The 113,956-nt window shown below is 70.9% G+C and carries 96 protein-coding genes and 3 pseudogenes (1 of these 99 cut by a window edge); 54 read left to right on the forward strand and 45 right to left on the reverse strand.

Annotation, left to right across the window (positions count from 1 at the left end):
* Positions 1–425: 425 nt before the first annotated feature.
* Complete coding sequence (locus WMF29_RS46785; RefSeq protein WP_437326506.1) at positions 426–773, forward strand: hypothetical protein; 348 nt, start codon at positions 426–428, stop codon at positions 771–773.
* Between the two features lie 236 nt (positions 774–1,009).
* Here WMF29_RS46785 and WMF29_RS46790 read toward each other — a convergent pair whose 3' ends face one another.
* Positions 1,010–2,566, reverse strand: a complete 1,557-nt coding sequence (locus WMF29_RS46790; protein WP_437326507.1) for a hypothetical protein — start codon at positions 2,564–2,566, stop codon at positions 1,010–1,012.
* Between the two features lie 476 nt (positions 2,567–3,042).
* On the opposite strand from WMF29_RS46790, the gene WMF29_RS46795 reads away from it, so the two are divergent.
* Entirely contained in the window at positions 3,043–3,432 is a 390-nt protein-coding gene (locus WMF29_RS46795; RefSeq protein ID WP_437326508.1) for a hypothetical protein, read from the forward strand.
* Between the two features lie 182 nt (positions 3,433–3,614).
* On the opposite strand, the gene WMF29_RS46800 is transcribed toward WMF29_RS46795, so the two are convergent.
* The gene (locus WMF29_RS46800) at positions 3,615–4,898 is read right to left on the reverse strand and encodes an adenylosuccinate synthase (RefSeq protein ID WP_437326509.1); all 1,284 of its coding nucleotides are present in this window, start codon (positions 4,896–4,898) and stop codon (positions 3,615–3,617) included.
* A 112-nt stretch (positions 4,899–5,010) separates the two neighbouring features.
* Complete coding sequence (gene hisZ / locus WMF29_RS46805; protein WP_437326510.1) at positions 5,011–6,306, reverse strand: ATP phosphoribosyltransferase regulatory subunit; 1,296 nt, start codon at positions 6,304–6,306, stop codon at positions 5,011–5,013.
* A 282-nt stretch (positions 6,307–6,588) separates the two neighbouring features.
* Here hisZ and WMF29_RS46810 point away from each other — a divergent pair, with 282 nt between their 5' ends.
* Positions 6,589–7,308, forward strand: coding sequence for an RNA polymerase sigma factor (locus tag WMF29_RS46810; protein ID WP_012241508.1), 720 nt, complete (start codon positions 6,589–6,591; stop codon positions 7,306–7,308).
* 119 nt (positions 7,309–7,427) lie between these two features.
* On the opposite strand, the gene WMF29_RS46815 is transcribed toward WMF29_RS46810, so the two are convergent.
* Positions 7,428–8,123 carry an HAD family hydrolase gene (locus WMF29_RS46815; RefSeq protein ID WP_437326511.1) on the reverse strand — a complete coding sequence of 232 codons (696 nt, stop codon included), beginning with the start codon at positions 8,121–8,123 and terminating at the stop codon, positions 7,428–7,430.
* A gap of 451 nt (positions 8,124–8,574) precedes the next feature.
* On the opposite strand from WMF29_RS46815, the gene WMF29_RS46820 reads away from it, so the two are divergent.
* From WMF29_RS46820 to WMF29_RS46835, 4 genes are all read left to right on the forward strand, one after another.
* Positions 8,575–8,814 carry a helix-turn-helix transcriptional regulator gene (locus WMF29_RS46820; RefSeq protein WP_437326512.1) on the forward strand — a complete coding sequence of 80 codons (240 nt, stop codon included), beginning with the start codon at positions 8,575–8,577 and terminating at the stop codon, positions 8,812–8,814.
* A gap of 409 nt (positions 8,815–9,223) precedes the next feature.
* Positions 9,224–9,814: an RNA polymerase sigma factor gene (locus tag WMF29_RS46825; protein WP_437326513.1), complete on the forward strand. Its 591-nt coding sequence runs from the start codon at positions 9,224–9,226 to the stop codon at positions 9,812–9,814.
* The gene (locus WMF29_RS46830; protein ID WP_437326514.1) at positions 9,811–10,767 is read left to right on the forward strand and encodes a hypothetical protein; all 957 of its coding nucleotides are present in this window, start codon (positions 9,811–9,813) and stop codon (positions 10,765–10,767) included. Before WMF29_RS46825 ends, WMF29_RS46830 begins: the two co-directional genes overlap by 4 nt.
* A gap of 118 nt (positions 10,768–10,885) precedes the next feature.
* Positions 10,886–12,256: a phosphatidylglycerol lysyltransferase domain-containing protein gene (locus WMF29_RS46835; RefSeq protein WP_437326515.1), complete on the forward strand. Its 1,371-nt coding sequence runs from the start codon at positions 10,886–10,888 to the stop codon at positions 12,254–12,256.
* A 58-nt stretch (positions 12,257–12,314) separates the two neighbouring features.
* On the opposite strand, the gene WMF29_RS46840 is transcribed toward WMF29_RS46835, so the two are convergent.
* Positions 12,315–13,619: a glycoside hydrolase family 43 protein gene (locus WMF29_RS46840; protein ID WP_437326516.1), complete on the reverse strand. Its 1,305-nt coding sequence runs from the start codon at positions 13,617–13,619 to the stop codon at positions 12,315–12,317.
* A gap of 386 nt (positions 13,620–14,005) precedes the next feature.
* On the opposite strand from WMF29_RS46840, the gene WMF29_RS46845 reads away from it, so the two are divergent.
* The 7 genes from WMF29_RS46845 to WMF29_RS46875 all read left to right on the forward strand — a co-directional run bounded on the left by WMF29_RS46845 (position 14,006) and on the right by WMF29_RS46875 (position 25,183).
* Positions 14,006–15,769, forward strand: a complete 1,764-nt coding sequence (locus WMF29_RS46845; RefSeq protein WP_437326517.1) for an Ig-like domain-containing protein — start codon at positions 14,006–14,008, stop codon at positions 15,767–15,769.
* Positions 15,770–15,772: 3 nt separating this feature from the next.
* Complete coding sequence (locus WMF29_RS46850; protein ID WP_437326518.1) at positions 15,773–18,121, forward strand: PKD domain-containing protein; 2,349 nt, start codon at positions 15,773–15,775, stop codon at positions 18,119–18,121.
* Positions 18,118–19,527, forward strand: coding sequence for a c-type cytochrome (locus WMF29_RS46855; protein WP_437326519.1), 1,410 nt, complete (start codon positions 18,118–18,120; stop codon positions 19,525–19,527). The genes WMF29_RS46850 and WMF29_RS46855 overlap by 4 nt, the downstream gene beginning before the upstream one ends.
* Positions 19,528–19,860: 333 nt before the next feature.
* On the forward strand, positions 19,861–20,919 hold the full coding sequence (locus WMF29_RS46860; RefSeq protein WP_437326520.1) for a poly(ethylene terephthalate) hydrolase family protein: 1,059 nt from the start codon (positions 19,861–19,863) through the stop codon (positions 20,917–20,919).
* Between the two features lie 78 nt (positions 20,920–20,997).
* Positions 20,998–22,122 (forward strand): alpha/beta hydrolase family esterase, encoded by a 1,125-nt coding sequence (locus tag WMF29_RS46865; RefSeq protein ID WP_437326521.1) that lies wholly within the window; start codon positions 20,998–21,000, stop codon positions 22,120–22,122.
* Between the two features lie 346 nt (positions 22,123–22,468).
* On the forward strand, positions 22,469–23,809 hold the full coding sequence (locus WMF29_RS46870) for a PAS domain-containing protein (RefSeq protein ID WP_437326522.1): 1,341 nt from the start codon (positions 22,469–22,471) through the stop codon (positions 23,807–23,809).
* 108 nt (positions 23,810–23,917) lie between these two features.
* A complete protein-coding gene (locus WMF29_RS46875) occupies positions 23,918–25,183 on the forward strand; it encodes a phosphatase domain-containing protein (protein ID WP_437326523.1) in 1,266 nt (421 codons plus the stop codon).
* 26 nt (positions 25,184–25,209) lie between these two features.
* On the opposite strand, the gene WMF29_RS46880 is transcribed toward WMF29_RS46875, so the two are convergent.
* The 5 genes from WMF29_RS46880 to WMF29_RS46900 all read right to left on the reverse strand — a co-directional run bounded on the left by WMF29_RS46880 (position 25,210) and on the right by WMF29_RS46900 (position 33,450).
* Entirely contained in the window at positions 25,210–26,391 is a 1,182-nt protein-coding gene (locus tag WMF29_RS46880; RefSeq protein ID WP_437326524.1) for an aminotransferase class V-fold PLP-dependent enzyme, read from the reverse strand.
* Positions 26,392–26,440: 49 nt separating this feature from the next.
* Positions 26,441–29,191, reverse strand: coding sequence for a sensor histidine kinase (locus tag WMF29_RS46885; protein WP_437326525.1), 2,751 nt, complete (start codon positions 29,189–29,191; stop codon positions 26,441–26,443).
* Positions 29,192–29,201: 10 nt separating this feature from the next.
* The gene (locus WMF29_RS46890; RefSeq protein ID WP_437326526.1) at positions 29,202–31,373 is read right to left on the reverse strand and encodes an ATPase domain-containing protein; all 2,172 of its coding nucleotides are present in this window, start codon (positions 31,371–31,373) and stop codon (positions 29,202–29,204) included.
* The gene (locus WMF29_RS46895; RefSeq protein ID WP_437326527.1) at positions 31,370–31,927 is read right to left on the reverse strand and encodes a hypothetical protein; all 558 of its coding nucleotides are present in this window, start codon (positions 31,925–31,927) and stop codon (positions 31,370–31,372) included. Before WMF29_RS46895 ends, WMF29_RS46890 begins: the two co-directional genes overlap by 4 nt.
* Before the next feature lie 1,226 nt (positions 31,928–33,153).
* Entirely contained in the window at positions 33,154–33,450 is a 297-nt protein-coding gene (locus WMF29_RS46900; protein ID WP_437326528.1) for a helix-turn-helix domain-containing protein, read from the reverse strand.
* Positions 33,451–33,654: 204 nt separating this feature from the next.
* Between WMF29_RS46900 and WMF29_RS46905 the strand changes: the two genes are divergently transcribed.
* Together WMF29_RS46905 and WMF29_RS46910 are read left to right on the forward strand one after the other, a co-directional pair.
* Positions 33,655–33,903 (forward strand): hypothetical protein, encoded by a 249-nt coding sequence (locus WMF29_RS46905; protein ID WP_437326529.1) that lies wholly within the window; start codon positions 33,655–33,657, stop codon positions 33,901–33,903.
* 321 nt (positions 33,904–34,224) lie between these two features.
* Complete coding sequence (locus WMF29_RS46910; protein WP_437326530.1) at positions 34,225–34,944, forward strand: hypothetical protein; 720 nt, start codon at positions 34,225–34,227, stop codon at positions 34,942–34,944.
* Between the two features lie 16 nt (positions 34,945–34,960).
* On the opposite strand, the gene hisC is transcribed toward WMF29_RS46910, so the two are convergent.
* Complete coding sequence (hisC, locus tag WMF29_RS46915; RefSeq protein WP_437326531.1) at positions 34,961–36,043, reverse strand: histidinol-phosphate transaminase; 1,083 nt, start codon at positions 36,041–36,043, stop codon at positions 34,961–34,963.
* 130 nt (positions 36,044–36,173) lie between these two features.
* On the opposite strand from hisC, the gene WMF29_RS46920 reads away from it, so the two are divergent.
* The 5 genes from WMF29_RS46920 (at position 36,174) to WMF29_RS46940 (ending at position 44,963) form a co-directional block, all read left to right on the forward strand.
* Positions 36,174–40,115 carry a protein kinase domain-containing protein gene (locus WMF29_RS46920; protein ID WP_437326532.1) on the forward strand — a complete coding sequence of 1,314 codons (3,942 nt, stop codon included), beginning with the start codon at positions 36,174–36,176 and terminating at the stop codon, positions 40,113–40,115.
* 355 nt (positions 40,116–40,470) lie between these two features.
* On the forward strand, positions 40,471–41,817 hold the full coding sequence (locus WMF29_RS46925; protein ID WP_437326533.1) for a phenylacetate--CoA ligase family protein: 1,347 nt from the start codon (positions 40,471–40,473) through the stop codon (positions 41,815–41,817).
* Positions 41,814–42,989 carry a glycosyltransferase family 4 protein gene (locus WMF29_RS46930; protein WP_437326534.1) on the forward strand — a complete coding sequence of 392 codons (1,176 nt, stop codon included), beginning with the start codon at positions 41,814–41,816 and terminating at the stop codon, positions 42,987–42,989. Before WMF29_RS46925 ends, WMF29_RS46930 begins: the two co-directional genes overlap by 4 nt.
* A gap of 277 nt (positions 42,990–43,266) precedes the next feature.
* Positions 43,267–43,935, forward strand: coding sequence for a hypothetical protein (locus WMF29_RS46935; RefSeq protein ID WP_437326535.1), 669 nt, complete (start codon positions 43,267–43,269; stop codon positions 43,933–43,935).
* The gene (locus tag WMF29_RS46940) at positions 43,932–44,963 is read left to right on the forward strand and encodes a hypothetical protein (RefSeq protein ID WP_437326536.1); all 1,032 of its coding nucleotides are present in this window, start codon (positions 43,932–43,934) and stop codon (positions 44,961–44,963) included. Before WMF29_RS46935 ends, WMF29_RS46940 begins: the two co-directional genes overlap by 4 nt.
* A gap of 152 nt (positions 44,964–45,115) precedes the next feature.
* On the opposite strand, the gene WMF29_RS46945 is transcribed toward WMF29_RS46940, so the two are convergent.
* The 3 genes from WMF29_RS46945 to WMF29_RS46955 all read right to left on the reverse strand — a co-directional run bounded on the left by WMF29_RS46945 (position 45,116) and on the right by WMF29_RS46955 (position 48,957).
* The gene (locus WMF29_RS46945) at positions 45,116–46,351 is read right to left on the reverse strand and encodes a DUF3237 domain-containing protein (RefSeq protein ID WP_437326537.1); all 1,236 of its coding nucleotides are present in this window, start codon (positions 46,349–46,351) and stop codon (positions 45,116–45,118) included.
* Between the two features lie 109 nt (positions 46,352–46,460).
* Positions 46,461–47,531, reverse strand: a complete 1,071-nt coding sequence (locus WMF29_RS46950) for an alpha/beta hydrolase family esterase (protein ID WP_437326538.1) — start codon at positions 47,529–47,531, stop codon at positions 46,461–46,463.
* A gap of 214 nt (positions 47,532–47,745) precedes the next feature.
* A complete protein-coding gene (locus tag WMF29_RS46955) occupies positions 47,746–48,957 on the reverse strand; it encodes a hypothetical protein (protein ID WP_437326539.1) in 1,212 nt (403 codons plus the stop codon).
* 246 nt (positions 48,958–49,203) lie between these two features.
* On the opposite strand from WMF29_RS46955, the gene WMF29_RS46960 reads away from it, so the two are divergent.
* The 5 genes from WMF29_RS46960 to WMF29_RS46980 all read left to right on the forward strand — a co-directional run bounded on the left by WMF29_RS46960 (position 49,204) and on the right by WMF29_RS46980 (position 56,951).
* Positions 49,204–51,438 carry a substrate-binding domain-containing protein gene (locus WMF29_RS46960; RefSeq protein WP_437326540.1) on the forward strand — a complete coding sequence of 745 codons (2,235 nt, stop codon included), beginning with the start codon at positions 49,204–49,206 and terminating at the stop codon, positions 51,436–51,438.
* 124 nt (positions 51,439–51,562) lie between these two features.
* Positions 51,563–53,860: a substrate-binding domain-containing protein gene (locus WMF29_RS46965; protein WP_437326541.1), complete on the forward strand. Its 2,298-nt coding sequence runs from the start codon at positions 51,563–51,565 to the stop codon at positions 53,858–53,860.
* A gap of 97 nt (positions 53,861–53,957) precedes the next feature.
* The gene (locus WMF29_RS46970; protein WP_437326542.1) at positions 53,958–55,016 is read left to right on the forward strand and encodes a hypothetical protein; all 1,059 of its coding nucleotides are present in this window, start codon (positions 53,958–53,960) and stop codon (positions 55,014–55,016) included.
* Between the two features lie 281 nt (positions 55,017–55,297).
* Positions 55,298–56,653 carry a hypothetical protein gene (locus tag WMF29_RS46975; RefSeq protein WP_437326543.1) on the forward strand — a complete coding sequence of 452 codons (1,356 nt, stop codon included), beginning with the start codon at positions 55,298–55,300 and terminating at the stop codon, positions 56,651–56,653.
* 172 nt (positions 56,654–56,825) lie between these two features.
* Complete coding sequence (locus WMF29_RS46980) at positions 56,826–56,951, forward strand: hypothetical protein (protein WP_437326544.1); 126 nt, start codon at positions 56,826–56,828, stop codon at positions 56,949–56,951.
* Between the two features lie 66 nt (positions 56,952–57,017).
* Here WMF29_RS46980 and WMF29_RS46985 read toward each other — a convergent pair whose 3' ends face one another.
* Positions 57,018–57,164 (reverse strand): hypothetical protein, encoded by a 147-nt coding sequence (locus tag WMF29_RS46985; RefSeq protein WP_437326545.1) that lies wholly within the window; start codon positions 57,162–57,164, stop codon positions 57,018–57,020.
* A gap of 427 nt (positions 57,165–57,591) precedes the next feature.
* On the opposite strand from WMF29_RS46985, the gene WMF29_RS46990 reads away from it, so the two are divergent.
* The 8 genes from WMF29_RS46990 (at position 57,592) to WMF29_RS47025 (ending at position 66,821) form a co-directional block, all read left to right on the forward strand.
* The gene (locus WMF29_RS46990; protein WP_437326546.1) at positions 57,592–58,680 is read left to right on the forward strand and encodes an SDR family NAD(P)-dependent oxidoreductase; all 1,089 of its coding nucleotides are present in this window, start codon (positions 57,592–57,594) and stop codon (positions 58,678–58,680) included.
* The gene (locus WMF29_RS46995) at positions 58,677–59,969 is read left to right on the forward strand and encodes a TIGR04295 family B12-binding domain-containing radical SAM protein (RefSeq protein WP_437326547.1); all 1,293 of its coding nucleotides are present in this window, start codon (positions 58,677–58,679) and stop codon (positions 59,967–59,969) included. Before WMF29_RS46990 ends, WMF29_RS46995 begins: the two co-directional genes overlap by 4 nt.
* Positions 59,956–61,146 (forward strand): glycosyltransferase family 4 protein, encoded by a 1,191-nt coding sequence (locus WMF29_RS47000; protein ID WP_437326548.1) that lies wholly within the window; start codon positions 59,956–59,958, stop codon positions 61,144–61,146. Before WMF29_RS46995 ends, WMF29_RS47000 begins: the two co-directional genes overlap by 14 nt.
* A complete protein-coding gene (locus WMF29_RS47005; protein ID WP_437326549.1) occupies positions 61,137–62,336 on the forward strand; it encodes a CgeB family protein in 1,200 nt (399 codons plus the stop codon). The genes WMF29_RS47000 and WMF29_RS47005 overlap by 10 nt, the downstream gene beginning before the upstream one ends.
* 70 nt (positions 62,337–62,406) lie before the next feature.
* Positions 62,407–63,417: a UDP-glucuronic acid decarboxylase family protein gene (locus WMF29_RS47010; protein WP_437326550.1), complete on the forward strand. Its 1,011-nt coding sequence runs from the start codon at positions 62,407–62,409 to the stop codon at positions 63,415–63,417.
* A gap of 186 nt (positions 63,418–63,603) precedes the next feature.
* Positions 63,604–64,383, forward strand: coding sequence for a DUF4328 domain-containing protein (locus WMF29_RS47015; RefSeq protein WP_437326551.1), 780 nt, complete (start codon positions 63,604–63,606; stop codon positions 64,381–64,383).
* 315 nt (positions 64,384–64,698) lie between these two features.
* On the forward strand, positions 64,699–65,274 hold the full coding sequence (locus WMF29_RS47020) for a hypothetical protein (protein WP_437326552.1): 576 nt from the start codon (positions 64,699–64,701) through the stop codon (positions 65,272–65,274).
* A gap of 251 nt (positions 65,275–65,525) precedes the next feature.
* Positions 65,526–66,821 carry a tyrosinase family protein gene (locus WMF29_RS47025; RefSeq protein WP_437326553.1) on the forward strand — a complete coding sequence of 432 codons (1,296 nt, stop codon included), beginning with the start codon at positions 65,526–65,528 and terminating at the stop codon, positions 66,819–66,821.
* On the opposite strand, the gene WMF29_RS47030 is transcribed toward WMF29_RS47025, so the two are convergent.
* From WMF29_RS47030 to WMF29_RS47050, 5 genes are all read right to left on the reverse strand, one after another.
* Positions 66,797–67,855, reverse strand: coding sequence for an AraC family transcriptional regulator (locus WMF29_RS47030; RefSeq protein WP_437326554.1), 1,059 nt, complete (start codon positions 67,853–67,855; stop codon positions 66,797–66,799). The two genes, WMF29_RS47025 and WMF29_RS47030, sit on opposite strands and share 25 nt — an antisense overlap.
* Positions 67,852–68,535: an aspartate/glutamate racemase family protein gene (locus WMF29_RS47035; RefSeq protein ID WP_437326555.1), complete on the reverse strand. Its 684-nt coding sequence runs from the start codon at positions 68,533–68,535 to the stop codon at positions 67,852–67,854. The genes WMF29_RS47030 and WMF29_RS47035 overlap by 4 nt, the downstream gene beginning before the upstream one ends.
* Before the next feature lie 31 nt (positions 68,536–68,566).
* Entirely contained in the window at positions 68,567–69,163 is a 597-nt protein-coding gene (locus WMF29_RS47040; RefSeq protein WP_437326556.1) for a DUF4291 domain-containing protein, read from the reverse strand.
* A gap of 189 nt (positions 69,164–69,352) precedes the next feature.
* Complete coding sequence (locus WMF29_RS47045; RefSeq protein ID WP_437326557.1) at positions 69,353–70,573, reverse strand: FAD-dependent monooxygenase; 1,221 nt, start codon at positions 70,571–70,573, stop codon at positions 69,353–69,355.
* 114 nt (positions 70,574–70,687) lie between these two features.
* Positions 70,688–71,641, reverse strand: a complete 954-nt coding sequence (locus tag WMF29_RS47050) for a LysR family transcriptional regulator (RefSeq protein ID WP_437326558.1) — start codon at positions 71,639–71,641, stop codon at positions 70,688–70,690.
* Between the two features lie 74 nt (positions 71,642–71,715).
* Here WMF29_RS47050 and WMF29_RS47055 point away from each other — a divergent pair, with 74 nt between their 5' ends.
* Complete coding sequence (locus tag WMF29_RS47055; RefSeq protein ID WP_437326559.1) at positions 71,716–72,963, forward strand: MFS transporter; 1,248 nt, start codon at positions 71,716–71,718, stop codon at positions 72,961–72,963.
* Positions 72,964–73,092: 129 nt separating this feature from the next.
* Here WMF29_RS47055 and WMF29_RS47060 read toward each other — a convergent pair whose 3' ends face one another.
* Positions 73,093–74,283: a peptide-N-glycosidase F-related protein gene (locus tag WMF29_RS47060; protein WP_437326560.1), complete on the reverse strand. Its 1,191-nt coding sequence runs from the start codon at positions 74,281–74,283 to the stop codon at positions 73,093–73,095.
* A 191-nt stretch (positions 74,284–74,474) separates the two neighbouring features.
* Positions 74,475–75,404: a hypothetical protein gene (locus tag WMF29_RS47065; RefSeq protein ID WP_437326561.1), complete on the reverse strand. Its 930-nt coding sequence runs from the start codon at positions 75,402–75,404 to the stop codon at positions 74,475–74,477.
* Positions 75,405–75,493: 89 nt separating this feature from the next.
* Here WMF29_RS47065 and WMF29_RS47070 point away from each other — a divergent pair, with 89 nt between their 5' ends.
* Together WMF29_RS47070 and WMF29_RS47075 are read left to right on the forward strand one after the other, a co-directional pair.
* Positions 75,494–75,814: a carboxylesterase family protein gene (locus WMF29_RS47070; protein WP_437326562.1), complete on the forward strand. Its 321-nt coding sequence runs from the start codon at positions 75,494–75,496 to the stop codon at positions 75,812–75,814.
* A gap of 506 nt (positions 75,815–76,320) precedes the next feature.
* Entirely contained in the window at positions 76,321–78,765 is a 2,445-nt protein-coding gene (locus WMF29_RS47075; protein ID WP_437326563.1) for a cellulose binding domain-containing protein, read from the forward strand.
* 154 nt (positions 78,766–78,919) lie between these two features.
* Here WMF29_RS47075 and WMF29_RS47080 read toward each other — a convergent pair whose 3' ends face one another.
* Both WMF29_RS47080 and WMF29_RS47085 read right to left on the reverse strand, forming a co-directional pair.
* Complete coding sequence (locus WMF29_RS47080; RefSeq protein WP_437326564.1) at positions 78,920–79,492, reverse strand: hypothetical protein; 573 nt, start codon at positions 79,490–79,492, stop codon at positions 78,920–78,922.
* Positions 79,493–79,506: 14 nt separating this feature from the next.
* Positions 79,507–79,683, reverse strand: a pseudogene (locus WMF29_RS47085) (FAD-dependent monooxygenase); the annotation flags it as partial.
* 185 nt (positions 79,684–79,868) lie between these two features.
* On the opposite strand from WMF29_RS47085, the gene WMF29_RS47090 reads away from it, so the two are divergent.
* Positions 79,869–80,480: a hypothetical protein gene (locus WMF29_RS47090; protein ID WP_437326565.1), complete on the forward strand. Its 612-nt coding sequence runs from the start codon at positions 79,869–79,871 to the stop codon at positions 80,478–80,480.
* A 22-nt stretch (positions 80,481–80,502) separates the two neighbouring features.
* Here the strand turns inward: WMF29_RS47090 and WMF29_RS47095 are convergent, their stop codons facing one another.
* The 3 genes and pseudogenes from WMF29_RS47095 to WMF29_RS47105 form a co-directional block, all read right to left on the reverse strand.
* Complete coding sequence (locus WMF29_RS47095; RefSeq protein ID WP_437326566.1) at positions 80,503–82,185, reverse strand: DEAD/DEAH box helicase; 1,683 nt, start codon at positions 82,183–82,185, stop codon at positions 80,503–80,505.
* 140 nt (positions 82,186–82,325) lie between these two features.
* Positions 82,326–82,865 (reverse strand): annotated as a pseudogene (locus WMF29_RS47100) (nucleoside hydrolase); the annotation flags it as partial.
* A 214-nt stretch (positions 82,866–83,079) separates the two neighbouring features.
* Entirely contained in the window at positions 83,080–84,276 is a 1,197-nt protein-coding gene (locus tag WMF29_RS47105; protein WP_437326567.1) for a hypothetical protein, read from the reverse strand.
* Positions 84,277–84,469: 193 nt separating this feature from the next.
* On the opposite strand from WMF29_RS47105, the gene WMF29_RS47110 reads away from it, so the two are divergent.
* Entirely contained in the window at positions 84,470–84,670 is a 201-nt protein-coding gene (locus WMF29_RS47110) for a hypothetical protein (RefSeq protein ID WP_437326568.1), read from the forward strand.
* 50 nt (positions 84,671–84,720) lie between these two features.
* Positions 84,721–86,745 carry a hypothetical protein gene (locus tag WMF29_RS47115; protein ID WP_437326569.1) on the forward strand — a complete coding sequence of 675 codons (2,025 nt, stop codon included), beginning with the start codon at positions 84,721–84,723 and terminating at the stop codon, positions 86,743–86,745.
* Between the two features lie 111 nt (positions 86,746–86,856).
* Here WMF29_RS47115 and WMF29_RS47120 read toward each other — a convergent pair whose 3' ends face one another.
* Both WMF29_RS47120 and WMF29_RS47125 read right to left on the reverse strand, forming a co-directional pair.
* Complete coding sequence (locus WMF29_RS47120) at positions 86,857–87,423, reverse strand: hypothetical protein (RefSeq protein WP_437326570.1); 567 nt, start codon at positions 87,421–87,423, stop codon at positions 86,857–86,859.
* A 34-nt stretch (positions 87,424–87,457) separates the two neighbouring features.
* Positions 87,458–88,306: an SDR family oxidoreductase gene (locus tag WMF29_RS47125; protein ID WP_437326571.1), complete on the reverse strand. Its 849-nt coding sequence runs from the start codon at positions 88,304–88,306 to the stop codon at positions 87,458–87,460.
* Positions 88,307–88,691: 385 nt separating this feature from the next.
* On the opposite strand from WMF29_RS47125, the gene WMF29_RS47130 reads away from it, so the two are divergent.
* Positions 88,692–89,204 (forward strand): hypothetical protein, encoded by a 513-nt coding sequence (locus WMF29_RS47130; protein WP_437326572.1) that lies wholly within the window; start codon positions 88,692–88,694, stop codon positions 89,202–89,204.
* Positions 89,201–90,175, forward strand: a complete 975-nt coding sequence (locus tag WMF29_RS47135; RefSeq protein WP_437326573.1) for a metallophosphoesterase family protein — start codon at positions 89,201–89,203, stop codon at positions 90,173–90,175. The genes WMF29_RS47130 and WMF29_RS47135 overlap by 4 nt, the downstream gene beginning before the upstream one ends.
* Before the next feature lie 8 nt (positions 90,176–90,183).
* On the opposite strand, the gene WMF29_RS47140 is transcribed toward WMF29_RS47135, so the two are convergent.
* Positions 90,184–91,296 carry a hypothetical protein gene (locus WMF29_RS47140; protein ID WP_437326574.1) on the reverse strand — a complete coding sequence of 371 codons (1,113 nt, stop codon included), beginning with the start codon at positions 91,294–91,296 and terminating at the stop codon, positions 90,184–90,186.
* Between the two features lie 346 nt (positions 91,297–91,642).
* Between WMF29_RS47140 and WMF29_RS47145 the strand changes: the two genes are divergently transcribed.
* On the forward strand, positions 91,643–92,839 hold the full coding sequence (locus WMF29_RS47145) for a glycosyltransferase (protein ID WP_437326575.1): 1,197 nt from the start codon (positions 91,643–91,645) through the stop codon (positions 92,837–92,839).
* Positions 92,840–92,880: 41 nt separating this feature from the next.
* Here WMF29_RS47145 and WMF29_RS47150 read toward each other — a convergent pair whose 3' ends face one another.
* The 3 genes from WMF29_RS47150 to WMF29_RS47160 all read right to left on the reverse strand — a co-directional run bounded on the left by WMF29_RS47150 (position 92,881) and on the right by WMF29_RS47160 (position 93,746).
* Complete coding sequence (locus tag WMF29_RS47150; RefSeq protein ID WP_437326576.1) at positions 92,881–93,057, reverse strand: hypothetical protein; 177 nt, start codon at positions 93,055–93,057, stop codon at positions 92,881–92,883.
* Between the two features lie 96 nt (positions 93,058–93,153).
* Positions 93,154–93,534 (reverse strand): type II toxin-antitoxin system death-on-curing family toxin, encoded by a 381-nt coding sequence (locus WMF29_RS47155; protein WP_437326577.1) that lies wholly within the window; start codon positions 93,532–93,534, stop codon positions 93,154–93,156.
* A gap of 17 nt (positions 93,535–93,551) precedes the next feature.
* Positions 93,552–93,746, reverse strand: a complete 195-nt coding sequence (locus tag WMF29_RS47160; RefSeq protein WP_437326578.1) for a DNA-binding protein — start codon at positions 93,744–93,746, stop codon at positions 93,552–93,554.
* 561 nt (positions 93,747–94,307) lie between these two features.
* Here WMF29_RS47160 and WMF29_RS47165 point away from each other — a divergent pair.
* Positions 94,308–94,613, forward strand: coding sequence for a hypothetical protein (locus WMF29_RS47165; protein ID WP_437326579.1), 306 nt, complete (start codon positions 94,308–94,310; stop codon positions 94,611–94,613).
* A 195-nt stretch (positions 94,614–94,808) separates the two neighbouring features.
* Here the strand turns inward: WMF29_RS47165 and WMF29_RS47170 are convergent, their stop codons facing one another.
* Positions 94,809–95,243, reverse strand: coding sequence for a VOC family protein (locus tag WMF29_RS47170; RefSeq protein WP_437331249.1), 435 nt, complete (start codon positions 95,241–95,243; stop codon positions 94,809–94,811).
* Between the two features lie 210 nt (positions 95,244–95,453).
* On the opposite strand from WMF29_RS47170, the gene WMF29_RS47175 reads away from it, so the two are divergent.
* Positions 95,454–96,662, forward strand: coding sequence for a winged helix-turn-helix domain-containing protein (locus WMF29_RS47175; RefSeq protein WP_437326580.1), 1,209 nt, complete (start codon positions 95,454–95,456; stop codon positions 96,660–96,662).
* 323 nt (positions 96,663–96,985) lie between these two features.
* Positions 96,986–97,882 carry a hypothetical protein gene (locus WMF29_RS47180; RefSeq protein WP_437326581.1) on the forward strand — a complete coding sequence of 299 codons (897 nt, stop codon included), beginning with the start codon at positions 96,986–96,988 and terminating at the stop codon, positions 97,880–97,882.
* A gap of 318 nt (positions 97,883–98,200) precedes the next feature.
* Here the strand turns inward: WMF29_RS47180 and WMF29_RS47185 are convergent, their stop codons facing one another.
* A complete protein-coding gene (locus WMF29_RS47185) occupies positions 98,201–99,187 on the reverse strand; it encodes a LysR family transcriptional regulator (RefSeq protein ID WP_437326582.1) in 987 nt (328 codons plus the stop codon).
* Positions 99,188–99,343: 156 nt separating this feature from the next.
* Here WMF29_RS47185 and WMF29_RS47190 point away from each other — a divergent pair, with 156 nt between their 5' ends.
* The 4 genes from WMF29_RS47190 to WMF29_RS47205 all read left to right on the forward strand — a co-directional run bounded on the left by WMF29_RS47190 (position 99,344) and on the right by WMF29_RS47205 (position 101,836).
* Positions 99,344–99,472, forward strand: a complete 129-nt coding sequence (locus WMF29_RS47190) for a hypothetical protein (protein WP_437326583.1) — start codon at positions 99,344–99,346, stop codon at positions 99,470–99,472.
* Between the two features lie 65 nt (positions 99,473–99,537).
* Complete coding sequence (locus WMF29_RS47195) at positions 99,538–100,383, forward strand: alpha/beta fold hydrolase (RefSeq protein WP_437326584.1); 846 nt, start codon at positions 99,538–99,540, stop codon at positions 100,381–100,383.
* Between the two features lie 158 nt (positions 100,384–100,541).
* Positions 100,542–101,495 carry an esterase/lipase family protein gene (locus WMF29_RS47200; RefSeq protein ID WP_437326585.1) on the forward strand — a complete coding sequence of 318 codons (954 nt, stop codon included), beginning with the start codon at positions 100,542–100,544 and terminating at the stop codon, positions 101,493–101,495.
* Positions 101,495–101,836, forward strand: coding sequence for a hypothetical protein (locus WMF29_RS47205; RefSeq protein ID WP_437326586.1), 342 nt, complete (start codon positions 101,495–101,497; stop codon positions 101,834–101,836). Before WMF29_RS47200 ends, WMF29_RS47205 begins: the two co-directional genes overlap by 1 nt.
* 309 nt (positions 101,837–102,145) lie before the next feature.
* On the opposite strand, the pseudogene WMF29_RS47210 reads toward WMF29_RS47205, so the two are convergent.
* Positions 102,146–103,015: pseudogene (locus WMF29_RS47210) on the reverse strand (PA4780 family RIO1-like protein kinase); the annotation flags it as partial.
* A 154-nt stretch (positions 103,016–103,169) separates the two neighbouring features.
* Here WMF29_RS47210 and WMF29_RS47215 point away from each other — a divergent pair.
* A complete protein-coding gene (locus WMF29_RS47215; RefSeq protein WP_437326587.1) occupies positions 103,170–103,670 on the forward strand; it encodes a VOC family protein in 501 nt (166 codons plus the stop codon).
* A 157-nt stretch (positions 103,671–103,827) separates the two neighbouring features.
* Here the strand turns inward: WMF29_RS47215 and WMF29_RS47220 are convergent, their stop codons facing one another.
* The 4 genes from WMF29_RS47220 to WMF29_RS47235 form a co-directional block, all read right to left on the reverse strand.
* On the reverse strand, positions 103,828–104,565 hold the full coding sequence (locus WMF29_RS47220; RefSeq protein ID WP_437326588.1) for a hypothetical protein: 738 nt from the start codon (positions 104,563–104,565) through the stop codon (positions 103,828–103,830).
* The gene (locus WMF29_RS47225) at positions 104,552–105,166 is read right to left on the reverse strand and encodes an RNA polymerase sigma factor (RefSeq protein WP_437326589.1); all 615 of its coding nucleotides are present in this window, start codon (positions 105,164–105,166) and stop codon (positions 104,552–104,554) included. The genes WMF29_RS47220 and WMF29_RS47225 overlap by 14 nt, the downstream gene beginning before the upstream one ends.
* A gap of 312 nt (positions 105,167–105,478) precedes the next feature.
* Positions 105,479–107,329 (reverse strand): DUF459 domain-containing protein, encoded by a 1,851-nt coding sequence (locus tag WMF29_RS47230; protein ID WP_437326590.1) that lies wholly within the window; start codon positions 107,327–107,329, stop codon positions 105,479–105,481.
* Between the two features lie 93 nt (positions 107,330–107,422).
* The gene (locus tag WMF29_RS47235; RefSeq protein WP_437326591.1) at positions 107,423–108,508 is read right to left on the reverse strand and encodes an aldo/keto reductase; all 1,086 of its coding nucleotides are present in this window, start codon (positions 108,506–108,508) and stop codon (positions 107,423–107,425) included.
* Between the two features lie 93 nt (positions 108,509–108,601).
* Between WMF29_RS47235 and WMF29_RS47240 the strand changes: the two genes are divergently transcribed.
* Entirely contained in the window at positions 108,602–109,030 is a 429-nt protein-coding gene (locus WMF29_RS47240) for a MarR family winged helix-turn-helix transcriptional regulator (protein WP_437326592.1), read from the forward strand.
* A gap of 15 nt (positions 109,031–109,045) precedes the next feature.
* Here the strand turns inward: WMF29_RS47240 and WMF29_RS47245 are convergent, their stop codons facing one another.
* The 5 genes from WMF29_RS47245 to WMF29_RS47265 all read right to left on the reverse strand — a co-directional run bounded on the left by WMF29_RS47245 (position 109,046) and on the right by WMF29_RS47265 (position 112,828).
* A complete protein-coding gene (locus WMF29_RS47245) occupies positions 109,046–109,543 on the reverse strand; it encodes a hypothetical protein (protein ID WP_437326593.1) in 498 nt (165 codons plus the stop codon).
* Positions 109,544–109,547: 4 nt separating this feature from the next.
* Positions 109,548–110,063: a hypothetical protein gene (locus WMF29_RS47250; RefSeq protein WP_437326594.1), complete on the reverse strand. Its 516-nt coding sequence runs from the start codon at positions 110,061–110,063 to the stop codon at positions 109,548–109,550.
* A gap of 19 nt (positions 110,064–110,082) precedes the next feature.
* Positions 110,083–110,799: a hypothetical protein gene (locus tag WMF29_RS47255; RefSeq protein ID WP_437326595.1), complete on the reverse strand. Its 717-nt coding sequence runs from the start codon at positions 110,797–110,799 to the stop codon at positions 110,083–110,085.
* Between the two features lie 363 nt (positions 110,800–111,162).
* On the reverse strand, positions 111,163–112,086 hold the full coding sequence (locus WMF29_RS47260) for a DMT family transporter (RefSeq protein WP_437326596.1): 924 nt from the start codon (positions 112,084–112,086) through the stop codon (positions 111,163–111,165).
* Between the two features lie 88 nt (positions 112,087–112,174).
* Positions 112,175–112,828: a DUF4291 domain-containing protein gene (locus WMF29_RS47265; protein WP_437331250.1), complete on the reverse strand. Its 654-nt coding sequence runs from the start codon at positions 112,826–112,828 to the stop codon at positions 112,175–112,177.
* Between the two features lie 285 nt (positions 112,829–113,113).
* Between WMF29_RS47265 and WMF29_RS47270 the strand changes: the two genes are divergently transcribed.
* Both WMF29_RS47270 and WMF29_RS47275 read left to right on the forward strand, forming a co-directional pair.
* Positions 113,114–113,866, forward strand: coding sequence for a beta-propeller domain-containing protein (locus tag WMF29_RS47270; protein WP_437326597.1), 753 nt, complete (start codon positions 113,114–113,116; stop codon positions 113,864–113,866).
* A 10-nt stretch (positions 113,867–113,876) separates the two neighbouring features.
* Positions 113,877–113,956 carry the beginning of a phosphatase PAP2 family protein gene (locus tag WMF29_RS47275; protein WP_437326598.1) on the forward strand. Its footprint extends 850 nt past the window's final position, so 80 of the gene's 930 nt are visible here — the first part of the coding sequence; it begins with the start codon at positions 113,877–113,879; its stop codon lies beyond the right edge, outside the window.

The following is a 113,956-nucleotide window of genomic DNA, read 5'->3' on the forward strand; positions in this document are numbered from 1 at the left end:
GCCGGCCGGCGTCAGGCGTCGTTCGTGTCTCGAGGGCATATCGGCCTTCGCTCGGGCGCGGCCCGATGCGCCGTTCCGGCGTCGTCTCGATCCCGAGGGCCGGATTCGGCCCCAGCATGTCGAGCGCGGGACGCTACGCCGCCAGGCTCTGGAGGCGGCCTTCGCGCGCACGGGCGCGTCCGCATCGCCGGCGGCTCGGCACGAGCCGCAAACGCAAACGACCTGGGAGACACATCATGCGAAGCATGTTTCTGGTAGTCCTGACCGCGCTGCCGCTCATGGCCTGCGGGGGCAATAAGGGCGGACAAGCGGCCTCGCCGGCGCCCGCACCGACGGGCGGAGAGACCCCCGGCGCGCCTGGAACCCCAGGAGCGCCCGAGAGCGGAACGCCAGGCGAGGGTACGATGCCTGGAACTGGAGGAGAGATGGGAGAGCCAGGCGCAGGCGCCCAAGGCGCGCCAGGCACCCAGGGCGGCGCGCAGGAGTGGGGCAGCGGCACCCAACGCAGACCGGGCACCGGCGGCACGACGGGCGGCACGCCGGGAGGCACGCCGGGCACCGGTGGCACGACGGGCGGCACGCCGAGCACGGGCGGCGCGCCGGGCACCGGTGGCACGCCGGGAGGTGGGGCTTACGCGCCGCCGAGCGGCGGAGCCGGCACGCCGGGCGGGACCACCACGCCGGGCGGCGGCAGCGGCCAGCGGGGCGGCGCGCACGGCGGCGGAAGCAAGAGCGGCGGCTCCCACACGCAGGGTGGCGGCTCGGGGCAGTAATTTCCGAGGTATTCCCGCCTCACCTCCCATCGCAGCGACCGCCCCTGCGCAATCTCCCGCGCGATCGCGCAACCCTCGGCTCGACCTCCCGCGCGAGCGCCCCGCCCCGACTGCCGCGTTGCGCGCGATCCGGCGGTGAGTCGGGCCGAGATCGTGGGGCGAGCGCAGATGGCGTGAGAGACGCCTGACTCCTCACCGAGACGACGTCCTGGAGGGCTTGCCCTGAATGCGCGACGCTACCCTCTGGCGCCATCGCCGGTGAGGCAGCGCGCGAGCGCGAGCTGAAGGTCGACGCTGTCGGCGTCGCGGAGCGCGTCGCAGCGGCCCGGGCGGAGCCGGAGACGCCAGCATGCATCGAGCAGCGCGAGGTGGAGCGCCCAGGTGACCTCCGGCGGCTCGGCGAGGAGCGGGATGAGCCCCTCGATGGCCGGTCGAGCGTGAAGCCCCGCGAGCGAGCGCGCGGCGGTGTACCGGACTTGCTCGCGCGCGTCGCCGCGGGCCAGCGCGACGAGCCGGGGGATCGATTCCTCTGTCGGAGCATGCCTGACCCAGGTGGCCAGGGTTTCCGAGGCGTGCGTGCCTGTCGTCGCCGGATCCGCGAGGTGCTCCCATGCGCGGGCCGCGAGGGGCCGGTCCGGCGAGAGCTGGCCGAGCCAGTACATCGCGCTCTTCCGGACCGTGAAGGCCGGATCGCGGGTGAGCCCGAGGAGCGCATCGCGCTCGTCCCAGGCCGCGAGGACCTCCGCGGCGCCGTCGCGGATCCATGGATCGGGGTGCCCCGTCAGGAACGGGACGAGGCGGCCGCGGTCCGCGGCGCCGCGCGCTGCCAGGAATCGATCGCGGAACCAGCGCTTCTTCTCGGCCCACGGGCCGTCGAGCTCGGCGTAGAGCGCGATCAGCTCGTCCACCGCGAGGCCGTCGCGCGCCGCGGGGCCGGCGTCCGGGGCGAGGCGCTGCGTCTGAGCTGCCGCCGGCGATGCCGGCGCATCGCCCTCGCCCGGGAGGTCGAGGAGATGCCGGACCGGAGCCATCCATGCGAGGAGGAAGCGCCGCTCGGCGTGGCTGGCGCCGTCGAGCGCGCTCCGGAAGCTTCCCTCGCGGAGCTGTGCAGCGCAGCCGGCTACGGCGGCGCGCACGGTCTCGTCGGGGTGGTTGCAGAGGGCAACGACCCCGATGAGGCAGCGCTGGCTCGGGTAATAGACGAGCGTCTGCAGCGCGGCGACGGCGACCTCAACCACGGCATCGCCAGCCGCGCGGAGAAGCGGCGCCTCGGCTGCGAGCGGCTCGTCGTACACCAGCGCATCGGCGGCGATCTTGCGGACGCCTGGGTCGAGGTGCCCGAGGGCGGCGATCCTCGGCTCCAGGAAGCGCGGCTCCGAGAAGTCGAACATCATGGCGGCGATGGCCTCCCCGTGAAGCGGGTGCGCCGGGTCTCGCGCGACCGGCTCGACAATGTCCGCCTCTGCGCGCCTCATCGATAGCAGCGCATGACGGCGGAGCACCCGATCGCCCTCTGTCCAGGCGGCTCGGAGCCAGGCGCCGCTCGGCGGATTCCCGGAGTTCCTCAGGATCGTCCCGGCCGCCTCACGCGCTGCCTCGGGGATCTCACGCGCCGCGAGGATGCGCGTGAGCGGCGCCTCGGCGCGGGGATCCTCGAGGCTCACCAGCGTCCTCATGATCTGGTCTCGCATAGCGGTCGGGAGGCCGGGCAGCACGAGGCAGCCGAGCAGCCGCTCGGTCCACGAGCGGTCCTCGGCGTCGCGGATCTCCTCGTACGGAATCGAATCGGTCACGGTCGAATTATCCTCTAGAGCGACAAACGGGTTGAAACCACGAGAAAGAGCAGAAATTTCACAGGGAGGCGGGGAGGCGGGGAGCGAGAGACGGCAAGAGGGAGAAATTCATTTTTTCTTCCTCCCCGCCTCCCCGCCTCCCTGTGAAATTTCTCCGGGTTTCAACGTGATCGATGTTCTAGAACTTGACCTGTGGCGCGTTGAATGATCGAGCGCACCGCACCGTGGGCGGTGCCGGAGTGGGGGCGGCGGGCGCGTCTGAAGAGCTTCGTTGGATCTTCACAACAACGAGCGGGGCCGTGAGTGCGGAAAGCGGGTGAGCTCGGATGCCGTCGACGAGTGCAGGGATACGTGCAGGGACGAGCTCAATTCCGGCGGGTTGTGCGTCTTGCCCAAGACAAATGGCGGGACGAATGATAACGATGGAATAAGCGCATGAGCCCTGCATCGCGTTCTTTCATTTCCGTCGAGCTGCCGTGCGCGCCCTGTTCGTGGTGGCTGTGGTCTCGGCGATGTGGGCTTATTTCTTCATGTTGAGGACGGTGAGTGTCCGCAGCCGCGCATCGGACAAGGCGCTCGTTGTATGGCTAGCGATGGATGGCGCCGCGTCCAGGCAACTGGTGCTCAACCCTGAGCAGCGCGGCACCACGTTCGTCTGGGGGCGGCCATCGCGCGAAACATCGCTTGGTGTGTTCGCGTTGCAAGGAGGCGAGCCGAGCCCGATCGGCTCCTGCGGTTATCAGCGCCTGAGGTCACCAGCAGTTGATTATGTCGTCGTCGTGACAGAGCAGGAGGACGGAGAATTGAAAGCGTGGTGCGAGCGCACATCGACGCTGGAGGCGGTGGTCTTTAGCGGGATCTGGTGAGATGCCGAGGGCCCGCGTCATCGTGGGATCCGCTGCATCGTGAGCCGGACAACGAGCGGTGGTCTCGTCCGGCGGACTCGGCGCATGTCGATTGAAACAATGCCCCGTCCGCGCGCGCCAGAGGACGCGCGGGACGAGACGGCGGCTCACCGCCCGCTGCGGTGAGCCGAGGTGTCGCCCCCTCAGGCGAACGCGTTGCGCCGGACGATGGTCGCCTCGCGGTCCGCGCCGACCGAGACGACGTCGACCGGCACGCCGGTCTCCTTCTCGACCATCTCCACGTACTGCCGCGCCGCCGCGGGCAGCTCCGTCATGGAGCGTGCGGCGTCGATGGACTCGCTCCACTCGGCCACCGTCTCGAGCACCGGCTTGGCCGTCGCGATGTCGTCGATCGGGAACTCCCGGGTGCGCCCCGACGGCGTGTCGTAGGCCACGCACACCTTGAGCTCCGGCATGCCGGTCAGCACGTCGAGCTTGGTGAGCGCGATCCCGTCGAGGCCGTTCACCCGCGCGGCGTAGCGCAGCGCCGGCAGGTCCAGCCACCCGGTCCGCCGCGGCCGGCCCGTCACCGAGCCGTACTCGCCGCCGACCGACCGGAGCCGCTCGCCGAGCTGGCCCTCGAGCTCGGTGGGGAAGGGCCCCTCGCCCACGCGCGTGCAGTACGCCTTGGCCAGGCCGAGCACGCGGCGGATGCGCGTCGGGCCGACCCCGGCGCCGACGCACGCGCCGCCCGCGATCGCCGACGACGACGTCACGAACGGGAACGTGCCATGGTCGATGTCGAGCAACGTCCCCTGCGCCCCCTCGAGGAGCACGCGCTCGCCGCGGCGGAGCGCGCCGTCGATGAGCTGCGACGTGTCGGCGAGCAGCGGCGTGATGCGCTTCGCCAGCGGCGTGAGCTCATCGAGGATCGCGTCGAGCGACGGCGGCTCGCCCCCCAGGGCGCGCAGCGTCGGCGTCCAGGCCTCGATCGAGCGCGACACGAGCTGCGCCAGCCGCTTCATGTCGCGCAGATCGCCGAGCCGCGCCCCGCGCCGCGACGCCTTGTCCTCGTAGCAGGGGCCGATACCGCGCTTGGTCGTCCCGAGCCGCACGCCGTCGGCCGCCGCCGCCTCGCGGAGCGAGTCCACGAGCGGGTGGAACGGCAAGATCAGGTGCGCGCGATCCGAAACGAACAGCCGCCCCTGCGTCGAGCAGCCCCGCGCCTCCACCGCGTCGATCTCGGAGACGAGCACCCCGGGATCGACCACCATGCCCTGCGCCATCACGCAGCGGGCGTTCGAGCGGAGGATGCCGCTCGGGATGAGCCGTACGATGAGCTTCTCCCCGCCCACCACCAGCGTGTGGCCGGCGTTGGGCCCGCCGGCGTAGCGCACCACGAGGTCGGCGCTCTCCGTATAAAGGTCGACGACCTTGCCCTTGCCCTCGTCGCCCCACTGTGCGCCGACGATCACGATCGCGGTCATTCCGAAGCTCCTCTTGGATCACGTGGCCCGGCCTCGGCCCGCTCGTCACTCCGAGCGGCTCCGTCCGGGTCCAGGTTCGCCTTTACCCCAGGCTCGCTTGCCGAGCGAGCGTCTACTTGCCGCCCGGACGTCCTGCCCCCGTCTTCAGCACGATCGCCTGGGCCGCCGCGGCGTCGTCGAGGGCCGCCGGAACCTCGCCCGCGCTCGTCGCGGCCTCGCCGCCGCCGGATGTCGCCTCGACCACGAGCGCACCGTCCCGCTCGCGCACCAGGTGGGAGAACCGCCAGGACAGCGCGTACCCCTCCGGATCCTGGTCCGGCGCGTGCGCAACGGCCGGGAGACCCAGCCCCCGCAGCGCCGCCGCGAGCGACGAGGCGCGCTCCGGCCGCACAGCGACGAGCACCCGCAGCGCCGGCTCGTCCGCTGCGCCCGCGACCTCTCGCGCCCAGGCGATCGCGTCGAGGTTCAGCGCGAAGCCGACGGCCGGCATCGGCAGGCCGAAGCGGGACAGCAGCATGTCGTAGCGCCCGCCCGCCGCGATCGCCTCCCCGGGGCCATCGGCGAGCACATGGAAAATTGCACCCGTATAGTACGCCAGACCGCGGAGCTCGCCGAGGTCGACCCGGAGCGCCGGGCCGAGCTCGGGGCTCGCCCGCGCCGCGTCCCAGAGCGCGCGGAGCTCGGCGAGCGGCGCCTCGGCGGGCGTGCCGGTGAGGAGGCTCGTGGCGCGGTCGAAGACCGCGGCGCCGTCCGGGTCAGCCGCGCCGCCGCCCGCGAGGTCCGGCAGCGCGGCGATGGCCGCGACGATGCGGCGCGGGACGTCGGCGGCCTTCGGGCTCGCGAGCACGGCGGCGAGGCGGGAGGCGTCCTTCAGCTCGAGCACCTCCGAGAGCTCGGCCGCGAGCCCCGCCGGGACGGCGTCGAGCAGCGCGCGCGCGATCATCGCGTGGCCGAGGTCCACAACGAAGTGCTCCAGGCCGGCCTCCCGCACCGCGGAGGCGGCGAGGCGGAGGATCTCGAGCTCGCCCGCGAGCGTGCCGACGCCGTAGAGCTCGACGCCGGCCTGCGGGATCTGCCGGTGGCGCCGCGCACGCCCCTGGCGGCGGCGGAGGACCGTGCCCTCGTAGCAGAGGCGGATGGGGCGGGGCGCGTCCGCGAGCCGCGTGGCCACGAGCCGCGCGATCTGCGGGGTCATGTCCGGGCGGAGCGCCGCCACCTCGCCCGACTCGGGCTCGATGAAGCGCAGCACGTCCGCGGCGTCGAGCGTGCCGAGCCCGCGCTCGAGCACCTCGGCGAACTCGAACGCCGGCAGCGAGACCGGCTGGTAGCCGCACAGAACGAAGTGATCGAGCACACGCTTGGCGAGCGCGCGCCGGCGCCGCGCCTCCTCGGGGAGGAGATCGCGCATGCCAGCGGGCAGCGGGTGCGCCAGCGCGCGCGGCGGGGCGGAGGCGGACGGCGCTGACCGGTCCACCTCGGGCGTCGGAACGTGGCTGTTTCCCCCTCGGGGGGCTTCCCATCGCGGAGCGTCGCTGGACATCGTGGCCCCGCTTATACCGGCTGAGCACGCGGTGCGCACGTGGCGCGCACGTCCGTTGAGCTTGCCGTGGCAAGGCGTTTGCTGGTCGGTGCGCACCACCGGGCCCGTGGGCCGGAAGCGCACGCGGCGCCCTCGACGGAGAGATGGCTCATGGCTCTGACCGCCGTTCCGACCGATGTACCGAGCGCCAGCACCAGGCCTGAGACTCCTCTGGCGCCGTGCGGTCTCACCCCGCCCGGCGCGGTCGGGTCGCGCCCGTCGCCTCGCGCCGCGAGCGCGGGCCCGTTAGCCGAGGTCATCTGCCGCGCGAAGGACGGTGATCGGGAGTCGCTCGACGAGCTCACGCGGCTCATCCGCCCGCACGTGGAGCGGCAGCTCGCGCGCTACCCCGTGTCCGACGAGGATCGGCTCGACCTCGTGCAGTCGACGCTGCTGCAGGTGGTGCGGACGATCCGCTCGTTCCGCGGCGACTCGAGCTTCACGACGTGGCTCTTCCGCGTGACGGCGAACGAGGCGCTCATGCTGATGCGGTCGCAGCGGCGGCAGCGCGCGCGCATCGTCGAGGGGCTCGACTTCGAGGAGCTCGGCCTCTTGCCGACGATGCGCAGCACGATCGGCGAGGACGACGCCGCGTCCGCGGCGGAGCGGGAGGCGTACGTCCGCGAGGCGCTCTGCGAGCTGCCGGACGACTACCGCGACGTGGTGCTCGCGCACTACCACGAGGACCTCGGCCTCCAGGAGATCGCGCAGAAGCTCGCCGTGAGCGAGAGCGCCGTGCGCTCGCGGCTCCACCGGGCGCGCGTGCGCCTGCGGGCGATCCTCAACGCGACCGCGTTCGGGCGCGAGATCGCCGAGGGCGTCGCGGCCTGAGGGGCGCGCGGGCGACGACGTCCTGCGCGTGCGGCGGGGAGAGAGGCTGACCGCGCGTGCAGCTCGGCCGCGCGCGCAGATCCGACGCGCACGCCGATCCGACGCGCGCGGGTGTGCAGCTAACGAACGGTGGAGAGCCGGACCGTCGCGTCGCGCCAGCGGCGGAGGACGTCCCAGAGCTCGCCCATGGTACGGAGGAGCACGTCGGGGCGGGCGTCGAGGAGCTCGTCTTGCGACGCGAAGCCGCCGAGGACGGCGATCGACCGCGCGCCCGCGCGGCGCGCGCACTCGATGTCCTGGGGGCCGTCGCCGACCATCACCATCTTGTGCGGCTGGACGCCGAGGCGCGCCGCGAGGTGGAGCAGCGGCGCCGGATCCGGCTTCTTGTCGGCGACGTCGCCGCCCGCGACCACCGCGCGGAAGCGCGCGCCGACCCCGAGCGCGGCGAGCACCGCGTCGGTGGTCGAGCGCGGCTTGTTCGTGCAGATGCAGAGCGCGAGATCGCCGAGGTCCGAGAGCCTCTCGAGCATCTCCTGCGCGCCGGGCATCCAGCGCGTGAAGTCGAGCGGGTGCCGCGCGTAGTACTCGAGGAAGTGCCGGAGGAGCTCCTCGACGCTCTCGGAGGTCTCGGGGAGCCTGGCCGCGCGCGCACACAGCGCGCGCGCGCCGTCGCCCACGTACCGGACGATCACCTGCCCTGGCAGCGGGGCCCGGCCCGTCGCCACGAGCGCATGGTTCACCGCCGCCACGATGTCGCCCCGGCTGTCGATCAGCGTGCCGTCCAGGTCGAACACGACCACCGTGGGAGTGAGCATCGCCGCAGAGCCTACGCCGGCGCCTTCGCTGACGGAAGGTACGGCGAGCACCCCGATGTCATAGAAACAGGACGTGGTGTCCGTTAATCACGACTCTGTATATGAAAAAATTGACATTGACCACCGGGTCAGTTACCAGTTCGAGGTGTCAGCAACCCCGACAGGGATCGCTGGCACCTCGAACCAGCGCGGCCGCGACGTGGGCGCTGCGAGCGCGGAGCGAGGCGAAACCGCGAGGAAACAGAGCCAGGGCCGCGCGCGAAGCGGCGCAGGCGTCCGGCCATGCGCGGCCGGATGTGTGGCGGGCGGAGCTCGTCTCCTGCGGAAGGTCGCGCTGCCTCGGAGGGCGAGATGACGTTCGAGAAATGGAACGCGGCGATCCTGCTGACTGGCCGGGCGCTGATTGCGGGCTGGCTGGTGCTCGATGCCGTGAGCGGTATCGGATAGTCCGATGGGCAAGGGGCAGCCTCAGATCACCAACGTCATCCGCACGCTGAGGTTTCAAGCGAGCGAGATGACGCAGGCGGAGCTGGCCGAGAAGGTCGGCGTCACCCGTCAAACCATCGTCGCCATCGAGCACGGCCGCTACTCGCCCTCCCTCGAGGTCGCCTTCCGCATCGCGGCGGCCTTCGGCGTGCCGCTCGAGCACGTCTTTCAGTGGAAGGGCGGCGCGTCGGGCGAGCGGGGTTGAGCCGCGCGCCCGTCGGGTGCCGGCGCCGGCGGCGGCGTGCGCGCGGTGCGCGGTCATCGATCGACGCTATCCGATCGCGCGAATGGCCGAGGCCCACGCCGGTGTCGAACAAGGGCACAAGAGAGGAAGCGTCGTTGTGATCACGAGCGCCGGCGACGACGAAGGCGCTGCGCGCGCGGCCGTGCTCAACGCGTGAGGTGACGCGGATGCGGTATGGAGAGCCCACGTCCGGCGCGCTCGTGCGCGCCGACGTGCACTAAGGACCGCAATTTGCGCTGGTGCGGCGCTCGCTCGCGGCGCACGCCCGGTGCAGCTCTCCACGAGGTCCGCGCGGTCACCCGTGCTGCTGCTCGACGCTGGCCTGTCGATTTTATGATCAGTTCGCCTCGATCCGGAGATTGCACAAGGCGTGAGCCGTGGTGAAGCGCTGACCCTGATGCAGCTCCCCGCCGCAGTTCCGCCCGACAGCCGGGCGGCGGCCGGGCGCCTCACCGGGCTCGTGATGGACTATTCGGCGTTCGTCTGGCGCTCGCTGGTGCGGCTCGGCCTGCCGCGCGCCGACGCGGAGGACGCGGCGCAGCAGGTCTTCCTCGTGGCGGCCCGGCGGCTCGGGGACATCGAATCGGGCCGGGAGGCCGCGTTCCTGTTCAGCACGGCGCTGCGGATCGCCTCGCGCGCGCGGAGGACACAGCAGCGGCGCCGGGAGGTGCTGGAGGACGCGCCTTGCGAGCGCGTCGACCCGGCGCCGGACCCCGAGGAGATGATGGATCGCGCTCGCGCCCGCGCGACGCTCGATGCCATCCTCGACACGATGCCCCTCGAGCAGCGCGCTGTCTTCGTGCTGTTCGAGCTGGAGCAGATGACGACGGCGGACATCGCGGCGCTGCTCGATCTTCCGGCAGGCACGGTCGCGTCTCGCCTCCGTCGGGCGCGCGAGCACTTCCAGGCCGCCGTGAGGCGGATAGAGGCGCGGGCCCATTTCCGAGGTGAATCGCCATGACCGATCCCGAGCGCCTTCTGGACCAGAAGGGGAGTGCTCTGCGAACGACGCTCCTCCGCGCGGCGCTCGACGAGAGCCCGCCGAGCGGCTTGACGCGGCGAATGCTGGTCGCGGTCGGCGTCGGGGCGGCTGTGACGGGCACGGGGGGCGCTGCCGCGGCGGGAACGGGGGGCGCTGCCGCGGCGGGGGGCGCGGGAGCGGCGGGGGGCGCGGGAGCGGCGGGGGGCGCGACCGCGGCGGGGGGCGCGGCCGCGGCGGGGGGCGCGGGAGCGGCGGGGAGCGCGGCCGCGGCGGGGGGCGCGGCCGCGGCGGGGGCGAGCGCCGCGCTGAAGGTGGCGGGCGTGGCGGGCGGGAGCGGGATCTTGAGCGCGCTCGGGATAGGCGCGCTCGCGGGGGTCCTCACGCTCGGGGTCGCGGAATGGACGCACGTCGATGCGCCGACGCCCGCGAGGCGCGCTCAGGAGGCGGCCAGCGCGCCGGGGGCGCTCGTCGCGCCGCGCGCCCATGGCGCGGCCGAGACGGAGCTGCACGAGCGCTTCCCGGAGGAGCGAGCGGACGAGGCTCCGCCCCTGGCCGCGCCCGCCGCAACGGCTCCTGCTGCCGCGGCGGCGAGCAGCCCGCGCGCACGCGAAAGGAACGCGCCGACGCTGGCCGCCGAGCTTGCGCTGCTCGACACGGCGCGGCGCGCGCTGCGACGCGGTGATCCGGCGGTCGCCCTCGCGCTCCTGGCCCGCCACGCGCGCGAGTTCCCGAGCGCTCAGCTCTCCGACGAGGCCGCCGCGATCCGCGTCGAGGCGCTGGCGCGCAAGGGAGATCGCGCGGGCGCACACGCGGCGGCGCGGCGCTTCCTCGAGGCGCACCCGGGCAGCCCTCACGCCGATCGCGTCGAGTCGGCCGCCGGGCTCGGCGCGAGCGAAGGGTCTGCGCACCGGAGGAGCGGACCCGCAGATTGATACCGGAGGGGCCTCGCCATCGCGCGGCGGAAGACCGCGTCCATGCGCTGCTGTTGCTCGGGGAGCACGGGCGCGCGCGACGCCGGCCACGCGCCCCTGAGGTATGCTCCGGCGGACCGTGCCACCGTCGAACCAGCGCTCCGACCGCGAGCGCGTCCTTGCGTTGCTCAAACGCCACGGATGGAACGCGACCTCGTTCCAGACCCTGGAGTCCGACTTCCGCTACTGGTTCCATGGAGACGACGCCTGCGTGGCTTACGTCGATACCGGCGGCGCCTGGGTCGCCGCCGGCGCGCCGATCACGGCGGCCGAGCAGCTGGCCGAGGTCGCGCAGGCGTTCGTGCAGGCGGCCGCGGCGGAGGGGCGGCGGGCGTGCCTCTTCGGCGCGGAGGCGCGGTTCTGCGAGCGGGTGTCGTGGAGCGCGATGCTCGTCGGCGAGCAGCCGGTGTGGGAACCGGCGCGCTGGGGCGGCGTGCTCCGGTCGAGCCGGAGCCTGCGCGAGCAGCTCCGCCGCGCGCGCGCGAAGGGCGTGGTCGCGCGCTCGGTGAGCCGCGGCGAGCTCGAGGACCCCGGGAGCCCGCTGCGGGGCGAGGTGGAGCGCCTCATGGCGCGCTGGGCCTCGTCGCGGCCGATGGCGCCCATGGGCTTCCTCGTGCAGCTGGAGCCGTTCTCGTTCGCGGGCGAGCGGCGCTATGTCGTGGCGGAGGCCGGAGGCGCCGTGGTCGGCTTCCTCGCAGCGGTGCCCGTGTACGCGCGGCGCGGCCTCTTTCTGGAGGACCTGCTCCGCGACCCGTCCGCGCCGAACGGCACCACGGAGCTGCTCGTCGATCAGGCGATGCGCGCCGCCGCGGCGGAGGAGCGCCTGTATGTGACGCTCGGCCTCGCGCCGCTCGCCGGGCCTGTGCGGCGCGGGCTGCGCGCGGCGCGGCGGCTCGGGGCTCGCCTGTACGATTTCCAGGGGCTTTACGCGTTCAAGGCGAAGCTGCGTCCCGACGGATGGGCGCCGATTTACCTGGTGGTCCCGCCGGGCGGCCATGGCCTCATGGCCATCTACGACACGCTCGCGGCCTTCTCGCGCGGGGGGCTCCTGCGCTTCGGGCTCTCGACGCTGCTGCGCGGGCCAGCCGTGATCTTCGAGGTGCTCGGCTGGCTGCTCGTCCCGTGGACCGCGCTGCTCGCGCTCGCGCCCGCGGCGCGGTGGTTCCCGTCACCCGCCGTGAAATGGGCGTGGGTGGCGTTCGACGTGGGCCTCGCGCCCGCCATGCTGCGGCTGAGCCGCCGGTACGGGCAGAGGCTCTCGCTGGCGCTGGCCGCGCTGGTGACCTGCGACGCAGCGCTGACGCTGGGGCAGGCGCTGCTGTTCAACGTGCCGCGGGCGCGGGGGGCGTTCGAGGCCGCGGTCGTGGCGACGGCGGTGGCGGCGCCGGCGGTCGCGGCGGCGCTGCTGTGGAGCGCGCGGATGCACAAGCCGGAGCGGCGCCTCGGATAGGCTCTCACGGCCATGAAGGCTATTCCAGGATCGTCGTAGTCGGCTCGCGCCGTGCGAATCACCTGTGTGTCGGGACGATCTTCCGGATCGTCCCGTCGTCGTTGTAGTAGGCGCGATCAACGCAGGTGGATCTCCGGTAGCTGCCGCCGGTCGGCAGCGCGGCGTCGTGGTACGTGAGGTAGCTGGCCCCTTTGAACTCGAAGAGCGACTGGTGGATGGTGCTGCTGTTCGGCACCGGATCCAGGATGACGCCCCGATGTTGCCACGGCCCCTCCGGCGACGTGCTTGTCGCGTAGGAGATGCTCTCCGGGAACCCCGAAGCGTAGGTCAAATAATAGAGGCCGCCGTGCTTGGACAGAAAAGGCGCCTCGGTGTAGCCGGGGATGTTCTTGAGCACGTGAATCTGGGCGCCGCCGATGCTGCGGTTCTGCATCTTCCCGCCGCCGTCGGTCGTATACGTCTCACCCTTCAGGTGGATCATGTCGTCCTCGAGCTCGACCCAGTACAGGACTCCATTCCCCCAGTACATGTAGGCCCGGCCGTCGTCGTCGACGAACACCGTCGGATCGAGGTTTCGCCACGAATGGTCCGCCGTGCCGTCGGTGTCGGCCAGGAAGACGAGCGGGATCCCCCGCGCGTCCTTGAACGGCCCTTCCGGCCTGTCCGCGACCGCGACGCCGATCGAGATCCCATAAGCCGACTGGCCGCCCTGCACCGGCGCGTAGAAGTAGAACTTCGGGTTGCCGTCCTCGTCGTCGCGCTCGACCACCTGAGCGGCATTGGCGTTGCCCGTCGAGTCGCCGCCGCGAGCCCAGGAGAACACATCGTAGCGAATCACCGCGCCCTTGTTCTCCCAGCGGATCATGTCGGACGATGTCCAGAGCCGCCAGTCGAACATGCGGTAGCCCTCTGCACCCTCGACCTGCTCGTCATGGCCGGTATAGAGGTAGACCTTGTTGTTCCAGGCCATGGCGGCGCCGTCCGCGGTAAAGATGTAGTCTCCGGGGCCGCTTGTCGGATCTGGCGCATCGTACTTGATGATGGGGTTGTCGAACGCTGTCGGGGGCGGCGTGCTGCCTGCGCCGCCGCCGCCATCCGCGCCGCCGCTCCCCCCTGCGCCGCCGCCGCTGCCCGTCGCGCCGCCGCCGCTGCCCGTCGCGCCGCCGCTGCCCACCGTGCCACTGCTGACGCCCTCACCGCCGCTGCCGCCTGCGCCGCTGCTGCTCGAGCTATTGCTGGAGCTCGATGACGACGTTCCTGGGCCCGAGGCCGCCGTGTCCGGCTTCTCCTCACCACCGCCGCAAGCCCCGAGCCATGCCGAAAGTACAAGACCAGCAATCAGCTTCGAACGAGCGTAGTCCATGTCGAGCACCTCCTCATCCGCCTATCCAGCACGACGACCATGGCGACGGTGAGCACCACCACGCCAAGCTGTACCGTCCGGAAGTCCGGTTTCCGGTCAGCCAATGTGAGCGTTCACATTTATAGCGTCAATCGAAAACCGGCGATCCTTCGCGCCGCAGCTTGCTGGGTCGCGCCGCCGGATTGCGTCAAAACGCGCGCGGCCGATCGCGCTTGACATCTCAATTGTGAACGCTCACATTGGCGCAGGCTTAACCGATTCATCGACGGGGCGCGTCGCGCGTTCGTGTGCCTGTGCGTGCGCGCGATGGCGATGGGTGCTGTCGGCTCCAAGCTCCGGCGGGGTGGCCACCTGTCATGACCCACACGCTACAGAAGAGGTCAGGAATGCGTTCGACGAGGATGGGACTACGCTGGTTCGGCTTTCCTTCGTTCGCCGCCCTGCTCGCGGCGTGTTCCGGCGGGGACCTCGGCTCACCGGAAGGAAATGGCGGCGGTGGCTCGGGCGACACCACATCCGTGGTGACGGGCAGCGGCGGCGCAGCCCCGATACCGGCGGCTGGAGCCACGAGCGGCGGCGCAACGAGCAGCGGCGCAACGAGCGGCGGTGCCACGAGCAGCACCGCCGCGAGCAGCGGTGCGACGAGCGGCGGCGCGACGAGCGGCTCGGGTGGAGGCGCAACGACCGGAAGCGGCGGCTCGGGCGGAATCGACCCGGACACGATCACCGCGCCGGAAGGCAAGATTCCGAACATGCCAATGCCGGCGAACAAGGTCAACTTGCCGCGCAACAACTGGCGAGATGGCCTGGTGTCGCCGACGCTCGAGGCGGGCCATCACCAGAACCAGCCGATCGTCATCAACGGATACGTTCAGGGCGCCGGCAACGCCGAGATCGTCTTCTACGACATCGCGGATCCGACCAACCCGAAGATGCTCTCGCGCATCCAGAGCCCTGGCTTCGATCCCAGGGGAGGGCCCAAGGGCGTCGGCGAGGCGGAGTCGCACCAGACCTCGCTCGGCCGCTATGGCGACAAGTTCTACCAGGTCACCACCTCGGGCACCGGCGTCGACATCTGGGACGTCACCGACGCCCGCGCGCCTCGTCACGTGAGGCTCGTCAAGCTCGACGGCATCAACTACGGGGACTTCACCGACGCCGTCTGGGGCATGTACTGGCAGGGCAGCGTCATCTACGTCGGCGGCACCAACACGGGCCTGCACATCCTGGACGCCGCGGATCCCGAGGACGTGAAGTTCGTCAAGAAGATCCCGATTTCGCAGTTCGGCGGCGTGAGCGCCGGTCCGCTGTGGGCCGTGGGCAATACGCTGGTCATCACGACGCCCAAGGACAACGGCGGCATCGCGACGATGGACATCAGCGATCCGATGAACCCGGTCGCGCTCGACTTCATCACCCCGAGCAAGAGCTACATCTGCGGTCTGTACGGCAAGCACGTCTACGTGCAGTCGCCGCTGCGCGTGTGGGACGTGCTGACCGACCCCACCGACATCGGCTCGGCCAATTCACCCATCGCCACGCTGCCCGACTCGGCGTTCAGGGCCAAGGGCTACCCCGCCGGGTCCGAGTACATGAGCTTCTCCGACGGCACTCTGTTCCTCGGTCACCTGCGGCCGGACGCCGGCGTCTCCAAGATCGACGTGCGCGACATCCACAAGATGTCGATCAAGAGCCGAGTCTGGGGGCGGCTCGAGTTCACGAACGGCGACGACCAGTTCTCGATCCCGGTCGGCAGCCTGGTGGTGCTGGCCGACGACGAGCTGCCCTACCGCGGCATGGTCATCGCCGCGCACTCGACCGAGCCGGACACCACGCCCCCGGCGGTCGACACGGTGCTGCCGAAGAACGGGGCGACGGGGCTGTCCAGGAAGTCGCGCATCGGCCTCAGCCTCACCGACAACGTCGAGATCGCCACGGTTCACCACGGCAGCTTCATCGTAAGGCCGATGGGCGGGCAGCCGTTGAAGGGGAAGTTCGGCCTGTACATGGGCATCGTCAACTTCGATCCCGACGAGGACCTGATGCCGAACACGACCTACGAGATCGTCCTGCCGAAGGACGGCATGAAGGATCTCGTCGGCAACGGCATCGCGGCTGAGTTCAAGTCGACGTTCACGACCGGTCCCTGAGCCATGCGCTCGCTCCCGAAGCTCCTCGGCCTGCTCGGAGGCATCTGCGCGGCGGCGGCCTGGCCGGCCGAGGCGCGCGCCGTCACGGCCAGCGTCCCCGTGCGCGCGCCCTCGCTCGCCGGCGAGGCCGTCACGTTCGACCTGACGATCGGCGACGCGGTCGGCCCCGTTCAGGTGCGCTGGGACATGGGAGACGAGACACGCACCGAGTTCACGGTCGGCGATGTGCAGCAGGTGCACACCTACGCCGCTCCCGGCCACTACCCGGTGCTGGCGACGGTCAAAGACGATGTCGGGTTCACCAGCGTCTCGTTCGTGCACACGGCGCACCGGTCGCTCGTCACGGGCAGCGCGGCGGGCTCGACCGACCTCGTGTACGACCCGCCGAACGCGAAGGTCTACACGGCCAATTACGAGAACGACAGCGTGAGCGTGCTCGACGCGAGCGCGCTGACCAAGGTCGCGGAGGTGCCGGTGGCGCGCGGCCCGGTCGGGCTCGCGCTCACCGCGCAAGGCACGCTGTGGGTGCTGCACCGGGATGCGCACTCAGTCTCCATCCTCGACACCGCGTCGCTCTCGGTGGAGCGCGAGATCGCGCTGCCGTACGCGTCGCAACCGATGGGCCTCGCGATCAGCCCGACCGGGGACGCCGCGTACGTGACGCTGATGGCGGTCGGCAAGGTGCTGAAGCTGGACGTGGCGAGCGGCGCCGTCGTGGCCGAGCTCTCGCTCGGCGGTACGCCGCGGGGCGTCTCGGTGTCGCACGACGGCTCGCAGATCTACGTCACGCGCTTCCTCTCCGAGGACAGCCACGGCGAGGTGGCGCGCATCGACGCGGCGACCTTCCAGGTGAGCACGCGCTTCGCGCTCGCCGCGGACACCACGACGGAGGACACGGACCAACAAGGGCGCGGCCTGCCGAACTACCTGTTCTCGGTGGGGCTCTCGCCCGACGGCTCGTTCGCGTGGGTGCCGGGCAAGAAGGACAACGTCTTTCGTGGTCCATTTCGCGATGGGCTCGACCTCACCGACGACAACACGGTACGTCCGCTCGTGGCGCTGCTGAACCTCGCGGAGGGCGCCGAGGACGTCGCGCGGCGCATCGATCTGGACGATCGCAACCTGCCGAACCAGGTCGTGTTCACGCCGCTCGGCGACTACGCGTTCATCAGCGTCGCCGGCTCGGCCCTGGTGGAGGTCCGCGAAGCCTACACGGGCGAGTTCGTGACCGCGCTGAAAGAGGCGGGCTTCGCGCCGCGCGGCCTGGCGCTGACCGAAACCAACAAGCTGTTCGTGCACGCGTCGCTCAGCCGCACGGTGACGGTCTACGACGTCGCCGACATCGTCAGCTCGCACGACCTCATCACCAAGAAGCTGGCCGAGATCCCGACGGTCGCCGTGGAGAAGCTCGACCCGCAGGTCTTGCGCGGCAAGCAGCTGTTCTTCAACTCGGCCGATATCCGTATGAGCGACCAGGGCTACATCAGCTGCGCGTCGTGTCACTTCGACGGCGCGGAGGACGGGCGAGTCTGGGACTTCGGCAGCGCGGGGGAGGGGCTCCGCAACACCGTCTCGCTGCTGGGGCGGCGCGGCACGGGCCACGGCAACGTCAACTGGAGCGGCAGCTTCGACGAGATCCAGGACTCGGACGACAACATCCGCCACCTGTTCGGCGGGAAGGGCTTCCTGACCGCCGAGCAGCTCGCCGTGGGGACGGTCGGCACGCCGCGCGGAGACAAGAAGGCCGGCCTGAGCCCCGAGCTCGACGCGCTGGCGGCGTTCCTCGGCTCGCTCGACACGTACCGGCCGAGCCCCTTTCGCAACCCCGACGGCTCGCTCACCGAGGACGGCGTCGCGGGTCGCGCCATCTTCAAGCGCCTGGGCTGCGACTTCTGCCACACGGGGCCCGACGGGACCGACAGCGCGCGCGGCAAGCTGCACGACGTGGGCACCGTGAAGCCGTCCTCCGGGATGCGCGCCGGCGAGCCGCTGCTCGGCATCGACACGCCGACGCTGAACGGCGTGTGGGAGACGGCGCCGTACTTGCACGACGGCTCCGCGCCGACGCTGCGCGACGTCCTCGTCACGGCCAACCCCGACGATCGCCACGCCTTCATCAGCGGGCTCAGCGAAGCCGAGCTCGGGCAGCTCATCGCCTATGTGCAGCAGCTGGACGGCACCGTCGACCTGGAGCCGAGCGAGGGGGACGGCGCGGGTGAGGCGCCGAGCGAAAAGGGCCTCTTTGGCTGCAGCGTGACGGGCGGGCGCGGCGACAGCCACGCGCCGCTCCTGGCGTTCGCGCTCGTGGCCGGGTTGATGACGTTCGGCGCCCGCCGAGGGAGGGCCGCGTGAGGCGCCTGCCGAGCCTGTGCCTGGTGTCGCTGCTGCTGGCGGCGTGCGTCGGCGAGATCGGCGGCGGCGCTGCGACCGACCAGACGACGACCGACTGGGACACGCTGCCGCCCGTGAACGCTCCCGACCCGGAGCTGTCGGACCTACCCAGGCGCGAGGCGCAGCACCGCGCGCTCTGCGCGACGCCGCGCGGCGACAGCTTCTGGCAGGCGGTGTGCGCCGAGCCCCGGCCGAACATCACCGACCTCGCCAGCTTGCTCGGCGTCGCGAAGCTCGACGAAGATCGCGCCTTCGCGCTCACCGGCAACTCCACCTCGCTCGTGAAGAGCTCTGTCTCCGCCATCAATCCGCGCCTCATCCTCTTTCCGCGCGTGACCGAGCTGCGCGAGAGGCCGGCCGAAATGACCGCGCTCGGCTTCGTTCGCGGCGAGCCCTTCGTCGAGGTCGTGAGCCGCGACCTCTCGACCGGCGACTACAACTTCTACCTGTTCACGTTCGAGCGACAGTGTGACTACGACGGCGGCTGCGATCTGGCGAGCCTGCTCACCGAGGAGATAGAGCACGGCTGGACCGCGTTCAGCATCTACAGCGAGGAAGACGTCGAGAATACGTCGTTCGACTGTCGCTCGTGCCATCAGCCCGACGGCCACGGCACGAAGAAGATCTTGCGCATGCAGGAGCTGGAGTTCCCCTGGATGCACTGGTTCCCGCAGCGCTTCGTGCAGCGCACGGAGTCCGATCGGGTGCTCACGGCGCAGTTCCTGGAGGCCCACGCGCGGGACGCGCAGTACGGCGGCATCCCCATCGCGGCCATCCAGAACGCCATCGACGAGGGCAGCGGCGCGCAGCTCGAGGCGTTGCTCGTGGCCGAAGGCCAGGCGGCGCAGCCGAACGCGTTCGACCCGCGCATCGAGGCCGAGGCCAAGGCCGGCTCGTCGAGCGCGATCTGGGAGAAGCAGTTCGCCGTGTCGCTGGCGGGTGATTCGATCTCGGTGCCTTACCCGCTCGTGGACGTGACGGATCCCGCGCTCCGCGCGGAGCGGACGAGGTCCTACCTCGACGTGGTGACGGGCGCGGCCCCGCGACAGTCCCTGCTCGATATGCGCGACCTGTTCTCCGCGGACGCGAAGGTGAAGCTCGGCCTGGTGCCGCCGCCGGGAGCGAGCGGGCGCGCCGTGCTCACGCAGCTCTGCTCGCGCTGTCACGACGGTCGCGGGAACCCGGCGCTGAACCGCGCCAAGTTCAACGTGAAGAACCTGGACGGCATGTCTCGAGAGACGAAGGACAAGGCCATCTTTCGCTTGCAGGAGCCCGCGACCTCGCCGCTGCGCATGCCGCCGTGGCGCGCCGCCGACGCGCTGCCCCCCGCGGAGCTCGCCGCCGCCATCGAAGAGCTGGCCAAGTAGCGCCGTCCGCGTAGCCGCCGCGCGCCAGTTTGTGATTGACGCCGGCTGTGTGAGCGTTCACATTGATCGCTCCAGAACTTCTTCTGCCTTGCCCTGGGTAGGCCATCACGCGCATCGGGCCCCGCGTCCTCCTGCGCGTTCACCATCCACGGTCGCGCCAATGTTCCAGACGAGGCGCACGCAGGGGGAAAAGCGCAGGAGTTGGGCTCGGCTGGGGACGACATCAGGGCGCGCTCCAGGTTCGGAACGTCTGGCAATCACCCGTCTTCCAATTTCATCCTTGTCGGCCTGAAGCGAGCGCTTCGCGCTGGCGTGACGCAACCAGAGGGCATCGTGGTCCACGAAAAGAAAGCCGTCAGGCGCTTCCATGTCCTCTGCTTGCTCTCGAGCGTCGCGATGCTGGCGTGCGGCGAAGAGAGCGGCGGCGCGGCGCAAGCCGCGGGCGCGGGCAGCTCGAGCGTGTCAGCCGCCAGCGGGGCGTCGGCCAGCGTGACCGCTGGGTCGGGTGGCGCTGCCAGCGGCAGCGGCGGCGCCGACGTGAGCGACGGTGGAATGGGCGGAGCGGGCGCGGGCGGAGCAGGTGACGGCGGCACGGGCGGGGCAGGTGACGGAGGCGCCGGAGCGGGCGGAGCCGGCGGCTCGCCGCTCCCGCCGATCACGGATTACTCTGCCGAGGGGCCGTTCGCGACGACCGTGGAGCGGAACGCGGGGCCCAGCGGAAACCACACGATCTTCAGGCCCGAACGCCTGGGTGAGAACGGCTTCTTGCATGCGCCGATCAGCTTTGGCCCCGGGATCAATACGCAGGTGACCGCCTACACGGCTCTCCTGTCGAACTTCGCTTCTCACGGCTTCGTGGTGGTCGGCGCCAACCTCCTCACGGGCGGCCCCAACGCCCCGAACAACCTCGCGGCCATGCGCGAGGGGCTCGACTGGATCATCGCGCAAAACAGCAAGGCGGGCAGCATCTACGAGGGCAAGATCGACGTGCGCCATGCCGTTTCCATGGGCTACTCGGTCGGCGGCACCGCCGCCGTGGAGCTCGGCGGCCATGAGGCCGTGGCCACCGTCGTCTCCATCCACGGCCACATCGCGACAGCGGCCCTGCACGGGCCCATGCTGCAGACCAGCGGAACGCAGGACACGGTCGGGCTTCCGATGCAGCAAAAGACGTACGACATGTCCCAGACCCAGACGTTCCTGGCGACGGTGATGGGCGCGGATCACGGGTACATCACGCGCGACGTGGGAGGCGTCCAGCGGCCGGCGATCGTCGCTTGGCTGCGTTACTGGATCTACAATGACACCGGTGGGAAGCACTATTTCTACGGTGATGATTGCGTGATGTGCACCTCGCCCTGGGTGAATCCCCAGCGCAAGAACTGGGAATGACCTCGCGCCGAGAAAGACGCCCGTCCACGCCTGCCTTGTAAAACCCCTTGGGTTGGATGCCAACCGAGGAGAGCACCCATGTCGTCCAGTGTTGGCTCCGTGAGCTCCGATTGCATGCACCGTCACTCGCGTTGGCTGCGGCCGATCTGGGGCGCCTTGGGCCTCTGCGCCGCGCTCAGCGTCGGCTGTAGCGACGACGCCGATGGAGGCGGATCAGCCGCCGGTGAGACCTCCGCGAGCGGCTCCGGCGGTGGCGCGGCTTCCGGAGGCACGAGCAGCGGCAATACCTCCAGCAGCAACGGGGCGACCGCGGGCTCGGGTGGAGCGGACTCGGGTGGAGCGGGCTCGGGTGGAGCCGACTCGGGTGGCGCCGGCGGCGCGGGCGGTGCCGGCACAGCCGGGGTTGGCGGCGCGGGCGGTGCCGGCACCGCCGGGGCCGGCGGCAGCGGAGGCGGGGGTGACGCGATGAAGTCCGCCGGCTGCGGCAAGACGCGCACCCTCCAGAACGGCGCTGGCTCCGTGCAGAGCGGCGGGAAGAGCCGCAAATACGCCCTGCGCGTCCCCGACGATTACGACAACGACCACCCGTACCGGCTCATCCTCTCCTTCCACGGGGCCACGGGCAACAGCGGCCAGGTTGCGCCCTCGTACTTCGGGCTCTGGTCCCTCTCCGAGGGGAGCACCATCTTCATCGCGCCCGACGCCGTCGGCGGGATCTGGTCGGCCGGCGACGATGTGACCTTCGTCGACGACATCCTCAAGCAGGTCACAGGCGATCTCTGCATCGACACCTCGCGCATCGAGCTCGAAGGCTTCAGCCAGGGAGGTGCCATGGTGTGGACGCTGGCCTGCGCGCGTCCGGACGTTTACCGCGCCGCGGTGGTCCACTCCGGCGGCGGTCTCCCCCGGCCCGCGAGCTGCCAGCCGGTCCCCTTCATGTCTTCGCTCGGCCAGCAGGAGAGCGGCGGGGCCGGACAGACCTCCAACAGCGATTTCTTCGCCAAGCAAAATGGATGCACGGTGGAGTCCCTGGCCAAGGCGCCCAGAGGCGGCCACGCCTGCTCGGACTACAAGGGCTGCTCCGAGGGGAATCCCACCCGCTGGTGTGATTACGACGGCGGCCATACTCCATCGCCGAACGACGCCGGGCAGAACATGTCGTGGATGCCCCAGGAAGTCTGGTCCTTCCTGAGTAAATTCTAGAGCGACGGTCACCCGCTTCGGATACGGGCCCACCTCGACGTTTTCGGTGCTCAGCGCACGAGAGTGCGCTTGCGCGCCGAAAACGCCGATCTGGGCCCGTCTCCTGTGCGGGTGACCGCCGCTCTGCAGCGCGCGAGGGGAGGACGATAGCGCGCGAGGGGAGGACGATAGCGCGCGAGGGGAGGACGATGCGGCCGACTGGCGGCACGAGCCCATCAACCATCGGAGCCTTGATTGGGGAATGTCGCGATCGGCGGTATAGTGGTGTGCCCGCGTACGGATCTTGCGTACTCTTCGGGGATGTCGAGCTTGCAACCCCGAGCACGCTGTGGATACCGTCCGGCCGATGGCAGATGAGGGATCGGGGGAGATCGGGCGGCTAAGGGCAGAGATCGCAGCGCTACACGCGCGCGTCGAGGAGCTGGAGAGCGCGCTGGCGGAGCGGTCGAGCGGCGGCGCGGCCAAGGGGGTGGCGCCGCCCGGCGCGGCGGGCGCGGACGCTCACGCGGCCTTCGGCGCGCTCGCGTGGCTGCTCACGCCGGCGCCGGCGCTGATCCACTGGAGCCCCGACGGCACGGTGACGCGCTGGAACGATGGCGCCGAACGTGTTTTCGGCTGGAGCGAGGGCGAGGCCGTCGGACGCAGGCTCTCCGAGCTCGTGGGCGCAGATCCCGTGTCCCCGGACGCGGCGCGTGCGCTCCTGCTCGACTGGACGGAGAACCGGTTCGCCTCGGCCACGAGCGAGGGCAGGACGAAAGACGGGCAGGCGCGCCTCTTCCGGTGGACCCACGCGGTGCTGCGCGACGACCGCGGCGGCGCGCGTGAGATCGCGGCCATCGTCGAGGACGCCGGCGAGCCGCCGTGGAGGGAGCACGTGCTGCTCGGGCGGCTCCAGCTGCTCCTTCAGCTGCTGGACCACTCGCGCAATTCCATCTTCGTCAAGGACACCGAAGGGCGCTATGTCTTCGTCAACCGAGCTCACGCCGAGGTCCTCCAGCGGCACGTCTTCGAGGTCATCGGCAAGGATGAAGTCGAGTTGAGCCCCCTGGCCCCCGATGCCATCGAGGAGCTCGTGTCGAGAGAGCGCCACGTGATGGCCGGGGGGAAGGCGATGCAGTACGAAGAGAGCCTGCTGCTCGGCGACACGAGCATTCATTTCTCCACCGTCAAGTTCCCGATCCTCGACGGACGCGGCGAGCCGGTCGGCCTCGGCGGCGTCGTCACCAACATCACCTCGCTCAGGCACGCGGAGGCCGAGCGGGCCGCACTGCAGGAGAAGATCATCGTCGCCCAGCAGGCGGCCCTCCGGGAGCTGTCCACGCCGCTCATCCCGATCGCCGACCGGGTGGTGGCGATGCCGCTCGTAGGGACGATCGACAGCGCGCGCGCAGCGCAGATCATGGAGACGCTGCTGTCCGGCATCAGCAATCAGAGCGCACACACCGCGATCCTGGACGTCACCGGCGTGCGCGCGGTCGACGAGCACGTCGCCGATGCCCTGACGCGGACCGCGCGCGCCGCCCAGCTGCTCGGCACGCGCGTGGTGCTCACCGGCGTGCGCCCGGAGGTGGCGCAGACGCTGATCACCCTCGGCGCGGATCTGTCCGGTATCACCACGCTGGGCACCCTGCAAAGCGGCATCGCGCACGCCCTCCGCCACCCGGGACACCAGCGGTCAGCGGGTTGAATCCGTCTGAAAGAGCAGAAGCTCGGGCCGACTGGCAGCCGTGTTCTTCGTCGAGCGGCGGCGGGCTCCTGCCAGCGCCCGCCGGATCGGTTACGTTGTCAGGACCCCATGACGATCGACACCTCTCCCGACGCGCCCATCCCGTCGGTGCTGTCGAAGCTCGACGAGATCCGGCGGCGCATGGCCTCCCACACCGATCGGGACGACGAGCGGCGGATCCTGGAGATCCTCGCGGGATCGACCGCCATCGAGCTCGACCAGCTGCTCCTCCAGCTCGATCTGCCCGCCCTGCTGGGAGACATCGACGATCGCCTCGTCGGCCCCGACAACCGCACGGCGCTGCTCGAGCTCCTGACCGCCGAGCGCCTCGGTGATCTCGGGATCCCGGCGCGCGCGGCGCTCACCTCGGCGCTTCAGCGCGGCCGCACGGGCAGCCTCGACGAGCAGGCGCTGCGCCGCCTCTGGCTCGGCACGCGCGGCGCGGACGTCACGCGGCTCAAGAACGCGCTCGACGGCCGGGGCGGCTACCGCGACCTTCACCAGCTCTTCTACCACGATATCGATGATGACGCGTTGCGCGAGGAGCTCCTCGCGCACTTCGCGCGAGAGGCGGCCTCGGCGTCTGACGCTCTCTCTGCTTCAGGTTCCGTGTCGGTGCGCGAGGTGAAGATCCTGTCCGATATCGACGACACGTTCTATGCGAACTGGAAGGACGCCCGGTACCCGAAGAAGACCGTCTATCCCGGCGTCCTGCAGTTCTATGCGGAGCTCGACCGCGGCCCTGGCCCCGTGCCGGGGCGGGCCGGCGATCTGACGTTCGTCACCGCCCGCCCCGGCGACCGCCTCGGCCTCGTCGAGGACGCGACGATCAAGGCGCTCGCCGAGCGCGGTCAGCTCACCGCCAACGTGCTCACGGGCTCGTTCACGCGCCTCATCGGCAACCGTACGATCGCGGAGAAGAAGCTCGAGAACTTCCTCGAGTACCGGCGGCTGTACCCGGAGTACGATTTCGTCTTCGTCGGCGACAGCGGGCAGGGCGATATCCACTTCGGCCAGCGCATGCTCGAGCTCGCCTCGGAGGCGGTGAGAGCGGTCTTCATTCACGACGTGGTCGCGACACCCGATCTCGCGCGGAGGGAGCTCGCGGCCTCGGGCGTTCACCTGTTCGATACGTACATCGGCGCCGCGCTCACGGCCCTCGAGCGCGGCCTCCTCGGCCCCGAGGGCGCGGCGCGCGTGGCCGAGGCCGCGATTGCGGCGTTCGCCGCGATCCCGTTCCCGTCGCAGGCGGACCTGGAGGCGCGCCGCCGCGAGGTGGCGCGGGACGTCGCCCAGTTGAACGAGGCGCTACCTCCGTCGCTGCACATTCATTAGATTAGAGCGGGGCGCATCTTCGTGCGCTACGGGCCCTGGGGCGCGGTGAGCGCGGCGACGAAGCGGTCGATCTCGGGTTCGTCGTTGTAATAATGGACCGAGGCGCGCACCAGATCGGGAATCCCGCGATCCTCGAAGTCGAGCAGCGTCCCGGCGGCGGTCGACACGCTGACGTGGATCGCCTGAGCGCCGAGCCGCGCCTTGATGGCCGCGGCGTCCTCGCCGGCCCTGGTGAAGGTCACGATGCCGCAGCGCCGCTCGCCGAGGTCGCGCACGGTGACACCAGGGATCTCGGAGAGCCGCGCGCGCAGGCGCTCGGCAAGCGCACCTACCCGGTCGCGGATCGCCGGCAGACCCAGCCGGAGCGCATACTCCGCGGCCGCGCCGAGCCCGAGCCGGCCGGCGACGTAGCTCTCCCAGTTCTCGAACCGCCGGGCGTCGGGCCGCAGCTCGTAGCGGTCGGGCGCCGTCCAGCGGGCGGCGTGGAGATCGAGGAACGGCGGCTCCAGCCGGTCGAGCAGCGCGCGCCGGACATAGAGAAAGCCGGTGCCGCGCGGCCCGCGCAGGTACTTGCGCCCCGTCGCCGACAGGAGATCGCAGCCGATCGCCTCGACGTCGAGCGGCAGCTGCCCTACCGACTGGCACGCATCGAGCAGGAAGGGCACGCCCGCCGACCGGGCGCGGCGGCCTATCTCCTCCGCCGGGTTGACCAGCCCGCCGTTCGTGGGGACGTGGGTGATGGCGATCAGCTTGACCCGCTCGTCGAGCAGGCGATCGAGCGCGGGCAGCGACACCGCGCCGCGCTCGTCGCTCGGGATCGGGACAATCTCCGCGCCGGTGCGCCGCGCGACCTGCAGGAACGCGATGTAGTTCGAGGCGTACTCGGTCCGCGCGGTCAGGATGCGATCCCCCGGGCCGAAGCGGAGGGAGTAGAACGCCATGTCCCAGGCGCGCGTGGCGTTCTCGACCAGCGCGATCTCGTCGGGCGCCGCGCCGATCAGGCGGGCGACCGAGCCGTAGACCGCCTCGAGCCGCTCGCCCGCCTCCTCCTCGGCCTCGTAGCCGCCGACGGTCGCCTCGCGGCGCAGGTGCTCGAGCACCGTGTCGACCACCACGGCCGGAGGCAGCGAGGAGCCCGCGTTGTTGAAGTGCAGGACGCTGGCGCAGGCCGGGGTGTCGCGGCGCAGCGCGGCGATATCCATCGTCATGAGTCATCTCCTCGAGAGGCCGACACGCTGCCGGTTGGGCAGCTCCACGTCAATCGCGACGGCCGCCGGCGGCTCCCTCCGGCCGCGCGAGAGGGAGCGTGAAGAAGAACGTGGCGCCGGCTCCGACCTGACTCTCCGCCCAGATCCTCCCGCCGAGGGCCTCCACGAAGCCCTTCGCGATGGTGAGCCCCAGCCCGGTCCCCAGACGTGCGGTCTCCGCCACCTGCCAGAAACGATCGAAGACGTGAGGGAGCTCGTCGGGGCGAATCCCCGGCCCCGTGTCTGTCACGGCGAAGAGGGCCTCGTCGCCATGTGGCTCCGCTCGGACGGTGATGGTCCCTCCCTCCGCGGTGAACTTGATCGCGTTGCCGATCAGGTTCGCGAAGACCTGGAGGACTCTCTCGCGATCGCAGAGAACCTCGAGGCTGTCCCCGGCGCACGGCTCGCTCTCGAGCACCAGGTGCTTCTGCATCGCCAGCGCCTGCTCCATCTCGATCGCGTCGTGGACGAGCGCGCTCGCCGCGTGCCTCCGCTTCTCCATCGACAGCCGACCCGACTCGATGGCGGCGACGTCGAGCAGATCGCCGATGAGCCGGAGCATCCGCTGCGCAGCGAGGAGAATGACTTCAGCCCTCCTCCGATCTTGTGCTCCCTGCTCGCCAACCGGCAATGTCCGCATGAGGAGAGCCGCGGCCGCCAAGATGGAGCTCAACGGGTTCCTGAGGTCGTGCGAGACGACGGCGAGGAAATCGTCCCGCGTGCGAATGGCCCGCTGCGCCTGACGGTACAAGCGCGCATTCTCCAGGGCCATGGCGGCCCGGTGCGCCACCTCCTGGGCCACCGCGAGATCGGCAGTGGTGTAGCGGCGGCCCGACTCCGCCGCGATGAACGTGAGCGCGCCGAGCGGCCGCCCGTGGGTCACGAGCGGCACCACCATCACCGTGCCCGAGGCCGCTGCGCGGCGGGACCCTCCATGGCGCGAATCGTCGTCGTCGGCCTCCACCGCCGACCCGGTGATTTCGGGAATGAGGAGCGGCTCGCCGGTCTGCAGCACCCTCTCCTGTGGCGTCGCCCAGCCCGCCGCTCGGCCGAGATCCACCATCCGCTCGGCGAGCGACTCCTTCTCGGGAGCGGCGGAAGCCGGCTCGAGGCGCTCGACGCGGCCGTCCTCGTCGACCAGGTCGACGAAGTAGAGATCGGCGAGGGCGGGCACCGACAGTCGCGCCAGCGAGGCGATCGTCTCTGCGTAGTCGAGCGAGGAGGCGAGGACCGCGCTGACCTCCGCGAACAGTCTCTGCACCTTCTCGGCTTGCTTCACCGCCGTGATATCCAGGAAGACGAGCACCGCCCCCGACACTTGCCCTGCGCGCTTCAGAGGGGTGAATGTGCAGCTAACGTGGAAGAACGTTCGGTCTCGGCGCGAGAGCAGGTGATCGTCGCTTCGGGCCAGCTCGCCCGTGCGGATCGCCCGCAGCGCGGGGTGCTCTTCATCGGGTGCGGACGTCCCATCCGAGCGTTGAATCAGGACGACCTCCTGAACGCGCCGCCCCACGACCTCCTCCGCTGTCCAGCCGATCGAGCGCTCCGCGGCGTGGTTGTAGAAGGTGATCCGCCCTTCACGGTCGATCGCGAGCACGCCCTCGCCGATGCTGCCGGTCACCGCGCGCGTGAACTCGAGCTGCTCACGGACCCTCGCCTCCGCCTCCTTCGCGGGGGTGATATCCAGCGAGACGCCTTGGAGCCGAGGCGCGCCGGCGCCGTCCTTCACCAGGTGCACGCCGGTGTGGAGCCAGAGCGCGCGACCGTCCGCCGTCAGGCAGCGATGATCGCAGCGCTGGTCCTTCGCCGAGGCGAGCGTCCTTCGAAACGTCCGCTCGAGCGCGCCGCCATCGTCCGGCGTGGTGCAGCAGCTCCAGAAGTCGGGCTCCGCGAGCCACCGCTCGCGCGGATGACCGAGGAGCGCCTCGGCTCGCGCGCTCACGTAGAGGACCTGGAATGTGCGCGCGTCGGCCTCCCAGACGAACGCTTGATCGAGGTTGTCCACCAGCGCCTCGTAGCGCTGCCGCAGCGCCTCGGCGATGGCCCGCTGCTCGTCGGACTCGGCCTGCCTTCGCTCGGCCATCCCACGCGCCGCCTCCGCGGCGGCCTGCTTGGCGTCGATCACCACCTGGCGATCGAGCGCGATCGCGAGCTGGTTGGCCGCCGCGTTCATGAACACGAGGTCCGGCTCCTCCAGACGGGCGGCGCCCTCGATCTGGAGAGCGCCGAAGATCGGCCGGCGCTCGACGACGAGAGGGAGGACAAGGAAATTCCCGCGCTCGTCCGCCCCGGCTCGCGGGTCCCGGGCAGCCTGTCGGGACGTCGCGCTCGTCGTGGACGGCGCGCCGTCCCGATCGACCCGCCGTCCGGCATCCGATCCGGCGAGATAAACGTACGAGGTCGTGGCATGGGACTTCGCGGCCTGGAGTCGATCGGCGCTGACGCCTTCGGCGCTCCAGACGATGGTCTCTATCCGAGGGCGACCCGGGACATCCAAGAGCAAGAGCGCGGTGCGGAGGGGGAGCGCCCGTGCGAGGGTCGCGAGGATCGCCGGGACCGTCCGTTCGGTGCCTTCGAAGCGCGTGAGCTGCTTGCTGATCTCGTAGAGGTACTGGACTCGAGAATACGGGTGCTCGAGACCTCCGGAATCCTGATCCTCCTCGCCGCGCCGCGCCGGCTCCTGCTCGCTCGGCGCGTCGTGCCTCCCCGCCTCCTCCTGAGGCGCTCTCCGCGGCTTGTTCGTCCGACGGCCGGCGCTCATCCGTGGCCCCCTATCGCTTCGTTCTCCTCCGGCCCGCGATGTTCTTCGCCGCAAGAGGGACACCCTCGCCGGCGCGCGACCCGATCCGGGCGCCGCCCTTCCCGACGGTGAAGTAGTAGGTGCCGAAATCGTGCTCGCTGCCGCGCGTCTTCACGACCATGAGGGTCGGCCTGATCTCTCCTGGCAGGGGCGTGTACCGGAGCACGATGAGGTTGTCGGCCACCGGAGAGAACTTGCGGTCGGTGATCGTCTCGCTGGAGTACATCACGCTCGATTCGAGCGTGAGCAGGCTGGTCACGCCGAGCGCCTTGAACCGCGTGATCAGCGCGAAGAGGAGCTGCCGCAGCTCGTCGTCCGAGACGCCCTCCGTCGCGAGGTGGCTCACGCTGTCAAGGACGAATCGACGCGTCTTCTGCGTGCGAATCTTGTCGGTCAGGAGCGAGAGGAGCTGACTGGGGCGGACGCGCTCCCGCGAGAGATAGATGACCTCGGCGAGCCCCTTCTCGGTCGCCTCCTGGAGCGGCAGCCCCAGGGTCTCCGCGGTCCTGATGATCTGCGCGGGTCCCTCCTCGAGCGCGACGTAGAGCCCAGGCTCTTCGTGCCGGCAGCCTTCGAGGAGGAACTGCAGCGACAGGGTGCTCTTCCCGATGCCCGCGCTCCCGGAGAGGAGGGTGACGCTGCGCTCGAGCACCCCTCCGCCGAGCAGCGCGTCGAGCCCGGGCACCCCGGAGGGCAGGCGCCGCGCCGTCTCCAAGGGGGGCGGCGGCTCGGCGAACGCCGCCTCCGCGTTGTAGCGCGGATAGACCATGATCCCGCCCGGGCCGATGAGGATGCTGTGCCGGCCCCTGAGGTGGGCGGTGTTCCTGAGCTTGTAGATCTCGATGTAGCGCTGGCGCTCGAGCCCCTCCTCCGTCGAGGAGAGGAGGACGACCCCGTCGACCACGGTCTCCTCGACGCCGAAGCGGCTGATCTGGTTGGTGCCGTAGGGGATGTCGGTGGCGAGGAAGCCGACCGCCTGCGCGTTGTGGATGACGCTGGCGAGCTGGAAGATCTTCTCCCGGTCCAGCTGCGGGTCCTTGACCTTGTGCAGGAAGACCGAGACCGAATCGACGGCCACGCGCCGCGCCTTCATGCCGAGGATCCGCTCGCTCATCATGAGAAGGTGCCCCTCCACCAGGATGTTGGGCTGCGGGATGAAGACGATCTCGACCATCCCGCGATCGATCTCGCCGTCGAGGTCCCAGCCGAGGCCACGGGCGGTGGCGCGCAGCCGCGCCTCGCTCTCCTCGAAGGAGAAGAAGATCCCCTTCTCGCCGGCCTTCGCGCCCCGGTAGATGAACTCGAGCGAGAGCACCGTCTTGCCGGTCCCCGCCACGCCGGCGATGAGGAGGCTGGAGCCGCGCGGGATCCCGTCTCCGAGGAGCTCGTCGAGCCTCGAGATGCCGGTCTTGAGGCGCGGCTCCTTGCCCTCGATGGCTGCCCGGTGGATGGTGACGCGGGGCGCGAACACGTCGATGCCGGCCCGCGTGATGACGAACGAGTGCTCCTCGCGGCTGTGGTCGGTTCCGCGCATCTTGATGATCTGCATGAACCGCCGCTGCTCCCCGGACTCCTGGCGCTGGCTGATCATGACCAGCCCGTCGACGATCGAGAACAGGGGGTTGGTCTCGATGTCGCTCTGCCCGAACTCGCCGAGGAAGAACGTGGTCGTCTCCCACGCCATGAGGCTGATCGCGAGCTCGTAGCCGAACTTCCGGAGCTCTTCCTTCGACTTGGCGAGGTCGTCGAAGACCTTGAAGCTGTCGATGACGACCATGGCCGGCTTGACCTTCTTGACGTGCTCCATGACGAGCTTGGAGGCGCCGTCGAGGCCCTTCGTCCGGAGGATGACGCCGAGGTCCACGAACTGGATTCCCTCGTCGAGCTTCCTGGCGTCGAAGAAGTCGAACTGATTCAGGTAGCGCAGCGTCTTCGCGGTCGGCTCCGAGAGCGTGTTGAAGTAGAGGACCCGGGTCTTGGCCGAGACGTTGTGGAAGCAGATCTGCTGGGTGAGGATCGTCTTGCCCGCGCCGGGCGGGCCGGCGATGACGACGACCGAGCCCCTCGGCAGCCCACCCTCGAACAGCGCATCCAGGTTTCGCACCCCCGTCTCGATGCGCGCGATGGCCGTCTTCTTCGTCATGGCTCAACTTCCTCGCCGTCTTCGCCCTCGGAGATCCCGGGCGCGCTCTCCGACCGTCTCTCACTCCCGCCCTCTTCCTCGTGCGCGACCTTCGAGAGCTCCGCGTGGAGCGCCGGCGTGAGGATCTCCGCCGTGAGGTTTCCGAGGACCGCGAGGAACTCCACCAGGATGAACCGGATCCCCTCCTCGAGCTGATCGCGACGCAGGCCGCCGGCGCCCTTCTGGAGCTCCTCGCAGCAGATTCCGGTCGACTCCAACTTGAGCGACGAGAGGGCCGGGTATTGCTCGGAGGCGTAATAGAGCACGCGATCCACGATGGCGCCGAGCGTGACCTCTCCGAGGGGGACGTGGGCGCGCCGCCACAGGGCGCTGAACGCTCGTTCGAAGAGCTGGACGAGGCGGTCGGGGGGCAAGCCCTGAGCTACCTGCTGCATCCAGGCGTCCACGCAGGCGCCGTGATCGTTCGCGTCACGCATGAGCGCCACGCCGCGCGACCACGGTCGCTGGGTCGCGTCCACGGTCGCCGCGCGCCGAGGCGGGACACGCCGAATCATCACCGCGCCTCCTGGCGACCGCCGACATCGCTGTCGCGTCGCGGGCGTTCATGGAAGGCGCCGCGCGTTCGATGCGCGCCGGGCTCCCCCCCGGGGGGCTCGGCGTGCGAGCGTGCGTATGCAGCGGCGTCCATCGCGCGGCCTCCGTGCGCGGGCGTCCGCCACGCACCCCGTTATGCTGGTGCTGCATCGCGCCCTCGAGCAAAGCGGCTCGCGCCAGCAGCGCCGCCGTGACGGTCGCGCTTCCGGGCGGGCGACCGCGGCGATCGCGCGCGGGAAGCTCGCCCGATCGGCCGACCGTGCGAGCTGTTCCTGGCCTTCGCCTCCGTGCGGTCGCGAGATCGAGTCCGCGCTCGATCGTGGGGCGACTCCCCGCCGAGCACGTGCAGCGCGTCGTCCGCGGTCCGCTGCGCCGCACGCAAGGAGACGCTCGCCGACCTCCGTGCGGCGCGGAGATCGTCGGCCAGCTCCCGCATGCGATGGATGTCCCGCGCGCTCCCGGCGGAGGCGCGCAGCGCGATGAGCGATTCGAGGTCTTCGAGGACATGACGGACGGCGCGGCGCGCGGCGGCCGCCGCGTCAGCCGCCTCGCGCAAGACCGCGGGCGCATCCTGTGGATTTCTCGCCATGTCTCGCATCTCGGTGATCTCGTGCGGTTTGCGAAGGAGAGGCCGCTCGGTCCATCGTGATGACGCTTCGAGGGCGTCACGAAGCGCGCCTTTTCGCGCTCCACGCTCGCTTGCGGCTCGACCTCGCGCGGTCCGAGAACCCGGGAGGCAGGGTCGCACATTGGCGGCCTCATGTCTCTCGTTATGTTATGGCCATCGCCGGGCGGCGCGCCCCTTGTCCCGATTTCTCAGGCGCGGGAGACGGTCGAGCGCTGCATGGATTTCCCTTCGCCATCGACCCTCTACATCGCTTCGAGCCTCCGGCGCGTTGCTTGCCTCTCCACGATCCCGCGCGCGCGGCCGATGTCGAGGTCTTCAGGTGTTGCATGAACGGAGAGCGGGCGTGCATGCGGGCGGCGCGGCGCGCGGGCCGCGCGTGTGAACGCGTGTGAACCCGGACCTCAAGAATTAAAGAGCAGAAGGAAGCCAGGCGGGGCGGACCGACCATCGATCCGGAGAAGACCCCGCCGGCCGGGAGGGGCAGGACGCGCGCGACCACCTCCATCAGCGTCGCTGCGACCTACTGCCGCGCGGCGTGCCGGCGCAGCGCGGTGAGGTCTATTTCATCAGCCCGCTGCGCAGCTCGCTCGGGGAGTAGCCGGGCATGCGGCGACAGGTCCGCGAGAAGTGCGCGAGGTCGGCGAACCCTGCGGCGTGGGCGGCGCTCGTGGCGTCGAGGCGCGCGAACGCCCCGAGCGCGACGAGCAGCCGGCGCCAGAGCTGGAAGGTGCGGATGGGCAGCCCCACGTCGCGCACGAACAGCGCCTGCAGGTGCGCCTCGGAGATCCCGGCGCGCGAGACCGCGAGGCGCCGGTCCGCGGCCGGATCGCGCAGCGCCTCGAGGACGCGGGCCACCCGCACATCCGGGGCGCGGTGCGGCGACTCCCTCGCGGGAGATGAGCCGCACCCCTTACCCCGTGTACGACCAGCTCCGGAGCCGCTCTCCCGTGCTCCACTACGCACCGTCCGACTCGTGGATGATCTTCGATCACGACGGTGTGAAGCGGGCGCTCCACGATCACGAGGCGTTCAGCTCGGTCGTTCTTCCAGCTCCTCCTCGTGGCAGGCCACGAGACGACAACGAACCTGATCGGCAATGCGATCCTGTGCTTCCTCGAGAATCCGGATGAGCTCGTACGCCTCCGGGCCGCGCCGGTCGCGCTCTCCGATATGGTCGCGCGGCTCGGTGGCCTCGAGCTCGCGAGCGACGCGCCGTGGGAGCCGCGCCGGGCGATCCACGTGCACGGCCCGACCCGCCTGCCGATCCGCTTCACGCCTGGGCCGCGCCTCGGCGGCGCCCCGAGCTGATGCCCGCCGGCCTGATGCCCGCCGGCCTCACCCGCTCCGCGGCGCGTTCCGGCGAACGCAGCCGCTGTACCGCGCCAGGCGCTTGAATCCGCCGTGTCACCGAGCCCAGGCGGGTGCGGCGCGCGCGGCTCGGACGCCCGCGATGACAGCTGCGGCGTCGTCGCCGCTCTTCCCACCGGTGGCACCACCATTGCTGAATCGGATGGCGCTGATGACGCTGACGCCGCTGGCGCCGACAGCATGAACGACGCTGCCGGCGCCCGGCGGACCGCCCTCCCGCGGCCGAGGTTGGCGATGGGATGGGCAGGCATGGAGGATTCGATGAAAGACCAGACCTCCGTCGAGGTTTTTGTTCCACGTGAGATGTCCTGGGATCAGAGACAGCGGCTCATCGACGAGCTCTATGGCTTACGCCGCGTGATCTTCGAGGGCGCGCAGAGGGAGAAGAGCTTCGCCACCCACGTCATCGACGCTGGCGAGGAGCACGGCGCCGTCGTGGTCCACAGGGGCGCTGACAGCCAGATCACCGGCTATTTCGCGGTTCAGATCATGGATCCGGAGCCTTCCGGCCCGCAGATCGCGATCTTCCGCGGCGAATCCGGGGCGCTCGGCGAGCACGCCGGCGACGATGACGTCCTCCGCCACGTCCTTTTGCGCCTGATCCGGTACATGCTCGCCCACCCGGGTCGCCCCGTGTTTTGCCTGTGCTCGGTGGCTCACCCGTCGAGTTATGCGCTGTTCTCGCGCTTCGTCGACATCGCGCGCACGAGCCCGCCGGAGGGCGCGGACGAGCTCATGTCCAGGCTCGCCTCCTCGTTCGACCCGGAGGCGAACGATCGAGGTGGCCCGTTCGTCTTCGAGGTCGGGCAGACGGCGGCCGAGCCGGCGGGCGGCTGCGACTTCCTGCATGTCTACGAGAACCCATCGGCGCGCCCCGGCGCTGCGGAGGAGCGCGGGCTCGTCACGCTCGTGCCGCTGCGCCTCGGCGGCATGCTGCGCGCTGCAGTGCGCTGCGCGCCGCCGGAGGCGAAGCGCTGGTAGCGCGCCGCTCGCCGGGTCAGGCCAGCACTTCGGACAGGCTGTCGAGGAATCGCTGGTTCTCGCGCTCGGTCCCGACGGTGACCCGCAGGCTCGTCGGCAGGTTGCCGAAGGGCCGCACGATGACGCCCTTCCGGAGCAGGGCGTCGTACACCGGGCGCGCCGGCCGCCCGACGTCCACGAGCACGAAGTTCGCCTGGCTCGGCGCCACCGACAGCCCGAGCCGCGTGAGCTCGCGCGTGAGCCGGTCGCGCTCGCGGAGGTTCAGCGCGCGGCTCTTCTCGATGTGCTCGGCGTCGTCGAGCGCCGCGACGGCGGCCGCCTGCGCCAGCGCGCTCACGTTGAACGGGGCGCGCACCCGGTTGATGTAGTCGATGAGCTGGGCCGGGCCCACGGCGTAGCCGACGCGGAAGCCCGCCAGGCCGTAGATCTTCGAGAAGGTGCGGAGCACGAGCAGCCGCTCGCGGAGCCCGCGGAGGCGCAGGGAGTCCGGGAAATCCGGCGCGTCCGTGTACTCGATGTACGCCTCGTCCATGACCACGATCACCTCGGGCGGGACCTCCCTGAGCAGGCGCTCGACCGCGGCGCGGCCGACGTGCGTGCCCGTCGGGTTGTTCGGGTTCGCGATGAACAGGAGGCGCGTCTTCGGCGTGACGGCCGCGGTCATGGCCTCGAGGTCGTGCCGCAGGTCGCGCAGCGGGACGGCCGTGAACGGGACGCCGTAGGCGAGCGCGGCGAGCTTGTAGACAACGAAGGCCGGGTCGGCGAACACGATGTGCGACCCGGGCGTCGCGAAGGTGTGCACGATCAGGTCGAGGAGCTCGTTCGAGCCGTTTCCCTGGACGATCTCCTCCATCGTGACGCCGTGGACCGCCGCGAGCCGCTCGCGCAGCCGGTAGGCCGCGCCGTCCGGGTAGAGGTGCACGTTCGCGAGCGCCTGGCGCGCCGCCTCGAGGGCGCGCGGGCTCGGGCCGAGCGGGTTCTCGTTCGAGGCGAGCTTCACGGCGTCCGTCACGCCGAGCTCGCGCGCGAGCTCGTCGAGGGGCTTCCCTGTCTCGTAGGGCGAGAGCAGCTCGACAGAGGGCAGGACTATCGCAGACATAGCGCGCACCCTATCACACCTCGGCCGTGGGGAGTGAGCCGGCTCGCCGGCGCCCTGCCGCGGGTTCGTCGCCGGGAGTTGCCGGGATCTGGCCTCGCCCATGGGGCTCCGTGTGATACTCGCCGTCCCGATGAAACCCGGGGACATCGTCGCCGACCGCTTCTTGATCGAGCGCCTCGCCGGGTCGGGCGGGATGGGCTCCGTCTACCGCGCCCTCGACCGGCACACCGGCGAGACGGCGGCGCTCAAGGTCATGTCGGGCCGCGGCCTCGAGCACGGCGAGCGCTTCGCGCGCGAGGCGCAGGTGCTCGCCGAGCTGCGGCACCCCGGCATCGTCCGGTACATCGCGCAGGGCGCCACCGAGAGCGGCGAGCCCTGGCTCGCGCTCGAGTGGCTGGAGGGCGAGAGCCTCGGCGACCGGCTGCGCCGGCGCGGGCTCACCATCGCCGAGAGCGTCACGCTCGGCCTCCGGATCGCCGAGGCGCTCGCCGAGGCGCACCGCAACAACGTCGTCCACCGCGACCTCAAGCCGAGCAACCTGTACCTCGTCGACAAGTCGGTCGAGCAGGTCAAGCTCCTCGACTTCGGCATCGCCCGCCTCACGTCGCTCGCGCCCCTCACGATGACCGGCGTCGTCATGGGCACGCCGTTCTACATGGCGCCGGAGCAGGCGCGCGGCGAGCGCGACGTCGGCACCCAGGCCGACGTGTTCGCGCTCGGCTGCGTCCTGTTCCACTGCCTCACCGGGCGCCCGCCGTTCATCGGCGACGACATCCACACCGCCCTCCTCCGCGTCGTGCTCGACGAGGCGCCGCGCCTCCGCGACCTGCGCGCCGACGTCCCCGAGAACGTCGACATCGCCGTGGCGCGCATGCTCGCCAAGGCCCCGGCGGAGCGGCCCGCGAACGGCGCCGCCGTGGCGCTCGAGCTGCTCCGCGTCGGCGAGATCAAGAGCACCCCTCCCGCGCCCGTGAGCCGGCGCGCGAGCGCGCTCACGACCGGCGAGCGGCGCACGCTGTGCCTGATGCTCGCGCGCGTGGGGGCGCCGGAGGCCCCCTCGTGGCAGGGGCCCACCATGCCGATGACGCTCCCGATGACGGTGCCCCTCGCGCGCACCGTCCCGGAGGACGAGGTGAAGCGCGTGGCGTCGCGCTTCGGCGGGGCCTTGCAGACGCTTGCCGACGGGCTCCTGCTCATCACGCTCGAGGGGCGCGGCCTCATCACGGACCAGGCCGCCCGCGCGGCGCGGTGCGCGATCGAGGTGCGGGACCTCCTGCCCGGCGTGCAGATGGCACTCGTCGCGGGCCGAGGCTCCGCCGACGACCGGCTCCCGATGGGGCCCACCATCGACCGCGCCGTGCGGCTGCTCGACCGCGCCGAAGGCGGGTCGATCCGCCTCGACGAGGTGATGGCCGGCCTGCTCGACGCCCGCTTCGAGGTCGGCGGCGACGCGACCGGCCTCGTGCTCCGCGCCGAGCGCGACCTCGTCGAGGCCGCGCGGACGCTGCTCGGGCGCACGACGCCGTTCGTGGGGCGCGACCACGAGCTCGCCATCCTCGACGCCGTGCTCGACGAGTGCGTCTCCGAGCCGACCGCGCGCGCTGTGCTCATCACGGCGCCCGCGGGGCTCGGCAAGAGCCGGCTGCGCTACGAGTTCCTGCGCCGCGTCGAGGAGCGCAAGGACCGGGTGCAGGTCTGGCTCGGCCACGCCGACCCGATGAGCGCCGGCTCGCCCTTCGGGATGCTGCGCCAGATGCTCCGCCGCGAGGCCGGGCTCTCCGGCGGCGAGCCGCAGGAGGTCCGCGAGCAGCGCCTCCGCGCCCGCGTGGGCCGGTACCTGAGCGACGCCGACCTCGACCGCGTGACCGAGTTCCTCGGCGAGGTGGCGCGGATCCGCTTCTCCGACGAGGGCAGGGTGGAGCTGCGCGCCGCGCGGAGCGACCCGATGCTCATGGGCGACCAGATCCGCCGCGCCTTCGAGGACTTCGTGCTCGCCGAGTGCCGGGCCGAGCCGGTGCTCCTCGTGCTCGAGGATCTCCAGTGGGGCGACGTGCCCACGGTGAAGCTCATCGACGCGGCCCTCGCGCTCCGCGACCAGCCGCTCATGGTGCTCGCGCTGGCGCGGCCGGAGGTCGAGACCGTCTTCCCGAAGGTGTGGGTCTCGCGCGGCGTCCAGGAGATCCGGCTGCGCGAGATCGGGCGGCGGGGGAGCGAGCGGCTCGTGCGCGAGGTGCTGGGCGACGCCGTGACGCCCGATCTCTGCGCGCGCCTGTGCGAGCGGGCCGGGGGCAACGCGTTCTACCTGGAAGAGCTCATCCGCGCCGCCGCCTCGGGCCGGACCGAGGCGCTCCCCGAGACGGTGCTGTCGATGGTGCAGGCCCGCCTCGAGTCGCTCGACGGCGAGGCGCGCCGGGTGCTCCGGGCCGCGAGCGTGTTCGGCCAGAAGTTCTGGCGCGGGGGGCTGATGGCGCTGCTCGGCGGCGAGCGCCGCGCCCCCCAGGTGGACGGGTGGCTCGCGGTGCTCGTCGATCGCGAGCTCATCGCGCGGCGGGGCGAGGGCAAGTTCCGGAGCGAGGACGAGTACGCGTTCCGGCACGCGCTCGTGCGCGAGGCGGCGTACGCGACGCTCACGGACGGGGATCGCGCGCTCGGCCACCTGCTCGCCGGCGAGTGGCTGGACGCGGCCGGCGAGCGCGACGCGGCGCTCCTGGCGGACCACTTCGAGCGCGGCGGCGACGCCGAGCGCGCGGTCGTCTGGTTCCGGCGCGCGGCGGAGCAGGCGCTCGGGGCGAACGACTTCCGCGCCGCGATCCAGCGCGCCGAGCAGGGGGCCGCGAGCGCCGACGTGGACGGGGAGTTCTTCGCGGCGCTGCGCCTCGTCCAGGCCGAGGCGCACAAGTGGCTCGGCGAGGCGTCCCAGGCCGAGCGGTGCGCCGTCATGGCGATGCGGGGCTTCCCCCGGAAGAGCGCGCTCTGGTACGCGGCGGCCGGGGAGGCCGCGTCGATGCGCGTGCGCCTCGGCATGGGCGACCGGCTCGCGGATCTCGTCGAGGAACTCCGGGGGGCCGGCCCTGGCAGCGGGGACCGCGGCTCGTGGATCGACGTCGGGGAGGCGACCGGCGCCTCCGTGAGCGCGCTGGCGCGCATCGCCGGGTCGCTCCTGCACGGGGGCCAGTACGCCGCGGCGGAGGAGATCGTGCAGGAGCTCGCGCGGGTGGCGATGCCGCTGGCCGAGCGCGATGCGGCGGTGGCGGCGCGCATCCACGCGCTCCGGGCGTCGCGGGCGCTGTGCTACGGCGACCCTGCGGCGTCGCTCGCGTGCACGGAGCAGAGCATCCCCGCCTACCTCCAGACAGGCGACCTCAGGAACGCGTGCCTGAGCCGCGTGAACGCGGCGCACTGCCTGCTGCAGCTCGGCGTGTACGGCCGCGCCGAGGCCGAGCTGCGCGACGCGCTCGCGGAGGCGGGGCGGCTCGGGCTCTACAACGTGGCGGCGTTCGCCAAGCAGAACCAGGGCCTGCTCTGGATCCAGCAGGGCGATCTCGGCGCGGCGCGCGCGGCCACGGCGGAGGCGATCGACGCCTTCGTGGCGCAGGCGAACCGGCGGCAGGAGGCGCGGTCGCGGGCGTACCTCGCGGCGATCCTGACGCGGCTCGGCGACCTCGACGCGGCGGACAACGAGGCGGGCGCGGCCGTGGCGATGCTGGCGCACGTGCCGACGCTCCAGGCGCACGCGCTCTCGGTGCGCGCGCGGGTGCTGCTCGAGCAGGGCCGGGCAGAGGAGGCGCTCGAGGCGGCCCGGCGCGGGCTCGGTCTGCTCGTGTCGGTCGGCGGGACCGAGGAGGGCGAGGCGCAGATCCGGCTCGTGTATGCCGAGTCGCTCCGCGCCTGTGGCCACCACGAGGCGGCGCGCGAGGCGATCACGGTGGCGATGCAGCGGCTCGTCGCGCGGGCGCAATGGATCCAGGACCCGGCGTGGCGGCAGAGCTTTTGCCAGGCCGTGCCGGAGAACGCCAAGACGTTCGCGCTGGCGGCGCTCTGGCAGCAAGAATCGGAGCCCACCCTGCAGTGAGGCCGCGAGTCGCGGCCGCGCTGCGGACGGAAGAGCTGAAGAGCTCATGTGTGCTGGCTCGCCCGGCTGCGCCGGCGGGCGAGGGCGACGCGCAGCGCGTGTGTCACCGCGCCGCGGTGGGCGCGTCGAGCTGAGCCGCTGTCATGAGGAGTTCACTCACGCCATCTCCGCGGTAACCAATCGTGGCTGCGGGTGGAGGAGCGTGTGCAACGTGTGGGTGGGGCGTGGGTGAGGCGTGGGTGGGGCGTGGGTGGCGCGTGCGTGGGGAAGCGGCGACCCGGCCGCGGTTGCTTGACTGTGTGGCCGAGGTTCGAAAGAATCCTCAGCAGCCATGTATTCAGCCCTCTTTCGGAACGTGCTCTTTCCGTTTTACGAGACGAAACTCCGAGGGAGAGCCACGCTGGCCTACCTGGGGGAGCTGGAGCGGTCCCAGTGGCGTCCGGAGCGCGAGCTCAGGGAGCTCAACTGGAGAAAGATGCTGGCGGCCCTCCGCTTTGCCGAGCAGAGCGTGCCCTTCTACCGGCGCCGCTTCGCCGAATACGGGGTGCGGGTCAAGGACGTGCACGCGCCCGAGGATCTCGCGCGCTTTCCGGTGTTGACCAAAGCCGATCTCCGCGCGCACGGCAGCGAGCTCATCGCGGATGGGTGGCGCGGCAAGCTCTTCAGGAGCGGTACGGGCGGATCGACCGGAGAGCCGGCGCGCTTCTTTTACGATCACACGACGTACGAGTGTAGAAGCGCCGCGGCCCTGCGCTCCGACGCGTGGGCTGGCGGCCGGATCGGGGACAAGGAGCTGTACATCTGGGGGATTCCGACCCTGGAGCCCCGCTGGAAGAAGGCGAAGCGCACGCTGCACGAGGCGCTGATCCGGAAGAAGACGGTCAGCGCGTGGAACCTGGCGGAGGAGCGGCTCGCGGGGGTGGTGGACGAGATCCGGCGCTACCAGCCGAACCTCGTTGTGGGCTACACGAGTCCCCTCTACTACACGGCGCGCTATGCGCTCGAGACGGGGCACCGGCTGCCCACGCCGAGGGGGATCATCGCGACGGCGGAGCGGCTCTTCCCCCACCAGCGTGAGGTGATCGAGCGGGCGTTCCAGGCGCCGGTCTACGACCGCTATGGGTGCAGGGAGATGATGCTGATCGGCGCGGAGTGTGAGCGCCACGAGGGCAAGCACCTCAACATCGAGAACGTCTTCCTCGAGGTGGTGCGCGGCGGCCGGCACGCGCGGCCCGGCGAGCCGGGCGAGGTGATCCTGAGCGATCTCGTGTGCCGGTCGATGCCGCTGATCCGTTACAAGAACGAGGATGTGGTGGTCGCGGCCGACAAGCCCTGCTCGTGCGGCCGCGGGTTGCCGCTGCTCGCCTCGGTCGAGGGGCGGGTGCTCGACATGATCGTCGGGACGGACGGCCAGCTCCTCTCGTCCGTGTTCTTCCCCTACTTCTTCAAGGACAACCCGACGGTGGAGCGGTATCAGGTCCACCAGGACAAGACGCGGGCGATCACGATCAAGATCATCCCTGGCGAGGGGTACGGGCCGGAGACGTCGCAGGCCATCGAGCGCGATCTGCGCCGGTTCCTCGGGGAGCGGGCGGACATCCGGGTGCAGCTCGTCAGCGACATCCCGGTCACGTCGGGCGGCAAGTTCCGCTTCACCATGACCGAGGTGCCGATCGAGTTCGGCCGCGAGGCCGCGGCATGATCGGGGCGCCCGGGGTCCGGCCGGCGCCGTATGCCGCGCCGGGCCGGCCCGCGAAGGTCGCCCACGTCGTGCTGTCGCTCAACGTGGGTGGGCTCGAGCGGGTGGTGCTCCGGCTGCTCGACAGGATGGCGCGCGACCGGTTCGCGCCGGTGGTGTGCGCGCTCCAGGAGCCCGGCGCGCTGGCCGAGGAGCTGGCGCGGCTCGGCGTGCCGCTCGTGGTGCTCTCGCGAAAGCCCGGCCTCGACCCGGGGCTGCCGTTGCGGCTCTCGGCGTGGCTGCGGCGCGAGGGGATCGGGCTCGTGCACACGCACAACCCGGGGCCGCACCTCTATGGCGCGCTCGCGGCGGCCCTGGCGCGGGCGGCGGCGCTCCCTGGCGGCGGCGGGCCGCGCGTCATCCACACGAAGCACGGGCGCAACTACCCGAAGCAGAAGCGCAAGGTGCTGGTCAACCGGCTGGCCGCGGCGCTCACGGACCGGGTGGTGGCGGTGAGCGACGACGCGCGCGCGGTCGCGCTCGAGGTGGAGCACGTCGATCCGGCCAAGGTCGTGACGATCTTGAACGGCGTCGACACGGACGTGTTCCGGCCGGGCGACGCGGTCGCGGCGAGGGCGCGGCTCGGGGTGCCGGCGACGGGCTACCACGTGGGGTGTGTCGCGCGGCTGTCGCCGGAGAAGGACCACGCGACGCTGCTCGACGCGTTCGCGAGGCTCCGCGCGGCGCGGCCCGAAGCGCATCTGACGCTGATCGGCGACGGCCCGCGGCGGCCTGCGCTCGAGGCGCAGGCGGCGCGGCTCGGGCTCGGCGGGGCGGTGACGTTCACGGGGACGCGCGGGGACGTGGCGGAGCTCTTGCCGGCGTTTGATGTGTTCGCGCTCGCGTCATTGACGGAGGGTATCTCGCTGACGCTCATCGAGGCGGCGGCGGCGGGGTTGCCCATCGTCGCGACGCGGGTGGGGGGCAATCCGGAGATCGTGGTGGATGGCGAGACAGGGATGCTGGTGCCGCCTGGAGCGCCGGAGACCCTGGCGGACGCGCTCGAGGCGGTGGCGGCGCGGGATGATCGCGCGGAGATGGGATTGCGCGGGCGGGCGCGGGTGATGGAGCGGTTCGGGCTCGACCGCATGGCGCGCGCGTACGAGGACCTCTATGACGAGGTGCTCGGGGGGTAGATTTCGCAGCGCACGGCACGGAACGTCGGATCCGTAGGTGAACGCTCGGCTTTCGATTTCGTCCCTATGGCAAGCAGTCGCGGGTGGCGTTGGGCCACGGCTCGCCGTTGAGCCTGGTGATTGCCGTAGTCGCCGCATGTGAGGTGACAACGAAGGCTGACGTTGCGGACGCCGTGCTCACAAGGGGAGTCTTGCCGCTCGCGCTGTACGGCCCGCGGGACGTCTTGTCCGGCGACGCGGCGCGGTGTAGCGTGCGTCACGTTCAGGAGGGGGGCGTATGAGACGTCTGTGTGTCGCCGTGCTCGTTCCGCTCGTCGTCGGCTGCTCGATCTTGGACCCAGAAGATCGCGCGGAGCTGAGACGTCAGATCGCGATGCTGCCGCACGACAACCTGATGCAGATGAAGCGCTGGACCATGCACGAGCTGGCGAAGGAATGGTTGGAGACAAGGGACGAGAACGACCAGGTGGGCAAGGTAGTGTGCCGCGACAACGAGGGGGGGCTATGGAGCGGATGGTACGATCGTCCGAATAAGTACATCACCGTGGACGATATGCTCCGCTGTCTCAGGGAGAAGCCCGATCTTCCGAACTATCTCTTTTGCGCCGAAGATTTTGCGTCGTGGGTTGTCCCTGACGCGCAGAGGGAGATCGAGAAGTTGCTGCCCGCGTACACCGACATCGAGTGCAAGTACGTGTGGGATTTTCGATACGAGCCCGAGAAGGTGGATCCGAAGATGGTCGATATCGATGCGATCGAGTCGGATGATATCATCCAAGCCATGATCACCCTTCCGGGGCCGCCTCCAGGGTGGGCTATTCCTCGGTTCGCGCCGCTCCTCTGCCCGCTCGGCGCAGGGGAGGGCTGGGGATGCCCTCCCAGACCGTCCGACTCGTTCCCTACGGGCGGAGAGCCAATAGACCCTCCTGGCGGGGATCAACCGTGAAACGTTATCTCGTCGCGCGCGAGGCGGGCAATGGGGCGGTCATGTTCATGACCAAGGATCCACGAGAATGGAAGTCCTACCTCCAGAACCTGGGCGAGGTGTGCGGCACGGCATGGCGAGACGATCTGGCAGAGGAGGAGGAGCGCGCGTGGGCCGAGGCGCACCGGAAAGAGTTCAACCACTGGGTCGACGGCAGAGCCGCCCCGCCGTGGCCGATGCTGATCGCCGCCGTGAAGCGGGCGTTCGTTGCCGGCTATGGGGCTCTCGAACGAAAGCCCACCACGGAGGCCGAGGCGCTCGCGCGCCTGGACAGGACCTATCTCTGGAAGCTGCTGACGGCCGAGGATGTGGCCCAGGGCCACGGCCCCGAGGCGCTCCGCGCCTTCCAGCGGGGCTTCCGGCTGGGACGAAGCGCGAGACCCTTCTCCACGAAGCGGAACATCCCCCGGATGGTGGATCCTCCCTATCACTGGTACCGCCAGCAGGCGGAGGCGAACTTGCCGGGACCGAGCGCAGCTCGCGAGCGAGCCCTCGTGGCCGCATGGCGCGCGAGCGGCGCGAGTCGCGAGGACGTGGAGGCGAGCCAGCGAGCACTGCGCGAGCTCCACGCGAGCGCCTGGCGCGATGATGTGCCCGAGGAGGACCGCGCCTGGGCCGAGGCGTACCGCGAGTCGTGCGCGCACTGGGTCACCGTCCACCGGCGCGACGCGATGGCGCAGAGCGCCTACGAGGCCTATCTCCGGAGCAGCGACGGAGTCCTCGACGGGGAGCCTGCGCCCCCTCGGTCGAAGCGGTGCAACCGCGACTCGGAACCGTGGCGGTTCGTTGCAGATCGCGTCGAGGACGCGCCCGAGGACGAGAGCGAGCTCGCGACGGCCAAGGCGGCCGCGCGCGAGTACTGGGACGCGCGCTGGCGCGAGGCGCCGCCGTGGGAGAGCGACCCGGCCCAGGTCCACTGGCTCGCGGCGGTCCGCGCCGCGCGGAAGACGTCGGCGGAGATGGCCGACCACATCCCGAGGCCCTGGTAGCGGTTGCCCCCTCGTCCGACCCCGGCCGCCTTCAGTTCGTACGAGGTTGCCGCCTCGGTCGACCCCGACCGCCTTCAGTCTGTATAGGGTTGCCGCCTTGACCGATCCGCTACGCCTCCCGGAGGCGCCGGCGTCACCGCGGCTCTGCTGTTCTATTTGCGCTCGTAGAAGGTGAGGCTCACCCCGCCGCCCGCCGCGCCACCCGGGTCGGAGCTCACATACTGCTTCGTGTTGAGGATCGCATAGGGGCCGTCCGCGCGCGTCTCGAAGACAGGCACGAGCGCGCCGAACGGTCCGCAGTTCCTCACCACGATGACCTCGCCGTCCTTCGAGGACAGCGCGTACCTGGCGTCCAGCACCGTGGTCGACCCGATGAGCTGGTAATCCGCGCCTCCGGGGAGCACCGAACCCGACAGGCCGCTCAGCAGCATTCCGCCGGTGACCGTGCCCCCGGTGATGGGAATGATGTTGCGCGTGCCGCGCTTGCTCGCGCCGACAGACACGGATGCGCCGAGCGAGACGGACTCGGTGAACACGCTCGAGCCCTTCGCCCCGGTCGCCGTCGAGCACTCCCACGTTTGGTTCGGGACGCCCTGGGGGTCCTTGAGCTGGATCTTCGGCTCTCCGGCGTCCACCTTGCTGATGTCGTAGATGTCGAGCTGGATCGTGCCCGCCGCGGCGTCGACGACACGGGTGCCCGCGAACTTCCCGGTGTTGAGCCACGCGAGCGAGCTCGAGGTGGCGACCTCGAAGTCCGGGACGATCCGGACGACGTCGTCGCCGGCGGCGGCCACGCCGCAGGTCCGCATCAAGATGGGGGTGCCGTCGCTCGCTTTCAGGATGTTGATCTCCTCGAGCTCGACGGATCCGTTCGACAGCGTGAGCTCGAGGTCCATGCCGCCAGTGAGGAACGTGGCCTGGGCCTTGTCGCCCGTGAGCGTGCCCCCCTTCACGTCGAGGAGGCGGCGGTGTCCGAACTGGGTGGTCCCGACATCGTGGGTCTGGCCGAGCTGGAGCGTCGCCCGAAGGACGAGCTCGCCGCGCGTGGGGAGCGGAATGCCGTTCGGCATCCCGCAGGTCCAGGAGGGATCGGGGACGATCGTCGCCTCCTCGCTGCCGTTGTCGCCGCCGCCGGCGCCGGGCGCCCCGCCTGCGCCGCCGCTGCTGCTGCTGCCCGTCTCCTCGGCGCCGCCGGCTCCCGTGGTCCCGCTGCCCGCGGTGGTTCCGCTACCCGCGCCGCCCGTGCCGGCGTCGCCGCCCGTGCCGGTCGCTCCGCCGGAACCGCTCGACGCCGCGCCGCCGGAGCTGCTGCTCGTCGTCGCTCCGCTGGTATCGTCGGTCGACGAACCGCACCCTCCAGAGCAGATGCCCAGGATTCCAGTTATCAAGAGCTTCGCTGGCAGATTTTTGATCACCATTGCCGGACCCATCCATTCAATCGCACGCTGCGATTCGATGCACCCTGAAAACGTGGCGCTGGTTCGAGCGACGTTCGCTTCAGAACTGCGAGAAGAAGCTCCAGATCGACTCGCCGGAGTTGTTCGGCAGGGCGTGGTCCCCGTCGAACTCGCACCAGACGACGGGGTAGCCCGCGTCGCAGCCCTCGTAGCTGACGCAGGGGCTCGGCTCGACCGGTGTGGTCTGCTGGCCGCAGTGGTTTCGCTCGAGGAAGACATCGCGAGCGCTCTGACCGTTCGCGACTGGAACCACGCTGTCGCTCTTGCCGTGGGAGCCCCACATGGCCACGGGGCTGTCGCCGTCGTCGCAGCCGCTGTAGAGCGCGCCGGACATGGAGGCGATGGCGCGGAAGTCGTCGCCCATCGCACAGCCGATCGCGTAGGACATCATGCCGCCGTAGCTGAACCCCGTCGAAAAGATCCTGTTCTCGTCGATGCAGAGCTCGGTGCGGAAGCGGTCGAGCATGGCGCGGAGGAACGCGATGTCGCGGTTCCCCGTGTTCGCCCAGCCCTGCTCGATGCCCTCGGGCGAGACGAAGATCGTCGAGCCCTTGGCGCGACTCTGGAGGCCGTAGTAGCCGCCGCCGAACCCGGTCGCGACCTGCTGGGCCGAGCCGCCTCGGGGATGCCAGGTGAAGATCAGCCGATAAGGGTGGTTCGGATCGTAGCCGTCCGGTACGGCGAGGATGTACTCGCGCGTCGTGCCCCCGACATCGATGCTGAGACGGCCGCTCTTCGGCGCGGTCGCGCTGCCGCAGCCCGCGCTCTGCGCGTCTCCTCCAGCGCCGCTCGATCCGGAGCCGGCAGCGCTCCCGCCGCCCGCGCCAGTTTCCCCCGAGTCCGGGCGCCCGCCGCTGCCGCCGGCGCCGCTGACCGCCCCCGACGAGCTACCGGTCGCGGACGAGCCACTGGTTGCCGACGGGCCACCGGTTGCCGACGAGCCACCCGTGGCGCCGGAGGCGCTGGATCCGGGCCCACCGGGCCCTCCTGCGCTGCCGCCGGAAGATGCTTCGGTCGCTCCTTCTATCTGGCTGGAGCAGCCCAGCGCCGCGAACGCCGCGAGCGCAACGAGCCCTGGAGCGATCGCGCCGAAATTGCGAAGCGTTTTCATTCGTCCTCGCCTCTCTATTCTAAGATCGCCGTCCGTCCTCGCATCACCGATGAGGGTGACCGCAACGAGGTCGTACCCTATGCGTCAGGGCCGAGGCATAGGCATATTCGCCTATGCCTCGGCCCTGACGCATAGGCATACTCGCCTATGACGCAATGCGAGACGTCACGCCCGGATGGGCGGACTGGACGATGCGGGATCCGGCGACAAGCGTTCAGCCGCTCGGATCGAGCTGCACGCCGACCGTCCACGCGGCGCCGCCCGCCTCGTCCTTGACGGTGACGCGCCCTGTCGCGGCGTCGAGCTCGAACGCCGGGTCGCCGCCGTTCGGGGTCGTGTTCCCGTCGTGGACGCGGACGACCTTGTCGCCCTCCACCGTGCACTCCGAGACGCCGGTCGTGCCCGCGCCGTAGAGCATGCGGCCGGCGCACGCGAGGCGCGTGAGGCACTTGCCGCCTCGCGGGAGCGGCGAGACGAGCAGCGCGCACCTCGCGCCCGCCTTCACCGGGCTCGGTCCCGTGGACTCGGTCACGCGCGCGGACCGGCGCAGCGCTCTCCGGGTCGCGTCGAGGAGCGGCTCCCCCGCGACGGGCAGGCTCTGGTAAGCCAGCGTGAACTCGACGCGGTACGCGGGCACCGAGTCGCGCCAGACGGCGCCGGCCTTGCGGATGCTGTCGAGCGAGACCTCGGCCCGCTCCCCGGCGCGCGAGCCCTTGTCCTGGTACGAGAGGGCATAAGCAACCGTGCCAGGCGCAGCGCCGGAGTCCTCCTCCACGCCGGCGCTGAACATCGACATGCCGTTCAGCGGATCGCTCGACCGGTAGATCGGCTTGCCGCCGCAGAGGACCCGGAGCGCCGGCACGCGGATGTCGCTGCCCGAGCTCGCGAGCTCCGCCTCGACGGTGCACGCCGCGCCGGCCGCGAGGGGGAGCCCCGTGGCGCGCGTGACGGTCGCCCTCCAGGTCGCGTTCGCGGTCCGCGACGGCGCCTCGCTCGTCGGCGCGGCCGGCTCCGGCGGCGCCTGCGCTGGCTCGGGGACAGGCGCCGGCGGCTCGGGGACGGGAGGCTGCTCCGGGAGGGGAAGGGGAGGCGGGGGCACCGCCGGCTGCTGGACGATCGCCATCGTCTCGCGCCCGGACCGCGCCAGCAGATAGCTCGCGACCATCGCGCAGAGCCCCACGCCCGCCATCGTCACAAGGAGCGGCACCGCCGACGACCGCTTCGGCCGGCCGCGCACCGCGTCGAGCTCCCGGCCGAGCTGGTCGAGCACGCGGCGGGCCTCCGCCATCTGGCGCTCGATCTGCTCGACGCGCGCCGCCCGATCGACGTCGCGGTGCTCCTCGAGCTCCTTCGTGGCCGCCGCGAGCTGCTCCTCGAGGCTGTCCACACGCCCCCGCAGCGCGTCTCGTTCGTCGCGGTATTGCATTGCTCGACGATACCACCGACCAGCTCGCCCGCGCCGGCGGCGCGCCGGTGGTGGAGACGCGTCGAGACGCGTCGACACGCACGCAGCGTGTGGGGCGGCCATGTCCGCAGTCCGACGTCACGCCCCGGATTCCACGGCAGAACGCAAGACTTCTCGCCCGGGCCGGCGGCGCAGCGTATACGATGTAGCCGGTCCTCAGCGGTCGTGGGGAGGGCGGTCAGGTTGTGGAGCAGGAGGCCGTCGGGAATGGGTCAGGGTCGCCAGGGCAGTGCAGTACCGTTGCCGGAGCAGTGGGGCGAGCTGCCTGGCGCCGCGCGGTGGAAGGCCAGGGAAAACGCCGGCGTCTCCGGCCCTGATGCGCGCCGGCCCGAGAGCGCGCACCCGGCGGCTCGCCCTCCTACCCTCGGCGTCGTCGCCCCGTTTCTCTCCGGCGCGTTCTGGGGCCCTATCCTGCTCGGCATCCATGAGTCGGCCCAGCGGCGCGGGATCCGCACGCTGGTCCTGCGCGGCACGCCATCCGAGGTCCTGGCGCCCTCGCTCGGCAGAGAGCAGGTCGACGGGTGGATCGTCGTCGTCGAGTTCGGCGGTCTCGAGGAGCTCGAGCGCGCGGGGGTCCCGTTCATCACGCTCGGCGCCCGCCCGGCCGACATCCGCTGTCCTGCGGTGCTCCCGGACAACCACGGCGGCATCCGGAACGCGGTGCTCCACCTGATCGAGCACGGGCACCGGCGCATCGCGTTCATCGGCAACTTCGCCGCGTACGACGTGCGCGAGCGCCGCGACGCCTACATCAGCACGCTCGCCGAGGCCGGGATCCCCTTCGACCCCGATCTGGTCATCCCGTGCGACAACAACATGTACAGCGGAGGCCGGGCCGCGGCGCCGGCGCTCCTCGCGCTGCGGCCCGCGTGCACGGCGGCCGTCTTCGGGACGGACAAGAACGCGCTCGGGACGATGTCCGAGCTGAAGGCGGCGGGCGTCCGTGTCCCCGAGGACTTCGCGATCATCGGCTTCGACGACGTCGTGGAAGCGCAGAGCACCGACCCGCCGCTGACCACGGTGCGCCAGCGGTTCGAGATGATGGGGAGCGCGGCGTGCGAGCTGCTCGCGTCGATGATCGCCGGCGAGCCCTTCCCGCCCGAGGGCGTGCGCACGGCGAACGCGCTCGTCCTGCGGAGCTCGTGTGGTTGCAATGTGGTCCAGAACTTCCTCGACACGGAGGACGCGGCCTCCGGGGAGGACGCTGCCGACACCCTGGCCCGACAGATGGTCGAGCAGCTGCTCCTGCCGCGCCCGCTCCCGCCGGATACCCCGCCGGCGGCGGTCTGGCCGGCGGTCACGCGGGTGGTCGACATGTATTTCGCGGCGCTCCGGGGCACCGCGCCCGCCCCGGCCGCCGAGCTCGAGCGAGCCTATCGCCAGGCCGTCGCCATCACGCCCGATCTGGGGGCCCTGCTGTCGACGGCCCGCCTGATGGACCAGCTCCCGGAGCGGCGCCGCATGTCCCTGGACGCCGCGGCCAGGCGGCGGGTGCAGGACTTCGTGGAGCTCGCGCGCCTCGCGAGCGCGCGGGCGCGGCTCGACGCCGAGACCCACTCCGTCCACCAGCTCGGGGTGCTCGCGAGGACCAATTACGATGTGAGCTTCGCCCTGCTCGGCGGCACCCAGCAGGAGTACCGGTCGCTCTCGTGGCTCGAGACGACCACGATGGTCTGGGGTTGCCTCGCGCTGTGGAACGACCCGGCGGAGCGCACGGGCCTCGTCGTCGCGGGCGCCTACAGCCGCGACGGCAGCCCGGTCCCCGCGAACGGGAGCCGCCATCGGCTGGAGGCGTTCCCGCCGGCGGAGATGCTGCCGCCGTCGGCCGTGGACGGCACGTACATGGTGCTGCTCCTGCCGATACGCTCCGTGGAGCGCGACTGGGGGATCCTCGTGCTGATCGGCCCGGCGGTCGTCGCGATGACCGGGGACGAGGGCACGGTCGCGATCTGGGGGACGCTGCTCGGGGCGGCCCTCGAGCGCGACGCGCTGCTGGAGTCGCTGTCGGCGCGGCACGCCGACCTGCAGCAGGCGTTCGCGAGCGAGCGCGCGCTGTCGCAGACGGTGCGGGAGCTGGGCTGCCCGATCATCCCGCTCCTCTCCGGCGTGCTGCTCGTGCCGCTGATCGGGATGCTCGACAACGGCCGCGCCCAGCAGGTGCTCGAGAAGGTGGCCGAGGGGGTGAGCCGGCACGAGGCGCTGTCCGTGCTGCTCGACCTCACGGGCGTTCCATTCGTGGACATCCAGGTCGCCCATTTCCTGGGCATGACCAGCCGCGCGGCTGCCCTGCTCGGCGCGCGGGTCTACCTGGTCGGCGTGCGCCCCGAGATCGCCGAGAGCCTCATCGACGTCGACCTCGGCGAGCTGGCCACGTTCTCCTCGCTCGCGACGGCGCTCCTCGAGCTCACGCCGGCGGCCGGGGGCGCGCCCAGGGCGAGGTGATGGGCGCGCCAGGGCACTGTCGCTTTCCTCACCTCCCGCCCGAAATCGATTAAGGATGGCGCTCGCCACGGAAGTGGAGAGGCTCGGCCGGACGTGGGCGAGCAGGGCGGGAGGGAGCGCGAGGATGGATCAGGGGCGCCGCGACAGCGGCATCGTGGTGCCGGAGCAGTGGGGCGAGCTTTCCGGCGCTCCGGGGCAGGCGGCGGGCCCGGGGAGCGGCACCGGCTCTTCTTTCCCTCCGGCGCGCCGCTCGTCTCTTCCCCCGGCGCGCCGCCCCGACGCCCCGCCGCTCCATGTCCCGGCAGCCGGCGCCGCGGCCCGCCCTCGCACCCTCGGGGTGATCTCCCCCTTTCTCGACGGCTCGTTCTGGAACCCTGTCCTGCTGGGTATCCATGACTCGGCCCAGCAGCGCGGGTTTCGCACGCTGGTGATGCGCGGCACGCCGTTCGAGGTCCACGCGCCGTCGCTCGCAGGGGAGCAGGTGGATGGGTGGATCGTCCTGATCGAGCTGCATGGCCTCGAGGCGCTCGCGCGCGGCGGGGTCCCGTTCATCACCGTCGGCACGCGCGCCCTCGATGTCGCCTGTCCAGCCGTGATCCCGGACAACCACGGCGGGATGCGGAGCGCGGTGCGCCACCTGATCGAGCACGGGCACCGGCGCATCGCGTTCGTCGGCTACTTCGATGCATACGACGTGCGCGAGCGCTTCGCGTCCTACAAGGACACGCTCGCCGAGGCGGGCATCGCCTTCGACCCCGATCTGGTCATCCGGAGCGACAACAACTGGTACAGCGGCGGCCAGAGCGCCGCGCCGGCGCTCCTCGCGCGGCTGCCCGGGTGCACGGCGGCGGTCTTCGCGACCGACAAGAACGCGCTCGGGACGATGCCCCTGCTGAAGGCGGCGGGCGTCCGCATCCCCGAGGATCTCGCGATCATCGGCTTCGACGACATCGCGGACGCGGAGAGCGCCGATCCGCCGCTGACCACGGTGCGCCAGCGGTTCGAGATGATGGGGAGCGCCGCGTGCGATCTCCTCGCGTCGATGATCGCCGGCGAGGCCTTCCCGGCCGAGGGCGTGCGCACGGCCAACACGCTCGCCGTGCGGAGCTCGTGCGGGTGCAACACGATCCAGGAGTTCCTCGACAAGGAGGACGCGGCGCCCGAGGAGGACGCCGGCGGCGTCCTGGCCCGGCAGATGGTCGAGCTCCTGCTCCTGCCCCAGCCGCTCCCGCCCGACCTCCCGCCGACCGAGGTATGGCCGGCGGTCACGTCGTTGATCGACGGCTATTTCGCGGCGCTCCGGGGCGCCGCGCTGCCTTCGGCGGCCGAGCTCGGGGGCGCCTGCCGGCAGGCGGTCGACATCACGATGGATGTGGGGACGTTGCTGGCGGCGATCCGCCTGCTGGGCCAGTTTCACGAGCGGCGCGGCGCGTCCCTGGACGACACGGCCAGGCGGCGGGTGGAGGCGTTCCTGGAGCTCGTGCGCCTCGCGATCGCGCGGGCCCGGCTCGAGGCCGAGAGTCAGTATGTCCGCCAGCTCGGGGTGCTCGCGAGGACCAATTACGATGTGAGCTTTGCCCTGCTCGGCGGCACCCAGCAGGCGTCCCGGTCGCTCTCGTGGCTCGAGACGACCACGGTGGTCTGGGGCTGCCTCGCGCTGTGGGATGATCCGCAGGCGCGCGCGCGCCTCATCGTCGCGGGCGCCTACAGCCGCGACGGCAGCCCGACCCCGCCGATCGGCCGCCGCTGTCGGCCGGAGGCGTTTCTGCCGGCGGCGATGCTGCCGCCGTCGGCCGAGGACGGCACGCACATGGTGCTGCTCTTGCCGATACGCTCAGCCCGGCGCGACTGGGGGATCCTGGTGCTCGTCGGCCCGACCCTCGTCGCCATGGCCGGAGACGAGGGCACGGTCGCGATCTGGGGGACGCTGCTCGGTGCGGCCCTGGAGCGCGACGCGCTGCTGGAGTCGCTGTCGTCGCAGCACGCCGACCTGCAGAAGGCGTACGAGATCGAGCGCGCGCTCTCGGAGACGGTGCGCGAGCTGGGCTGTCCGCTCATCCCGCTCCTGCCCGGCGTGCTGCTCGTGCCGCTGATCGGGATGATCGACGGCGGCCGTGCCAGGCAGGTGCTCGAGAAGGTGTCTGAGGGGGTGAGCCGGCACAGGGCATCTTCCGTGCTGCTCGATCTCACGGGCGTGCCGTTCGTGGATGCCCGGGTCGCCGACACGGTGGGCATGACCAGCCGCGCGTCCGCGCTGCTCGGGGCGCGGGTCTATCTGGTCGGCGTGCGCCCCGAGATCGCGATGAGCCTCGTGGGCGTCGACCTCGGCGTCCTGGGCACGTTCTCCTCGCTGTCGGCCGCGCTCAGCGAGCTCGCGCCGGCCGGGCGGCGCGCGCGCAAGGCGAGGCGGGGGGCGCCGTGAGCCGCGCGGCGAGGCGCCTTGACCTGCCGAGACGCGGCTGGCGTAGAATCGGTCCGTGCTCGCCGTGCATTGCCCGCGCTGCGGGCGACCAGCGCCTGTGTCCCTGGCCAGCCCGGATCTCATGGCCTGCGCGGCCTGCCACTACCGCGGCCCGCTTCCTGCGGAGGCGGCGCAGGGCCTGCGCGCCGCGGCGCACGCGGTCTTCCAGACCGACGTGCGCCGCCGCCAGCTCTCGGAGGCGCTGCGGCGGAGGCTGATCACGGCGTCGCAGCGGCACGCGCGGCTGCTCGTCGTGTTCGCGCTCGCGTCGGTGCCCATCACCCTGCTCGGCGCGCTCATCGTGCTGGGGGTCTGGGTCAGCCCCGACACGGAGGGGAACCTCATCACCGGCGGCATGGCGGCGGCGGCGTGGCTCGGCACCGTCGGGACCGGCGCGGCCGTGCTCGCGGTCATGCGCAGCAAGCAGCGGCGGCTCGAGGAGGCGTGCGCCGCGCGCCCACCGGCGGCCCCGGGCGAGCCGGCGGCGTGCCACGTGTGTGGCGCGCCGCTCGGCGCGGGCGACGGCGCGATCGCGCGGTGCGGCTTCTGCGCCGCCGACAACCTGGTCGCCGCGGCCGTCCTCGAGCGGGTGCGCGCGCGCCAGGTCGTGATCCTGCGGTCGTTCGAGCAGGCCGTGAGCGCCGAGCTCGCCGCGTTCGGCAGGGCGACGTCCGGCGCCGCCGCGGTCGTCGTGGCGACCGCGCTCGCGGTTCCTGTCGCCTCGTTCGCCCTCGGCGTCACCGTCACCCTGGTGGGCGAATCGAGGCGGCTGCCGGTGGACGCCGCCGTGACGTACGCGGTCGTCGGCACGCCGCTCGGGCAGTGCATCGGAAAGAGCGTGCAAGGAAAGGACGGCGGCGCGGCGGTGCGGTTCGGCGGGTTCCGGCGAGACGAGCTGCCCGAGGAGCAGGCGATCGCGCCGGGAGCTCCGATCGAGGCCGTGTCGCCCGGATCCCTCGTCGGCCGCACCGTGACGGCGAAGCAGGGGGCAGGCGTCGTTCAGGGGGTGTTCTCGTCGCCGCTCACGGGCAACTCCGTCGAGGTCCGGCGCGAGGATGGGACGTCGTTCACGAGCAGCATCGCCGGGCTGTGCCTGAGCGGCCCGCCACCGCGGTGATCGGAGCGTGTTTCGCCGCCGCGTCCAGCAATGGACATCGAGCGCTCAATCGCTGTTGATCGCCGAATGCCGCGCGCGCTCCGCGATTGCTGCGCTGTCCGCAATCGCGGAGCGCGCGCGGCATTCGGTCGTCGCACTTCTGCGTGGCGCGCGGCGGCGCGGTGCGGGCGCGCACCGCGCCGCCGCGCGCCGGAAGTTAGTTGTTCCGTGCCGGCGCCCTCCACGTATAGTGGGGGGTAGTTGGTTGGGGGTAGTCGGTATTCACACCCAGTGGAGACAAGATGAGCCAAGGTGGCTGGGGCGGGGGATCAGGGGGCGGTCAGGGCGGTGGTGGTTACGGGCAACCGCCTGGGGGTGGCTACGGTCCGCCTCCGGGCGGCGGCTACGGCCAGCCACCCGGGGGCGCTGGCCCCGGTCAGCCCCCGGGCGGTGGTTACGGCCAGCCTCCGGGGCAGCCTCCGGGCGGCGGTTACGGCCAGCCTCCGGGCGGTAGCTACGGCCAGCCTCCGGGCGGCGGCTACGGCCAGCCGCCGGGCCAGCCTCCGGGCGGCGGTTACGGCCAGCCGCCGGGGCAGCCTCCGGGTGGCGGCTACGGCCAGCCGCCGGGGCAGCCTCCGGGCGGCAGCTACGGCCAGCCGCCGGGGCAGCCTCCGGGCGGCGGCTACGGCCAGCCGCCGGGGCAGCCTCCGGGCGGCAGCTACGGCCAGCCGCCGGGGCAGCCTCCGGGCGGCAGCTACGGCCAGCCGCCGGGGCAGCCTCCGGGCGGCGGCGGCTGGGGCCAGCCTCCGGGAGGCGGCGGCTACGGCCCGCCCCCGGGCGGTGGTGGCGGCTGGGGCCAGCCTCCGGGAGGCGGCGGTTACGGCCCGCCTCCGGGCGGTGGCGGCGGCTACGGCCCGCCTCCGGGCGGCGGCGCCGGCTGGGGTGGGGCCAACCCCTACCAGCCCCCGGGCGGCGGCGCGGGCTACGGCTCACCCCCGGGCATGGGCGGCTCGGCGTCGTGGGGAGCGGGAGATGCGGCGTCCTTCGGCTGGGAGCGCCTGAAGCGCGACCCCGCTGTCCTCATCGGCGCCATCGTGGTCGTCGGGCTCGCGTCGAGCGTCCCCAACGGCATCGGCGGAGGCATCCAGGCGGCGCTCGCGAGGGACGCGCCCTCCGCGGGGGCGGCCATCCAGTTCGTGATGCAGGGCGTCGCGCTCGTTGTCGGTGCCTACTTCGCCGGAGGCATGAACAACCTCCTCCTGAAGGTCGCGCGCGGCGAGCCGTACTCGTTCAGCGACGTCCTTGGCGGCGGGCGGTGGTTCCTGTCCATCCTGGGCGCCCAGCTCTTGACCGGCCTCGCTGTCGGCGTCGGCACGCTCCTCTTGATCGTCCCCGGCGTCATCCTCGGGCTCGGCCTGAGCATGACCACGCTGGTCATCGTCGATAAGAACCTGGGCGCCATCGACGCCATGAAGGAGAGCTGGCGAATCACGACCGGCCACAAGGGCGGCCTCCTCGTCTATGGCCTGCTCGCCTGCGCGCTCGTGCTGGCGGGCGTGCTCGCCTGCTGCCTCGGCACGCTCGTGGCCGGGCCGGTGGTCGCGATCGGGCTGGCGTACATCTACCTGCGCCTGACGGGCCAGCCGACCGCGAGCTGAGCCTCACGAGGGCTCGCTCCCGCGCAGCCCTCCTCCCTGCAAGCCGCGCACCCCGCGCTCTCGCCGCATCACCTTTCGCTCATCGAGCTTGGCCAAGCTCGTTCGGTCGCGCTCGGGCCGCGAAGCCTGATCCCCGTCCCCAATCATCCCTCCCCAACGTCGGCGTGAACGTGTGAACGTGGTCGTGGACGTGAACGTGGTCGTGGTCGTGGTCGTGGTCGTGGTCGTGGTCGTGAACGTGAACGTGGTCGTGGTCGTGGTCGTGGTCGTGGTCGTCGACGGCACGACGTGGACGTAAACGTTCTGCCGAACCTTGGTCAACGAATGAGAGCCACGACTTCCGGGTGACGTTCACGTTCACGACCTAGCCGTTGACGACCACGTCCACGACCACGTTCACGACCACGACCACGACCACGACCACGACCACGTTCACGCTCACGACCGCGTTGGCGAGCAATGCCGGGGCTCGGGCTCTGGGCGGCGAGCGCGACTGAACGGGCCTGGTCAACACCGAGGTCCCCCTTCGTTTCCGCCCCGCGCCGAGCGCGCTCCTCCCTTCTCCCCCCCGTCCCCGCCCGCTCTCATCGCCTGTCCGAGGGGCGCTCCTCGCCACAAACCCCCTTTGCGACACATCGAGTCTCCGCTGCCATCCGGCGGCGCCGTACCCTCTCCAGGAGCCGCGGAAGGCGCGATATCGATCGTCAGACAAAGCTCCTTCGATCGATTGCGGCTCTCCAGCTCGCATGTTAATCGGTGTCTCCTCAGAGACTCCCGCGCAGCGAGGCGCGGAGCCGGGGGGGACCTCGCGCGGCGGGCGGGCGTTCGGTCTGCCTGTCGCGCTGCGCTGTCGTGCGCCGTCCGCCCGCGAGGCGCTCTCTCTCATCGCCCGCTCACCCGCTCGCCCGCTGCTCGTCCAGACCGGAACGGAGCATCCTATGCCTGACCATGTCCTGATCACGGGGGGAGCCGGGTTCATCGGCTCTCACCTGGCCGACGAGCTGCTCCGAAAGGGGGAGCCGGTCCTCGTCCTCGACAACCTCTCGCGCGGGTTCGTCGAGCGCAACGTCGAGCGCCTCAAGGGGCGTCACGGCGCCGGCGTGGAGGTCCGGGTGTGCGACGTCCGGGACGAGCAGGCCGTGAGCGACGCCGTGCGGCGCGCCTCGTTCGTCTTCCACCTCGCCGCGCAGGTCGCCATCGCGCGGAGCGTCGCGGACCCGGCGCTCGACTTCGAGGTGAACGCGCGCGGCACGCTGAACGTGCTCGAGGCGCTCCGGAAGCTCGACCGCCCTCCGCCGCTCCTCTTCGCCTCCACCAGCAAGGTCTACGGCGCGCTGCCCGATCTGCCGATCGAGCGCGGCGAGGAGCGGTATCGACCCCTGTGCGAGAGCGCGCGCGAGCACGGCATCTCCGAGAGCCAGCCGCTCGATCTCCGGGGCCCCTACGGGTGCTCGCGGGGCGCCGCCGACCAGTACGTCCTCGATTACGCCCGCACCTTCGGCCTCCACGCCGCGGTGCTCCGGGTGAGCTGCGTCTACGGACCCCCGCAGTTCGGCAACGAGGACCAGGGATGGATCGCCCACTTCGTCGCGCGCGCCATCCGCCGCGACCCGATCACCCTCTACGGCGACGGGCTGCAGGTCCGCGACGCGCTGTTCGTCGAGGACCTCGTCGACGCCCTCCTGCGCGCGCGGAGCGCGCTCAAGCCCGCCTCGGGCCGCGCCTTCAACATCGGGGGCGGCCCGGACACGGCGGTGAGCCTCGTCGAGCTGCTCGATCTGCTCGCGGAGCTCGACGGGCGCCGCCCGGTCGTCTCGCTCGCCGCGTGGAGGGCGGGCGATCCGCGGTACTACGTCTCCGACTGCCGCGCCTTCCAGGCGCTCACCGGCTGGGCGCCGCGGGTCGCCTTGCGCGACGGGCTGCGCGCGCTCTATCAATGGCGCCTCGGCGTCGAGGCGCGCCTCGGGGCCGTCTACGCGGACATCCCCGCGTCCGTCCGGATGGACCGGCTGGAGGCCGCCTCGTGAAGGTCGCGCTGGTCAACCCGCCCTGGACCTTCCACGGCAGCGTCTACCTCGGCTGCCGCGAGCCGCACCTGCCGATCGAGCTCGGGTACGCCAGGGCGCTGCTCGACCGCGCGGGCCACGAGGCCGCGCTCATCGACGCCCAGGCGCGCGGGATCGACCTCATCGCGCTGCGCGCCGAGGTCGCGGCGCTCCGCCCCGACATGACGGTGATCGCCACGGCGCCGAGCTACCTCTCGTGGCGCAGCCCCCCGCCCGAGCTGCGCGTGCCCATGGCGGCGGTCGCCGCGCTGCGGGGCCACGGCGGCCTCCTCGTCGCCGTCGGGCCTCACGGCTCCGCGACCCCGCGCGCGGCGCTCCGCAAGCTCGGCGTGGACGTCATCGTCCTCGGCGAGTGCGAGGAGGTCCTCGTCATGCTCGCCGGCGCGACCGAGTCGCGCTTCTGGCAGATCCCGTCGATCGCCTACCGCAGGAACGGCATCGACCACGTGCAGGGGGGCCCCTACGCCGCCTGCCTGAGGACGCTGCCGGCCCTGCGGTGGGACGGCGCGACGATCGCGCGGCACGTCCACCACCACCACCGCTTCGACGCGGTGCCCGACGGGCCGAGCGCCGAGATGGAGACCTCGCGCGGCAGCCCCTGCCGCTGCGCCTCCTGCGCCAGGGACGGCGCGCGCGACAGGCTCCGGAAGCGCCCGCTCGCGACGGTGCTCGACGAGCTCGACGCGCTCCTCGCCGAGGGCGTGCGCCACGTCTATTTCATCGACGAGCGCTTCCTGCCCGACCGGGCCCTGCTCGAGGAGCTCTGGGCGCGGGACGTGGTGTTCGGCGTCCAGCTCAGGATCGACAGCTGGTCGCGCGAGATGCTCGATCTCCTCGGCCGCGCGGGCTGCGTCTCGATCGAGGCCAGCGTCGAGCGCCCGTCGATCGAGGGGATGGACGCGCTCGCCAGGCGGTGCAGCGCGTCGACCGAGGAGCTCACCGCGCTGCTCGTCCACGCCCGGCGGAGCGTGCCCTTCGTGCAGGCCAACCTGAGCGACGCGGGCTCCGGCGACCCGGCCGAGGCGGCGTCGTGGCGGCAGCGCCTCCTCGGGCTCGGCGTGTGGGCCAACGAGCCTGTCCCCGCGTTCCCGTACCCCGGCTCCCCCGCGTACACCCGGCGGTGGGGGGCGCCGGACGACGGCGCCTGGGAGCGGGCGCACGCCCATTATATCGCCGAGCACCGGACGTTCGGGGATCTGCCGGACAGCCGGCCGCTGCCGCTCACGGAGCTCGAGCATGGCGCGCGTTGACCGCGGATCCCCGGGCGCCGCGGCGCCGCGGCCCGGCCGGGTGCTGATGACGGCCGACACGCAGGGCGGCGTGTGGACGGTCGCGATCGAGCTCGCTCTGGCGCTCTCTCGCGCCGGCGTGGCCACGGTGCTCGCGATCATGGGCGGCCCGCTGTCGCCCGCGGCGCGCGCGGCGGCCGCCGCGATACCGGGCCTCGAGCTCGTCGAGAGCGCCTACCGGCTCGAATGGATGGATGACCCGTGGGACGACGTCGCGGCCGCCGGCGACTGGCTGCTCGACCTCGAGGAGCGGGTGCGGCCGGACCTCGTCCACCTGAACGGCTACTGCCACGCGGCCCTGCCGTTCCGGGCGCCTCGCGTCGTCGTCGCGCACGCCTGCGTGCTGTCGTGGTGGCGCGCGGTGCACCGCCTGCCGGCGCCGGTCCGCTACGAGCGCTACCGCGCGCGGGTCGCCGAGGGCCTCCGGGCCGCGGACGCTGTCGTCGCGCCGAGCGCGGCGATGCTGAGCGCCCTCGCGGGCGAGTACGGCGCGCTCGGGCTGGGCCGCGGCCATGTCATCCCGCACGCGCGCGACCGCAGGCGGTTCGCGCCGGCGCCGAAGGAGCCGTTCGTCTTCGCGGCCGGCCGGCTCTGGGACGAGGCCAAGAACCTCGCGGCCCTCGAGAAGGTCGCGCCCCACCTCGCGTGGCCCGTGATCGTGGCCGGGAGCGACGTCGCGCCGGGCGGCGTCGGCCGCCGCGCCGGGGAGAGCCTCTGCTCCCTCGGGTGGGTGGACGAGCCGGAGCTCGCGTGGTGGATGTCGCGCGCCGCGATCTACGCCTCCCCGGCGCGGTACGCGCCGTTCGGCATGGCCACCCTGGAGGCCGGCCTCTCCGGCTGCGCGCTCGTGCTCGGCGATCTGCCCAGCCTGCGCGAGGTCTGGCGCGACGCCGCCCTCTACGTGCCCGCGGACGATGCGCGCGCGCTCCTCGCCGCGCTCGACCACCTCGTCCGGGACGCCGCGCGCCGCGAGGCGCTCGGCGCGCTCGCCCGCCGGCGCGCGGTGCGCTTCAGCCCGCGCGCCATGGCCCGCCGCTACCTCGACGTCTACGCCGTCGCGCTCGCCGCCCGCCCGCCGGCCCCCCGGCGGGTCTGCCCTCCTTCGTCGCCTTCACCCTGCGGGACACCATGCAAATAGCCCTCTTCTGCCACTCCTTGCTCTCCGACTGGGACCACGCGGACGCGCACTTCCTCCGCGGGATCGCGGCCGAGCTCGACGCGCGCGGCCATGACGTCCTCGCCTTCGAGCCCGAGGACGCCTGGAGCGCTCTTGGCCTCGTCGCGGCGTACGGCCCGGACGCGCTGCGCGAGGCTGCGGCCGTCTATCCGCGCCTCCGCCCGCGCCGTTACGCGCTCTCCACGCTGGACCTCGACGCCGCGCTCGCCGGGGTCGACGTCGTGCTCGTCCACGAGCGGAGCGACCCGGAGCTCGTGCGGCGGCTCGGCGAGCACCGCGCGCGCACGGATCGTTATCGCCTTTTCTTTCACGACACGCACCACGGGCTCATCACCGATCCGGCCGCGATCGTGCGGCGCGATCTCTCGGGGTACGACTGCGTGCTCGGCTTTGGAAAGAGCGTTTGCGATCTCTACCTGAGCCGCGGCGTCGCGCGGCGCGCGGTGGTGTGGCACGAGGCCGCGGACGTGCGCCTGTTCCGGCCGCTGCCCGGGGTCGAGAAGGAGCGCGATCTCGTGTGGATCGGCAACTGGGGGGACGGCGAGCGGACGGCGGAGCTCCACGAGTTCCTCGTCGAGCCCGTGAAAGCGCTCGGGCTCCGCGCGCGGGTGCACGGCGTGCGTTACCCCGATCGCGCGCTCTCGGCGCTCGCGGACGCCGGCATCGAGTACGCCGGCTGGCTCCCCAACCACCGCGTCCCGGACGCCTATGCGCGCGCCCGGATCACGGTGCACGTCCCGCGGCGGCCGTACGCCGCGTGGCTCCCCGGCATCCCCACGATCCGGCCTTTCGAGGCGCTCGCGTGCGGGATCCCGCTCGTGAGCGCGCCGTGGACCGACGTCGAGCGCCTCTTCTCGCCTGGCCGGGACTACCTCGTCGCGCGCACGGGCGCGGAGATGATGGAGCACCTCCGCGCGCTCCTCTCGGACCCGGAGTTCGCGCGCGGCGTCGCCGAGCACGGGCGCCGGACGGTGCTGGCGCGCCACACGTGCGCGCACCGCGTGGACACGCTCCTCGACCTGATCGACGAGCTGCTCTTGCTGCCGTGTTACCGGCTCGGCGAGGCGGCGGAGGACGACGTGGAGCGGAGCGGCCCTGCGTCCGGCGTTCGCCGCTGCGACCCGGGCCGCTACCGGAGCCCGCTCGCGTGAGGCGTTGCGCGGCGGGGGGGCGGTCTCGGCGGTTCACGAGGGGCGGTGTTGCGACGACGGAGGTGTTCCGATGGGTGACGCGAACGGGAGGACGGTGGGGAGCGGCATGCGCGTCCTGGTGATGGGGGGCGCCGGCTTCATCGGCTCGCACCTGTGCGAGCGGCTCCTCGTGGACGGCCACGAGGTCATCGCGCTCGACGATTTCTCGACGGGCTCGCCGGCCAACGTGGCTCACCTGATGCGCAGCAGCCGCTTCTGGCTTGTCGAGCACGACGTGGCCCTGCCGTTCGACTACGAGGTCGACAGGATCTACCACCTGGCGTCGCCGGCGAGCCCTGCGCGCTGGCGGGGCGATCCGGTGCGCTCCACGCTCACGAACGTGATGGGCACGCTGCACGCGCTCCTGTGCGCCGAGCGGCACGGCGCGCGGCTCTTGCTGGCGTCGTCGGGCGATGTGTATGGCGATCCCGACGTCGACCCGCAGCCGGAGAGCTACCTCGGGCGGGTGGATCCGGTCGGTGTGCGCGCCTGTTACGACGAGGGCAAGCGCTGCGCGGAGGCGCTGGTGATGGCCTTTCACCGTCAGGGGCGTGCGTCGGGGCGGATCGCGCGGATCTTCAACACCTACGGGCCGCGGATGGCGATCGACGACGGGCGCGCGGTGAGCAATTTCATCGCCCAGGCGCTCCGGGGAGAGGAGCTGACGGTGTACGGCAGCGGGTCGCAGGCGCGGAGCTTCTGTCACGTCGACGACCTGGTGGAGGGGTGTTTGCGGCTCATGGAGCACCCGGCGGAGGTGGGGCCCGTCAACCTGGGGAATCCGGTGGAGGTGACGGTGCTCGAGCTGGCGCAGGAGATCGTGCGGCTCACGGGGAGCGCGAGCCGGATCGCGTTCCGCCCGCTGCCGGAGGGTGATCCGATGCGGCGGCGTCCGGCGATCGATCTGGCGCGGCGGGCGCTGGGGTTCGAGCCGCGGGTGCCGCTCCGGCAGGGGCTCTACGCGACGATCCAGAGCTTCCGCCGCGCGCTGGCGGGGCTGGACGAATGCGCGCGGCGAGGGGAGCCGGCGATGGCGAGCTGACGGATTGCCGCCCTGCGGTTGCGGTGTTCGCGGTGTCCGGGGCGGAGCGGGCGCCTCGAAGCGCACGATTGTCACGTGTGCTCCTCGGCCGCATCGGTTGCGATGCGGCGCATTCCGCTGATAGCCTCGCTCGCCGTGAGTGGTTGGGCCGAAGCTCGGGAGGGGTGGAGCCGCGACGTCCGAGTCGTGCGCCGGCGCGCTCGTCTGGCGATTGCCGGGCTGATCGCGATGGGGGCGGTGGCGGCGTTCACGGCGCTGGTCGGGGCGTGGCACGTCGTGTTGCTCGGCTCGACGGACGTCTCGGCGCCGACGTGGCGGCTTGCCAACACGCTCCGTGAGGTCGGGGGTTTGCTCGAGCTGGGGTTGGGGCTCCTTGCGAGCGTGGTGTTCCTGCGCTGGCTCTCCAGGGCCGTCGCGCTGGCGGGTGAGCTGGATCCCGTGCGGGGTTTTCACTGGACGCCGTCCGAGGCGGTCCTGGGATTCTTCATTCCCATCGTGAACCTGGTGCAGCCGTACAGGGTGCTGCGCGATCTGCACGACGGCCTTGCTCCGGCGGGGGTGCCCGAGCCTGCGCCGCGCCCTCTCCTGGACGGCGGGGGTGGTTACCGGCGCGTCGAGATGGCGCACGCCCCGCGGGCGGGCGCGGTGCACCATGCCGCGCTCGGCGCGTGGTGGGGGTGTTATGTCGCGAGCCGCGGGCTCGGGTGGCTGGCCTCGTCCATGCCGGATCTGACCACGGCGGAGTTCATTCGGTCCCGGTACGCGTTCATTGCGTCCGACGCGGCGTCGATCGCTGCTGCGTGCCTCGCGGTGCTGATGGTCCGGGCGATCGACAGCCGGGTCGCGGAGCGCCATCGAAGGTTGGCGTACGCTTCCGAAGAGGAGCTCGACCAGCTCCTCGTGGAGCGCGATCTCCAGCTGCGGCGGGACATGGCGAAGATCGCCGACTTCGACGATCGCGAGTAGGGCCCGCGCCTCCCGGCTGAGACCTCTCTCGGCGGCGCAGCTTCAGACCGGCGGTGTTGCACCCGTTGCACCCGTTGCACCCGGTTGCACCCAGGCTGGCCCCGGCGTCGGGCCTCCGCGGGCATGGCGGCCACGAGGCCATGTGGCGGAGCAGGCCAGGGGCGAGCGGGGTACCGCGAAATCAGCCGATTTCTCGCCCGGCATGGCTGTTGCTGAATGGCATTGCGTCGCGACGACACGATGAACGGGGGCGCTGAAGAGCGCCCGATCTGTCGCGCTGACCATCGCAATTTTCTTTTTCGTGAGGAGCAAACTATGTTGATCCGTAATACGTGTGCGGCTGTTTTGGCTTCGCTGCTCGGGTTCGGGTGCGCCGTCGACGCTGGGGACACGGGCGATCTCGACGAGGATCGCGTGGCGCTCGATGGCGCCGCCGACGAGGAGGCCATCGGGAGCGACGCCGAGGCGCTCGCCGTCGGTGCGCCGCGGCGGCGTGCGAGCTTCAGCCAGCATTACGGCGGGAACATCGTGGAGGAGGACCATTACCCGGAGTTCGGAGGCATGTGCGCTCCTGGGTATGAGCGCGTGAGGGTCGACGTGAGCTGGAACGGGAATGGAGCTTGCGAGTTCGCCGGCTGGGTCAACCCGGGCAATCCGGCCGACTGTCGCGCGAAGCTCCATGTGCACACGAACGCCTTCTGGGGCGGCGGCACGTGCACGGCCACGAGCTTCGAGGCGCGCAGCAACCTCTACACCTGTGCCGGCAGGACCAGGAATTACTGCGGCGGGGCCGGCCCTCAGGACGCGGGTGGAGGCCCGGTGTGCTTCTGCGACAACCTTTGCACGGTGTCCGGGGATTGCTGCCCCGACTACCAGCAGGTGTGCCGCTGAACCACGCGCGTCACATGCGCACGTGAACGCGTTCACTTGCGCATGTGAACGCGTTCGCTCCCCTCTGTGAAGGCGCAGCCGATGTCGCGCCGTCGATGGATCCGTCGAGCCTCGAAATCGTGCGCCCACGCGGCGCCGCCCGCTGGCGCGGTAGGCCAACGCTTTCGTCGCGCTCGGCCAATGCGGGGGCGCGCTCGCGTCTTTATAAACGCCTCATGAACGACGGAGCTCCCGTCCGAAGGAGGCAGGACATGACACGTGAGTTGCATCGACGAGCGTTCGTGCGTGGGATGATCGCAGCGGCGTCGGCGGCGTGGCTCGGGCTCTCGCTCGGCTGTGGCGCCGACACCTCGGGGGACGCCGGCGACGCGGGCCCGGGAGCCCAGGCGATCGTCCGCAAGAGCGCCTCGGCGATGACCAGCGAAGAGATCGACAGGTTCAAGCGAGCCTACGAGTACGCCGTGGCGAACGGCTTCTTCGACGTCTTCAACGACGAGCACTACGACCACCACCGGCATCGCCACCACGGCGCCGACCTGCAGGCCACCTCGCCGATGACCATCATGGTCATGGACGAAACGTCGGGATACCGGCTCCTGCCGTGGCACCGGGCCTTCCTCCTCGAGGCGGAGCAGATGCTCCGCGCCGCCCTCCGCCAGCGAGACCAGGAAGAGGGCATGGACCCGAGCGAAGCCGATCTCCTGTTCATTCCGTACTGGGACGCGGCGCACGATCAGGACCTGCCGCACTGGGTCCACGGCTTCGAGCCCAAGGGCGGGACGGCCATCGTGCCGCCCGGCCTGCCCGAGGGGCACGCCGGGTACGGCAAGGCGGTGGGCGAGCGCTACGACATCGTCTTCGGGCGCTGGCCGGGCAAGAACCTGGTCTTCGATACGCTGCAGGCGCCCGAAGACGTCGAGCGCATCCTCGCCGAGCGCACGTTCGCCGATTTCTACGATGCGCTCGACGTCACCCCCGAGCTCCGCATCGAGAACTATCCCAAGGCGCGGGCGGCGCTGGATGTGCTGGAGGTGAAGCTGCCGGAAAGCGCGGCCGTCCAGACGCTCGTCGACGCTTTCGGCGGACCCCCGAGCAGCTCGCAGCAGGGCGCGGAGACGACCAACGCCCTCTTCGAGATCGGCTGGATCGGAGCCGTCGAGGCGCAGAAGGCGGCGCCGGACACCGAGCTCGTCGGCGCCGTCAAGGATGTTTATGGCCTCTTCAACTTCATGCCCCACGTCCGGATGCACCTGTGGGCGGGCGGGCTCGATCCGGCGAACGCGGACGTGCGCGGCACCGTGACGTATTTCAACGAGCTGACGGTCGATCCCGTGTTCTGGATGCTCCACGGCGAGCTCGATCGCACCTGGTATACGTGGGAGAAGACGCACGCGGACGAGCCGCCGCTCGAGGGCGACGACCGGAGCTTCAACCCGCTCACCGCGAGCGAGGGCGCCTGGTACGGCGGCGGAAAGACGTACACGCTCGACGATCTCACCGCGCACGACGCGCTGCCGTACGTCTACGATGTGCTGTTCGACGGGTGACGCGCCGCCGCGCGCGGGTGCTCTCGCGCTGGGCTCCCCGCGCCGCGGCGGTAGGCGGCCGGCGTCACGCCGGTCCAGCGCTTGAAGGCGCGGTGGAACGTGCTCACCTCGGAGAACCCGAGCAGGAACGCGATCTCCGAGATCGCGTCGCGCGACTCGCTCAGGTAGCGCACGGCGAGATCGGCGCGCAGCCGATCGAGCACCGACGAGAGCGATGTGCCCTCCTCCTTGAGCCGCCGCTGGAGGCTGCGCGGGCTCATGCGCAGGCGCGCCGCGATCGCCGGCAACCCCGGCTCGCCGTGGGCCAGCTCGGCCGCGATCGCGGCGCGCGCGCGCTCGAGGAAGCTCGCCTCGGCCGGCAGCGCTGCGGCCAGCGAGGCGAGGTGCTGGTCGAGCACCTCGCAGAGCAGGGGCTCCGCGTGCGCCTGGGGCCTCGCGAGGAGAGCGCGATCGATCACCAGCTCGTCGTGGGCCTCCCCGAAGCGCAGGCCGGCGCCGAAGAGGTGGCGGTGCTCGTCGGCACGCGCGGGCGCGGCGTGGCGAAACCGCGCGGCGCGCGGGGTGAACGCCGGGTCCGCGCCCCGCCTCGCGAGGACGACGAGGTTGCCAAGGAAGAACTCGACGGCGTGGCGCGAGGGCGCGGGGCTGCTCCGGGGCGGCTCATGGCGGAGCAGGGCGACATCGCCTTCTATCCGGATGTCGAGGGAGGGGCCGATCGCCACGACGCGGAGATAGCGGGCCGCGCGCGCGTAGGCTTCCCCGACGGTTGCGCTGCTCCGCACCGCGAACCCCAGCGCCCCGAGGCTGCCCACCGGCAGCCTCTGCGCGAGGCGCAGGCCGAAGCTGTCGTCGCGGACGAGCCGGGCGGCTTCGCTCCAGAGCCGGGCCTCGATCGCCCGCGGAAAGCGCATGTCCGGATCGGCGAGGTCCCCCGGATCGACCCCGGCGGCGGCGAGCAGCTCCGCGGGCGCCACGCCGTCGGCCGCGGCGCCGGCGACGACGGCCTGGAAGACCTTCACGGAGATGTCGCTCACGGCTCTCCGCGGAGCTGGGAGGCATGGTGTTCCGCTCTCGATCGATAACGCGACACGGCGGCCTCCACGCCCGATCTCGAGCTGCTCAGAACGGGGATCCCGAGGTGACGGACCAGCTCGGCCGCGGGGGCCATCGACGCCTGGGCCAGAAGCACGAGATCGCCCGGGAGCGCCGTCGCCTCGATCGTTTTGGCGATCTCGCCGGCATAACCAGGATGGTCACCCCTCTCGAAGAGCCGCCACGCTCGCTCGCACAGGACGTCGACGACATCGATCGAGCGCCCCCCGTTGGAGGCTATCTGACGCAGCAACGCGCCGGTGGGCTGAAAGGTGCTCCGGAGCGCGGCCACGACGAGGATCCGGCGGCCGCTCGCGACGGCTTGCTCTGCCATCGGGCGATCGATCCGCATCACGAGACAGTCCGACACGGGGACAGCCTCCGCGACGCCGCCGAGCGTCGAGCAGGTGCACACGATGACCCTCGCGCCCTCGTTCGCGAGCGCCCGAACGACGGCGGCGGTGGCCGAGCGGATGCCGTCGGTGATCGCGCCGGCCGCCAGCGCATCCGCGAGGAGGCTCTCCTGGACCTCATGCCGGACCGGAATCGCGTCGTCCGCGTCCCGAGCGAGGCGGCTGAACGTCTCGACGTGGACGGGGGAAGTATGAAGAAATGCGAGCATGCTCCTCGGTGTCCGGAGGCGGCGTGCCTCGTCATGGGTCGATGAGCAGCCGCCTGGCGATCCTCTCATCGACGGCGTAGGGCCTCTCGCGAGGCAGCGATTTGGCCGCGCTGTCCGCGTGGCCGGCCTGAATTTGCTGGTACATCTTCCGGACCAGGGGAGTTCGATCCTCGATGGCGACGACCCAGCTCTCTGCGTACTCGCGGATGAGATCGCGGCCGATGCCGACCTGGATGCTGTAGCAAGGCAGCGGGCCGCCTCGGAGGTTCCGTTCGGTGTCCCATTGAATGTGGACCTTGGCCTCGGCGAACGCCTTGCTCCACTCGTCCGGCGAACGAAACACCGTCGCTTCGGGCGAGGTGAGGACGGCGAGGGAGAGCGCTTGCTCCCAGCCTGTCCGCCGGATGCGGACGGCGAGGATCCGCTCCTGCCCCGCCTTGCGCCCCCAGTTGCTGCGGTGCATGAGCCAGAGGAACGACGGCTTGATCCATGTCATGCGGCCGAACGAGAACGGAGCGACGAAGCGCTGGGCAGCGAGCGCAGGCTCGGCGATGGCCGGCGCGTAGGCCTGGTACATGACGATGGTCTCCGCGTCGTAGTCCGCTCGGATCTCGTGAAGCTTCGGCATGCGGTCCACTCTTCGCGATCGCTGTGGTCTGAGGGGAGACTACCCCCGAAGGCGGCGCTCAGGCGAAGGACTTGATGAGCATGAGGCGTCCGCGCGCGCGGCGCGCCGCACGACCACGCCGCCGTGCGCGGCCGGCCCAGGCGCGTGGACCTCGACGAGCGCGCGAATGAGCGGCCGCCGGAGATCCGATCACCGCGCTCGCGCCCGCGCGGAGGGACCGGGTTTCGAGTAATCGGGGAGCTCGATCGTGTCGTCCGCCGAGGAGCCGATCCACCCCGCGCCGCGCCGCAACAGGGGACTGGACGCAAGCCGGAGGACCCTGTGGAGGAGTGAAACGCCGAGCCTCGACCTCGGGTACACGATCCAGGGGACACCCGGCGGGAGCTTCTGGGCCCGGTCGACGTAGGGCCGCATGAGCTCTTCATAGGCCGCGAAGGCGTCTCGATGGTCGGCGTGCCGCGACAGCTCTCCCGCGAGCACGTAAGCGCCGACGAGAGAGAGGCTCGCGCCCATTCCGCTGAGCGGCGACGCACAGTACGCAGCGTCGCCCACGAGCGCGGCGCGGCCGTGGGACCAGCGCGGCGCCATGACCTGGCTGACGGCATCGAAATAGACATCCTCTGCGTCACGCAGCGCGGCGAGCACCCGCGGCGATTCCCAACCGGCATCGGCGAAGACGCTCGCGATGAGCGCCTTCTGCTCGGCGGCGCTCAACCTCTCGTAGCCGCGCGGGGGCGACAGGAACCACAGCGACGCCCGCGTGGTGCCCACATTGTCTGGACGCAGGATGATCGATCGTCTGCCGGGGGCGAGGTACCAGCGAGCCCAGGCGCCGTCGGACGCTCCGCGGGGAATCGTGAAGTAGCTGCCGTAGAGGTTGAGCGGGCGGATCCTGGGCTCATCGCCGACGATGAGCGTACGGGTCCGCGAGCGGATGCCGTCGGCGGCGATCACGAGGTCGACGTCCCGCTCCGAGCCATGCTCGAAGGTGACCGTCACCCGGTCGCCGTGATCTCGGAGGCCCGTGATCTGGTCGCCGAAGAGATACTCCGTCGTGTCTCGGGTGCGTTCGTAGAGGATCCTGGCGAGGTCGCCGCGAAGGATCTCGAGCTCCTGTGTGAACCCAGCCCTCTCCGACGTCGCCGCGGGGAACTCGGCCACGGTCACGTCGCGATCGTCGACGAAGCGGAGCCCCTGCTCCCCCGTCGTGGCGGCTCGGATGTCGCCTTCGATCTCCATGCGGCGCGCGACCTCCCGCGCCGCGCCCTGGACGTCGATGTTCTGCCCGCCGAGCCGGAGCGCGCCGGCACGCTCCACGACGACGGGTCGGAATCCGTAGCGCGCAAGCCAGAAGGCGAGGGCGGGACCGGCGATGCTCGCGCCCGAGATCAAAACAGTACGATGTTCCACGGATCATCAGCTCCTGTGTCTTACGTTCCGCGCGAAGCGTCCTGCCGGCGTCGCGATCCATCGTGGCGCATGGCCTATCCCATCCCCGCATGTAGGCCGCGAACCTCCGGCGGATCAACCGCGACGGGCCGCCGCGGCGCCGTCGACCACCGCCGGAACGGACTCCCGCATCGCCTCGATGAAGCGGCGCAGCCGGGCCGGATAGAAGCGGGCCTGGGGGTAGACCAGGTGGACCGGCAGCGGATCCGCCTGCCACGACGGCGCGAGGTGCAGAAGCCGCTTCTGCGCCAGGTCGTCGGTCAAAAGCCAGGACGAGGCCACGCAGACGCCGAGACCCATCAGCGCTGCGCTGCGCAGCGCATACAGGCTGTCCGTGCTCATGCGCGGGCGGATCGCGAGCTCGATCCGCTCACCCCCCGACGCGTGGGTCAGCGCGATCGTGTCGCGGTAGTAAGTGCGCAGCGCGAGCCAAGGCAGGTCCGCCAGGTCCGATGGATGAGCCGGCCGCGCTCCCCGGCCCACCACCGAGGGCGCGGCGGCCACGATGCGCGGCACCTCGGTCAGGCGGATCGCCACCACGGCCGGATCGGCCACCGCGCCGACCAGGATCGCGCAGTCGATGCCGTCGGCGATGAAGTTCGGCTGCCCGTCGTGCAGCAGCCACTCGACCGAGACGCGCGGGTAGCGGCGCAGGTAGTCGGCCAGCGGCTTGACCAGCTGGTGCTGGCCGAACGCGTGCGGAACGACCACGCGGAGCGTCCCGTCGGGCTGGTCGCGATCGCCTCGCATGTCCGCCGCGAACGCCTCCAGGCTGGCCAGCAGCGCCTTGGCGCGCTCGAAGCACCGTTCGCCGTCCTCGGTCAGCTTCATGGTGTGCGTGGTGCGCTGCAGCAGCGGCAGCCCCAGCGAGCGCTCCAGCGCCTGCAGGCGCCGGCTCACGGTGGGCTGCGTCGTTCCGAGCAGGGTGGCCGCGGCCGACAGGCTGCCCGCCTCGACGATCCTCACGAAGGTCTGCAGCAAGCCGATGTGGTCGAGCGACGAGGGCGAGGGGGGCGCCGGTCTGGTCATACGCCGACGGTATAACCATCGTGCGTTCCATGCCACTACAGCGCTCGATCGATGCTTCCCATACTCGGTGTACCATGCACGCCATTCAGTTGACGCATACAGCCCCCGCCGACCAGCCGCCGCCCGCCGCGTCCGCGCCGCCCCTGCCCGCCGCCCTGGTGCTGCTGCTGGCCACCGGAGCGGGCCTGGCCGTGGCCTCGATCTACTACAGCCAGCCCATGCTCGGCGTGCTGGGGGCCGAGATCGGCGCCTCCGACCGCGCGCTCGGCCTCGTGCCCACGCTCACGCAGCTGGGCTATGCGCTGGGCATCCTGCTGCTCGCGCCGCTCGGCGACCGCTACGACAGGCGGCGCATCATCCTGGCCAAGGCGGCCCTGCTGGCGGCCGCGCTGCTGCTCGGCGGCGCGGCGCACGCGATCGGCACGCTGCTCGTCGCCAGCCTTGTCACCGGCCTGGCCGCGACCCTGGCGCAGGACATCGTGCCCGCCGCCGCGACGCTGGCCCCGGAGGCGCATCGGGGCAAGGTGGTCGGCACCGTGATGACCGGCCTGCTGCTGGGCATCCTGCTGTCGCGCGTGATCAGCGGCTTCGTGGCGGAGAATTTCGGCTGGCGCGCGGTGTTCGTCGCCGCCGCGGCCAGCATCGCCCTGCTCGGCGCGGCGATGTGGCGCAGCCTGCCGCGCTTCGCGCCGACGACGCAGCTGAGCTACGCCGCGCTGCTCGGCTCCCTGGCCGAGCTGTGGAAGCGCCACGGCGCCCTGCGCCGCGCGACGCTGGCCCAGGGGCTGCTGTCGGTGGGGTTCAGCGCGTTCTGGTCCACGCTCGCCGTGATGCTGCACGGCGCGCCGTTCCACCTCGGCAGCGCGGTGGCGGGCGCCTTCGGCCTGGCCGGAGCGGCCGGCGCGGTGGCGGCGCCCCTGGCCGGCCGCATCGCCGACCGCAGCGGGCCCGAACGGGTGACGCGCATGGGCGCCGCCCTCGCGTTCGTGGCCTTCGCCGCCATGGCGCTGTCGCCCCTGCTGTCGGCCCATGGACGGCTGTGGCTGCTCGGCGCCAGCGCCGTGGCCTTCGACCTCGGCATCCAGGCGGCGCTGGTGGCGCATCAGACCATCGTCTATGGCATCGAGCCCGGCGCGCGCAGCCGTGTCAACGCCGTGCTGGTCGTCGGCATGTTCGTCGGTATGGCCGCCGGTGCCGCGCTGGGCAGCGTGCTCTTCGCCCGGTGGGGCTGGCTGGCGGTGACGGCTCTCGCCTCGTCGGCGGCGGCCAGCGCGCTCCTCGTCCGGCTCTGGCCGGCGGCGCGCCCGTCTCCGCGCGCGTGACGGTTCACCTGATCTGACGGCCATGATGTCGAATCGCGGGCCCTGTATCACGAGGATGGCCACATGCGCAGCGACGAGATCGAGCGCTGCCGGTGCGCTCAGGCGGGACAGGGCCCCTCGACCAGAGGATCATCGATACCCGATCAGCACCGTCGACAGCTCGTACCCCGGCTCCGTATGGGTCCCGCCATCGTAGTCGCACCCGGCCCCCAGCGTGCACCCATCGCAACTGGGGCTGTCGGGCCGACAGGTGTTTTCGTAGCCAGCGACGTCGTACGCCACCTTCACCGCTCCGGTCCCCGCGACGTCGGCGGTGAACTCGATGGTCCAAGGGCGCACGTCGGCGCCAGGGCACCAGCCGGCGCGCGGGTAGCGGTAGGTGCCCTGCTGACCGGGTGCGGCCGTGGTGGCGCAGTCGTCACGCCAGATCCTCTCGGCGTGGGGCACGGCGCCGACAGTGAGGGTGTGCTCCCTCTCGCAGAACTCGGCGCAGTTGTCGGCATTTCCCTGCCCATGGCCGGTGATGAACGAACGCAGCGCGTAGGACGAGGCGCCCGCGGGGAGCGGGATGTCGGCGGGCGGAGCCGCCCCGGCGATGGGCCTGGCGGGGTCGCCGTAGACCACGCGGCGTGGGCTCCACACGGGGATGACGGCGACCGGGATCTTCGCGGGCACGCCGCCCTTCATCTCGAAGCTGGCATGGAGCAGCCAGCCGTCGCCGTACGGCGATCCCGGCCCCACCGTGGTATCGATGAAGGCGCGCAAGGTGACCTCGCCGGCGAGCAGCGGGCGCAGGTCGGTGACGTCGAGATCCCAGCTCGCACCCACATGGTAGGGCGTGATGAAGCGCATCAGCTCGATCACCGCGTCGCCCGCGGGGTCCTTGGCCGTGACGAGGCCGAGCGACGCCAGGCGAGCCCACGGGTCGCAGCCGCCCGGCGGGCACTCGAGCGAGAGATGCAAGGTGATCCTCTCGTAGGTGCCGGTGTTCGGGAACGACACCGGCGCGTCGACCACGCGCCGGTCGTCGTCGCTGGTGAGATAGAAGGGCGTCTCATCGAACGGGGTCACCGTCGTGTCGGTGCCCGGTCCCTCGACCATGCCCCCGGCGCCACCTGCGCCCCCCGCGCTGCCCGCGCCGCCGGATGCGCCTTCGCCCGAGCCCGTGGTGCTGTTGGGGCTGGCGCCGCCCGAGCCTGTGGTGCTGCCGGAGCTGGCGCCGCCCGAGCCGGTGGTGCTGCCGCGGCTGGTCTCGCTGCTGCTACATGCGGCCGCGAAGACAACGAGGAGCAGCGGGAGCAAGGCGCGCGTCGATCGCATGCTCTCATCCTACGCCATGGCGGCGTCGCGCGCGTTCCTCAGGCGAGCATATCTAGCCATCGCGTGGGGGCGCTCGACAAGTGTGAGACGACCCTCCACGAGGAGCACCGCCCGCCGCGCCTGCACGAGCGTAACGCGCGTCGTGCAGGCGTGAGCCCCGGCATCACCGCTGAATCACGGCATCGCGATGATCAATCGTCCGCATCCGGATCGTCACCGGCTCCGGGCTGATCCTTCTCGGTTTTCGAGTCGAGTGGTGCTCTGGTCCTCCGTGCCCGACGGGCCTGGCCGATCGCGGCGTGGCGCGGGCTTGCGGGGCGGGTCCCCATCTGCTTGCGCGCCCGTGAGCCATCTGCCTTCGCCCGAGAGCGCGAGCCGACCGATCGGCCGGTCCCTGGTGACTCAACGGCCTGCGTGTGGTTCAACTCGCAAAATTCCCGCTGATATGGATAGGAGCGAAATAGCAACAGGAAACCCGTCGGCCCTCCCTCGGCGAGGATGGCGCCGTCGTCGTGCTCTGCACAGTGAGGCACGCCCACTGCGATTCGCTTGCCCTTGTACACCCAGAAGCCAACGCCGATCGCCGCTGTCATGGCAAGGCCGACGGCCGCCATACCCACGCTCGTCCCGACGTCGGTTTTCATGGTCTGCACAGGGAGAACCTGTGTGGCTGGTGCGCCGCAGACGACGCAGCCCGGCGGCCATCGGTAGCGGTCGGTCAACGCGGCGCCGAAGATTGGTTCGTCGGCGACGCTGCCCGGATCCACAGGCCGCAGCTCCCCAGCCTCCGCGCGGAGGAAGCGGCTGCACTGCATGCAGAGGATGCCGTCGACGCGCCTCGTGCGCTCGACGTCGTGAATCTTCGCGCCACACACGGGGCAGGGCGCGCTCCCGGCCCCGGCGAGCACCTCGCCGACCAGGATGCCGACAGCGCCACACCCGCAGAGAAAGGCTCCCATCCCGGCGATGAACGAATCTTCCGTCCAGTCCAGCGCGGCCGCGAGCGTGAGGCCAGCGCACGCCAAAGCGAGAGCGATGATGTAGGCGATCAGCGTGCGCGTCTGCGCACGAGCGCGCACGACGGTGCTACGGGGAAGAGCGGGATCGCGATAGGGAGTCATCGTTCCTCGGCTCGGCGACGTTTCTACCGCGAAGCGTACACCACGCAGCGTCGCGGAGGTATACGCATGCGCACCTGGTTCCGACCGCGATGCGCGCCGTAGCAGCGTCCCCGTCGGCCGGGTCCGCGCTCCCCGAGCTCAGATCGCAGGACCCCGATCTCCCCTCGACGGGGGAGTACGGTCTCGAAGATCAGCGCGCAGCGCTCGAGTGGGTGAAGGTCGACATCGCCGCTTTCGGCGGGGATCCGGGCAAGGTCACCCCGTTCGGCGAGCCCGCCGGCGGCATCAGCACCTGCATGCACCTCGTGTCCTCCGAGGAGCCAGGGCCTGTTCCAGCGCGCGATCATCCAGAGCGGGCCGTGCGACACCGCCGCGCAGCCTCAGGCGCTCGGACGCAATCAAATTCATGATTCTTTGCATTATTTCACACGATAGTTTTCGAAACTGAATCAACGAGATCGCGCGTCCTGCGTGCAGCCATGTCGCCGAGGACGGGTGGCACGCCAAGCGCCTGAGGATCCGTGCCGAAGTCCGGAAGAACCCTACTGGCGCACGTGCCGAAAAGCGACTATGCAATGCGCCACCGTCGGCCGTAGGGCGATGGGAGAGATGATTTTGAACTGCTGAGCTTGACAAGGCTCCTTTGTTTGCCAATAGCGTTCGTCGCACCGAAAGCGACGGCCCGCCACGCCGGTACGAGCGCGGCGTGCGTCGTGCAGGTGTGAGCCCCGGCATCACCGCTGAATCACGGCATCGGGCATGCGCATTGGGGCATCCCCGGCGCTTGCCAGGCCATGAGTCCGGACGCTAGATCGGTTCGAGCGTCAGCAGATCTGCATGGCGCACGGGGTGGTTCGTCGCCCTGCCGAACGAGGCGCGACGACCGGACGCTTCACCACCAACTTGGGTAAGATCCATGCACAACTTCAGCTTCCAGAGCAGATGGGACATGTGGATGGCCGCTGCAGCGCTGTCGCTGCTGCCGGCATGCAGCGACGGCTCGACGGAGCCGATCGGCACATCGCAGGCCGCGCTGCAGGGCGCGAACGGGATCAGCGCCGATCGCGTGATCGACTCGCAGTGGGGCCAGGGGTACTGCGCGCACATCGTCGTGAGCAACCAGCACCCGAGCGCCACGACGGGGACGTGGAGCGTCGCGCTCGACGTCGGCCCGGGCGCCATCTTCTCGTCCTGGGATGGCACGTTCAGCGGGAGCACGGGGCAGATCACGGTCACGCCCCAAGGCGGCAATGCGGCGATCCCCCCGTCGGGAAGCCGCCAGTTCGGGTTCTGCGCCAGCATTCCGAGCCCGGGGATCGAGCCGGTCGTGCTGTCGGTGAGCAGCGACCTGCCGCCGATGGGCAGCGGCGTGGCGATCACGGAGTACAAGTTCCCGGCCGCGATCGACGCGATGGTCAGCCCTGACTACGCGACCGAGCTCTGGGCGTCCTTCTACCGCCCGGCGAGCCTCGAGGCCGGCCGGCAGTATCCGCTGCTCGTGTTCATGCACGGGAACCACCCGACGTGCGGCACGGGCGTGAACCCCCGTACGGACAACAACAACCAGTATGCCACGACGGGGACGTGCCCGGCGAACTACGTCGTCGTCCCCAACCATCGCGGCTACGACTACATGGCCGAGGACCTCGCCGCGCGCGGCTATTTCGTGGTGTCCATCAATACGAACCGGGGTATCCACGCCGCGTCGGGCACGCCCGACGACGAGCTGGTCATCGGGCCGCGCGGACGCCTGCTGCTCCGCCACCTGGAGCAGCTGAGCCGCTGGGACAGCGGCGCAGAGCCGACGCCCCCGGAGCTCGGCGTGGATCTGCTCGATCGCATCGACTTCGACCAGGTGGGCTTGCTGGGGCACTCGCGCGGCGGCGAGGCCGTGCGGTTCGCCTACAACGAGTACCGCCGGAGCGGCAGCCCCTGGCCTGCGCTGATAGACAGCCCCGTGAGCATCCGCGGGATCTTCGAGATCGGTCCGACCGATCAGGGCCAGAACGGCCAGCGCCTGAACGCCGACCAGACGGCCTGGAACGTGATCCTGCCGGCCTGCGACTGGGACCTGAGCGATCTGCCCGGGATGCGCCCGTTCGATCGCATGCTGAGCATCGCCGAGCCGGAGCCCCTCTCCAAGTCCTTCTATCATGTGTGGGGCGCCAATCACAATTACTACAACAGCGAGTGGCAGCTCGCGGACGGGAACGGCGGCGGGATCACAGGCTGCATCGACCATGACGAGCTCTTCGATCCGCTGGAGTACGGCTCGCCGGCGCAGCGCGAGACGGGTCGCCTGGCGGCCGTCGAGTTCTTCACCGCGAACGTGGGCGCGGATCGCGACGAGGCCGCGAACGCCCTGTTCGACCCTGCCTTCCCCTTTCCGGACGTCCCGTACCGTGTCCGCCGCGGCTACCATCCGGGCGGAGACGCCGCCGACAGCCTGCTGCTCGAGGACTTCATCAATCCGACCGGCACGAGCTCCTACGGCCTGCCGAACACCACCGGCGGCACCCTCTCGGTGGAGCACACGCCCCTGAGCGGACACGACCCTTCGCTCTCGGGCGCCTGGATCCACGACGTGGTCGCGGGCAGCTCGACGTTCTTCCAGTCGAACTGGTCCTCCGCCGGCACCGGCTTCGATCTCACGGGGTACGACTACCTCGATCTCCGCGCCGACCGCAGCTGGGGCTCCGATCCGACCGAGGCTTCGTTCCTTGTGGAGCTCGTGAACGCCGACGATACCCGCTCGAGCGCCGTCGCCATCGATGAGTTCCTGGAGCTCGGTCCTCCGCCGCGCGGCGGCACCACGCTGCCGACCGCGCGCATTCCGCTGTCCTCGTTCAGCGGCGCCACGCTCGCGTCGGTGCGCGGGGTTCGTCTGACCTTCACCACGCCGCTCGACGGAAACAGCCTGTACCTGGCGAACATCCGCGCCACCCGTGCCACGACCGAGGCCCAGGCGGCTTCGGGGCAGCTCGCCTCCTTCGCGTCGAGCGCGGCGCCGCCCAGCTCCCGTGCGCGCGCGGCCGGCACGACGATCCCCGAGCAGCGGCGGATCGTGGCGGGCAATGCCATCCAGAGCGTGAGGAGCAGCGGGGCCGACGCTGTCGAGATCACGCTCACCAGCGCCGAGTTCTTCGACCTCCGCGCCACCAACCTGGTGCTCACCGTCGGCGCCGAGCGAAGCATCGCGGCTCGCCATCCGAACGGAGATCTCCACACCGTTCAATTCCTGCTTCCGCGTGCCGCCTTCGACCGCCTCGGTGCGCAGGAGCCGGTGAGGGTCGACTACGGTCCAGGCTCCTCCGTGGCCTGGGACTTCGGTCAGCTCGACAAGACGGCGCTGGCTCCCTGAGCCGACGACGGCGCGCCCTGGCCTGCATCGAGGACCAGCCGGGGCGCGCCGCCCGCTCGCAGCGAGAGGCACCGTGGGGCTCTCGCTGCTGTCGGGGATGATCGGAGGATTCGACCTCTCGATCATGCCGGAGGCGCTCCCTGGTTCATTGACATCAACGACCTGGATTGACCTCCTCGATGAAGTAGGCGGTCTCTGCGGAATCGTCGTCTACATCGAGGAGGCTCCCCGCGTCGGCCATCGGTGGTCCGACGTTCGTCTCCAGCCACTTCTTCACGTCGCCAGCTCCGGCGTCTTCGAACAGCAGATCGGACGCTTCTGACGGCTTGAAGCAGCTGTCCGGTAGGTAGATGACCATGCTCGCTCGGACCACCGTTGACAGTAGCCGAAGGGACTCTCGCAGACCCTGCCGCACGTCACGCTCGTGAAGAAATGACGACCATCGCGCCAGATGCGTGAATTCGATCAACCTCTTGTGGACACTGGCACAAAACCCGTCTGGGCCAGCCATCCACACGTAGCCCTCGTTGAATAGCTCCTCGGCGGCGTTCGAGCTGAGCCCGCTCAGCTTCCATCCCCAGGACGCTCGTCCAGCCCGGACCCACTCCTGCGCCCATGGACGGAGCGCGGGCGGTAGTGCCCAAGCAGCGTTGAGCGCGCCTGGCAGTTCATACAGCTCATCCCAGGATAGGCCATGGTCGACGATGGCGGTGAAGTCTACGCCCATGTTGTGACTCCATTCCCCATGCGGCGCACGACCTCCCGCGCCGCGCCCTGGACGCCGAGGTTCTGCCCGCCGAACCGGAGTGCGTCGGCGCGTTCCACGACGACGGGTCGGAATCCGTAGCGCGCAAGCCAGAAGGCGAGGGCGGGACCGGCGATGCTCGCCCCCGAGATCAAACCCGTCCGATGTTCCACCTGTGGAGTGTCACCGGGCGGGGGCAGGTGTCAACCCCGTCCGGTCCGACCGGATCCTCACCGCGGCAGGATCATCGCCGGGCTGTCACGTCGCGGTCCGCTCGACGGGGCTCGGGCCCTCGGGGCGTCGTGCGGGCGCCGGCCTGGCGGTGCGTTCGGCCGCCGCTTCGTCTATCCTGGTCGCCATGATGAAGCGCAGCGGGAGCAGCCGAGTCGCGCCGGCGGATGACGTGTTCGCCGCGAGGAAGCGCAAGCCGGTACCCCATGAGTTCGTGCTCGACGCGCTCGCCCCGCTCGGGCCCGAGACGCGGCCGATGTTCGGCTGCCTGGCGGTCTATGTGGAGGACAAGATCGTCCTCATCCTGCGCGACAAGCCCGCGCCCGCGCAGGACAACGGCGTCTGGCTCGCCACGACGGAGGAGCACCACGCGGCCCTGCGCCCTGAGTTTCCGAGCATGCGAAGCATCGAGGTGCTCGGGAGTGGGGTGACGGGCTGGCAGGTGCTCCCGGCGGACGCGCCCGATTTCGAGGAAGCCGCGCTGCGGGCCTGCGCGCTCATCGAGGCGGGCGATCCGCGCATCGGGAAGGTGCCGGGAGAGCGGCGGAAGCGGGGCGAGGCGCCCGCGAAGAGGGCCGCGGTGAAGAAGGCGCCGGAGAAGAAAGCGGCGGTGAAGAAGGCGCCGGCAAAGAAGGCGCCGGCGAAGAAGGCAGCGCTGAAGAAGGCTCCGGGGAAGAAGGCAGCGGTGAAGTCGGCTGCGAAGAGGGGCGGGAAGGCGACTGCGAAGAGGCGATCTTGAGCATCCGCGATGAAGGTCCTGGTCAGCGCTCCTCGCGCGGCGCAGTGACCCTCGCCCACACTGCGAGGATCATCGCCTGTTCCATGGTGCTCGGCGCGGGATAACCCCTCGGGGGCTCGGCCGGCAGGGGCGTGGGGGGCTTTGCCCTGCGCCATGGCGCGTCGTGGCGCGCGGATGCCCCGGCCGCGGGGCCGCGGCGCGCGACCTCGTAATCGACAGCGGCCACCGCCTCTTCGAGGGTGGAGAAGCGCTCGACCAGCTTGCCGTCCAGCAGGACGTGCCACCGCTTCCCCCGACCGCCGCGGGCGAGGACGACGACCTCGCTGAACGCGCCGGGCCTCCTCTCGTAATGGAGCGCGAGGCCGAAGCGGCCGAGAGAGGCCCACGCATTGCGCGAGATGGCCATCACCTCGGGGTCGACGCGGAGGCTCAGCGGATCGAAGTGCGCGGCGCGCTCCTGGATCTCGCGCAGCGTGATGCGGCCCGCCTCGACCTCGAACCCGGGGTAGTCGAACGTCACTTGCCGGTAGAAGCGGCTCGCCTCCGAAGCGTCCCTGCCCTCGAGGTCGAGGTCGCGGGGCATGCCGAAGAGCGAGGGCAGCGTGCACAGCTGGAGCGAGGAGAGGTCGACGAAATCGAGGATCAGGCAATCCTTCTTGCCTGGATGGAGGCGCGTGCCGCGCCCGACGCACTGGGCGTAGAGCCCATCCGAGCGGGTGGGGCGGGCCATCGCGATGCAGGAGACGCCAGGGTCGTCGAAGCCCTCGGTGAGGACAGCGACGTTGGTGAGGGCCTGGACGCGCTCTTCCCGGAAATCGGCGAGGATCCGGCCGCGGAGGTCGGAGGGCATGTCGCCGTGGACGTAGGCCGATCGGACGCCCAGATGATTGAGCGCCTTCGAGAGGTTCCTGGCGTGCGCGACCGTGACGCAGAAGGCGATGGTGCGGCGGTCGCGGGCGAGCTCTTGAATGGATCGGGCGACGAGCGCGTTGCGCTCCTCCAGGTCGACGGCCTCCTCGAGCTCCTCCGTGGCGAAGTCGAGTCCGCCGCCGTCGAGGCGGGAGAGGTCGGTGGCGGTGGCGACGCGGTAGCCGGTGAGGGGGGCGAGGTAGCCGTCCGCGATCATCTCGGTGAGGGAGCGGCTGTAGACGATCGCCTCGAAGACATCGTCGAGCCCTTTGCCGTCGCCGCGGGCCGTCGTGGCGGTGAACCCGAGGAGGGTGCCTGTCCACGCGGGGTCGAAGGCGCCGAGCTGGCGGAGGACGCGGCGGTTGTCCTCGGCGGGGGCGTGGTGGCACTCATCGTAGATCACGAGGCCGATATCGCGGCCGCCGGTGACCTGCTCCAGCCGCTTCTCGTGGAGGGAGCGTATGGAACAGACGATGACGCGCGCGTCCGCCGGGGCGCGGAGCTCGCCCTGCTCGACGGCGACCGTGGCCTGCCCGGCGAGGGCGCGCTCGATCTTGTCCTTGGCCTGGAAGAGGAGCTCTTCGCGGTGGGCGAGGACGAGGACTTGCCGCCTGGCGAGGCGGGCGAGATGGGAGAAGATGACCGTCTTGCCGGCGCCGGTGGGGAGGCACACGACCATGCGCCGGACGCCGCGCCTGCGGGCCGCGAGCACGGCGTCGACGGCGGCGCGCTGGTAAGGGCGCAGGGCGGGCGCGCCGGGGCCGGCCGGTGCAGAGACGGTCGTGGGGATGGTCATGAGCTCTCGTGCGGGCGTGGCGATAGCATGGCCCGGAGCCCCTGTCCGTACGCCTCAGGGCCCGGGTCCGCTCTGTGGTCGGCGAGGCGTGCCGGGGGCGGCGCGGGCGGGACTGCGTCGCTGTCCCCGAACGATCGATGTCACCTCGACCACTGGGAGAAGAGGTATCCGTAGAATTGCTCGAGATCCACCTGGTCGAGCGCCCGTACCGTGCGACCGCCGGGCACGACTTTGGTGCGCCCTTGCGAGGGGCCTGCGGTGACGATCTCCGTCTCCCAGGCGCGGAGGGTGAACATCTCCGGCTTGCCGACATACGAGGTCGTCAGCACGTCCCACGCGAAGTAGTCCTGGTGGCCGGCGAGCGCGTAGCAGGTACCCGCGAGGTCGGAGAGGGGGTATCGGCGCTGCCGGGACAGGCGGCGGAGGAACGCCTGGGTGACGGGGACGAGGTTCGTGATGTCCAGCGGACAGAGGGTGATCGGGATGGCGGTCTTCCAGATGCGGTCGGCGGCGATCGGGTCCCAGTAGACGTTCCACTCGGCGGAGCCGTCCTGTCCGCTCTCGAAGGCCGTCTGCACGTTCCCGCTCACGTTGAGCGCGCCGCCCATCCAGACGATTTCGCGGATGTTGCCCTCGATGCGAGGATCGATGTCGAGCGCCGCGGCGACGGTCGTGAGCGGCTCCTTGCGAGCGCGGAGGGGTGGCGCCGCGCGCGAGAGAGAGCCCGACCGGGATCTGCCTGGCGGCGACGAGGAGAATTTCAGGGCAAAGGCGCGAGGGCGCAAGAGACCATGAAATCGCATCCCGTCGCCGCTGCCATTCTCTCCCCGGAGAGCGTCCGCTGCGCGCGACGCGCGTCGCGCTGGATCGACTCCGGCGCGACGCTTGGACCGTTCAGCGGCGGTCGCGGCGACGACGCGCGCGGCTCGCGAGCGACAGCGCGAGCCCGATCGCAGGCAGCGCCCAGCCCGACGAGGCGGTGCGGCCCGCGCTGCCGGCGCTGACCGAGCAGCCGCCGCTGTCGTCCCCGCCGTCCGGGTCCTCCGGAGAGTCCCCGCCGCCGCCCGCCCCGGATCCCCCGGAGCCGCCGCCGCCCACCCCGGATCCGCCCGAGCCGCCGGCGCCCGTGCCGGGGTCCTCACAGGAGCTCACGTCATCTTCGGCGCAGAGGCTGCCGCGCCCCTCGCAGTACGCCGCCCTCGCGTCGCACCAGGCCTCCTCGAAGCCCTCGGGCGGAGAAGCGCACGCCGCGACGGCCTCGCCGATGCGCGTCGCGTCGGCCGGGAAGACGCCCGTCGCGCCCGCGTCGCCGTGCGGAACGCAGGTGCGCTCCGTCTCGACCGTCGCGCCGTCGATGAGGCTCTTGTACGTGAGCTGGTAGCAGTACTCCGTCGCCGCGACGTCGTATGTCTGGCTCAGGTACCCTTCCCAGACCGTCTTCTTGGCGAGCTCCTTCCCGTCCGGGCTCGAGAAAGTGAAGATCTGCACGTACTGCCCCACGCCGTGGTCCGCTCCCCCGCTCACATCGAGGGAGACGGTGACGTAACGCTCCATTTCTTCCGCCACGCAGCTCTCTTGCGGACCGCAGCTCCCCGGGCCCAGATCGGCGGTGCAGCAGCTCGTCTCGCCGTGCCAGCGCTCTCCCAGGGTGATATTGGCTTGGACAGGGATGGCGCCGACGTCCATGTCGACAGCGGCGCTGGCCTGGGTCTCCCAGACAATGACGCTGCGGTTCTGTCCCTCGACCTCGACCTGGTAGGTGTGGCCGTCGAGGAGCGGGGCCGCGGGGCGAAAGGCGAGCAAGCGCTCGCCCTGGCCGACGGGCACGTCGGCGACCTCCTCCTGGGCGCCGCTGATGGCCTCGCCCGTGTCCTTGTCCTTCACCACGAGCTCGGGCGCGCCTTCTGGGCAGTGGGAGTAGCAGGAGACCCGGGCCACGATGACCCCGTCGAGCGGCACGACGCGCGTGACCCCGGACGCGTAAGGGCCGTCCGGCGGAGGCGTACAGGCAGAGCTCGGACGGGAGATACCGAGAGCGCCCAGGCCTCCCATGACGGCGAGAGTCAACGCGGTGAAACGAGAATAAGGCATCGAAGTTCCTCCTCAAGCGACCCGACGCGGGTCAGCCCCGCACGGGCGTGTGCAGACACGCGCCGATGTGCAGACTCCGTGCCGGTCGCGACTCCCCGGACCGCCGCGGGGTTCTCGTGGGTTCCCGTACCCGTCGCATGTCACCGTGTGTCAACGTGTGCCGGCAGCCCTGCGCGTTTGGCAGGGATGCCGGATGAGCGCCTGCCGGGCGCTCGTCCGGCAGGAGCGCGCCGCGGGCGTCCATGCGCTGATCGAGCTGACGCGGCACGCCGATCCGTTCGCGCGCCAGGGCGCCGCGCGCACGCCGGGCGAGCTCGACAACGCAGGTACGCCGGCGCGCGAGCGGCTGCATTGCCCCGAGGTCGCCGGTGGTGCTGAATGCCAAGCCGCCTGAATGGGGCGCACCGCGGCGGCATCAGAGCCGCGTGTAGCCAGGGAGGCCCCATGCGTTCCCATCGTGCGCTCATCGGCTGTGCCGTCGCGTCGTGGATGTCCCTCTCGACCACGAACGCGTCGGCAGAGGTGGTCCTGGACCAGATTCAGTTCTACGGGCGAACCACGTGGAGAAAAGATTACAAGAGCGCAATATGCGACTTTAACGTCATCGACGTCAGCATCGCCGCGATACCGTACGAAGATGTCTACTCCGTCGAAGCGGAATACGCAGGGGTGACGACCCCGCTCACGTTCAACGAATACAACCATCGTTACTACGCGAAGATCGACACGAGCGCGGTGCCCTACGGTCCTCACACGTTGACGTTCATCGCGTACGACAAGCGCGGGGAGGCGCGGACGAGGCAGTACATCGTGCACAAGTACGCGCCGCCCAGCGTCTGGGTGACGAGCCCGCGGCCCAACCGCACGCTGACCGGGGACACCCGCATCGCTGCGACGTGCGTCGGGACCCCTCCCTATTCCTGCACGCAGTTCAATGCGCGCGTCCGGAGCCAGGTGCGCGATGAGGTGCTGGTGGGCGTCCCGTCGTCGGTGCCGGGGAGGATGGACGTGCTGCAAACCCTGTCATCGCCGCTCCAGTCGGGCGAGGTGCTCACGGTCAGGCTCGAGGCCATGGACGGCGTGGGACCGGTCTGGTACGGGCCGACCATCGGCGGGGGACTCGGCTTCTACGACTGGGCGCTCCCGCGCACCTACGTCGAGCGGAGCCCAAGGCTCACCGCCGTCCAGCGCGCCCCTGGCGCCATCCTCGATTTCGACGCGACGCGCGTCCTGTTCATCGATCACGCGCTCCAGATCGGCGTCGTCGATCGCGTGACTCAGCAGGTGACGTGGCACGGAGAGCTGCAGCCCCACCATGAGTGGATGGACAAGCCTGGTCAGGGGGCGCTCACGCCGTCCGGCGTCATCATGCAAGCGTGGTACGGGTACATTTTCATGTGGAGAGACGGCGTGCTGGACCGGACGCCCAGGAAGGGGCGGCTTGACGCGGTGAACGGCGATACGCTCCTGTGGACGAGGGCCGACGACGACGAGACCCTCGTGCACACGTTATCGACGGGCGCCGCGACGAGCTTCGGGCTCGCGCCCGGCAGCGCGTCGCAGTTCCAGGCGGACATCACGGCGTCAGGCGACATCTACTACAGCACGCACGAAGAGCCGTGGATCCACGGGCCGGGCGGGATCCGCCTCGGGGACCACCTCGGCTTCTTGCAACGGCCCATCTCCGATGGGACGAACGTCGCCGGCCGGTGGTGGAATGGATCGGTGAGCTCGAGCTATCTCTACACGGCCGATGGCGCGGAGGTGTTCCTCGGCGACTCGAAGACCGGCGACGCTGCAGGGCTGCTGCTGCACGCAGGGTACGCGGCCTACCTGAAGAGCGACGGGGCCGTCAACCAGGTGTGGCTGCGGACCCCCGCGGGTGACGAGCACCAGGTGAGCGACTTCGTGACGCCGAGCCAGCTCGATCAGCAGGAGCTGCGCGTCGGGCACGGCGGTATCAGCGACACCGGCGAGGTCATGTTCCTCAACGACAGGAAGCGTTACATCGGGCGGCCTGGGGCCGCCCCGGAGGAGATCAGCAGCGATCTCGGACACGGGCGCTGGTTCGATGGGGACTGGTACGTGGCCATCGGTGACACGCTGTTCAAGGTGATGAGCACCGAGGCGCCGGCCCTCCATCTCGTCGCGTCGCCGGGCGAGGTGCGGGTCGACGCCGAGGAAGAGGCGCAGCACGACCTCACGCTCACCGCGCTCGCGCCGGGCGAGCCCCTGGATCCATGGACGCGCTCGGGGGACCTCCTGCACATGCCAGACGCCTCGCTGGCGTCATTTCGCGATCCACGGGCCGCAACGCACGCCGGCCCCCGCGCGCCCGACGAGGAGCCGTCGGCTGCCGCCGCGTGCAGCATCGGTCAGGCAGCCTGCTCGGGCCGCGGTGTCGCCCTCCTCTCCGTGGCGCTCCTTGGCCTCTCGCTCTCGCGGCGCCGCCGCCGCGGGCAGAGGTAGCGAGGGAGATGTCGAGCCTGCGCGTCCCACGGGCGGGAATGCCAGCGGAGTGAGCGAGGCGGAGCGCACGCCCCCCGCGCGGCACGTGCGCCGCACGGCTCAGCCTGGTTGCTACTGTAGGCGGTGCAGGTGGTGCTCCTCGCCGTTCAAGGTCAGCACCGCCATGAACCCCTCACGCGCGAGCTCCTCCTCGATCCTGAGCTCGTGCGTTCCCTGGGTGACGGAGGTGTCGACGACGCGCGTGACCTTCGGTTCCAGGGCGCCGCCGGGGTAGCTGTAGATGTCGAGGCGCAGCGTGCAGGCGCGCTCGATCGTCGCGCGCGCGACGAAGGCGTCATCGGCCTCCGTCACCGAGAAGGCGCTCCCGAGCTCTCCCTCGACGGAAGATCTCCTGAGCGCCCAGGCGATCTGCTGGCTGGCGATCGGGGCGTACACGTCCAGCACCATCACGTCCTTGTTCTGCTCCTTGAAGCGCGCGTGGAGGCGCGCGCGGGTGGCGGCGTCCACGCCGCCGCCGAGCGTGATGAGGTCGAAGTCGCCTGCGTGGAACTCCGTGTCCGGCGAGGCGCTCAAGGTGCCGACGGCCGAGTGCCCCTGCGCGTTCAGCGCTGCCACGCCCCGCTCGAGGACATCGGCCCTCTTGCCGATGACGAGGATCCTGGTCGCTCTCGATGCCATGCTCTCTCCTTACCTCGCGATCTGCCGCCGCGCCCTACTGGAACGCTTTCACGTGGCGTTCCAGCCACTCGTCGAACGTCCGCCCCCTGCGCCCGAGGAGCTGCTCGATGGCGGGCGAGGGCTCCTCTCCCTTCCCGGTCCTGATCAACGCGAACGCCTCGAGCAAGGCGCGGATGAACACCTCGGGGAGCCCCGCCTTCGTCATCCCCTCGCGGGCGGCGTCCTCGCTGACATCGACGTACCTGAGTGGTCTGCCGATCGCGGCGCCGATCTTCGCCACCTGCTCCGCTGCGGTCAGCGCCTCCGGCCCGGTGAGCTCGTACTCCTTGCCTTCGTGCCCCGGCGAGGTCAGCGCCTTCACCGCGACCGCCGCGATGTCGCGCTCGTCGATGGGCCTCGCCTTGGCGTCGCCGAGGGGCTGGAACACCGCGCCCTGCGCCTTGATGGACGCGGCCCACCGGAGCGTGTTCGAGGCGAACCCTCCCGGCCGGAGCATCGTCCAGGCGACGCCCGACGCCTTGACCCTCGCCTCGGCCTCGCGGTGCCAGCGGGCGATCTGGACGTCAGGCGCGCGGGCGACGCTCGACGACGAGAGCAGCACGATGTGCTTCACGCCCGCCCTCGTGGCGGCGTCGGCCGCGTTGCCGGCGAGCTTCGGCATGTCGCCGCCCACGCAGACGAGGAACGCCCTGTCCACGCCGGCGAACGCCGCGTCGAGCGTCTCGGGCTTCGAGAGATCGCCCTTCACGACGGCGATCTTGCCGCCGAGCTCTCCGAGCTTCGCCGGATCGCGCACGAGCGCGCGGACCGGCTGGCCCGCGTCGATGAGCTGCTCGAGCACCGCACCGCCCACATTCCCTGTTGCTCCGGTCACGAGGATCATCTGCCGCTCCCTTTCATCGCGTTCACCCTCCAGGATGCGCCGGCCTCGCCTCGTCGGCGGGCCGCGTCCGAAGAGCAACGTGCAGCGGAGCCTCCCGCGTGTCGGATCATACGCCAATGCATTGGAATAACTCTGCTCGTTTGTTGCCTGCCCACCGTGCCCTTCCGAGCTGGAAGTGCTCTGGCGGCCGAGCTGGATCGCTCCGATGTCGGACCGTTTCGAGCGCTCACGCGGGCGGCCCTGCCGGCCGGAGACTGCGCTGTAAGCCGCCGGTCGAAGGAGACCGAACATGCGTCCGCGCTTCCGTGTCGTATTTCTCTGTGATTGGATCGATCGCTTGTGACGGCTTGCCGCGATCGCCTCCGTGTGTCGTATCGTGGGCGTCGTGCGGCCTAGCCCACCTGCCTCGCCCTCTCGTCTTCGCGAGTACCTGGCCATCCTCGCTGGCGCGCTGGCCGCGGGCGCCTGTGGTGCGCTCTTCGATCAGGCCACCGCCACGATCTCTCCAGAGTATTTCCTCGACGGCAAGGGCCTCGCCGCGTCGAGCTTGCCGTTCCGGCTCGCTGTCGCGTGGACGGGGTTCCGGGGAGGTCTGCCGCTCGGCGCCCTCGTCACGGGCGTGGGCCTCCTCCGCTCCGCGCGCAGCGACCGGTTCTCGTGGCGCGCCTGGCTGGGCAGGATGATCGCTGCGGTCGCCGCGGCGCTCGCGCTCTGCCCGGCCCTCATGGCGGCGCTCGACCCGTTCGGCGTGCGCGAGGCGAGCCTCGGTGTGTGGTCCCGCGGCGCCGCCACGAGATACCTCGTCTGCTGGGGGCTCCATGCCGGCGCTTACCTCGGCGTCCTCGTCGGCGTCTTTCTGGAGGGCCGACCCGCCCTCCGCCGAGCGTCAGGGCCGTGAGCGGGCGGGTCCTCCCGGCCGCGCTGCTCGCCGCCGCGAGCGCGCTGCTCGCTGCATGCGCGCCGCTGCCCGCGCCGCGCCGCTTCGAGGGGAGCCTCGATGTGCCGCTTCCGACCACGAGCGGCCGTATCGCCGTCATCGCCGATCTGCAGCGCACCTCGTACCTGGAGTTCTGGCGCGAGTCGAACGATCCCGAGCGCGCGGCGCTGGTGCAGGCGCTTGCCGCCGCTCGCCCCGATGCCGTGTTCGTGATCGGCGACCTTGTGTTCGACGGCGGCTCGGCGCGGCACTGGGCCGATCTCGACGCCCTGATGGCGCCGGTGCGCGACGCCGGGACCCCGGTATTCGCGGCGTTCGGCAACCATGAGTACTGGGGCGGCCGCGGCGGTGCTCGCCACCTCTTCGCGCGCTTTCCGCACCTCGGCGGGCGCCGCTGGTACGAGGTCGCCTATGGCCCCATTCGCGTCGTCGTCCTCGACAGCAACATCGACGAGCTCACCCCCGCGGCGTGGGACGCCGAGATCCGCTGGTACGAGGGCGCGCTCCGCCGCATCGACGCCGATCCTTCAGCGCGCGCGGCGCTGGTGCTCGCGCACCATCCGCCGTACACGAACAGCACGGTGACGGGCGACGAGCCCCACGTGCAGCGCCACATCGTCCCGCCCCTCCTCCGCTCCCGGAAGGCGCTGGCGCTGATCAGCGGCCATGTGCACAACCACGAGCGCTTCCAGCGCGGCGGAAAGCTCTTCATCGTGGCTGGCGGCGGCGGCGGCCCACGCGCCGCGCTGGCCCAAGGCCCGGCTCGCCGCCATCCCGACGATCTCGCCCGCGGCCCGGCGCTCCGCCCGTTTCATTTTCTGCTGATCGCGCCCGCCCCGGAGGGCCTCGCCGTCGAGGTCCACGGGCTCCCCAAGGGCGGCAGAGCGGCCGCCGCCCTCGACCATTTCGTGATTCCCTGGCCCGCGCGCTGAGGCCCGCGCTACGCGGCCGCGCCGAGGGTGCCGATCTCCTCGAACTCGTGGATCATCCGAGCGAGCCCGCGCTCGTCGACGCTGAGGCCGAGCGCCGCCGCGGCGTGGACGAGGAGCCTCCGCTCCCGCAGTGAGGCCACCTTGTCCACGGCCGCCGCGATCTCGAGCGCGCGCAGCAGCGGGGCGCGCGCGCCCTCAGGCACGCCGCGGAGGCGCTCGACCCAGGTGATGTCGTCGGCGAGCCGCTCGTTCAGGCCGACGCGCGCCGGGGCCGGCAGCCGCCGCAGCACGGCAGCGAGCAGCGCGGACTCCTCCGGCGTGAGGCGCCCGTCGGCGGTGAAGATGAACCAGAGCCCTTCGAACAGCCGCTCGAGGTGCGGGCGCAGGGTCTCGTCGCCCAGCGCCTCGTCGAGCGCGCACCGGTAACGCAGGTATCGGCGCGCTGTATCCCCGAGGCGCCGGGTGACTACCCAGCTCGTGATCGACGACGAGGCGACCGAGAGCACGGGCACCAGGTTGCGCGCCACGCTCTCGCCGGCGAGCCGCGCCGCGAGCTGCTTCGCCACATCCGAGCCGCGCCCGCGCGCCGCGCGCACGAGAACGCCCGCTGGATCGTCCGTGTCCTGGGGGTGCTCCACGACGCCGAACGAGAGGGCGAGCAGCGCCCACACGTCGGCCGGCTCGTCCGGATCGAACCGGCGCCCGAAGAGATCCGCGAGCTCGCAGAGCATCCGCACGTGCAGGAGCAGCCGGAGCACCGTCTCAGCGCCCATCGCGAGCATGGCCGCGGGGATCGCGACGAGCCCGCCGAGCCCGTTCGTCTCGGCCGTGGCCACGGCCGCGCCGGTCGAGAGCGCCCCCGTCGCGCCGCCCGCGAGCGCCGAGCGGATGCAGGCGCGCCGGATGACCGCGCGCGCGTCGGTCGACTCCGTCAAGCCGGTCGACGCCGAGATGGTCGCGGGGCGAGGCCGCCGGTTGTAGCGGCGCACCGCGCTGGACAAGACCTCCGCGAGCCATGCCTCGAACGGGCGCACGTGCACGCCCGCTTCGCTCGTCGCCTCGCGCAGCGGGAGCGCCGCGGCCCCCGCTGCGTCACCAGGATGCGCAGCCTCGTCGCTCATGGACAAGGGCGGTTCAAGATGCATTCCGCGCCCCGCGGGCGCCGAGGCCGAGCCCGTTCGCAGCACTGCCGAGATCGGCTATCGCCTTGGTCGGGCGGAGAAGGATTCACCTGCTCCCTCGCAGAGGAGGAGCTCCTTCCGCTCCCACGGCTCGACAGGCCAACTCAGCTCCAGGGGGCTCCGTCTCGGCCTGAACGGATGATCCGTGGTACGGGCGTCCTCGCCCTGCCTCCCACTTGAGCGTGTATACCGGAACTCTGGCGTTGATACGATGAAAAAACGCGTCTCCGGTGCCATCGTCGCCTCCGTCATCCACGCGACGCGCGTGGTCGAAGGGAGAGAGACGATGCGGGTATTGCTGACGGGAGTGGGGACTCGCGGTGACGTGCAGCCCGTGGTGGCCTTGGCCGTCGAGATGCGGCGTCGGGGGCACGATGTGAGGCTGTGCGTTCCGCCGAACTTCATCGACTGGGTGGGCGGCCTGGGCTTCACGGCGACCCCGATCGGAATCGCGATGCGGCAACCGAGCGGGGCCGCTGCGCCGGCCTCCCCGCCGACGCCGGAGCAGGTCCGCGCGCTGCTCGAGCACCTCGCGAGAGACCAGTTCGACGCGACAGCGTCGGCCGCCGAGGGATGCGACGCGATCGTGGCCGGCGGAGCGCACCAGTACGCCGCGCGGTCCATCGCGGAACGGCTGGGCATCCCGTCCATGGTCGCCGTGTACGCGCCGGTGGCCCTGCCGTCGCCGGATCATGCGCCCGGCGGGGAGCCCGGGGGCGACCCGGAATCCAACCTCCGACGCTGGCAGGACGAATCGCGGACTTGGAACGAGCGCCTCCTCGAGCGGCTCAACGCCCATCGGGAGCGCCTGGGCCTGGGTCCGGTGAGCGATGTACTCAGCCATGTCCTGGGCAAGGCGCCGTGGCTCTCGGCGGACTCGGTCCTTGGGCCGCTGCCGGCGACGCCCGGCCTGCAGGTCACGCAGACGGGAGCCTGGCTCCTTCCGGATCAGGCGCCGCTCGTACCCGAGCTGGAAGCGTTCCTCGCCGCCGGCGCGCCGCCCGTCTACATCGGCTTTGGCAGCATGCCTGTCGACCGGCAGACCGGCCGCAGGGTCATCGAGGCCGTGCGGGCGGCGGGGCGCCGCGTCGTGCTGTCGCAGGGGTGGGCCGAGCTCGGCCTGATCGACGACGCCCTCGACGGCATCGCGATCGGCGACGTCAACCAGCAGGCGCTCTTCCCGAGGGTCGCCGCGGTGGTGCACCACGGCGGGGCGGGTACGACCACGACGGCGGCGCGGGCGGGCGTCCCGCAGGTGATCGTCCCGATGTTCGCCGATCAGCCCTACTGGGCCTCGCGCGTCCGGGCGCTCGGGATCGGCACGTCCGTGGCCCGTGGGGCGCTGAGCGCGGAGGCCCTTTTGGCCGCGCTGGAGGGCGCCCTCGACCACGGGGTCGCTGCCCGCGCGGCTGCGAGCGCAGGCGCCGTGGCGGTGGATGGAACGGCCGTCGCCGCCGACCTTGTCGAGCGGGCCTCCGCGTGAACCGCGGGTGATGGCCGCGTTCGTCTGGCCGTGTCCGCAGGTCAATCCAGGGTGATGCTCAGCAGGAACGAACCGGCAGAGACATTGTTGTAGCTGTCGACGAAGATGTTGATTGGAGTCCCCGCAGCCACATCCAGGGTGACCGACTCGGCGTCTCCGGCGTTGCCGGCGTCCAGGCAGTTGATCTCGGTCGCGCTCTCGCTGCAGTCCGTCCGCACGTGGAGGACAAGATCGATCGAGGTCGTGTGGGCTGCGGGGCGCCGCGTCGCGCTGTCGGCCCCCCGCGTCCGACGGCCGGCGTGCGTAAACTCCTGTTAGAGGGAGGGTTCCCGCCGCCGGACATGCTGTTCGAGCCAAGCGAGGAGCTGGTCTCGTGAGAGCGCGCCGGAAGCAAGCGAGAGCATGATGCGCTCTTGAACATCGACATGGGCATCAAGGGAGTAGCCGTTCAGCATGAGGAAGACTTCCATCGCTGCATGACCGACACGCTTGTTACCGTCGATGAATGGGTGGCCTTGCACCAGTGAGAAGCAGAGAGTTGCTGCCTTAGCGATCACGGTAGGATAGAGGTCCTCACCTCCGAAAGTTGCCTTCGGCTGGGCCACAGCTGCCTCGACGGCGCGGAGGTCGCGAACGCCTGCGGCGCCACCGCTCGCCGCAACAACCCGCTCGTGGAGGAAGAAGATCTCCGCCAACGTCAAGTAACGCACGCTCAGGCGAGCCGCCTGTACAGCTCTGCGTTCTTCTCGAGGACAACCTCGGCTGCAGCATGAAACTCGTCGTCCGGCGTCGTCAGCAGATCCGCCACGGCGGCTCGCGCGAGCTCTTCCGGCTGCAAGCCGAGGCTCTTTGCGCGTTCCTGGAGGCGGTCGGCTTGCGCGGGCGACAGGTCGATGGCGAGCTTCATGAGACGCAGTGTACCTCGGGCGACCCTGGTTCGTCACCCGGTATACGGGTGGGCTGGCGAGCGATGAATCCCGGCGGAGAAAGGCGGTCCCATCCGTCCCGGGAGCGCAGCGGCCCGATGGATGGGTCGATGCTGGAGAGAGGAAGATTACGGGAGCGTTCGGGAGTAACGGTTTGCCATGCGGAGCCGTTTCGAGCCGGGTCGTCAGCGATGCCCCAGCGCCACGCGATGGCCGCCCGACCCGGATCGCCCCCACCCGGGTCGGGTTGCTGCGCTTCGTCGGCATGTTTCGTCGGCGACACGCCGCACCCGCGCGAAAGAGAGCACGAACGACGAAGAATGAGCTTCCGTGAAACCACCCGCCCGCTGCCGCGTAGAGGTGGCATCTCCGCGCCGCAGACGCCGACAGCGGCGCCCTACGGGTCGCTCGCAGGCGTACCGCTCGCCGCTGCGGCGCGGGGAGACACCTGCCTGTGGGCGCTTCTGCCCGCAGCAGGCTGTGCTCGGCCGGCGCCCCTGGCGCCTTCACGTGGGCCACGAGGCCAGAAGGAGACAATGACCATGAAGACGATCCGACTCGCGCTCTGCTCTCTCCCCCTCATGCTCGCCGCCTTTGCCGTCCCCGCGATCTCGGCGGCCGAGACCGGCCCGACCTCTGCTCCGAGCGCCGTGCAGGTCGAGTCCACGGCCGTGGACGCGTCGGCGGAGCTCGGCGGCGCTGCGGACGATGCGCGTGGTGACGTCACCGATGCCGACGACGCCTCTCTGATGAGCACCGCCGCGCGCTCCGATCGCCCCAACGCCCCTGGCGTGAAGCTGTGCTGTGGAACGGCGGGGGACTACGGGGTCATCTGCTGGCGCTGCTGAGCGGACGCTTGACGTCAGCGCGGGCTCTCGGCCGCGGCACGCTGGCGCGCGATCGACCCGATCTCGCGCCGGCGCCCGGCCAGAGCCATGCGTCGAACCTCGACGTCGAGGTGCGCGGCGGCTGGCGAAGCGCAGCTCAGCGCGCGCAGCGCCGACGCTTTGACGCCCACGGAGCCGCCGCGCAGCTGCTCACCTTCACCGCGCCGGCGTCTCGCTCTCGCCGTCGTCGAAGAACTCCATCCCTTCATAGGGCTTGTCGCGGCAGGACGCGAGGCGCGTCCGGAGGTCGCCGACGTGGATCTCGAGCTTGTGTCCGTCCGGGTCTTCGAAGTAGAGCGACGCCCCTTCGGAGCGGTTCTCTTTCCAGATCCGGGCGTCGCTCAGGCGAATGGCCTCTTCCAGGGAGGCGAAGCCCTGTGCATCGACCGAGAGCGCGAGGTGCGAGTCATCGCCCTGCCGCGCGGCGCGCGCGTCCAGCTCCAGAGAGAGCCAGAGCGTTCCCAGCTCGAGATATGCGCCCCTGGCCCACTGCGCTCGCCGCTCTCCGCCGAGCACCTGGACGTAGAAATGCACGGCGCGGTCGAGGTCTCGAACCGCGAGGGTCACGTGGTTGACGCCGCCGATCGCCATGGCTCCGGCAGCATAGTCGATCATCGGCTCGTGCGCGCATGTCGGCAGCACGTCGAGCGTGAGGAGAGCGGCTCGTCGGCGACGGTCGGCGTGAGCTCCAGCGCAATGGCGACGACCGCACCGGGCTCGGAGTTGAGGAGGGCGTCGATGATCTGTTGCCAAGTCCGCACGGCCAGCTAGGGTGCGGGCCCCAACGGACGGAAGGCGCGGATGAAGGACACCCTGTCGGCGGCGGAGGCCAGGCGCATCGCGCTGGCGGCGCAGGGCTTCCGGGCGGAGCGACCCGGGCCGGCGACGACGAAGCAGCAGTTGACCCGGCTGATCGAGCGGCTGGGCGTTGTGCAGATCGACAGCGTCAACGTCGTCTCGCGCACCCATTACCTGCCGGCCTTCTCGCGGCTGGGGGCCTATCCGCGGCCGATGCTGGAGGAGCTCGCGTGGGCGAGGAAGCGGCCGCTGTTCGAGTACTGGGCGCACGAGGCCTCGCTGCTGCCGCTCACCACCCAGCCGCTGCTGCGCTGGCGGATGGCCGACGCGCACGACGGGGTGGGCGTCTGGAAGGGTGTGGCGCGCTTCCTGCGCGAGCACCGGCCGGTGGTGGACCGGGCGCTGGAACAGATCCGCGAGCGCGGGCCGCTGGCCGCCTCCGAGCTCGAGATTGGCACGAAGGGGCCGGGCGGTTGGTGGGGCTGGAGCGACGCCAAGCGGGCGGCCGAGTGCCTGTTCTGGATCGGCGCGCTGACGACCGCCACCCGGCGGGGGACCTTCGAGAGGGTGTATGACCTGCCGGAGAAGGTGCTGCCCAGGGCCGTGATCGAGGCGCCGACGCCCGCGCGCGAGGACGCACAGCGCGCGCTGATCCGCATCGCCGCCCGGGCCTCGGGCGTGGCGACCGAGCGGGACCTGCGGGACCATTTCCGCATGGGGGTCGCCGAGACGAAGGCGCGGGTGACCGAGCTCGTCGAAGCCGGTGAGCTGATCCCCGTGGGCGTGAAGGGCTGGCGGGAGCCGGCCTTCCTCGATCCCGCCGCCCGGCGGCCGCGGCGGATCGAGGCCTGTGCCCTCCTCTCGCCCTTCGACAACCTGATCTGGTTCCGCGAGCGCACCGAGCGGATGTTCGGCGTGCGGGTGCGGCTCGAGATCTACACCCCCGCGGAGAAGCGGACCCACGGCTACTACGTGCTGCCGTTCCTCGAGGGCGATGCGATCACCGCGCGGGTCGACCTGAAGGCGGATCGCAAGGCGGGCGTGCTGGTCGTGCAGGCAAGCCACGCCGAGCCCTGGGCGGGCGCGCAGACGCCGGAACGGCTGGCGGGCGAGCTGCGGACCATGGCCGCGTGGCTGGGGCTGGAGCGCGTGCGGGTGGAGCCGAAAGGCGACCTGGCGGGGCGGCTGGCGAGGGCGCTGTCGGGCAGATAGCCACGAACGACACGCTGCGTGTGCCCAGGCGCTCAGAGGGCGAGCTTCACACGTCTCTCCAGGTGGGTCGGGTCGCCGCCGGAGATCGCTTCAAGGCTCGCGGAAGATCGCGCAACCCGAGCGCCACTCTCGTTCTCGTCGAGCCCGTGCCCTGGGGTCGGGGCGCACGCAGGTCACACGGCGTGACAGCTCGAGGGAGGTGCCCGGAATTGAAGAGCAGGACACGGCTGCTCCGGCCCCTGCGGGCCCCACGCATGAGCTTGGCATACCGCCTGGAGAGCCAGCATGTCCAGCGTGGCTGTAACCACCCGAGAAACGCCCCGATGCCCTCCGTGACCCATGAAGCCTTGGTGGAGCTGTTCAAGAACCGGCCGACGCTCGCCGCCGAGATGCTGCACGACGCGCTCGGCCAGCCTGTACCGGCCTTCACGGAGGCGCGCGTCGTGTCCTCCGACCTCACCGAGATCCTGCCCTCGGACCGGCGCGCGGATGTCATCCTCGTGCTGCTGGTCGGCGAACAGCAGCGGCCCGCGATGGCGATCGTGGTCGAGGTCCAACTCGGCGTGGATCCGGAGAAGCCGTACGTCTGGCCGGTGTACGTCGTGCAGACGAGGGCCCGGCACCGCTGCCCGACCCAGCTGCTGGTCGTGACGATCGATGCCGAGATCGCGAGGTGGTGCTCGCGGCCGATCGACACGGGCCACCCCGGCTTGACGCTGACCCCGCTGGTGCTGGGGCCCGAGGGCGTCCCGGTCGTCACCGACGCCGAGCAGGCGACGGCGGCGCCCGAGGTGGTCGTGCTCTCGGCGATGGCGCACGGGCAGGGTGAAGCGGCTGAGGCGATCGGCGTGGCGTTCCTGGCGGCGGCAGCCGGGATCGATGAGGAGCGCCGCGCCGTCTACGGGGACCTGGTGCTATCCTCGCTGAACGCAGCGGCGAGGCGGACATTGGAGGCGATGATGAAGAGCGGATACGAGTTTCAGAGCGAATTCGCGCGCAGCTACGTGGCCAAGGGCGTGGAGAAGGGGCGGCAGGAGGGGCTCCTCGAAGCCAAGGCGCAGGCCGTGCTCGCCTTCCTCGAGGCCCGCGGGCTGGAGGTCCCTGCCGAGGTCCGGGAGCGCGTCCTTGCGAGCACGGATATCGCCGAGCTGGACCGCTGGGTCCGCCGCGCTGCCGCCGTCAGCGACGCCAGGGAGCTGCTCGCGACGACCGGCTCCTGAGCGCACACGGCCTCCGGAAGCCGTCGGGCGGCCGGCGGTACGGCCACGCGGCGATCTCGTGGTGCCCGGCGCGCCCGCGCCCAGCATCGTGCCACCGCGGGTCACGCGCCGTGCCCCTGCGCGTTCAGCAGCCAGCCTCCAGCGCACCAACCCGGCCAGCATCTTCGTAGCCTCCCGGAGTTGCGTTCAGCCAGCCCATCTCGGGGGCGCAACGAGCGGCAGGAGCTTCAGCGAGAGGAAGAAGACGCCCCTCTGGTGGACGTTCGAGAGCGCGTCGAACTGCGTCTCGCAGCCAGCCTGCGGGCGATCGACTCTCCTTCACCGCGTGCGCTTCACCGCGCCGGAGCGGGCGAGCGGCTTTGCGCCCTTCCCCTCTAGCGATCCGACGACGTTCGCCACGACGTCGCGGATGAACCGCCTCGCCGGATCGCCGTCGGTGGCGCGCAACCACAAGAGCTCGAGCCGCGCGCCCTCGAGAGAGAACGGCACGGGGACCGCGCGCAGATGCGACCGCGCCCGGATGAGGTGGCCAGCGAGCAACGACGGCACCGTGGCCACGAGGGGAGAGCCCTCGACGAGGTCCGCGATGTAGCCGAAGGAGTGCACGGAGACGCGGACCGTCCTGGCTTTGCCCAGCGCGTCTTCCACGACGCCTCGCGTGTCGCCGGCATACGAGACGACGATATGCTCCTGGGCGAAGTAAGCGCGCTCGGTGAGCGGGCGTGGGAGCCTGGTGAAGCGCGCGTCGTACAGGCAAACGAACGCCTTCGGCCTGCTCGGGTGCGCGGTGAGCGGCTGGCGGAGGATGGATTTCGGCAGCTCGTCCGCCACGGTGACGGCAAAGTCGATCTTGCTCGAGAGCAGGCTCTCCTCGACGGTCCGAAACTGCACGGGCAGCACGATGAACTGCATGCGCGGCGCCTCGGCGCGGAGCTGGGCTATCAACCTCGGGAGGATCACGGACTCCAGGCCGTCGGCGAGCCCGAACCGGATCGTGGCGGTCGAGAGCCTCGGATCGAAGCGCGGCGCCGCCGTCGCGGCGGCGATGAGCGGCGTGAGGTGCGCGTGCGCCGCCGCGAGCAGCGCGGCGCCGCGCGTCGTCAGCGCGACGCCGCGACCCTGACGGGTGATGAGCTCTGCGCCGACGAAGGTCGCGAGCCTCCGCATCGAGGCGCTCACGGCCGGCTGCGTCACGTAGAGGCGCGACGCAGCGCGCGTGAGGCTCCCTTCCTCCGCGACCACCACGAACACGCGGAGCAGGTTCAGGTCGAGATCGCGACCATAACCATCGTTTATGTTCCCCATCACGACTATCCATTAGCATTTTTGTTTGCGCCGCCGTACTCCTTTCCGTGGATCGCGGCGCTGGCGGAGGCGTCGAACGCGTGAACGCTCCCTCGGAGCTCGAAGAAGAGGTCCAATCATGAAACTCCAAGGCAACACCTCCGGGGCACGCCGCTCATGAGCGCCGCGAAGCTCGTCGATGAGGCCCTGAAGGGGCTCGAGAGAGACCGCCCGGAGATCCGCGTCAGCTTCGCGAACGTCTCCGAGCTCATTCACAAGGGGCCGGGAAGGAGCGCGCGATGGTGACGGAAGCACGAAGCGGCCGAGTGGGCCGCTCTTCGACATCGAAAGAACCCTACGCGGCGGGCGCCGTGACCTCCAGGGACGGCACCACGATCGGCTACCGCCAGATCGGCCGAGGTCCCGGCGTCATCCTGGTGCAAGGAGCGATGGGGACCGCCGCCAACTACGACCAGCTCGCGAGGGCCTTGGCCAACGACTTCACGGTCTACCTCCCTGACAGGCGGGGGCGGGGCATGAGCCCGCGGGAGTACGACGCCGGGCACTCCATCGAGAGAGAGGTCGAGGATCTCGACGGCCTCCTCTCGCGAAGCGGCGCTCAGCTCGTGTTCGGGCTCAGCTCGGGAGCGATCATCACGCTCGAGGCCGCGCGCGCCTTGCCCTCCGTCCGCAAGGCGGCGGTCTACGAGCCCCCGTTTTATCTCGAGGGAGTGCCCCTTGATGAGATCGCTCGCTTCAACGACGAGATCCGCCGCGGGCAGCTGGCCTCGGCGCTCGTCACGGTGAGCAACATCGTGCGTCTCGCCCCGGGGTTCCTCGCCGCGATCCCGCGCCCGCTGCTCGCGCTGGCGACGAGGGGATTTCTCCGCCTGGACGACAGGAGGGGCTCAGGACAGTACGCGCCGGTGCGCGAGTTGCTCCCGGCGATGCGCTTCGATTTCAAGATGGTCGTCGACAGGGGAGGAAGCATCACCTCGTTCAAGGCCATCGAAGCCGAGATCCTCCTGCTCGGAGGTACGAAGAGCCCAAGGTACCTGAAGAACGCCCTCGATGCGCTGGAGACGATCCTCCCCAGGGTCCAGCGGACAGAACTCGAAGGCGTCGGTCACGAGGCTCCCTGGAACGCCGATCGGGGAGGGAGCCCCGAGCTCGTCGCGCAATCCCTGCGCGGGTTTTTCAGGGAAGGCCACGCCTGAGCTCAGCGACGCCGCCTGTTCGCGTCGCGGATCCGTCGGTCTGATCGGGCTTGAGCGTCACGCCCAGCATGTCCGCCACCGAGGGCCACCGTCCGGCGCAGCGGGGCCCGGCGTCGCCCCCGGCGCCGATCCGTGCCAGGATGCGGCCGGATCGTCGCATGGGAAACCACCTGGAGCGGGTCGTCGGGGTGCTCAACGGGGTCCTCGGCGACTACCTGAAGCGGACCAGCAACGGCCTCGCGACCGCGATGCAGCTCGTCCGCGACGGGCACCCCGTGCCGCTTGCCAGGGCATTTCCCGCGGCCGTCTCTGCCCAGGCCACGTCCCGCGTCGTCGTGCTCGTGCACGGGCTGATGAGCACCGAGGAAGTCTGGACGATGCCGGACGGCGAGACGTACGGATCGCTCCTTGCGCGCGACCTCGGGTACACGCCGCTTTATGTGCGGTACAACAGCGGCCTCCGTGTCTCCGAGAACGGCGAGGCCCTGGATGTCCTCCTCGAACAGCTCGTCTCTGCCTATCCTGTTGCCGTCGAGGAGCTGGCCCTCATCGGCCACAGCATGGGCGGCCTCGTCGCGCGCAGCGCCGCGCACGCGGCGAGCGACAAGGATCGACGGTGGCTGCCCCTCGTCAAGCGGGCCTTCTATCTCGGCACACCGCACCTCGGCGCCCCGCTGGAGCGCTTTGGTAACGTGGTCACGTGGGCGCTCGCGAGCATCGACAATCCGTACACGAAGCTCATCGCCGACATCGTCAACCTCCGCAGCGGCGGGATGAAAGATCTGGCTTATGCCAATCTCCGCCGCGAGGACTGGGAGGGCGCCGGCGCGAACGCTCTGCTCCAGAATCGCCGCCATCCCGTGCCCCTGCTCCCCCACATTCGCCATCACCTCATCGCCGGCGCACTCACGGCCGACCCGAGGCTCTCCCTCCTGTTCGGGGACGCGATGGTCTCGCTGCGGAGCGCCACCGGGCGGGCGGTCGCCGAGGACCGGTGCTCGCCTTTCCCTCAAGAGCACGCGCGGATCATGCCGTCGCTCGGACACCTGCGCCTGGCTCACGACCCGGACGTCTACGCGCAGATCCGCGCGTGGTGCGAGGAGGCGGTGTGATGGACCGGTGGCGCGGCTTGAAGGACCTCGTGCAGGACGCGGTCGACCACGGCTCCCGGCGCGTGGAGCGCCTCCAGAAGCACGCGGCGAAGCTGCCCTTCGACCTGCTGGAGCAGATTCCCCCGATCCAGGCGCCCGTGAGGGGCATCCGGCTCATCCACGACACGACGCTGTCCGGCGTCCACGGGGCGATCCGACTCGTCAACCGCGCTGTGGGGGGCGCGGTGGACGTGGTCCTCTTTCTCGTGGATCAGAAGGCACGGCCGGGGGAACCGCCGGCCGGCAGCGAGGGTGCGACGCCGGACGCGCCCTCCGGGAGCTCGGACGACAAGGCGATTTGAGCCCGGCATCGAACGCGGATTTCGCCGGCAAAGTTCACCCAGTTCCCGCGGCTTGCCGAGAGCACGCCGGTGCAGCTGTTCTTCACGGTGAACCTGGGCTGTGAGCTCTCGCTGTGAACACCAGCAAGCGGCTCGGAGATGTCAAGTCCGGCGCGTGTTCGCCGCGCCGCCCGCCTGTGCTGTGCGCGTGTTCGCCGCGCCGCCCGCCTGTGCCGGGCGCATGTTCGCCGCGCCGCCCGCCTGTGCTCCCTGAGCGTTCCGGCGCGCGCGGTCTCGCGGGCTGCTCGGTAGAATCACCACCTCGACCTTACGAGGCGGGGACGATACGCCCCGCATGCTCAGCCCCTGCGCCTCACGGCGGCGGCGCTCGTCGCGGTTGGCATCGCCGATGAGCTCCAGGACCGACTCGGTGTCGACCCGCCTCGAAGACGCCCGGAAACGGCCGCTCAGCCGTGTCTCGGGCGTGAGCTGGCTGCACGAGTAGAGCTCCCACATCTCCTGCGCGTAAGGGCGGGGCTGTCGATTGGGAGCGAACCGAGAGAGGAAGCGCTGGAGGTTGTCGACGTCGCGCAGCAGCAGCTTTCGCGCGTTCTGATTGCTGGAAGCGTCCACTGCCTGCGGGAAATCGATGATGACCGGCCCGTCCGCCCCCATCAGCACGTTGAAATCGGACAGATCGCCGTGCACGACCCCGGCGCTCAGCATCCGGACCGCTTCTGCCAGCAATCGGTCGAAGACCCACACCGCCTCGTCGGGGTTCAGGCGCACCTCGGCGAGCCGCGGGGCCGGGCCGCCGTCGGCGCCGGTGATGAGCTCCATGATCAGCACACCGTCGATGAAATGGTGGGGTATCGGGACGCGCACCCCCGCGCCGCGCAGGCGGAAGATCATGTCCACCTCGGTCGATCTCCAGGCCGCTTCGTCCTGCGCACGACCATGGCGCGAGCGCTTGTTGATCGCGCGCTGATCGCGGCTGTTGCGCACCTTGCGCCCCTCCGTGTACTCCGCCCGGTTCTTGAAGGTCCGGTCCTGCGCCTCTTTGTAGACCTTGGCCACCCGAAGCTCGCCGCCGGAGCGCACCAGGAAGACCTCCGCTTCCTTGCCGCTCATCAGCGGGCGCACGACCTCCTCGATGAGCCCCTCGTCGGCCAGAGACATCAGGCTGCTGGGAATTCGCATCTCGTTCTTGCTTCTCCGCCGGGGATCGTTCTCCGCCTTTTAGCCACACCCCCTGGGGCGCCGCAACTGGATTGGTCCTCGCCGCTTCCGCGGACACCCCGGACGACACCACGAAGAGCGCTCCACCGGTCGGATCCGGGCTACCGTGGTCGCCATGAACCTCGCCGGAATCGCCCATATCCAGCTGTCGGTCACGGACTTCCCGCGCAGCCGCGCGTTCTACCGCGCGCTGTGCGAGCACTTCGAGATGCAGTGCCAGTACGACGATCCGGGCAGCGAGAACGAGCGGCCCATGCTCTATTACATCGGCGGCAAGACCGGCCTGTTGATTCGCCCCGTGAACCCGGAGCACGCCGGCGCCCGCTTTCACCAGTACAAGCCCGGCCTGCACCACCTGTGCTTCCGCGCCCGCAGCCGCGAGGATATCGACGCATTCCACGCGTTCTTCGAGAGCACGCTGGCCGCGCTCGGCGGCAAGCTCGTGCACGCGCCGCAGGACGGCGCGTGGGCGGCCGGATACTACTCGATCCTGTTCGAGGATCCGGACGGCATCCGGCTCGAGATCAACCACGTGCCCGGCAAGGGCAACCTGTCCGAGGGCGTCGAGCTTCCGCTGCCCGCGCGCGTCCCGGGAGGCGTGCCCGAGCAAGCGTGAGCAGGCGCGGTCTTCTCGGGATTCATCGGGCGACGAGCGCGTGACCTGCGCGCGCTGCCGAGCTCCGCGGACACCCCTTCGCCTCGTTCGGCCACGGCGGAGGCGCCATCTCCGCCTCGTTCGGCTACCGCGCAGGCGCCATCTCCGCCTCGTTCGGCTACGGCGGAGGTGCCATCTCCGCCTCGTCCTGCGGGGGGGCTTCCAGCTTTATTTGCACCTTTACCTTCCGCTTCTCTCCGTCTCCCTCGATCTGCACGTCGACCTTCCCCTCGACGCCTTGCGCCGCGAGCTGCTCCATCACCTGCCGCCGCGCCGCCTCCACGTCGTCCTTGTCGAGCACGTCCAGATCGAGCAGCTCATGCCCGAGCTTTGCTCCCAGCGTCCCGCGGACGGTCCCCGCCAGCACGTCCTCCCGGATCTCCGCGCCGGCGAGCGCCGGGAATGCCGCCCGGATCCGCTCGGCCACGTCGCCCTCCGGCACCTCGTCGCCCCACACATCGAGCGTCAGGGTCGTCGCCCCGTCGCCGCGCCGCCCCCGCACCATGACCCGCGCCCTCCGCGCCGTCTTCCCCTCGCCGCGCACGGCTGCCATGAGCGCCTCGGGCTCGGGCAGCTCCGCGCCGTCGGCCACCTCGATGCTGATGCTCCGTCCCACGGGCACCTCCACGTCCGCCGGCGCCACGCACGCCGCCGCCCCGCACACGACTGCCGCCGCCGCCACCACCAGCGCCTTGCGCAACCAGAGCCGCTTCATCGGGACCACCTCCTGCTCGGGGTAGAGCTGGCCGAACGCCGCCATCAGCTCGCCTTCGAGCTCGCGCGCGTGCTCTGGCCTCAGCGGCGCCGGCTCCCCGAGCAGCCGGCGCAGCTTTCGTCGCACCTCAAAGTCCAGCATTGGAAACACCCTCTCCGCGGGACTCACCCGCGTCCTGCTCGGCGCGCGCCTCGAGCCGCGCCTTGAGCTCGCGCAGCGCCCGCGACGCCCGCTGCTTCACCGCGTCCGCACGGAGCCCGAGCAGCTCCGCGATCTCCTGGTGTTTCAGCCCGTCGCCGTACCGCAGCGCCAGCACCTCCCTCGCCTCCGCCCCGAGCTCCGCCAGCGCCTCCCTGACCGCGCGGAGCTCCTCGCCCCGCACGAGCGCGTCGAGCGGCGTCCCTGACTCGTCCGCGAGCACGCCCGCGAGATCGTCGACCGGCGCCTCCTGCCGCGCCGCCCGCAGGTGGTCGATGACCAGGTTCCTGGCCATGGCCAGCACGAACATCCGCGGCGTCCCCTTGCGCCGATCGAACTCTCCCAGCCGCTCCAGCAGCCTGTGGAAGACCCGCGCGACCAGATCCTCCGCGTCCTCTCGCCGGCGCACGCGTCGCGAAGCGAAGCGCGCCACCGGGTCGTACAGCTCCAGGTAGAGCGCCCGGAACGCGCCGCGATCGCCGCGCCGGGACGCCTCGATCAGCTCGCAGTGGTGGTCATCGCGGGAGGGCCAGAGAAAGCTCATCGCGGGGCTCACCCTCCTCTACGGTAGAGGCGCCGGAAAGTGACAGGCGAGCGGTCGATTCGTTGGCTGCGGCCGGCCTGGACGACCGGCCGGCGACGGCGCTCACCCCCGTGATCGTGATGTCGATGATGGCGATGGTCGCTGAGCGTTGATCACGACATCCCTGCTGTCCCGATCCTTGGCGAACATCATGGCAGGCATGTACTCGAGGAATGCGTGGAACAGCGCCTCGTATCTCTGCAGCTCCACCTCACGGCGCGCTTTCTCCGACTCTCGAGGCGGACCGGCGGCTCATCCAGGAGGCGTGCCCGCTCAGCGGGGCGGCCCGGAGTCCGCCGCGGAGCCGGTCACGCGCGGCTTCGCGCGGAGCTCCGCGAGCGTCCACCGCGCCACGCCGCGCGCCCCCTCGATCGTGAAATGCACGCCGTCGGGCCGGATCGCCCCGTCCTCGTACATGCGCCGGCACTCGCCCGCGGGGCAGATGTGCTCCTGGAGGTCGAGGAGCGCGACGTCGGGCAGCGTCGCGACGACCTTCCGGATCGAGCGGTTGATGCACGTGACCTGCTCATGGACGTCCTTCGTCTCCCAGTCGCCGAGCGCGTAGGGGACGGTCGCCATCCAGACGCGGACGTGCGGATTCCGGAGCTCGTCGAGGTTGGTGACGAGGTTCGCCTCGAAGCGCTCGTGCCACGCCGGCTTGCACGCCTTCGTCCACTCGTCGTTCACCGTGATGCCGTGCATGAAGGCGCCGCCGAGGTAGAGGACCGCGGCGTCGGGCTTCGCCTGCGCGAGGAGCGCGGGCCACTCGGTCATGCCGCAGAGGTCCGCCATGATGGTGCAGCCGTCACGCCCGTGGAGGTCCACCGCGAGCCCGCGCTCCTGCAGACCGCGGAGCGCCCAGCCGAGCGTGTTCGCGGTCGAATCGCCGACGACGACGACGCGGAAGCTGGCCTCGTCCTTCACGACCGCGCTGACGAGCGCGTTGATCATCGAGGAGCCCTTCGGCGCCTCGCCGTCCTGCGCGTGGGTCGCACGGACGGCGATGAGCAGGCCGAGCGTGACGCCGGCCGGCACCGCCCAGAACGAGCGCCCCTTCGGCAGCCCGCGCTCGCGGATCGGCCTCTCGAGGAAGCGGTAGGAGACGAGCGCGACCGCGAAGGTGATCGCGAAGCGGAGCGCGGTGAGGGCGGGGCCGTGCAGGCGATCGCTCGACACGAACACGTGCACCGGCCAGTGCCAGAGGTAGACGCCGTAGCTGATGGTGCCGACCCACGCGAGCGGGCGCCACGCGAGCGCGCGCGCGACGAGGCTCCGCGAGCCCTGCACCGCGCACGCGATGAGGACGAGGGCCCCGAGCTCCGTGAGCCAGAACCCGCCGTGGTAGAGGAGCCACGACTGGCCGTCGAACACGGACCACGCGATCGCGAGGCCGATCGCCGAGATCACGCCGGCGCCGTCGAGGAGGCGCACCGCGCCCGCGGAGAGCGCGGCGCGCGGCGTGAGCACCGTCGCGAGCGCGGCGCCGAGGAGGATGCCGGAGGCGCGCGTGTCCGTGCCCATGTACACGCGCGTCGTGCTCTCCGGCGCGAAGAGGACGAGCATCGCGATCGCGGAGAGCGCGGCCAGCGCCAGCGTGAGGACGAGCACGCCGCGGCGCGCCCACCGCGAGAGCACGAGGACGATGACGAGCGGCCAGACGACGTAGAACTGCTCCTCGATCGCCAGGCTCCACGTGTGCTCGAGCGGCGAGCGCGACGTGAAGATCTCCCAGTAGCTCCTGTGCGCATAGATGGCGCGCCAGTTCGCGACGTAGCCGAGCGTCGCGAGGACGTCGGCGCGGAGGCCGGCGAGCGCGCTCGGCGGCCCGAAGAGGCGCCCGTGGAGCACGACGACCGGGACGAGCGCGAGGAGCGCGGGGAGGAGCCGGCGCGCGCGGCGGATCCAGAAGTCCTTGAGCGAGATCGCGCCGCGCGCCTCGTGCTCCGCGAGGAGGAGCGACGTGATGAGGTAGCCCGAGAGGACGAAGAAGAGATCGACGCCGAGGAAGCCGCCGCGCAGCATCCCGTTCGCGTGGAAGAAGAGGACGCCGAGCAGGGCGAGCCCGCGCAGCCCGTCGAGCGCGGGCATGTGAGGGAAGAGCGGGCGGCGGGCGGGAGTGTCCACGAGGCGAGGGGCGAGACTATCAAAACGCCCGGGCGGCGCCTCCCATGCCGCGCGCTCGCGTCGCGCGGATCGCGCCGTGGTCGAGGTTACTCGTCAGTAATGATCCCCCTTCTTCGTGACGCCGAAGGGGATGAGCTGCGACGGTTGCCCGTTGATCGTCGTCCCCCCGGCCTGGATCATGTGCGCCAGATTGAGGAAATCGGCCGGGAAGTTCAGCTTCGGAGCGGTGAGCGCGTCGAGCGCCGCCGTCTGCTCCGGCGTGAGCTTCACCTCGAGCGCCCTCACGTTGTCGTCGAGCTGCGCCAGCGTGCGCGCCCCGATGATCGTGGACGACACCGCCGGACGCGCCTGCACCCAGCTGAGGGCGACGCGCGCGACCGTGGTCTCGAGCTGCTTGGCGATCCGCTCGAGCTCGTCGATCACCGTGTAGCTCCTCTCGTCGAGGTAGCTCGCGGTCCACTGCCGCCCCTCCGGCTTGACCGTCGCGGCGTTCTTCCGCGTGTACTTGCCGCTCAGGATCCCGCTCCGCAGGGGCGACCACGGCGTCACCCCCAGCCCGAGCTCCTGGGCCATGGGAATCAGCTCCCCTTCGACCGTCCGCTCGAGGAGCGAATACTCGATCTGCAGCCCGACGAACGGCGCCCATCCGCGGAACTGAGCGATGAGCTGCCCTTGAGTCACCTTCCACGCGGGGGTGTCGGACACGCCGATATAACGGACCTTCCCCGACTGGACGAGATCGTGGAGCGCCGCCATGGTCTCCTCGATCGGCGTGAACTTGTCCCAGTTGTGCAGCCAGTAGAGATCGATGTAGTCGGTGCGCAGCCGGCGGAGCGACTGCTCGCAAGCGGCGAGGATCGACTTGCGGTTCGAGCCGCCGCCGTTGGGATCGCCGACGTACAGGTTTCCGCTGAACTTCGTGGCGATCACCAGCCGGTCGCGCTTCTGCCGGTCGTGGCCGAGGTGATCACCGATGATCTTCTCCGAGTGCCCCTTGGTGTAGAGGTTCGCCGTATCGATGAAGTTCCCCCCGAGCTCGATGAAGCGGTCGAGGATGGCTTCGGAGTCCTTGACGCTGCTCCCCCAGCCCAGGTCTTCGCCGAACGTCATGGCGCCGAGGCAAAAGGGGCTCACCCGCAGACCCGAACGACCGAGCGTGACATAATGATCGAGCGGCATCGCATCACCTCCGGAACTTGTTCCGTTTCGAACAGTTCAATATTAAACTAGTAGCCCTGCACCGCTCCATCGTCAAGCGCGAGCAGAGAGAACATGGACAAGCCTTCGCCCTGGGAGCTCTGGACGCTGAACTTCGAGTTCAGCATGGCGGTCATGGCCGAGGTGGAGCCCGAGGTGCGCGCGCTGGGGCTCGAGATGAAGGAGTTCCTCCTCCTCGGCAAGCTCGACGATCACCCTTATCCTGCCGAGCTCGCGCGCGTGCTGCTCACGCCCAAGCCTTCGATCACCTTCATGGTGAAGCGGATGGAGGCGGCTGGCTTCATCCAGCGCGAGACGGAGGCGGGCGATCTGCGGCGCTTTCGCCTGACGCTCACCCGCTCGGGGCGCAAGGCGATGGAGGCGGCGCGGGCGATCCTCGACGACGCCTTCGGGCGAAGGCTGGCGCGGATCTCGGTTAGCGAGCGCGCCGAGCTGGCGCGGCTCCTCACGCGGCTGATGGGGGAGCGCGCCCGTCCGCGCTGACGGCCGCCCTCGCGCTCACTCGTAGTCGCGCCTCAGCTCTTCGTAGAACGCGTCGCTCATGAGGTAGTCTGCCCACCACTGCTCGACCGGCGTCGCGCCCCGGCGCTGCTGGAAGAGCACCAGATCGTCCAGCTCGCCGTCGTACCAGCCCCACAAAAACCGGGCCCGCAGCACGTCCACGTTTCGCCTGCGGAGCTCGGCCACCGCGTCCTCGAGCGACTCGTCGTCGAACTCGTCGACCAGCGCCTCCGCCTCATCGATGATCTCGCCGAGGTAGGCCAGCCCCTTCTTGGTGAGCTCGAACCGCGCCTTGCGGCGGTTGACCTCGACGAGGTCCGCGTTCACGAGCTCCTGCAGGACGTCCTCCAGCGGGCTCAGCTCGGACGGCAGCACGAGCGGTATCTCCATGCCTCCATCGGCGGGCTTCAGGTCCATCTTCTTCAGCACGTAGATGCCGGCATAGACCAGCTTCTGCTCGCGCGACACGATAGGCTGTCTGCGTCCTTCGAACATCGCCTCACTCCGCGGTGCGCCAGGCATCGGCCTCGAGGCGGATGTGCCGGCGACCGTCTGGGTCGGTGTCGAGCCACGCGTCGACGTCGCCGTCGGCGTAGTACACGGGGGTGCGCCCCGCCGCCTCCGGCCGCCGGATGCGCGCGGCGTGGGGGTTGCACATGGCGAGCACGATGGCGCGCTCGCCGGAGAACGCGGCCGGCAGCCAGCGCTCGAGGAACGCCGACAGGAGCACGGTCACCGAGTAGTCCTTGGCGACCTCCTCGACGAAGAACTCGAGCTCCACGTCATCGGGCAGCACCTCCGGCTCGTCCGCGGAGTGCACGGCCACGACGAGCGCGTCGGTCACCCGGAGCGGCGCTCGATCCGCGCGGCCGTCCAGCCAGAGCGCGTCCAGCCGGCACCAGCCGAACTGCGTGGACTCCACGTCCGGCTCGTCGCGGTGCTGCTCGAGGTTCAGCAGCTCCAGCGCGGGACGGCAGCGGAACGGGAGCTCGGAGATGCTTCGCAGGGGCTGCATCGCGGCGGCCGGCGCGCGGCTACGCGACCAGGCGCTCAGGCCTGCGGCCCCGCTCGCCGCGGCGGACGCCGAAGCGCGAACCGGCGCCGGACTTGCCGCTCCCGAAGCGGCTGCCGCCAGCGTTGTTGTAGCGCCGCCCGGTCTGCGACGACCTGCTGTGGTCGACGCTGGACGGGTTCGAGGCGCGGTACGCCTCGCGGTGCGATCGCAGATCGAGCGAGCGGCCGGGCGGCGTGGCGTACGGCTGCGTGTACACCGGCACGTAATTCGGGCGCAGCGCCGACGACACCATGGCGCCGAGGAGCATGCCCGACGCCAGGCTCATCACCGGCGAGTGGTAGTACCCGTAGGGCCCGAACCCGGACGTCTGGATCTGCGCGGCGCCTTCGCCGGAGACGTCACGGCGGATCGTGAACACCTTCTCGGGGTCCTGCACGCTGCCGTCGCTGTTCTTGTCGAAGAACCCGGTGACGACCTGCGTCTTGGCGTCCAGGTCCTGCACGGCGACGCTGATGACCTCGCTCCCCTGGTAGATCTCGTTGACGCGCCGCTCGAAGTCCTCGGGCCCCTCGGCCGCCTTGTAGGCTTCGTTGACCTTGTCGAAGTCGAGCTCGACGTTGGTGTTCTCGGTGGTCGCCCACCGGTCCTTGGACCGCCCGCCGCCTGTATCGCAACCGGCGGTCGCGACGGCGAGGGCTGTCAAGAGCACGACGGGCAGGGTGGTCTTCATCATCATCTAGAACAATCTGTCTGGTGCCGACGGGGGATTCTGTCAAGCAGGCGGGGCGGTGCGCTCGAGCTCGAACGCGGCGCACGGATCCGCGCCGAGCTGGAACACCCGGATCGGCAAGATGTTCCCCGACCGGGCCCTCCAGGCAGAGCCCAGCGCGTTCGTCTCCGCGAACGCCGACGCCCGACTCTCCGCGAACGCCGACGCCCGACGCGGTCGCGTAACCGGCGTCCTCCGCGAACCGCACCAGCTCGCCGAGGTCGCGGACGCGGCCCGCTCGGCGGAGCTCCTGGGCTCGGAGCGGGCCCCTCTCGCCATGGCGCCAAATGAGGCGCAGGGCACTACGGCGCCAAACGAGGCGCGGGGTGCTCAGGTCGCCTTCGGCTTGTGGGTGGCGAAGAAGAGGCCCGGCAATACGAGCGCTGCGCCGAGCCAATGGTAGAGGGCAAAAGCCTCTCCGAGGAGGAGCCAGGCCAGCACGGCGGTATAGACCGGCGACAGATAGAGCAGCAGGCCAGTGCGGCTCGGGCCGAGGTGCTCGGTGATATAACCGTACGTGGCATAGGCGCCGACGCCTGGCACCAGGACCAGGGTCAGCACGGTGGCGATGGTGCGCAGATCGAACTGCGGCGCGCCGCGGCTGGCCAGCTCCCAGCCGAGCAGCGGCAGCAGGAGGATCGCCCCGGCCAGCGCGATCGCGGTGAGGCGCGCCTGGACCCCCAGCGGATCGGGCCAGCGCTTCAGCAGCACCGTATAAAGCGCCCAGGAGATCGCGGCGCCGAGGATCATCAGGTCACCGGTGCTGAAGCTGAGCGCCAGCAGCGCCGCCGGGTCGCCGCGCAGCACGATGACCAGCACGCCGGCCAGCGCCAGCGCCGCGCCCAGGCCCTGGCGCCGGCTGAGCCGCTCTCCGAACATGGCCCGGGACAGCAGGATGATGATCACCGGCGAGACGGCGTAAATCAGGCCGATGTTGGTGGCCGTGGTGGTGGCGGCGCCGTAATAGACGCCGGCGCCGCAGATGCCCATGCCCAGCAGGCCGAGCAGGGCATATCGGGCCCAGTCCCGCCGCAGCGCGGCGCGGGCGCGCCACAGCTCGCGGCCGCAGAAGGGGAGCAGCACCAGCACGACGCCCGTCCAGCGAAGCTCCGCCAGCGCCACCGGCGGGATGAAATCGGCTGTGGCGCGGGCCAGCAGCATGTTGGCGGTGAACAGCGCCGGGGTGACGAACAGCAGGACCTGGGCGATGCGCTGCTGGCGGGACTCGGCGAAGCCGAGAGAGGTGGAGGCCATTGGCGCGGACAGTAGGGGAGCGCCGCTACCATGGCCAGGGCTTCTCCCTTGCGCTGCCGGGCCATGTCCGGAGCACGACGTCCGCGCGCTACGCCTCCCAGCGCTCTATCCCAACCCGCCTCGCCGCCTCCGCCGCTGTCGGCCAATACACCTCCTCCCGCGGGATCTCGATCTGTCCGGCACCCCGGCCGCGCAGCACCTCCCTCTGCGCTGCCACGAGCTCCGAGATGTCCTCCACGCCCACCGTCCACTCCTCGGCGAACCGTCGCAGCATCGCGCCTCGCAGACCGAGCTGGATCGCCCTCCGCGCGACCGGCGCGCCCGACGGATGGTGGTCCGGATCCCACTGGAGCCGCACGTCCGAGCCCTGGAGATCGCTCTTCCATGCCTCCTGGCTCGGGTGCAGGTCGGGCACGAAGCTCGACGGCACCGCGGCCGCCAGGATCGCGTCGAACCCCGAGCGCTGGATGCGGATGGCCAGCACCGCCTCCTGGTCGGGCTTCGTGCCCCAGCCCGAGCGGAACATCATCCAGAGGAAGTTCGGCTTGATCCAGCTCATGCGGCCAAAGCTGAACTCCGGCCCTCCGAGCCGCTGGTGCAGGGCCGCGTGGCGCGCGATCGACGGACGGTACGCCTGATAGACCACGATGGTCTCGGCGTCGAACTGCGCGAGGATGTGGCGCCCTGCGGAGGGCCAGCGGGCGGCCTGCGCAGCATACGACGTGAGCTCCAGCTTCTTCATCACCTCTTCATCACTCCTTCATCGCTCCCTCGTCGGGCTCGACCATCGCTCCCTCGGGGGTGCCAAGGAGTACTCGACGACGAACACGCAGGAAGCGGACGTCGACGAGGCCGACTTGGTGGAGGGACTCTCTACCTGGCCAGAGGGACTCGATGTCTGCTCCCTGTCCGACCAAGGGGTCAACCCGTCCACGGTGGCCGCCGTGAACAGCGCGTACGACAAGCTCCTGGAGAAGAACATCGCCCTCCTCGACGCGGCCCCGCTAAGCAGGAGGACGGCGAGCTCGTGGTCAAGGGGATGGTGGACCACCTCGCTCCCGGCGAGGACATCCGATCCGCCCGCTTCTACGGCGACGTCGGGTTCGTCGTGACCTTCAAGAAGACCGACCCGCTCTACACCATCGATTTCTCGGAGCCCGAGGCGCCGAGGGTGCGCGGCGAGCTGAAGATCCCCGGCTTCTCGACGTACATGCACATGATCGACGAGGGGCACGTCATGAGCATCGGCTACGACGCCGACGACCAGGGAGACTTCGCCTGGTTCCAGGGGATCTTGCTCCAGATCTTCGACGTGACGGATCTCGACGCGCCGACGCTCACGCACAAGGAGGTGATCGGGACGCGCGGCTACGCGAGCGACGCCGCGACCAACCACCTCGCGTTCAACTACTTCACCCAGCGGGGGCTGCTCGGGATCCCCATGGTCATCTGCGAGGGCGGGAGCGGCGGCGACTTCGGCGACACGATGACGTTCAGCGGGCTGCTCGTCTACAAGGTGGATCCCGGCGCGGGCTTCACGTCCGTCGGCGGGGTGCCCCACCCGCCTGCCCGACGCGAGCGCGGACGGGAACGGCCCGAGCTGCGGGAACTGGTGGAGCAGCGCGACGTCGTTCGTGAAGCGGAGCGTCTTCATGGAGGACCACGTCCACTCCGTCTCCGAGGACGAGATCCGGGTCGCCAACATCAGCGACCTCGCGGCGCCGGAAGCCGTCGTGTCGCTCGTCCCCTGAGCGAGCTCCGCGGCGCGGCCGCGTGCTAGAGCCCCCTCTATGGAAGCGCTGGGCCTCCCCGCCGAGCAGCTGGCCTCGGCGGTCGGCGCGCGGCCCTTTCTGCTGCTCGCGCTGCTCGT

The sequence above is a fragment of the Sorangium sp. So ce381 genome (assembly GCF_051473845.1).
GTDB classification, from domain to species: domain Bacteria; phylum Myxococcota_A; class Polyangia; order Polyangiales; family Polyangiaceae; genus Sorangium; species Sorangium atrum.

What these genes read in the sequence shown, in the direction of transcription:
- WMF29_RS46785 (WP_437326506.1), top strand. Translation starts at nt 426, where the DNA reads ATGGGAGAGCCAGGCGCAGGCGCCCAAGGCGCGCCAGGCACCCAGGGC.
- WMF29_RS46800 (WP_437326509.1), bottom strand. Translation starts at nt 4,898, where the DNA reads ATGACCGCGATCGTGATCGTCGGCGCACAGTGGGGCGACGAGGGCAAG.
- hisZ (WP_437326510.1), bottom strand. Translation starts at nt 6,306, where the DNA reads ATGCGCGATCTCCTCCCCGAGGAGGCGCGGCGCCGGCGCGCGCTCGCC.
- WMF29_RS46810 (WP_012241508.1), top strand. Translation starts at nt 6,589, where the DNA reads ATGGCTCTGACCGCCGTTCCGACCGATGTACCGAGCGCCAGCACCAGG.
- WMF29_RS46815 (WP_437326511.1), bottom strand. Translation starts at nt 8,123, where the DNA reads ATGCTCACTCCCACGGTGGTCGTGTTCGACCTGGACGGCACGCTGATC.
- WMF29_RS46820 (WP_437326512.1), top strand. Translation starts at nt 8,575, where the DNA reads ATGGGCAAGGGGCAGCCTCAGATCACCAACGTCATCCGCACGCTGAGG.
- WMF29_RS46830 (WP_437326514.1), top strand. Translation starts at nt 9,811, where the DNA reads ATGACCGATCCCGAGCGCCTTCTGGACCAGAAGGGGAGTGCTCTGCGA.
- WMF29_RS46840 (WP_437326516.1), bottom strand. Translation starts at nt 13,619, where the DNA reads ATGGACTACGCTCGTTCGAAGCTGATTGCTGGTCTTGTACTTTCGGCA.
- WMF29_RS46845 (WP_437326517.1), top strand. Translation starts at nt 14,006, where the DNA reads ATGCGTTCGACGAGGATGGGACTACGCTGGTTCGGCTTTCCTTCGTTC.
- WMF29_RS46850 (WP_437326518.1), top strand. Translation starts at nt 15,773, where the DNA reads ATGCGCTCGCTCCCGAAGCTCCTCGGCCTGCTCGGAGGCATCTGCGCG.
- WMF29_RS46865 (WP_437326521.1), top strand. Translation starts at nt 20,998, where the DNA reads ATGTCGTCCAGTGTTGGCTCCGTGAGCTCCGATTGCATGCACCGTCAC.
- WMF29_RS46870 (WP_437326522.1), top strand. Translation starts at nt 22,469, where the DNA reads ATGGCAGATGAGGGATCGGGGGAGATCGGGCGGCTAAGGGCAGAGATC.
- WMF29_RS46875 (WP_437326523.1), top strand. Translation starts at nt 23,918, where the DNA reads ATGACGATCGACACCTCTCCCGACGCGCCCATCCCGTCGGTGCTGTCG.
- WMF29_RS46880 (WP_437326524.1), bottom strand. Translation starts at nt 26,391, where the DNA reads ATGACGATGGATATCGCCGCGCTGCGCCGCGACACCCCGGCCTGCGCC.
- WMF29_RS46885 (WP_437326525.1), bottom strand. Translation starts at nt 29,191, where the DNA reads ATGAGCGCCGGCCGTCGGACGAACAAGCCGCGGAGAGCGCCTCAGGAG.
- WMF29_RS46890 (WP_437326526.1), bottom strand. Translation starts at nt 31,373, where the DNA reads ATGACGAAGAAGACGGCCATCGCGCGCATCGAGACGGGGGTGCGAAAC.
- WMF29_RS46895 (WP_437326527.1), bottom strand. Translation starts at nt 31,927, where the DNA reads ATGATTCGGCGTGTCCCGCCTCGGCGCGCGGCGACCGTGGACGCGACC.
- WMF29_RS46910 (WP_437326530.1), top strand. Translation starts at nt 34,225, where the DNA reads ATGAAAGACCAGACCTCCGTCGAGGTTTTTGTTCCACGTGAGATGTCC.
- hisC (WP_437326531.1), bottom strand. Translation starts at nt 36,043, where the DNA reads ATGTCTGCGATAGTCCTGCCCTCTGTCGAGCTGCTCTCGCCCTACGAG.
- WMF29_RS46920 (WP_437326532.1), top strand. Translation starts at nt 36,174, where the DNA reads ATGAAACCCGGGGACATCGTCGCCGACCGCTTCTTGATCGAGCGCCTC.
- WMF29_RS46930 (WP_437326534.1), top strand. Translation starts at nt 41,814, where the DNA reads ATGATCGGGGCGCCCGGGGTCCGGCCGGCGCCGTATGCCGCGCCGGGC.
- WMF29_RS46935 (WP_437326535.1), top strand. Translation starts at nt 43,267, where the DNA reads ATGAGACGTCTGTGTGTCGCCGTGCTCGTTCCGCTCGTCGTCGGCTGC.
- WMF29_RS46950 (WP_437326538.1), bottom strand. Translation starts at nt 47,531, where the DNA reads ATGAAAACGCTTCGCAATTTCGGCGCGATCGCTCCAGGGCTCGTTGCG.
- WMF29_RS46955 (WP_437326539.1), bottom strand. Translation starts at nt 48,957, where the DNA reads ATGCAATACCGCGACGAACGAGACGCGCTGCGGGGGCGTGTGGACAGC.
- WMF29_RS46960 (WP_437326540.1), top strand. Translation starts at nt 49,204, where the DNA reads ATGGGTCAGGGTCGCCAGGGCAGTGCAGTACCGTTGCCGGAGCAGTGG.
- WMF29_RS46965 (WP_437326541.1), top strand. Translation starts at nt 51,563, where the DNA reads ATGGATCAGGGGCGCCGCGACAGCGGCATCGTGGTGCCGGAGCAGTGG.
- WMF29_RS46975 (WP_437326543.1), top strand. Translation starts at nt 55,298, where the DNA reads ATGAGCCAAGGTGGCTGGGGCGGGGGATCAGGGGGCGGTCAGGGCGGT.
- WMF29_RS46990 (WP_437326546.1), top strand. Translation starts at nt 57,592, where the DNA reads ATGCCTGACCATGTCCTGATCACGGGGGGAGCCGGGTTCATCGGCTCT.
- WMF29_RS47000 (WP_437326548.1), top strand. Translation starts at nt 59,956, where the DNA reads ATGGCGCGCGTTGACCGCGGATCCCCGGGCGCCGCGGCGCCGCGGCCC.
- WMF29_RS47005 (WP_437326549.1), top strand. Translation starts at nt 61,137, where the DNA reads ATGCAAATAGCCCTCTTCTGCCACTCCTTGCTCTCCGACTGGGACCAC.
- WMF29_RS47010 (WP_437326550.1), top strand. Translation starts at nt 62,407, where the DNA reads ATGGGTGACGCGAACGGGAGGACGGTGGGGAGCGGCATGCGCGTCCTG.
- WMF29_RS47020 (WP_437326552.1), top strand. Translation starts at nt 64,699, where the DNA reads ATGTTGATCCGTAATACGTGTGCGGCTGTTTTGGCTTCGCTGCTCGGG.
- WMF29_RS47025 (WP_437326553.1), top strand. Translation starts at nt 65,526, where the DNA reads ATGACACGTGAGTTGCATCGACGAGCGTTCGTGCGTGGGATGATCGCA.
- WMF29_RS47035 (WP_437326555.1), bottom strand. Translation starts at nt 68,535, where the DNA reads ATGCTCGCATTTCTTCATACTTCCCCCGTCCACGTCGAGACGTTCAGC.
- WMF29_RS47040 (WP_437326556.1), bottom strand. Translation starts at nt 69,163, where the DNA reads ATGCCGAAGCTTCACGAGATCCGAGCGGACTACGACGCGGAGACCATC.
- WMF29_RS47050 (WP_437326558.1), bottom strand. Translation starts at nt 71,641, where the DNA reads ATGACCAGACCGGCGCCCCCCTCGCCCTCGTCGCTCGACCACATCGGC.
- WMF29_RS47055 (WP_437326559.1), top strand. Translation starts at nt 71,716, where the DNA reads ATGCACGCCATTCAGTTGACGCATACAGCCCCCGCCGACCAGCCGCCG.
- WMF29_RS47060 (WP_437326560.1), bottom strand. Translation starts at nt 74,283, where the DNA reads ATGCGATCGACGCGCGCCTTGCTCCCGCTGCTCCTCGTTGTCTTCGCG.
- WMF29_RS47065 (WP_437326561.1), bottom strand. Translation starts at nt 75,404, where the DNA reads ATGACTCCCTATCGCGATCCCGCTCTTCCCCGTAGCACCGTCGTGCGC.
- WMF29_RS47070 (WP_437326562.1), top strand. Translation starts at nt 75,494, where the DNA reads ATGCGCGCCGTAGCAGCGTCCCCGTCGGCCGGGTCCGCGCTCCCCGAG.
- WMF29_RS47075 (WP_437326563.1), top strand. Translation starts at nt 76,321, where the DNA reads ATGCACAACTTCAGCTTCCAGAGCAGATGGGACATGTGGATGGCCGCT.
- WMF29_RS47080 (WP_437326564.1), bottom strand. Translation starts at nt 79,492, where the DNA reads ATGGGCGTAGACTTCACCGCCATCGTCGACCATGGCCTATCCTGGGAT.
- WMF29_RS47090 (WP_437326565.1), top strand. Translation starts at nt 79,869, where the DNA reads ATGATGAAGCGCAGCGGGAGCAGCCGAGTCGCGCCGGCGGATGACGTG.
- WMF29_RS47095 (WP_437326566.1), bottom strand. Translation starts at nt 82,185, where the DNA reads ATGACCATCCCCACGACCGTCTCTGCACCGGCCGGCCCCGGCGCGCCC.
- WMF29_RS47105 (WP_437326567.1), bottom strand. Translation starts at nt 84,276, where the DNA reads ATGCCTTATTCTCGTTTCACCGCGTTGACTCTCGCCGTCATGGGAGGC.
- WMF29_RS47110 (WP_437326568.1), top strand. Translation starts at nt 84,470, where the DNA reads ATGAGCGCCTGCCGGGCGCTCGTCCGGCAGGAGCGCGCCGCGGGCGTC.
- WMF29_RS47115 (WP_437326569.1), top strand. Translation starts at nt 84,721, where the DNA reads ATGCGTTCCCATCGTGCGCTCATCGGCTGTGCCGTCGCGTCGTGGATG.
- WMF29_RS47120 (WP_437326570.1), bottom strand. Translation starts at nt 87,423, where the DNA reads ATGGCATCGAGAGCGACCAGGATCCTCGTCATCGGCAAGAGGGCCGAT.
- WMF29_RS47125 (WP_437326571.1), bottom strand. Translation starts at nt 88,306, where the DNA reads ATGATCCTCGTGACCGGAGCAACAGGGAATGTGGGCGGTGCGGTGCTC.
- WMF29_RS47140 (WP_437326574.1), bottom strand. Translation starts at nt 91,296, where the DNA reads ATGAGCGACGAGGCTGCGCATCCTGGTGACGCAGCGGGGGCCGCGGCG.
- WMF29_RS47145 (WP_437326575.1), top strand. Translation starts at nt 91,643, where the DNA reads ATGCGGGTATTGCTGACGGGAGTGGGGACTCGCGGTGACGTGCAGCCC.
- WMF29_RS47160 (WP_437326578.1), bottom strand. Translation starts at nt 93,746, where the DNA reads ATGAAGCTCGCCATCGACCTGTCGCCCGCGCAAGCCGACCGCCTCCAG.
- WMF29_RS47165 (WP_437326579.1), top strand. Translation starts at nt 94,308, where the DNA reads ATGAAGACGATCCGACTCGCGCTCTGCTCTCTCCCCCTCATGCTCGCC.
- WMF29_RS47170 (WP_437331249.1), bottom strand. Translation starts at nt 95,243, where the DNA reads ATGGCGATCGGCGGCGTCAACCACGTGACCCTCGCGGTTCGAGACCTC.
- WMF29_RS47175 (WP_437326580.1), top strand. Translation starts at nt 95,454, where the DNA reads ATGAAGGACACCCTGTCGGCGGCGGAGGCCAGGCGCATCGCGCTGGCG.
- WMF29_RS47180 (WP_437326581.1), top strand. Translation starts at nt 96,986, where the DNA reads ATGCCCTCCGTGACCCATGAAGCCTTGGTGGAGCTGTTCAAGAACCGG.
- WMF29_RS47185 (WP_437326582.1), bottom strand. Translation starts at nt 99,187, where the DNA reads ATGGGGAACATAAACGATGGTTATGGTCGCGATCTCGACCTGAACCTG.
- WMF29_RS47190 (WP_437326583.1), top strand. Translation starts at nt 99,344, where the DNA reads ATGAGCGCCGCGAAGCTCGTCGATGAGGCCCTGAAGGGGCTCGAGAGA.
- WMF29_RS47200 (WP_437326585.1), top strand. Translation starts at nt 100,542, where the DNA reads ATGGGAAACCACCTGGAGCGGGTCGTCGGGGTGCTCAACGGGGTCCTC.
- WMF29_RS47205 (WP_437326586.1), top strand. Translation starts at nt 101,495, where the DNA reads ATGGACCGGTGGCGCGGCTTGAAGGACCTCGTGCAGGACGCGGTCGAC.
- WMF29_RS47215 (WP_437326587.1), top strand. Translation starts at nt 103,170, where the DNA reads ATGAACCTCGCCGGAATCGCCCATATCCAGCTGTCGGTCACGGACTTC.
- WMF29_RS47220 (WP_437326588.1), bottom strand. Translation starts at nt 104,565, where the DNA reads ATGCTGGACTTTGAGGTGCGACGAAAGCTGCGCCGGCTGCTCGGGGAG.
- WMF29_RS47225 (WP_437326589.1), bottom strand. Translation starts at nt 105,166, where the DNA reads ATGAGCTTTCTCTGGCCCTCCCGCGATGACCACCACTGCGAGCTGATC.
- WMF29_RS47235 (WP_437326591.1), bottom strand. Translation starts at nt 108,508, where the DNA reads ATGCCGCTCGATCATTATGTCACGCTCGGTCGTTCGGGTCTGCGGGTG.
- WMF29_RS47240 (WP_437326592.1), top strand. Translation starts at nt 108,602, where the DNA reads ATGGACAAGCCTTCGCCCTGGGAGCTCTGGACGCTGAACTTCGAGTTC.
- WMF29_RS47245 (WP_437326593.1), bottom strand. Translation starts at nt 109,543, where the DNA reads ATGTTCGAAGGACGCAGACAGCCTATCGTGTCGCGCGAGCAGAAGCTG.
- WMF29_RS47250 (WP_437326594.1), bottom strand. Translation starts at nt 110,063, where the DNA reads ATGCAGCCCCTGCGAAGCATCTCCGAGCTCCCGTTCCGCTGCCGTCCC.
- WMF29_RS47255 (WP_437326595.1), bottom strand. Translation starts at nt 110,799, where the DNA reads ATGATGATGAAGACCACCCTGCCCGTCGTGCTCTTGACAGCCCTCGCC.
- WMF29_RS47260 (WP_437326596.1), bottom strand. Translation starts at nt 112,086, where the DNA reads ATGGCCTCCACCTCTCTCGGCTTCGCCGAGTCCCGCCAGCAGCGCATC.
- WMF29_RS47265 (WP_437331250.1), bottom strand. Translation starts at nt 112,828, where the DNA reads ATGAAGAAGCTGGAGCTCACGTCGTATGCTGCGCAGGCCGCCCGCTGG.